This window comes from Bacillus halotolerans (genome assembly GCF_004006435.1).
In the GTDB taxonomy this organism is placed as follows: domain Bacteria; phylum Bacillota; class Bacilli; order Bacillales; family Bacillaceae; genus Bacillus; species Bacillus halotolerans.
Genome location: NZ_CP029364.1, coordinates 2,458,281 through 2,573,623, shown reverse-complemented (window position 1 = coordinate 2,573,623; position 115,343 = coordinate 2,458,281). Strand labels below are relative to the sequence as shown.

The window sequence follows — 115,343 nt, the reverse complement described above, 5'->3', positions numbered from 1 at the left end:
TATTCATTTAAAATGTCAATTACTCTATTCCCTTTAAGAAAACGGTAATTTAACTTGTGTTCGCCTTCTCTGGAGCCAAAATAGTATATTGGTAATACGGCAATATTTACATTACGTCCTGTTGTCTCAAAAAAATCCTTTATATGGTGGAGCGCCCCACTTGATAACTTATCATCAGAGTCAAGGAATCCGATATAATTAGATGTTTCATTCACTAATCTTAGTCCAATATTTCTCGCAGCGGATGGACCAGCGTTATTTATTCTTTTATAATCAATATTATTAGGAAACTTTTTTTGTAACTCTTCACAAATTTTTTTACTATTATCCGTGCTACCATCATCAACTAAAATCAATTGAATATACTTTTCGAAATCAATTGTTTGATTGATGACACTATCTATAGTTTCAAGTAAATACTTTTCTGCATTATATACTGGAATAATTAATGAGAATATACCACTTACCTCCTTCCCGCTCTATAAAATACTTTCAATAACTCTCTTGGCCGCAAAACCATCTTCCATAGAGCAAAATTCCTCGTGAAAATGATTATATTCTTTTGGTAAAGAGGTATTATTTATAACGTATTTCAACTTTAAAAATAGATCTTCTTTATTTTCTACTATTTCACCTGGAGCATTTTTCTCCAGGTCGAAATAAAAACCTCTCAGTTTATCTCTATAGTTCTCCAAATCATACGTATAGAATAACATCGGCTTTTTTAGATTACTGAAATCAAAAAATACAGACGAATAGTCGGTAATTAAAATGTCACTGATCAAGTATAAATCTCTAATATCTTGATATAGTGAAACATCTTTAACAAAATGACTGTATTTTTGTAAATCAAAATTTTCTCGGACCAAATAATGCATTCTCAATAAAAAAACAGCAGAGTTCTGAAATTCATTCTTTAATGCTTCTAAATCCAGTTGTAAATTAAATTTATATTTACCTACGCCATAAAACTCGTTATCTCTCCACGTAGGTGCATATAAAATGATTTTTTTATTATCGTCAATATTTAATTTTCTTTTAATTTTTTTGATAATCACATCTTTATTTTTTGCATATAATACGTCGTTTCTAGGATAACCAGACTCAATAATTTCTTTTTTAAACTGAAAAGCACTTCTAAAAATCTCTGTAGAGTAAGCATTAGGGGAAATCAGATAATCCCATTTACTAGCCTCTTTTAGAAAGTTTTTTTTATATTGCTCAGTCGTCGTGCCTGGCATATGTACTTCGTCCATGTCATTTGCGAGTTTTTTTAGGGGGGTTCCGTGCCAAGTCTGCACATATGTGGTGTTTCTCGGTTTTGGGATCCATAATGGCAAGCGGCTGTTTGTTATCCAATATTTCGCTGTAGCCATATACCATAGCCATTTTAGAGAGAATCTTCTTAAATAATTTACATCCAAATTCTCAAATAAATCCTTGTTTCTTTTATCTATACTCCAGAATAATTGGTAATCATATTTATCTTTATTTTCCTCAAGGTATTCAAATATTGCTCTTGGGTTACAGCTAAATTGTTTTCCCGAATAACTTTCGAAAATTATTAGCCTTTCGTTTCTGGGCAATAGCCCAATTATTCTAAAAACAATTGAGTATACAACGACCAATAGACTTCTATATTTTTTAAAAATCATTGATTTCATTTTAGACTCCTTAAATATCAAACAATTAAATGTTTCTCTCCGTAAACAAGAAAAAAAGAAGCAACTGAACATTACTTCAAGCCTCTTTTAATTAGTACTTCTATAGACTAGCCATGTCTTTTTTGATTTGAGTAGTTGAAATGCCCTCTGTTCTTGGAAGGTATATGACCTCGCAATATTCCTTTAAGAAATCAAACTTCCCTTTCCAGTCATCACCGATGACAAACGTATCAATTCCGTACTTTTTGATATCTGAGATTTTTTGTTCCCAGTTTTTTTCTGGAATGACTTCATTCACAAAATCGATTGTTTCTAAAATGAGTTTTCTATGTTCATAAGAATGATGCGATTTTTTTTGTTTTTGCAAATTAAACTCATCTGTAGACAAGCCTACGATTAAGTAATCTCCGAGGTCTTTTGCTCGTTCAAGCAGCTTCATATGTCCATAGTGAAATAAATCAAATGTTCCGTACGTTATCACTTTCTTCATTAGATAACATCACCTTCCAACCGTTTTCAACTGAGAGTGCCAGATAAAAACCAAAAAACTTAACAAACTGTTCATAATTTCGACATAAATTTTACGTACCATTAATAATGAACAATAATAGCATAAGTTCCTATAAAAGTTAAGGCTCTTTAAAAATGTCAATTGCTAATAATATTTGGGATAAATCTATGTTGATGTATAAAATTTACAGGTCTAATGCCTTATCTCATTTCATTATACCAAGCTTTCGTTTATGGAAACATCGATTCTTTTGTCATCAATTTGAGTGAAACGATTTGCTTTGTGTTACGTCATTTATTTTGTACACCCTCCTCATATTAATTCATCGTCAAAACGTGAAGGAATTGTAATGTGAATGTTAAAAGTTCCTAAAGATTTTTGTGGTATGATAGGGTAAGATGTTTTCAGGTAAAGTGATGAATTATGGTCTTTACACAAACTATACGAATGACACATGTTTTTTATAGACATATAGATGAAAAGGAGGGTTGACATAATGCAAACGAAACCCATTAATCAATTAGATTTTGTAGACGGTGAATTGTCTTCATTTGTATCCCATTTGGAAACTTCATATTTGGATCAGGCCAAAGGAGCGTTTATTGTTACGGCAAATCCAGAGATCGGGTTTGAAGCGATGCAAAATCCGCGATATGAAACAGTTCTTTCATCTGCTGATTTTATTTTGCCGGATGGTATTGGTGTTGTTATGGTCTCCAAGTTAATCGGAAGACCTCTTCAATCCAGAATAGCCGGCTATGATTTGTTTACGTCCCTGTTGGATAAGGCTCACCAAAAGAAAAAGCGTGTTTTCTTTTACGGTGCAGCAAAACATGTTATTGAGCAAACAATCGAACGAGTCCGCCGTGATTATCCTGGAGTTGAAATTGCCGGATACTCTGACGGCTATGTCAAGGATCAAAGTGAAGTGGCAGACAAGATTGCTGCTGCAAAGCCGGATATGGTGTTTGTCGCGTTAGGTTACCCTGTTCAGGAGTTCTTTATCCATAAATACAGGCATTTATTCCCTCAAGCTGTAGCTGTAGGGCTCGGCGGCAGTTTTGATGTGTTTAGCGGCAATGTAAAAAGAGCGCCGTCGTTTTTTATCCGTTTTCACCTTGAATGGATGTACAGGCTGATCACCAACCCTTCGCGCTGGAGAAGAATGCTGAGCATTCCTAAATATGTTACAGCCGTGCTGAAGCATGAACGAGCTTCAGCCAAGCCGCAATATACAGGGCAGGTTAAAGATCAATCACGCCATTTGTAAACGGTCTTTAAAGGAGCTATGGTTTAAATGAAATATATAAATCATTCGCTGTATCAGCGGATAATCTTTGACAGCCCACTAGAGCTGATGACAGGGTGAATCCTCAATCTATGTTTGCGTTTTTTTATTCTTTGTTCATAAAAGTCATTGGCGCTTTACTCTTTTGGGTAAAACCGGGGAATCAACTGACCCTGCTTGTATCTTTTCCTGATAATGCCCGTGCTCTGTTAAAGGAATATCAGGAGGGACAATATTCCTTTAACATTAATGTGCTGCTTACCCAGCACGCCAAATCACTGGCAGATGAATTTCCGGCACTCTCCGTCTCAGTTATTAATGAAAAACACCCGCTTCATATATGTAAAGCGGTCTTTTCTATGCTGAGCAGTAAAGCCGTGGTTGTTGATAACTATTTTGTTTTAACAACTGTTTTGTCCAGCCGGCCGGATATTGAGTGCATACAAGTCTGGCATGCGAACGGAGCGTTTAAGCGCTTTGGGTTAAAGGATATCAATACTCAGAATCGTTCCCGGTCTGACGTGAGACGCTTTCGTAAGGTATATGCTTCATTTGACCGGATTGTCGTCGGTTCTGAACACATGGCCGACATATTCAAGGAATTTTTCGATATCACAGAGGATAAATTTCTTCGATTTGGCGTGCCATTAACTGATGCTTACTATGAGGCCGGCAAAAACGGTCATGAACTAAAATGCAAACACCATCTGCCGGCAGGGAAAAAAATCATTCTGTACGCCCCGACTTTCAGGGATCATCAGTTTGAAAGCTTTTCGCTGCCATTTTCAGAAAAACAGCTGGCATATGATTTAAAAGGAGAATTTTTGCTTGCGGTAAAATTGCATCCTGTTATGAAACAATCTGCAGATTTACCTGTCAATAATGAGTGGATAAAAGATGTATCAGATCTCCCTCTTGCAGACCTTTTAAAAATGAGCGATCTGTTAATATCGGATTACTCTTCAGTTCCTTTTGAATTTGCTCTGTTGGACAAACCCATTCTGTTTTATGCGTATGATATGGTTGCTTACGACAAAACACGCGGTTTGATTAGAAATTATACAGAGATGATACCTGGGGTGCCTTGCATTGATTCAGAAATGCTCCTAGAACAGATGCAAGATATAAACAAGCTTCAATCTGAAGTGGAGCGTTTTTCCCATGAATGGAATCTGTACTCTAAAGGAAATGCCAGCAAGCAGCTTTTACGCTATATAAACGAGAAATCATACTGATCTTTATATATAATAAAGATCGGTATTGCAAATAATATGAAAACCCTTTATAAAACATTATGAGTTGTGGTAAGGAAGGAGTCATTTTATGATTTATGCTGAGATTCTAGCCGGTGGAAAAGGTTCCCGCATGGGAAATGTCAATATGCCAAAACAGTTTTTGCCGTTAAATAAACGTCCTATTATTATTCATACGGTTGAAAAATTTTTATTAAATGACCGTTTCGATAAGATTTTAATCGTTTCACCTAAAGAGTGGATTAACCATACAAAAGATATTTTAAAGAAATTCATTGGAAACGATGATCGCCTGGTCGTGGTGGAAGGCGGAAGCGACCGCAATGAATCAATTATGAGCGGTATCCGTTACATCGAAAAAGAATTTGGCATTCAGGATGATGACGTGATTATTACCCATGATTCTGTGCGCCCATTTTTGACTCATCGTATTATCGAGGAAAACATTGATGCTGTTCTTCAATATGGCGCTGTCGACACAGTCATATCAGCCATTGACACAATTATCGCTTCAGAAGACCAAGAGTTTATCTCTGATATTCCTGTACGCGATAATATGTATCAGGGACAAACACCGCAAAGCTTCCGCATCAGCAAATTGGTCGAACTTTATAATCAGCTCTCAGATGATCAAAAAGCCGTACTGACTGACGCTTGTAAAATCTGTTCACTAGCTGGTGAAAAAGTGAAGCTGGTTCGCGGTGAAGTCTTTAATATTAAAGTAACGACACCATATGACTTAAAAGTGGCAAATGCCATTTTACAGGAGCGAATTTCACAATGATTAATCAAACGTATCGTTTAGTTTCTGCCCGACAATTTGAAGTGACGTATAAAGATAAAGTTGTCCATTCAGATAAGGTCGTCGTCCGGCCTACCCATTTATCCATCTGTGCTGCCGACCAGCGTTATTACACTGGTTCCCGCGGCAAAGAAGCCATGGATAAAAAACTGCCGATGGCCCTGATCCATGAAGGAATCGGAAAAGTGATGTTTGATCCGACCGGCACTTTTAAAGTCGGAACACGGGTTGTCATGGTGCCGAATACACCGGTTGAAGAGCATGAAGTGATTGCGGAAAATTATCTGCGGTCCAGCAGATTCCGTTCCAGCGGTTATGACGGTTTCATGCAGGATTACATGTTTATGGCCGCGGATCGGCTCGTTGAACTTCCGGACAGCATTAATCCGCATGTAGCAGCTTTTACCGAGCTAATCACCATTGCAGTCCATGCGCTTTCCCGATTTGAACGGATGGCGCATAAGAAGCGTGACACATTTGGTGTCTGGGGAGACGGAAACCTCGGATTTATCATGACGCTTCTTTTGAAGAAGAAATATCCGGACAGCAAAGTGTTTATTTTCGGAAAAACGCCTTATAAACTTGATCATTTCTCTTTTGTTGATGCAGCTTATCAAATCAACGACATTCCTGAAGATGTGAGAATCGATCATGCCTTTGAATGTGTAGGCGGACGCGGCAGTGAAAGCGCGATTGAACAGATCATCGCCCATGTTCATCCTGAAGCATGTGTAGCGCTCTTAGGCGTATCGGAATACCCAGTGGAAATTGAAACAAGAATGGTGCTTGAAAAAGGGATTACGCTGATCGGCAGCAGCCGCAGCGGACGCGAGGATTTTGCCCGTACTGTAGACTTTTTAGCTCAATACCCAGAAGTCGTTGATTATTTAGAAACATTAGTCGGCGGACGCTTTCCGGTACGCAGTATTGAGGAAATTACACACGCGTTTGAAGCAGATTTGACTTCATCTTGGGGAAAAACTGTTATTGAATGGGACATTTAAACAGTGAAAACATTCCTTACACGAATTATAAAAGGAGTATTCGGCACTGCTTATAAACTATTGAGCGCTTTATTACCAGTACAGCATAACAAAGTTGTCATAGCTTCCTATCGTGAGGATCATTTAAGTGATAATTTCAAAGCAGTCTATGAAAAGCTGGAGCAAGATCCGTCTCTTCGTATTACCCTGCTATTTCGCAAGATGGATAAGGGGTTGATCGGACGAGCTTCGTATTTGCTTCATCTTTTCAGCTCTTTATATCATCTTGCCACATGCCGTGTGCTGTTGTTGGATGATTATTATTTTCCTTTGTACGTTGTTCCCAAACGAAAGGAAACAGTAGCCATCCAGCTTTGGCATGCTTGCGGTGCGTTTAAAAAATTTGGCTACAGCATTGTGAACAAGCCGTTTGGACCTTCTTCCGATTACCTGAAGATCGTTCCTGTGCATTCTAACTATGACTATGCGATTGTCAGCGCACCCGCTGCCGTTCCGCATTTTGCTGAAGCTTTTCAAATGGAGCAAGAGCAGATTTTGCCGCTTGGTATACCGAGAACGGATTATTTTTATGATCAGGAACATATTCGCACTGTTCAAGATCAGTTTGATCGGGCTTATCCTGAACTTAAGCATAAGAAAAAGCTTTTGTATGCTCCTACCTTTCGAGGCAGCGGACATCATCAAGAGGGTTACGCTACCCCGCTTGATCTGCTACAATTAAAATCAGCGCTAAACCATAAGGATTATGTCGTCATGCTCCATCTTCATCCGTATATGCGCCAGCACGCGCGTACGGAAGAGGATGATTTTGTGCTGGATTTATCCGATTCGTACTCTTTGTATGATTTGATGGCAATCTCTGATGGACTGATAACCGATTATTCTTCAGTCATTTTCGAATACAGCCTGCTGAAGCGTCCGATGTATTTTTACTGCCCGGATTTAGAAGACTATTTAGAAGAACGTGATTTCTACTATCCATTTGAATCATTTGTGCCTGGGCCGATTTCTAGGGACACTACATCGCTTGTTCGAGACATCGAGAATGTGCATGAAGCTGATACGAAGCGGATTGAAGCTTTTTCACAGAAGTTTATTACCCATCAAGACGGCAAATCTTCAGAGCGGGTAGCCGATTTTATTTCATCATTTTTAACATCTGGTGCCGATTAGGAGAAAGTGAGGTACAAAGTGAAGCTTGCCAGAAAGATTAAGAACAGACTTTTCAGATCAAGAAAGAAAGTGAAAAAAGAAAATACAGCTCTGGTCGTTCATCCAACAGATAACAGAGTCTTTTCTCTTTTTGATAAAACGAAGCGTGTCGAAGAAAATCAGCAAGTGCCTGTCAGAAAAATTTCTGAGTTTTCTTGGAATGGGTCGATCCTTAAGATTGCGGGTTATATGTATATTAAGGGTCTGCCTCTGCAAAAAGAGGATCAGGTCCGCAAACGTTTATTATTGGTGAACAACGGTGTTTTATTTACAGCTGTTTCGTTGCGCGATTGTCCTGTAGAGCAGTTATCGATCAATACTTCAAATGTGCCTGAAGCCTATAAATGGGCAGGATTTTCACAACAGATTAACTTTTCTAAATTGATGAATGACAAGCCTCTGCCACAAGGCGAGTATAAGCTCTTTCTCGAAATCGAGGCAGTCGATGACCAAAATATCAAACACCAGGAAGTGCATACGGTCGGAAATGTTAGCAGTTTCCTCTCTAATGATGTATATGCGACAAAGATGGAATTTCATTCAGCTAAAAAGCTCATGAAGTTTAATTTGATCGTGAACTATGATGAGAGCGAAAAGACGATTAATTTGTCTTGCAACAAACTGCAGGAAATTGATCCGAGCCTTTTGGAGCTTGATACCGGAAAAGAAGCAAACCGCTTTTTGCGCAAGCTGAATACGAGCTTGTTCCATTTTGCTTATGATGTGTTCCGCCTGCTTCCAATTAAGTCGAACAAGATCGTCTTTGCTTCCGACAGCCGTCTTGATTTGACAGGCAACTTTGAATTTGTTTACGAGGAACTGCTGAAGCGGGAAGAAAACTTTGATTTTAAATTTTTCTTAAAGAGCAGCATACGTGACAGAAAAAGCCTGTCTGAACTAATGTCAATGGCTTATCATTTTGCGACTAGCAAGATCATTTTTATAGATGATTTTTATCCGATTATTTACCCGTTAAAAATCCGTAAAAATGCTGACCTTGTCCAGCTGTGGCATGCTGTTGGCGCCTTTAAGACATTCGGCTACAGCCGAATCGGACTGCCGGGAGGACCGTCACCGCATTCGAAAAACCACAGAAACTACACGAAGGTTATTGTCAGCTCTGAAAATATACGGAAGCACTATGCAGAGGGCTTTGGCGTGGACATTGAGAATGTGATTGCTACCGGTGTTCCGCGAACAGACTTCTTCTTTGATGAAGCGAAAAAAGCATTTGTGAAGGAACGTCTTTATACGGAATATCCATTCCTTAAAGATAAGAAGGTTATCCTCTTTGCGCCTACTTTCCGCGGAAATGGACAGCAATCAGCCCATTATCCTTTTGAGGTACTTGATTTTGACCGTCTGTATCATGAATTAAAGGATGAATATATCTTCTTATTTAAAATACATCCGTTCGTTCGGAACGACGCCAATATCCCTTATCAGTACAGCGATTTCTTTTATGATTTCTCTTCTTTCAGAGAAATCAATGAGCTATTGCTTGTGACGGATGTTCTGATTACGGATTATTCTTCAGTATGCTTTGAGTATGCTTTATTAAATAAACCGATGATCTTCTTCAGCTATGATGTTGATGATTATATTCGGAAACGTGATTTCTATTACGATTACTTTGACTTTATCCCAGGCCCGCTTGCGAAAACGTCTGATCAAATGATTTCTATTATTAAAGAAGAGAAATATAACTTCGATCAAATTGATTCATTTGTACATTATTTCTTTGATGATCTGGATGGGAAAGCAAGTGAACGTGTCATTGATCAAATTGTTTTCCCTCAGGAAGAGGAACCGTTAGAGGATAAAGTTCTTAAAAGATAATAAAAAAACACCTTTTGCTGCGGCAAAAGGTGTTTTTTTATTTATTGATACTCCGGAACATCATAATACAGTGTGTATCCATCCAGTAATGAATACAGGCTGTACATGCGGTTTACTTGTTTGTACGCCCAGCCGATATCTGTTGCATATTGGTGTGCAGCTGTGGCTGACCATCTCATCTTGTATAGCGTGTCTTGATTGTAGGCTGTGTTATGAATGTAGGATGAGCCTATGAACTTGGCGCCCCCGATAATGGCGGCTTCTGGTGTGAACCAGCCTTGCTCGTATGCGTATTTGGCGCCGTAGTAGTTCGGGTTGCTATCGTATGCGCCGATTCCGTACATGTTATAAACGGTTCTTCCGTTATAGGTTAAACCATTGGCCAAATCGGATGTTCCGTTTCCTGTTTCAAGGAGAGCGTGTGAGATTAAATATAGCTCGTTGATGCTGTACTTAGTTGCAGCATCGATAAATGCCTTTGCTTTTCCTGTCAGAATGCCTTTGCCCGCAAGCACTTTCTGATTGACCTCGGCAACGCTGAGGCCGGCTGTCTGTGACAGCTTAAGAAATTGGAAGTAGTATTTGCTGTCCTTGGAAAAGTTGTTCGGGTCAACGTATTGTCCTACTTCATCGCTGCTAGCGTTTCTCCACCCCATATTGATTTTAGCCCAGCCGTTTGTCTGGCCGATGATTTTCACTTTATCGCCTTTTTTTAATTGGCCGATGACGTTCGTCGGACTGACTGCCGGCGTTGACCGGATGTTGAGTACATCAGCTGTAACCGTAGAGGTTGCTGTATTGATATACGCGAGGGATACGTAAGCTGCACCGTCGGTTTGCGGGCTGACTTTCATTTGTTTTTGAACCATATCACGAAGCGAGAGATTATAATTCGTTTTCATGATTTGCGGACCGTTTTTTATTTTTACAATGGATGATGTCCATCCATATAATTTTTTCAGCTTCGCTGATGCCGCTGAAGCTGCGCTATTGCCTGTGAATTGCTCGTTAAGGCTAATTTTATAAAGCGTGTTGCTTTTGGTCGTGTAGTTCGCGCTTAACTGCTGAGCTTTAAAATAGTTCAGTCCATTGTTCAATGCTGTTTTGCTGCTGAGCTGAGATGTCAGGATTTTGTATTGTGTATATGCTGTCGCGCCTGTTTTCGCGGCTGTGCCAGAGGCGTTATTTTTTTTGAAGAAAGCAAGTACACGATCGATGTCCTCTTGGCTGATGATCGCCTCAGTGATGATTTGATATTTACTTCCTGCTGTCTGACCCGTTTTTTTGCTTGCGGCTGAAATCTGATTTGATTTAAAGAACGTGATGGCTTCATTGACTTTTGCCGCATCCAGCAGAGATTCAGTTGTAATTTTAAACGTGTTGGCAGTTTGTTTTTTTACTGTTTTTGCTGCAGCACTTAGCTTATACTTCTTTAAAACGTTCAAACCTTTTGTAACTTTTGCTTGGTCTGTTGTTTCTTCAGAAATGAGCTGATATTGGTTTTCGGCTTTTTTTCCAGTCGCTTTTTTCGTTGCCTTTACTTTCTTCTGTGTGAAGAAATTTGCAGCTTTGTTGGCCTGCTGCTCACCTAAAATCTGTGCAGTCGTAATTTGATAGGCAGATGATGTTGCCGTTTTTTTCACGGCAGATGACGTGTAATGCCATTTTTTCTTTTTGAAAAATGCGTCGACCTTTTGAAGCTGCTGTTTTGTCAAATTCTTCATGTTTACCGTATATGATGTGCTTTTGCCGACCTTTTGATAATATCCGGACACCCCAGTGTTTTTCTTGATTTGGCTGATGGCATCCTTCACTGTATTCAGCCCTTTGAAATAAGCCGATTGGACATTGTATACGTCTGCTGTAGTTTTTTGATTGATTGACTTGTAGCTTCCCGTAATTCCGGTGCTTTGTTTCAGCTGCTGTAACAAAGTCTTGGCGTTTGCTTCACCTGATATAGAGGCTGTTGTAAACGTGTAATAGGCTTGGCCTTTCGCTGTTTCTTTTAATGATGCCTTCAGTCCTGATTCTTTTTGGAATGTGTTTTTGACTTGGGCAGCCTTGCTGTCTCCGATAATAGCACCTGATTGAATGCTTGTTACAGACACTTCATGAGTAACGGGCTGGTACGTGCTTTTTATCCCCGTTTTCTTTGTCAGGCCTTGGATAAGCTCCTTTACCTTCATCTCATCTGCTATTTCCGAGGTAACCACGTTCATGTAAAACTGGGCTGTGCCGGACATCTTCACAGCGCCGGATACCCCTGTTTCCTGCTTAAGCTTGGCCAGCAGGGTGTTGGCCTGTTTTTCACTTGGTATTGCGCCGGACGTGATGGTCATATACGGCTGTTTGCTGCCGACTGGACTGGATGTGCCTGTAATGGCTGTCTGTTTTGTCAGTCCGCTCAGCACGGTTTTAGCTTGTGCTTCGCTATGTATGCCTGTAGCGGTAATTTGGTAGGTTGCTGTTGTTCCTGAAGCCTGATAGGAGGCATCCCAGCCTGTGTCTTTTTCCAATTTGGCGGCGGCCTGAGAGGCTTGGCTTTCTGTACTGAATGTTTTTGCCGGCTCCACCTTATAAATCGAGTAGTCCGTATACGCTGCAGCCTGTGCAGAGCCGGTTATGGTAAAAAAGGCAAGGGACGCGGCGGACAGAAGCATCGGTGCGATTAATCTCTTTTTCATTCCTTCTCCTCTTTCTTATTCAATGAGTATATAAAACTAGTTTATTTATCGGCACGCGTATGCTCTATTTATAGGTCAATCCATTCCATTTTTGAAAAAATAAAAAACTTAATCTCTAAGTGAGATTAAGTTTACATGTGTGACACAATCAGTGTGCATGTGCCTTTAATTGTGAAGTCGGACATATTGTAAGGCAAAATAAAGTGATCGCCCTTTTTAAGCGGGCATGTTTCGTTTCCATACGTAAGCGAACCGCTTCCTTCTATTACACTGCATATCAAGAAGCTCTCATCCTGCGAAAGCTCAGCCTCTCCATTAATGTCCCATTTATAGACGGAAAAGTATTCCCCTTGGACAAACGTTTTAATTGTTATTCCTTTTCTTGATTCGGTTGATTCATCTATATATCCGTCCACATGGGGAACGGTCGCCGCGTTAATGGCTTTTGCAAAATGAAGCTCCCTTGGCTTGCCGCTTGTTTCGAGACGGTCATAGTCGTAGACCCGATATGTGGCATCTGAATTTTGCTGGGTCTCTAACACAAGCGTCCCTTTGCATAAAGCATGTATCGTACCGCTCGGCACATAATAGAAATCACCCGGCTTAATCTTGATTCTTCGCAGCAAGCCTTCCCAGTCACCGCTGTTAATCATTGTGACAAGCTCAGTTTTTGAACGCGCCGTATGTCCGTAAATGATTTCTGCGTTTTCTTTGCAGTCAATAATATACCAGCACTCCGTCTTGCCGAGTTCTCCCTGTTCGTTCTCTCCAGCGTAATAATCATCGGGATGGACTTTAATCGACATATCTTCTTTTACGTCCAGCAGCTTCGTCAGTAACGGGAACCGGTCTCCCTCCACGCCTCCGAACAATTCCCGGTGCTCATCCCAAAGCTCGGTCAATGTCTTTCCTTTATACGGGCCATTCGCAACAGTGCTCGGTCCTTTTGGATGAGCGGAAATGGCCCAGCATTCCCCTGTTGTTTCTGATGGAATGTCATACCCGAAGACATCGCGTAAAGCGGTGCCGCCCCAGATTCTTTCTTTAAACACTGGCTTGAAAAAAATCGGTGATTGCGTCATGATCCGTACCCCTCCCCTTTAAATGGCTGATCATTATTTTCCCGATGCGTGCCCCTTACAAACGCCCCTATGTCTGTCTGCTTTTCAATGACAACATATGTACAAAGCATTATGTATCAATGACCCCTTTTGAGAAAACGCTTCCTTTTTATTATATCACTTTCACAAGAAGGTTTGTTTCAGCCTTTTCCTTATGAAGAATAATTCTCCTTTTTTGATACAAATTAATAAAAACCGTCAATATGTTTTTATAAAGGAGAGAAACTATGCAAATCGACTCTGATCTCCAGCACAATGTAGAAACATTGAAAAAAAAATTGGGGCAAAACGACGATATCATGTTTTATACGTTTTCTTTCGGAGACAGCAGACAGAAGGCTTGCCTGCTGTATATTGACGGTTTGACAGAAAATAAGCTTCTGGCGCAATACGTCATTTCTCCTTTACAAAAAGAATCGTTAGCTCAAAAAGAAGGCTTGATTGAAGATTTATCCGCTTTCTTTTTCGGCTATCATCACAGCGTTGTTTCTACAATAAAAGAAATACAGCAGCTCATTTTTTCCGGACATACCATTTTGCTGGCCGATGGTTACAGCGCGGGGCTGGCATTTGATACGAAAACGTTAATGACGCGCAACCTTGAAGAGCCTTCCTCAGAAATCGTGGAACGCGGGCCGAAGATTGGCTTTATTGAAAAACTGCGGACAAACACGGCACTTTTGCGAGAGCGGACGAGTGACCCTAATCTCGTAATAAAAGAAATGACAATAGGCAAAAGGACGAAAAAAAAGATAGCTGTCGCTTATATTCAGGATATTGCACCTGATTATGTCATAAAAGAAGTGTTTAAACGGCTGAAATCCATCACGACAGATGATTTGCCGGAATCAGGCACACTTGAACAGCTCATTGAAGATGAACCCTTTTCAATCTTTCCCACGATTTTAAGCACTGAACGGCCTGATCGTGTAGAAAGCTCATTGTTAGAAGGACGGGTCTCCATATTAGTAGATGGTACACCATTTGCATTGATTGTACCGGCAACGGTGGATGAATTTATTCATTCACCGGATGATTACAGCCAGCGCTGGATTACAATGTCTCTTATTCGTTTGCTTCGTTATTCAAGCATCCTGATTACCATTTATTTGCCCGGCTTATATATTTCTCTCGTTTCCTTCCACACCGGTCTTTTGCCGACGAGAATGGCTATTTCGATTGCGGGCAGCAGGCTGAATGTTCCCTTTCCGCCTTTTGTCGAAGCTTTTATTATGATATTTACGATAGAACTGATAAGGGAAGCCGGTTTAAGATTGCCAAAACCGATCGGGCAGACGATTGGGCTTATTGGAGGCGTTGTCATTGGACAGGCAGCCGTACAAGCGCAAATCGTCAGCGCACTGATGGTCATAGTTGTATCAATTACCGCATTGGCATCCTTTACTGTTCCTTCATACGCCTATAACTTTCCGCTGCGGATTATTCGCATTGCGGGTATGATAAGTGCCGCGATGCTCGGCATGTATGGCGTCATCATGGTCTTTCTGTTTGTGATCGGCCACTTGATGCGACTGAAAAGCTTTGGCCAAGATTACATTATTCCCATAATGGCACAGCCCGGACAAGATTTAAAGGACACTGTGATTCGCATCCCTACCCTATTTTTAAAAAGGAGACCTACCCGTAAAGACACAAAAGATAAAAACAGACAAAGGTGATGGCTATGATGCAATCAGAGGACAAGCTTACATTTATGCAGACGCTTATTATGGTAAGCAGTACAATGATCGGTGCCGGTGTCTTAACCCTTCCCCGCTCAGCCGCTGAAACCGAAAGTCCGAGCGGATGGATTATGATCCTGCTTCAGGGCGTTATTTTTATTATTTATGCTCTGCTATTTTTGCCTTTTCTTCAACGAAACAGCGGGAAAACAATTTTTGAGCTCAACAGTATTGCAGCCGGAAAATTTATCGGTTTCATTTTGAATTTATTTATTACCCTTTATTTTATCGGTATCGTATGCTTTCAAGCCCGGGTCTTGGGAGAGGTTGTCGCATTCTTTCTATTAAAAAACACGCCGATGGCGGTTGTCGTCATTATTTTTCTGGCGGTTGCCATCTATCATGTGGCCGGAGGTGTTTACCCCATTGCGAAGGTATATGCGTATATCTTTCCTATCACTATTATTATTTTTCTGATGCTTCTGATGTTTAGCTTTCGTTTGTTTCAGTTAGATTTTATCCGACCCGTTTTTGAAGGCGGTTACCAAAGTTTTTTCTCTTTATTTCCTAAAACCCTTTTGTATTTTTCAGGATTTGAAGTCATTTTTTATCTCATTCCCTTTATGAAAGATCCGAAGAAGGTTAAAAAAGCTGTCGCTTTGGGCATTGCAACCTCAACTGTTTTCTACAGCATTACTTTGTTTATTGTCATTGGCTGTATGAGTGTGGCTGAAGCTAAAACAGTGACGTGGCCGACCATTTCACTCATCCACGCATTAGAAATCCCAGGGATTTTTATTGAACGATTTGACCTGTTTTTACAGTTGACTTGGACAGCTCAGCAATTTGCATGTATGCTCGGCTCTTTTAAAGGCGCGCATATCGGATTAACAGATGTCTTTCACCTAAAAAATAAAAACAATCCGTGGCTGCTTGCTGCACTGCTGGCTGTTACATTTTTCTTCACAATGCTTCCTGACGATCTTAATGCCGTGTTTTATTACGGTTCACTTCTCGGATATGCATTTTTAGGTGTCATTATCATACCATTTCTCATCTGGTTTTTGAGCTGGGTACAGAAGAAGCTGGGGAGGGGGCAGCTGCAATGAAAACAATAATAAAGCTTGCAGCAATGGTTCTGATGCTGCAGCTGCTCTGCGGATGCTGGGATGTCAAAAATATTGAAAAACTGTCTTTCGCCAGGGGACTTGCTATCGATGAAACTGATGACCATCAGTATAAATTAACCTATCAAAACCTTCTTCCCCAAAGTGAAGACAGCCAAGCATCAGGAAAACCGGAATTTGTCAATGTGACCTCCCGCGGGAAAACCATTCTCGAAGCGGTCAGTGATGTATCCATCAAGGACCCTCCTATCTATAGCGACCATTTAAAAGTGATTCTTTTGGGAGAAAAGCTAATGAAAAATCAAAATATGGATCAAGTGTTCAACCATTTTATCCGGGATGATGAGCTGAGGCGAAGCAGCTATTTGATGGCAGCCAGAGGGGAAGCTGGAGAAATTTTCACGGAAGGAAGTCCAAAGCAGCAGCTGCCGATGCCTTCCGAAAAGCTGATTGATCTGACAAATAACAGCGGATATAACGGAAAAATTATGATGCCGCTTCGGATCGGAAGAGCTTCTATCTATTGCCAAAACGGCTACAGTTTTCTCATCCAAGCCGTGAAAAACCAAAAGGGAAAAGCAAAGTATGACGGGGCTGGCATTATTAAAAGCGGCAGCAATAAACTCGTCGGATTTCTTTCAGCGGATGAAACACAAGCGCTGACATGGGTAATGGGGACAATCCAAGGCGGCGTCATGCCGGCGGAAGAAAAAGGACATCCGATTACATTTGAGATTAAGAAGTCCAAATCAAAAATCAAACCTGCCATTCAGAATGGAAAGCCTGTCTTTCATATTTCAGTCAAAACAACAGGCATTCTGACAGAAGATCAGAGTCCAAGAGAAAACTCTTTTAGCGAGAGCTATTTGCGCAAGCTGGAAAACATTTTTGAGAAAAAGCTGAAACACGATATCAAGCAGATTATGGATCAGCTGCAGCATACGTATAAAGCAGACCCTACCTTTTTATCTGACTACGTTCGGATTCAATACCCGGATTACTGGGATAAAGTAAAAGGGCATTGGGATGAAACGTTCACTGAGGCAGAGTTCACATATGATATTTCGTTCAAAATCATTAATTTTGGAACAGTTGGAAGGTAAGCAGCAAAAAGGGTGTGCCTATTGGCAGCACCCTTTTGAATATGATTTACGTTCCCGCTGTCTGCTGTTTACCTGCCGATCCACTCTGGCCGTTTTTATCGCGCAAATCCTGCTCGATTTCTTCAAGGCTTTTTCCTTTCGTCTCTGTTACTTTAAACCGGACAAATAGAAACGCCATAATGCCGATCGCAGCATAAATCAGGAATAAATAGCTGATGCCGATCGCTTCCATTAAAATTGGATAGGTTAGTGAAACAATCAAAGTTCCAGCGTGCAGCATCAAGGTAGAGACTCCAGTACCGATGCCTCTCACATGAAGCGGAAATAGTTCAGGAAGCATCACCCAGACAACCGGGCCCCAGCTGACGGCAAACACAACGATAAACACGCCTAAGCAAATGACTGTCGTCCATGATGCGGCCGGGGTGTTATCGAAAAAGAGATTCACCATAGCCAGGACAATCAAGCTGATCACCATGCCGGCATTCCCGAATAACAGCAGCGGCTTTCTGCCGATTTTATCAATGATTTTAATGGCGAGAAGAGTCATAAGAACATTCACTGTTCCGATTCCGACCGTTCCTAAAATAGAGGCGGAGTTTCCGAACCCGACGTTTGTAAAGGTCTTCGGCGCATAATAAATGATTGTGTTCGTACCGATAAATTGCTGCAGAAACGCCAGTCCCAATCCGGCAATCAGCGCCGGGCGCACCCACGGATCGAACAGCTCCTTCAGACCGCCTTCGTCCTCTTTTTCCGCTTCTTTAATATCATGGATTTCCTGATCAATATCCTTTGTTCCCCGCAATCTTTGAAGAACTTTCTTCGCTTTGCCCTCTTCACCATTTGTAAACAGCCAGCGCGGGCTCTCAGGCATAAACAAAATACCAATGAGCAGGAGCAATGATGGTACGGCAGCCAATCCAAGCATCCAGCGCCACGCTTCCGCATCGGCAAATATGTAATTGACGATATAGGAAAGCAGGATACCGACCGTAATCATCAGCTGGTTGAGGGACGAAAGCGCACCCCGTTTCTCTTTTGGCGCCAGCTCAGACAAATACAGCGGCACGATCGTTGTCGATGTTCCGACTGCCAGTCCCAGAATGATTCTAAAGAGCACCATCACTCCTGTATTTGGCGCAAGCGCAACTCCCAATCCTCCTATACAAAACAGCAGCGCGGCAGCCATAATCGCTTTTCTCCTGCCAAAACGGTCCGTCAGCTTGCCAGCCGCTCCGGAACCGAGTATTGCTCCGATTAATAAAGAGCTGACAACAAGTCCCTCTGTAAAGGCGTTGAGGCCTAAATCCTTTTTCATAAATAAAATGGCTCCCGAAATGACGCCGGTATCATAGCCGTATAAAGCGCCACCAAGAGCGCCGAAAAAATAAAGCCATATATTTGACTGCTTCTTCATAGAAATGACTCCCTTTCTCCAATCAGTGATCCAATGGTACTGTCCACGGAGTTTTTTAGAAATCTTTTAGCCTATTTTTCCGGCAAGTAAACCTATGCAGACGTACAGACATCCAATATCCATTAATTTACTGGCGTTTTTTTCAACTGCACCGAAACATTTTTTTCCCCAGTGGCGTCCAATAGAAGGTGATTCAGCACATCATCATAAATCTCTAAAAACAAAAACATATAAATATAGGAATTTTTATCGAATATTGTCTTATCAGCAGTTGCCCTACGGCAAAATGAATGGTACGCTTCAAATATTAATGAAACGTGAGGTATTGATATGGAAGAACGATCACAACGTAAGAAGAAAAAGAGACGCCTACGAAAATGGGTGAAATTATTAGCCGGTGTAATGGCTTTTCTCATCATTGCCGCAGGTTCTGTCGGCACATACGCTTATGTCAAACTGAACAACGCTTCTAAAGAAGCTCACGTCAGTCTTGCCCGCGGAGAACAATCTGTAAAACGGATTAAAGAGTTTGATCCTGGAAAGGATTCTTTCTCTGTATTGCTCTTAGGGATTGATGCCAGGGAGAAAAACGGTGAGACGGTAGACCAGGCCAGAAGTGATGCGAATGTACTGATTACCTTTAACCGCAAAGAAAAAACAGCCAAAATGCTGAGCATTCCGCGAGACGCCTATGTGAATATTCCAGGCCATGGCTATGATAAGTTTACGCATGCCCACGCCTATGGCGGCGTAGATCTAAGTGTGAAAACAGTTGAAGAAATGCTTGATATTCCCGTTGATTATGTAGTCGAAAGCAACTTCACCGCGTTTGAAGACGTGGTAAATGAGCTGAATGGCGTCACAGTCAACGTAAAAAGCGATAAAGTCATCCAGCAAATCAAAAAGGATACAAAAGGAAAAGTTGTCCTTCAACAAGGCACACACACGCTCGATGGAGAGGAAGCGCTGGCTTACGTAAGAACACGTAAAGCTGACAGTGACCTTTTACGCGGACAAAGACAAATGGAAGTGCTGAAAGCCATTATCGATAAATCAAAATCACTTAGCTCCATTCCGGCTTATGATGATATTGTGGATACAATGGGAGAAAACTTAAAAATGAATCTATCTCTTAAAGATGCCATTGGCTTGTTCCCGTTTATCACTTCACTGAAGTCGGTTGAATCCATCCAGCTGACAGGCTATGACTATGAGCCTGGCGGCGTCTACTATTTCAGATTGAATCAGGAAAAACTGCAGGAAGTGAAAGAAGAGCTGCAAAACGATTTAGGTGTATAATGAACGGGATGGCGTGCAGCCATCCCGTTTTACATATTTCATTGTTGAAAAATAGGATCGTAAGGTTTAGCCTTGTCCTATATGGTTTATGTTTCGTATGAAAGCTGAACATACTACACGAAGCAGCTTCATTATTAAGGAGGTTTCCCCTACATATGAAATTAATAGCGATTGATTTAGACGGTACATTGCTGAATAAGGAAAGCATCATTTCTAATGAAAACAGAGCGGCTATCAAGCGGGCGCTTGATGCGGGTATCCTCGTTACCATTTGCACAGGAAGAGCAACGTTTGATGTTAAAGCGCTGCTGGAAGGCTTGGATATCCCTATCATCGCGGCAAATGGCGGAACGGTTCATGACAAAGGCTACCGCCTGATCAGCCGGACATTAATGGATCAAGAGGCCGGCAAAGCGATCGCTGATTACCTGCTCTCAAAAAATATTTACTTCGAGGTCTATACAGATGACCATCTGCTTTCTCCTTTTGACGGCGAATCTAAGCTTCAAGCAGAGCTTGACATTTTAAGGAGCGCCAATCCAGATGAAAACATGGATGAATTGTGGAAAGGGGCCATGACCCAGTTCAAGCAGTTCGGCATCAAACCGATCCCGCATATCGAATCGATTTTCGACGGCGGCGAAAACATTTACAAGCTCCTTTGCTTCTCCTTTGATATGGAAAAACTGAGACATGCGAAGGAAGAACTGAAGCATCATAAAAAACTGGCGCAAACCTCTTCCGGAAAGCACATTATCGAAATTCTCCCGGCCTCTTCCGGCAAAGGGCGCGCGCTGACTGAGCTTGCCGGCAAATACGGAATTGAGACGCAAGATATCTATGCGATTGGTGACAGTCCGAATGATTTATCCATGTTCGAAGTGGCAGGACACCGAATCGCCATGGAAAATGCGATTGATGAACTGAAAGAAAAAAGCACTTACGTGACGAAAAGCAATGATGAAAATGGTGTGGCCCACTTTATAGATCAGCTTCTATCCGGCCAATATGCATAAAGAAAAGACTCCAGAGATTCTGGAGTCTTTGTTTTTTATTGCACCCGAATACTTCCCGCGTATTTATCTTTCCAATACGTGCTCGTATTCATATTGGTAATGGTTACACCATTTGTTAATGTGACATGAACGACTTGGCCATTTCCGATATAGATGGCCGGGTTTAAGCTTGTTGATTGGAAAAAGACAATGTCTCCCGGCTTCAGGTCAGCCTTATCAACCTTTGTTCCCGCTTTATACTGGCTCATCGCGTATCGGGGCAGTGAAATGCCTGCCGCTTTCTGGTAAACATATTGGATAAAGCCAGAAGTATCAAATCCTGTTTCTGGAGAAACCCCGCCCTTTTTGTAAGGAACTTCCCCGATATAGAGCGTCGCCTCCGACACAATCGGATTTTCTTTCGGAATTGTCAGGTTGTTAAACCGGCGGATGCCTGTCATCTTAGATTTCCAATAATCCTCTGATAAGTAGGAAATGGTTACTTTTTCAGACCGGCTCGCCTGAATGAACCTTCCGCCTCCTGCATAAATGCCGGCATGCGAAATTCCTGTTTTATACGTATTGCTGAAATAGATGACATCACCGGGTTTAATGTTCTGAAGCGCCACCTTCTCGCCTACTGCCCACTGCTGCTCTGCTGATCTCGGCAGATAGATGTCAAGCGCCTGTTTAAAGACATATTGCACAAGCCCTGAGCAATCGAAGCCCTCTGACGGTGTGCTTCCGCCAAAAACGTACGGAATGCCGAGGTATTTTTCGGCCTCCTGCACAACAGCCACATCAGCAGTCTCCGGATCGGCAGCGACTCGTTTCGCCCCAATGTAAGAGCCGCTCCAATAGCTGCTTTTTTTGTAATTTGTGACGATAACCCCTTTTGATAGGGTGCTGTGAATCATTTGCCCGTCTCCAATGTAAAGAGCGGCGTGTGTCGGTGCAGTCCCGCTGCTTCCCGCTTTTTTGAAAAATAAAATATCACCTGGTTTTAGATCTGCCGGCTTTACTGCCGTTCCGACTTTTGACTGGTCGTTCACAGATCTCGGCAGATGAATATCAGCCTGACCGAAAACATATTGAATCAATCCAGATGAATCGAAGCCTTCTTTCGGAGTTTCACCGCCGTATCTATACTTATACCCAAGCAGTTTCTTTGCTTCACTGATGATCAGGTCAGATTTTGCATCAGCCTCCGCAATATCCGCTTTTGTCATAATAGGAACCAAAAAACAAATCATAACGGCCACAAGCAAAAACTTCTTCCAGTTTGCCAGTGTGTTCACTTTTATTATCTCCTCCTCTATTTGCAGTTTTAACATCGGTATTTTTCTAGATATGTTAAGAGACTTTTTCATATTTTTACAGAATGAATATGCTGGCTTTCAAAATGGCAAATAAAAAAAGAGAATGTCTCGTAAGACATTCTCTTTTTTTTGTGTGTTATTTAGCGGCGTTTGCCGTTTCTTCCTGCTGTTGAATTTTATGAATTTCTGTATCGATTTTCTGCTTTTCCTGATCAGTCAGCTGATCATTGAATTTGAAAGCTGACATAAACATAAACACGACTGCAACGGCAACAAACGGCCAGATGGCTTTGACAAATTTCATCTTATATCACTCCATTATTTAGATTTTAGTTTGTCACTGTGATCGACATCAAAAGTCAGTTTTCCGTCTTCTACTTTCCATGCGAAATTAGAGTCTTTCGTCAGTTCGCGAATAATTGTTTTCTGTTTCAGACTGCCTTTTTTAACTGGGGCAGGTGTCGCTTCATGGATATCAATCGGCGTTACCTCAAAGTGTCCCGTTCCGTTTTTCTTCAAATGATACTGCACCAGCGCACTGTCTCTGGTTCTTGTCCAGCCTTGGTCAAACACAAAGTTCCCCAGACTGTAGAAAATGACGGTCCCGTTATAGACTTCGATCGGTTCAAGGACGTGCGGGTGATGGCCGACGATGATATCGGCACCTGCATCAGACATAGCTCTTGCCAATTGGCGCTGACGGTCATTCGGATCATTATCATACTCTTGTCCCCAGTGTGACTGTACAACTACGACATCAGCATGTTTTTTCGCTTCTGAAATCATAGGGATAAAGACTTCCGGATCTGCGGGAAGCACGCCCGGTGTATTCTTTTTAGCCGCGAAACCTTTGCCGGATACATCCGTGAATCCAAGGGTTGCGATTGTTACCCCATTTACTTCTTGATATGAGATATTCTTTTTCGCATCGCTCAAGCTGTATCCAGCCCCAACGATATCGAGGTTATGGTTCGAAAATTCTTCAAGTGTATCTTTCATGCCCTGTGCGCCGTAATCCATGGCATGGTTATTCGCGCCGTTAAGGACCGTGAAATTCATATCCTTCAGGACTTTTACGGATTCCTTGTTTGTCTGCAGATGAATTTCTTTTTCTGCTTCTTTATAGTTCTTTTTATAAGTTACCGGGTTTTCAAAGTTTCCGGCTACGTAGTCTGATGCTTTAAAGATAGGCTCAACGTATTGAAAAATACTGCTTACCCCTTTTTGTTCCGTCACTCTCTCAACATAGCGCCCCATCATAATATCGCCTACAAATGAGGCTGAAAGAACGTCATCTGAATAGGTTTTAACCTTTGGCGTCTCTGCTTTGCCTGCCCACATAAAAGCAAACATGAGGACAAAAACGATCGGAATCGCGATAAATACGTGCTTATTGGTTTTCTTTTTTTGCTGTTTTGTCAGCTTCAGCAGCTTTTCATGAAAGCTCAGTTCTTTTTTCATCGTTTGACACACCTTACATTAAATTAAGTAGTAAACAAACATGATAGCAAAGGTCGCTCCGCTTAATAGCAGCGTGCTTCCGAACGTAATTGTTAATCCTTGTTTCTGAATGGTATTGGCAATTAAACCTGGCACGATAATGCCGATTCCTCGAAATTCTGCGATTTCAAATGGTACAATCGGGTATAGAAAATCAAAGGCAATTTTCAGGACGATCCCTGTGATCAGCATGGCAGCGAATTTTCTGCGTCCATACAAAATCATAAACTTGGATAAACCGAATTTCACAATGACATAGGTGAGCAAACTGACTAATAATACGAGTAAAATAAAGACCGGCTGATTAAACACAAGTCCTAAATAACCCGGTACAACAAGCCCTGCCGGCACAATCCCTGTTTTTTCCGCAAAAATTAAACTGAGTAGTACACCTAAAATTAGTGCAATGTATAAATCTGATCCGAACATGTCTGCATTTCCTCCTAGCTTACGAGCTGCTTAACCTTATATTCGTGGATTTTTTCAATTAACGGCTCTGCGGCACCATGAATGTTGCCGACGCCATATATGACACGGTTGTGCATTCTTTTCTTTAACAATTCCATAATTTCTTCCGTTGATTTGTACTCTAGATCATGCAGTTTGTCTGCAGGAATTTTACCTTCTTCATAAGCTTTGACGATTGGTTCTGTTGTTTCACCGATTAAGATCAGTTCACTTGCTTCAATATAAGGCAATACGTCATTTGCGAATTGCTGTGTCCGATCCACACGGTCTGCGCGGCAGTTCATAATGATGATCGGATCATCGGTCGGATAACCGATTTCTTTTACACGTTTCCATATATTCAAAGTAGAAGAAGCGTCGTTTGCGGCAAACCCATTAACAAAGTGCCCAGGCTCGCTCGGACTGATCAGCGGAAGAATTCTCATTGCTCCCGGATCTGGCGGCGCATTCAGCATTCCTTTAAACGCTGTTTCTTCATCAATGCCGAGTGCTTGAGCCACACCCAATGCGAGAGAAGCGTTATCAGGGAATACCATATATTCAAATTTACGAAGATATTCATCAGTAATTTTCGAGTTATCAGCAATGATGACTTTTGTGTTTCGCTCTTTGGCTTTTTGTTTAAAGAACTCGGTATATTCACTATCTGTAATGACAAGATGGCCATTATAAGGAATAGTAGCGGTAAACGCTTCTGCAATTTCATCAAGCGTCGGCCCCATGACATCCATATGATCTTCCAGCACGTTTACGATGACACCGATATTAGCTTGAAGAAGTTCTTCCTGAAAGATAATTTGATAGTCCGGATTAACGGCCATACATTCACTGACGAGGGCGTTGGCTCCTCTTTCTACCGTTTCTCTCATGACTTCTTTTTGTTCGCCGATATTCGGTCCCTGAGGTTTCCGTTTAATCGGCTTTTCCTCCGGTGTATCCCAATAGATCATTCTTGCATCCGTTCCTGTCGTTTTTCCGACAGTTTTGTAACCGGCTTCTATTAATATTCCGGTTGTCAGCCTTGTCACAGTGGACTTTCCTCGGATGCCGTTAATATTCACTCGAACAGGGAGGGCATCAATGTTTTTCTGATGTCGCCGTTTTTCTAATATTCCGATGACCAGTATGACAGCACAGGCTATAATGAGTAACCACATTGCTTATCGACATCTCCTTCTATATTGTTGTAAATTCATTCATCAGTATATAGAATCACTATGAATTCTCAATCGGCATTATGTAACATAATCTCCCCTAATCTACTGAGCCAAACTTCTCTTTTGAAAGAGATTTTGTACCTACAAAGTGTTCTCTATTTTTGGAAATCGACAGGACTTACATCTTATCGATTTTTTTAATACTAAAAACGAATGCGCTTTCATTTACCAAATGATTTCCTTCTGGACGTTTAGTCACACCTTGAATGTTCAGTTTAATATGCATTTCAAATCAATCTTTTTTCAGGCCCGGTATATCAGGCTTTTGCTGATACAATGCGTGTTTCCGGTTCTTATGAACATAAAATTATTTCTGCCTGTTTCTTAAGGATAAGGTCATAATGTCATCCTTTCTGCACGGAATAGACAATATTAGGCCCATTCCAAATTGACTAATGGCCCCTGCAATAAAAACGGCAAACAAACAGGTCCAGGTTCCCTAACATAATTAAACATTTTCTGGGCGGATAGTCTAATCTGTTTCACCCTATTTACAGGTCTAATCGCATGACTTTGAAACAATTTTAATAAAACTTAATATTCGTTCATGAAATGTTCATCCAGATTTGTGAAGACTTTGTCAAAAAAAGCGTGAATATCTTTAAATTCTCATATTTATACACCATTTACAGTTCGGTTTGCTATATCGCCATGTTTTATTTTTTTCTTATTGCCAATAAAGGAATGTTCATGATAATCTATCTATGTAAACGGTTACACAAATGAGGAGGAGCTGTGTTGGCTACAATTAAAGATGTCGCGGGAGCCGCGGGCGTCTCAGTTGCAACGGTCTCCCGCGTCCTGAATGACAACGGCTATGTCCATGAAGAAACGAGAACACGTGTGATGGCCGCCATGGAGAAGCTGAACTATTATCCGAACGAAGTCGCCAGGTCTCTTTATAAAAGAGAATCCAGGCTGATCGGGCTTTTGCTTCCGGACATTACAAACCCTTTCTTCCCCCAGCTTGCCCGCGGCGCGGAGGATGAATTGAACCGGGAAGGCTATCGGCTTATTTTCGGCAACAGTGACGAGGAATTAAATAAAGAACTTGAATACCTTCAAACCTTTAAACAAAATCATGTCGCAGGTATTATTGCTGCAACAAATTACCCGCATCTTGAGGAATACAGCGGCATTGATCAGCCAGTCGTTTTCCTGGACAGAACGCCTGAAGGCGCTCCTTCTGTATCCAGTGACGGACATACCGGAGGAAAATTAGCAGCGGAAGCAATTGTTCATGGAAAAAGCAAACACATTACGCTCCTGAAGGGCCCTGCTCACCTGCCGACTGCCCAAGACCGCTTTCACGGCGCTTTAGAGGTATTACAGCAGGCGGGTGTTGATTTTCAGATCATCGAGACGGCGTCCTTTTCTTTTAAGGATGCACAGGCACTGGCAAAGGAGCTGTTTGTCTTATATCCTGAGACAGACGGGGTAATTGCCAGTAATGACATTCAAGCAGCGGCTGTTTTGCATGAAGCTTTGCGGCGCGGAAAAAAAGTGCCCGGGGATATTCAAATTATCGGCTACGATGATATTCCCCAAAGCGAGCTGCTGTTTCCGCCGCTGTCAACGATTAAACAGCCGGCATATGACATGGGTAAAGAAGCGGCTAAACTTCTTTTGAGCATCATAAAAAAACAGCCTCTCGCAGAAACGGCGATTCAAATGCCCGTCATGTATATAAGAAGAAACACGACAAGAAAGGAAGAAAACGATGCGTAATATTTGTGTAATTGGAAGCTGTTCTATGGATTTGGTGGTCACCTCAGACAAACGCCCAAACGCGGGCGAAACCGTACTGGGTACTTCATTTCAAACTGTGCCGGGCGGTAAAGGTGCGAATCAGGCTGTTGCCGCCGCCAGACTCGGCGCCAATGTTTTTATGATTGGCAAGGTTGGTGACGATCATTATGGAACAGCCATCATGAATAATTTAAAAGCAAACGGTGTTCGCACCGACTATATGGAACCGGTTACACATAAAGAAAGCGGCACCGCCCACATCGTGCTTGCCGAAGGTGATAACAGTATTGTCGTCGTTAAAGGCGCGAATGATGAGATCACCCCATCTTATGCGATAGACGCTCTTGAAAAGCTTGAGAATATCGATATGGTTCTGATTCAGCAGGAAATCCCGGAAGAAACGGTTGATGAAGTGTGCAGATACTGCCATTCTCACGACATCCCGATCATGCTTAACCCGGCACCGGCCCGCCCGCTGAAGCAGGAAACCATTGACCATGCCACCTATCTTACGCCGAATGAACATGAGGCGGCGATCTTATTTCCGGAGCTGACGGTTTCTGAAGCATTGGCGCTTTATCCGGCGAAGCTCTTTATCACTGAAGGCAAACAAGGCGTGCGCTATTCATCCGGCAGCAAAGAGCGGATCGTCCCTTCCTTTCCTGTTGAGCCTGTCGATACAACCGGGGCGGGTGATACGTTTAACGCGGCTCTTGCAGTGGCCATGGCGGAGGGAAAAGATATTGAAGCTGCATTACGGTTCGCAAACCGCGCCGCCTCCCTATCTGTATGTTCTTTCGGCGCTCAAGGCGGAATGCCGTCCAGAAAAGAAGTAGAGGAGCTGCTGTCATGAAAAAACACGGTATACTGAACAGTCATCTTGCCAAGCTATTGGCTGACCTTGGCCATACTGACAAAATTGTTATCGCTGATGCAGGGCTGCCCGTTCCTGACGGCGTGCTGAAAATTGATCTCTCACTGAAGCCGGGTTTCCCGGCTTTCCGGGATGTAACCGCAGTGCTGGCAGATGAAATGGCGGTTGAAAAAGTAATTGTCGCATCCGAAATAAAGGTATCCAATCCAGAAAATGCGAGTTTTATAGAAACCCTTTTTTCTGAAGAGGCAGTTGACTGCCTTCCCCACGAGGAATTTAAGGAGCTGACTAAAGAAGCTAAAGCTATCATACGAACAGGAGAATTCACACCATACGCCAACTGCATCCTGCAGGCGGGTGTGCTTTTCTAGAAAGGAGGACCGATATGCAAATCGAAATGAATGACATTCATAAAGCATTCGGAAAAAACCAGGTGCTTTCAGGTGTGTCCTTTCAGCTCAAGCCCGGCGAAGTTCACGCACTGATGGGAGAAAACGGCGCCGGCAAGTCCACCCTGATGAACATCCTGACTGGTCTGCACAAACTGGACAAAGGACGGATCACCATAAATGGTAACGAGACGTATTTCTCCAACCCAAAGGAAGCCGAGCAGCACGGAATCGCCTTCATCCATCAGGAACTGAATATCTGGCCGGACATGTCCGTACTTGAGAATCTATTTATCGGAAAAGAAATGTCAACGAAATTTGGTATTTTACAAACCGGAAAAATGAAAGCGCTAGCAAAGGAACAATTTGATAAACTATCCGTCTCTCTTTCACTTGATCAAGAAGCGGGTGAATGCTCCGTCGGACAGCAGCAGATGATTGAAATCGCAAAAGCGCTCATGACAAATGCCGAGGTGATCATTATGGATGAACCTACCGCGGCTTTGACTGAACGGGAAATCAGCAAGCTGTTTGACGTCATTACGGCTTTAAAAAAGAACGGTGTTTCCATTGTATACATTTCACATCGAATGGAAGAAATTTTTACGATTTGCGACAGAATCACCATCATGCGTGACGGAAAAACCGTTGATACAACAAACATTTCAGAAACAAATTTTGACGAGGTCGTGAAAAAAATGGTCGGACGTGAGTTGACGGAACGGTATCCTAAACGCGTCCCTTCACTCGGAGACAAAATATTTGAGGTGAAAAACGCCTCCTCAAAAGGAAGCTTTGAAGATATCAGCTTTTATGTCCGTTCCGGTGAAATTGTCGGCGTTTCCGGTTTAATGGGAGCCGGACGAACCGAAATGATGAGAGGACTGTTCGGCATTGACCGGCTCGATTCGGGTGAGATTTGGATTGCAGGAAAAAAGACTGCTATTAAAAATCCGTATGATGCTATGAAAAAAGGGCTCGGTTTTATTACGGAAAACCGCAAGGATGAAGGACTGCTGCTCGACACATCGATTCGGGAAAATATTGCGCTGCCCAATTTGGCCAGTTTTTCTCCAAAGGGCATCATTGATCACAAGCGGGAAGCAGAGTTTGTAGACCTTCTCATAAAACGCCTGACCATCAAAACGGCTTCACCAGAAACGCACGCGCGCCATTTGTCTGGCGGCAACCAGCAAAAGGTCGTGATTGCCAAGTGGATTGGCATCGGCCCAAAAGTGCTCATATTGGATGAGCCGACAAGAGGCGTGGATGTGGGCGCGAAACGGGAAATCTATACGCTGATGAATGAGCTCACTGAACGCGGTGTCGGCATCATTATGGTGTCATCAGAGCTGCCGGAAATACTCGGGATGAGTGACAGAATCATCGTCGTCCATGAAGGCAGAATCAGCGGAGACATCGAAGCGCGTGAAGCGACACAAGAACGAATTATGACACTTGCCACGGGAGGGCGGTAACATGAAAACGGAACAACTGAAGCAAACAAAACAAAAACAGATTCACTTCGATGGCGTCATGCAGAAGCTCGGCCCGTTTCTCGGTTTATTTATTCTCGTTATGATCGTATCGATTTTAAACCCGAGCTTCCTGGAGCCTTTGAATATTTTAAACCTGCTTCGGCAGGTGGCAATTAACGGATTGATCGCATTCGGCATGACCTTCGTTATTTTAACTGGCGGCATTGATCTTTCTGTCGGGGCTATTCTCGCCCTGTCCAGCGCCTTAGTCGCGGGTATGATTGTATCTGGTGTCGACCCGATTCTCGCCGTCATCATAGGCTGTCTGATCGGCGCTCTTCTAGGGATGATCAACGGACTGTTAATCACAAAAGGGAAAATGGCCCCTTTTATCGCGACGCTTGCGACCATGACTGTCTTCCGCGGACTTACTCTTGTGTATACAGACGGAAACCCGATCACAGGGCTTGGCACTAACTATGCCTTTCAGCTGTTCGGCCGCGGTTATTTCTTAGGAATTCCAGTACCTGCAATTACAATGGTTCTCGCCTTTGTTATCCTTTGGGTGCTGCTTCACAAAACGCCGTTCGGGCGCCGGACATACGCAATTGGCGGCAATGAAAAAGCGGCACTCATCTCAGGCATAAAAGTCACACGTGTAAAAGTCATGATTTATGCTTTAGCCGGTCTATTATCCGCCCTTGCCGGCGCGATTTTGACTTCCCGTCTCCACTCAGCACAGCCGACAGCTGGAGAATCATATGAACTGGATGCCATCGCGGCGGTTGTCTTAGGCGGAACGAGTCTTTCCGGGGGCCGCGGGCGCATTGTCGGAACGTTAATCGGGGTGCTGATTATCGGCACACTCAATAACGGACTCAACCTGCTTGGCGTCTCATCATTTTATCAGCTGGTTGTTAAAGGGATTGTCATTTTAATCGCGGTATTATTAGACCGCAAAAAGTCAGCATAGGAGGGTTTTACATGAAAAAGGCTGTATCCGTCATTTTGGCGCTGTCACTGTTTGTATTGAGCGCCTGTTCGCTTGAGCCTCCCCAATGGGCGAAGCCGTCAAACTCAGATAATAAAAAGGAATTTACCATCGGCTTGTCGATCTCAACGCTTAACAATCCCTTTTTTGTTTCTTTAAAAAAGGGAATTGAAAAAGAAGCGGAAAAGCGTGGAATGAAGGTCATCATCGTCGATGCACAAAATGATTCCTCCAAGCAGACAAGTGATGTGGAGGACTTAATTCAGCAAGGCGTTGATGCCCTGTTAATCAATCCAACTGATTCTTCGGCTATTTCAACGGCAGTAGAGTCTGCAAATTCGATTGGTGTGCCTGTCGTCTCCATCGACCGGTCAGCTGAACAAGGCAAAGTAGAAACCCTCGTGGCTTCAGACAATGTAAAAGGCGGAGAAATGGCCGCAGAGTTCATCGCAGACAAGCTTGGAAAAGGTGCTAAGGTGGCGGAGCTTGAAGGCGTTCCGGGTGCCTCCGCTACACGGGAACGCGGTTCAGGCTTTCACAAAATCGCAGATCAAAAGCTGGACGTTGTCACAAAACAATCAGCTGACTTTGACCGCACTAAAGGCCTGACTGTCATGGAAAACCTGCTCCAAGGACACCCGGATATCCAAGCGGTTTTCGCTCATAATGATGAAATGGCGCTTGGAGCTCTCGAAGCGATTAACAGCTCCGGCAAAGATATTTTAGTCGTCGGTTTTGACGGAAATAAGGATGCGATTTCTTCGATTAAAAACGGTAAGCTCTCAGCCACTGTCGCTCAGCAGCCTGAATTGATCGGTAAACTGGCAACGGAAGCAGCGAATCAGATTTTACATGGAAAGAAAGTAAAGAAAACAATATCAGCGCCTCTGAAACTGGAAACGAAAAAATAATGCAAAGGATCAGATCTTTATCTGATCCTTTTTTATGTTTAGCAACCGGCCAAAACGTGAAAGGAATAATAGAAATGATTATTTCTCTTATGTGAGGAGAGGAACGCAATGAACAAACCCACGAAAGTACTGTCTACACTTGCACTTGCAGCCGGAATAACTGCGGCTTCTGCAGGCGGCGCAAACACAATTCATGCACAACAGCCAGAAACAAACGTAAGCATTGATGATTTATACAGCTATCCGATTGATTCCTACTTGGTTTCAGCAGAGGCTCTGAATGTCAGAACAAAGGCCTCCGCTTCAAGCGCTAAAGCCGACACCCTTCATCTGGGCGACAGCTTAAAGCTCATTTCGTTTTCAAACGCTGATTGGGCAAAGGTTCATTACAAAAACGGAAAGACAGGCTTTGTCTCTACTCATTACATTGTAAAGGCAGCGACAACGGTAAAAACCAAAACAAAGACGAAAGCATATACATCCGCTGAAGGAAAAAGCATCAAGACACTCCCGGCTAACACAAGCGTATCTTTTTTAGGCTGGAGTAAAACAAAAAAAGGCGGCTTTGACTTTGATTGGGTCTATGTAGATTACGGAGGTAAGACAGGTTATATCAAAACAAAGGACCTGCAAATGACAAAATAACCGAAAGGGATTCCGTTTACAGAACGGAATCCCTTTTTTCTTCGCTAATTATGGATTGAATTGTCGCATTCAAAATATTTCTCAGGAAATATTGTCGTATGCCGTGTCGAAACCTATACATGATCAACAGCATTTTTGTTTACGTTAAAGGATGGAGGTGGAAAAATGGATCAATTTGAAGCTGCATATGAATCGTATAAATCCAAACAAACAAATATCGATCAGCCAGTTGATACGTCCGGAAAAGAAGAAATTATCGCGGTCAGAAGAAATGAGGAAGACAATATTATCGCGGTGAAAACGAACACAGGAAGAGAACTGGACTATCCCACTGCGCTATCAGAAGCAAAAGCGGGAAAGATCGCTCACGTTGATGTATTTCATAAATACGGACGTGACATTTTAAGAAGTGAACCAGACGGCATAAAGGATAATAACCTATCTGAATTACCCGATTTTTAATAGAGAAAGCCCTGTCCCATTCCGGACAGGGCGTTTCTTTTTTAAGAAAAAGGCTGCTGGATATAATCAGCTAACCGTTTTGCACTGATCGCAATATCCTCAGCATTTGCGTATTTCACGCCATAAAACACATATGGCGGGAGATATGTCATGCCAATCAGATTGCTTGTCGCCTGAAACGGCTTCAGGAGCTCACTGATTGAATAATGATTCCCTCCGCCCGCCTGATACTTTTCCGCTTCGCTTCCTGTGGAAACAGCCAGCATCAGCTCTTTGCCATGCAGAGCTCTCCCTTCTGACCCGAAGGCCCAGCCGTATGTCAGCACAAGATCCTGCCATTTTTTAAGAAGCGGCGGTGAGCTGTACCAATAAAGCGGGAATTGGAAAACAATCCGATCGTATTGCTCGCATAGCTGCTGCTCTTTGGCAACATCAATGGCTTCATCCGGATATTCCTTATAAAGCTCCCGTACAGTGATATTGTCATGTTTACTTAATTCCTCTGCCCACGCCTTATTGACGACTGAGGTTTCCATTTGAGGATGAACAGCCAAAACCAGTATTTTCAATGAGACCCACACCTTTATCATTTTAATGTTATTTTAACTAAAATCAGGTAAAGTGCCAAATAAAAAGCAAGCCCTGCACATGTGCGGGCTTGCTTTTTTTATTCTGGGCTTCCTTCAGTCGTTTCGATATCTTTGGCGAAATCCGGGTTATCCAGATTGGCATTAAAGAAATCTGGTGTATTTGGAAGTCTGAGATTCATGTTCATTTTTTGAGAAATCGTAACCGTGCAATCCTCAAGCACATAATCAAAGACGTGTCCGCCTGAATTTCGTCCTTCGTCAATGAAGTGCAGGTGATAGCCAGAAACGGCGATTCCGTTCGCATAAGCAGGAGTCAAGAAACCAACGATTGTGCCTCTGATGTTGTCGAAGTTGAAAATCGGCTGTGTTTTAACCGCTTCAATCATTGGCACATATGGTTTTTCTTGCAGTTCTACCGTTCTTGTCTGCACTTTTTTAAACAATCCGTCAATACGGATGGCATAAAATAAGTTTTTACTTGGCAGAATGCTGTTGATTTCTTTTTCAAATTCTTCACGTGTCATTTTCGCATCAATTTTGTGCGTCATATCCGGTGTAAAGAACGTAAATGAGCAAAACGGAGAGCGGTCTCCGCTTTGCACAGGCGTCGCAGTGCCGTCGGAACGAAGACGGTAAAATTCGCCGTCAAACCCAATCAGCTCTCCATCAAGCTTGTTAAAGGTTCCGATACCGAAGTCTCCGTATTTCGGAATATCTGACAGTTCAAAATCGCCGTCATATACTCCGTCTAAAAGAGAAGTCATTGTTGATACTTGATAAATTTGGCTAACGGGCTGTTCTTTTTTGCCGCGGCTCAGCATTTGAATGTTGCTTTCTTGTTTCATATTCCCTTCACTCCTTTAGTAATGTGCTGTTCTTCGAAAACAGTGTCTTGGTGCGCAGAGTGCTAGAGAGCTTTTGTTTTCATCAGTTCTCCAAATTCTTTTGGGAACTTGTCACTCGCTAAATTAACGTTATCACTGTAGTCAACTGGGACATCAATGATAACAGGGCCTTCAGCATTCATGGCTTGACGCAGAACATCTTCCAGCTGGTCTGGTGATTCGACACGCAAACCGGTTGCCCCGAAGCTTTCCGCATATTTCACGATATCGATGTTTCCGAACTCGACTGCAGATGTACGATTGTATTTTTTCAATTGCTGGAATGCAACCATGTCATATGTGCTGTCGTTCCATACAAGGTGTACAATTGGAGCTTTTAAGCGCACCGCTGTCTCTAACTCCATTGCCGAGAATAAGAAACCGCCGTCACCAGAGACAGAAACGACTTTTTCTCCCGGTTTCACCAATGAAGCACCGATTGCCCACGGAAGCGCAACACCAAGTGTTTGCATACCGTTACTGATCATTAATGTTAACGGCTCATAGCTGCGGAAATAACGGGACATCCAAATCGCGTGTGAACCGATATCGCATGTCACTGTGACGTTATCATCGACTGCATTTCGTAATGCTTTAACGATTTCAAGAGGATGCAGTCTGTCTGATTTCCAATCTGCAGGCACCTGCTCTCCCTCATGCATATATTCTTTTAGATCAGAAAGGATTTTTTGCTCACGTTCCGCAAAATCCACTTTTACAGCATCATGTTCGATATGATCCAAAGTAGATGGGATATCCCCGATCAATTCAAGCTCGGGCTGATAAGCATGATCAATGTCAGCCAGAATCTCATCCAGATGGATAATCGTCCGGTCTCCATTGACATTCCAGAATTTCGGATCGTATTCAATTGGGTCATAGCCGATTGTCAGAACAACATCAGCCTGCTCAAGCAGCAGATCGCCTGGCTGGTTGCGGAATAAACCGATACGGCCGAAATATTGATCCTCTAACTCTCTTGTAAGAGTCCCGGCAGCCTGATATGTTTCTACGAATGGAAGCTGAACCTTTTTCAAAAGCTTGCGAACCGCTTTAATCGCTTCAGGTCTTCCGCCTTTCATTCCGACTAAAACAACAGGAAGTTTTGCTGTTTGGATTTTTGCGATAGCCGCACTGATTGCATCATCTGGTGCAGGGCCAAGTTTTGGCGCTGCCACTGCACGCACGTTTTTGGTGTTTGTGACTTCATTCACAACATCTTGCGGAAAGCTCACAAAAGCGGCCCCAGCCTGACCTGCTGACGCTGCTCTAAATGCATTTGTAACAGCTTCCGGTATGTTTTTTACGTCTTGAACCTCTACACTGTATTTTGTAATCGACTGAAATAACGCCGCATTATCCAATGATTGATGAGTCCGTTTTAAACGATCGGCACGGATAACGTTCCCAGCAAGCGCAACGACAGGGTCACCTTCAGTGTTTGCAGTCAGCAGTCCCGTTGCCAGGTTAGAAGCACCCGGTCCTGATGTGACTAAAACGACTCCCGGTTTTCCAGTTAAACGGCCTACAGCCTGCGCCATAAATGCCGCATTTTGTTCATGCCGTGCAACAATGATCTCAGGCCCTTTATCTTGTAAAGCGTCAAATACCGCATCAATTTTTGCACCTGGAATGCCAAATACATGTGTGACACCTTGCTCCACTAAGCAATCAACAACAAGCTCCGCCCCTCTGTTTTTCACAAGGGATTTTTGTTCTTTTGTTGCTTTTGTCAACACCCTCACTCCTTATTATGCATTTTAAACATAAAAATTTAAATAAATCTTGTGATACGTTTCACTATACACTCTTTGGAAATTGACCTCCAATATCAATTCGACTTATGATTAATATGTATTACGAATTATTAACCTAAGAAAGGAATGCATGATTGATGGAGCTTCGCCACCTTCAATACTTTATCGCAGTTGCCGAAGAGCTTCATTTCGGGAAAGCTGCGCTTCGGCTGAACATGACACAGCCTCCTCTCAGCCAGCAGATCAAACAGCTGGAAAAAGAAGTCGGGGTGACGCTTCTGAAGAGGACAAAACGATTTGTGGAACTAACCGCAGCCGGAGAAATATTTTTAAATCACTGCCGCACGGCTTTGATGCAAATTGATCAAGCGATTGAATTGGCACAGCGGACGGCTCGCGGCGAGCACGGCCATCTCGTTATCGGTTTTGTCGGATCAGCTACATATGAATTTCTGCCGCCGATTGTCCGGGAATATCGCAAAAAATTCCCATCAGTAAAAATAGAATTACGTGAAATATCCTCGTTTAGGCAGCAAGAGGAGCTGCTAAAGGGCAACATTGATATTGGTATACTTCATCCTCCTTTACAGCACACAGCATTGCATACTGAAATCGCCCAAAGCAGCCCTTGTGTTTTAGCTTTGCCTAAACAACATCCGTTAACATCTAAGGAAGCCATTACAATTGAAGATTTGAGAGATGAACCGATTATTACTGTAGCCAAGGAAGCATGGCCTACTTTATACGTTGATTTCATCCAATTTTGTGAGCAGGCTGGCTTTAAGCCAAACATTGTACAAGAAGCGACTGAATATCAAATGGTAATTGGATTAGTCAGCGCTGGCATCGGGATTACATTTGTACCTTCCTCAGCTAAAAAATTATTTAACTTGGATGTGACTTATCGAACAATAGATAAAATACAGCTGAATGCCGAATGGGTTATCGCCTATCGCAAAGACAATCAAAATCCGCTTTTGAAGCAATTTATTAATATTTCAAATTGTCAGCAGTTAAGAACTAAAGAGAGTGATGCAAGTACCTGAAATGATACTTGCAAACTCTTTTTTCTTTTGGGATTCTCATGGAATTTTAATTAATATAATATAATCGCTTAGTACAACTTCATATCAGTATACGTATACATACAGTACAAATAGTTGGCAAGGATACTAGTAAGCGTATGACAATCGTTTGATTTTAGAATGATAGATAGAGAGGTGAAATATATTACACAGTTCACGAGTATATTAACATTGCTCGCTTTTTTCATAACAATGATTTTTATTTTCTGGAGACCGAAAGGATTAAATGAAGCTATCCCCGCGACAATAGGCGCTTTAATGGTGTTATTATGCGGAAGTGTGTCATTGACCGACTTAGTAGAAATAGGATCAAAAGTCACGGGCGCATCGGTCACAATTCTTGCCACTATGATCATGGCCATTGCATTAGAAAGTTTTGGGTTCTTTTATTGGGTGGCTGCAAAGCTGCTCCAACAATCCAGGGGATCAGGCATCAAGCTTTTTTGGTTAACCAATTCACTTTGCTTTTTAATGACCATTTTCCTAAATAATGATGGGAGCGTTTTGATCACAACCCCCATCCTTTTGCTGGTTTTAAAATATTTAGGTTTGAAAAAACATCAAAAAACCCCTTATCTCATAAGCGGCGTTTTAATAGCTACAGCCTCCAGCGCACCGATCGGCGTAAGTAATATTGTAAATTTAATTTCTCTCAAAATGATTGGAATGGATTTATATTTGCACACTGCCATGATGTTTGTCCCTAGTATGATGGGACTCATTTTTATGGCTTGTCTACTGTTTATTTTCTTTTATAAACGTCTTCCTAAAAGCCTGCCGGATATACCGAACCATTTTCAGTCTCTGCGACACAGAAGGTACCATCCCCTTCATTCGCCATCAGCTCCGATACCGGAACGAAATCAAACAAAGATAATGTTATTTGTACTCGCATTTGTTTTTCTCGTCAGAATCAGCTTATTTGCCGCGTCATATACCGGTATCTCCGTTCCTCTTGTCGCTGTCATCGGATCAATTATCCTTTTGGCCTGGAGATGGGTTTATTTCAAAACCTCTCCCAGAGACTTGCTCTTCAAGGCACCTTGGCACATTTTTATTTTTGCTTTTACTATGTATGTCCTCATTTATGGACTGCACAATATAGGATTTACTGAATTAATTGTAAATCATTTCAAACCGATAGTTTCTGGAAGCCTCTCCTACGCTACTTTTGTATCAGGTATCTCTACCTCTGTTTTTTCGAATCTATTCAACAACCATCCGGCTTTAATGATCAGTACTTTTACTTTAACAGAAATGAGCCTGAATCCTTCAACAGCAAAAATCATCTACTTGGCAAATATTATTGGCAGTGATATTGGTTCCTTATTATTACCTATAGGAACATTAGCAACACTTATTTGGATGCATATTTTAAAACAGCATGATGAAAGTATTTCTTGGGGTGAATATTTAAAAACAACCATTTTAATCATTCCGCTGACTGTTCTTTTTACGTTAACATGTTTATATTTTTGGATCAGTTGGTTATTTCTTTAGCAGTGTATGAAATAAAAAACTGCCTTCTGCTATTCGAGGGCAGTTTATTTTCAGTAGAGGCTACGCTAGGGGAGATGCATTGTCTTTAGATGATTTAACTTCCAAATGATTGACTTTCCACTTGCGTTAATAAGCTCAATGATATTATTAGATACATCTTTTAATAGACCGACTTTTTCTGGCACTTCCCCCATATCAAATATAACCAATTGGCCAACATATTTTTTGATCTGCTCCTCAAAATTACGTACAAGTGAAACACTGGAAGGTACGACAGGCAATTGAGAGTTGTCAAGAGTGTACGGCGTTTGCTCTGTTGAATAAGGGGTAAACCATTTTAAGTGATGCATAGATATGAAAAGTGTTTTAAATACAGGTGAAAAAAATACAATATAATCATTTAAAACACTGGTAACATATCCATGTATCGACCGATCCCCAGTTACATAAACTTCAATAAATTTGCCTTTCACATTGTTTAATGTGTTTCTGTAAGAAAAACTATTATTTTCCGCCTGCATTATTGTATCTTCCGGATCTCTTAAAATTGGTTTCCCAGTATTCGTATTTATTATTGCTTTGTTCATTTGATGGAGATGCAGCAAAGGAATATAAAGATAATTGCAGCCATTAAATATAACAAAAATATCCTGTCCAATATCTATAAGTGTGCCAACAAATCTTGTATCTCCTGAAATGACAACATCAACATCTGTGTCAAGAAATTGATTCAAACCTTTCACCATTCTCCCCCTTTAATTGAATGAAAAAGGGCATCACTTTATTGATGCACCTTCATTATCTATTAAAATTTGCGCTTCCAATGATAGTCTATCGTTTTGACAATCGTTTCATAGCTATAATCTTCCTTTTGGCTTCCGGTGCTATGATAATCTGAAGATCTTGGTGACCGATATGATTTGGATGAACTTTTGGTGTCTGATGAACGATCATATTTTGACGATTGATAATCTGAAGATCTTGATGACCGATATGATTTGGACGAACTTTTGGTGTCTGATGAACGATCATATTTTGATGATTGATAATCTGAAGATCTTGATGACCAATATGATTTGGACGAACTTTTGGTGTCTGATGAATGATCATATTTTGACGATTGATAATCTGAAGATCTTGGTGACCGATATGATTTGGACGAACTGCTGGTATCTGACGAACGATCATATGTTGACGATTGATAATCTGAAGATCTTGATGATCGTTTATTTGATTTGGACGAACTGCTGGTGTCTGATGAACGATCATATGTTGATGATTGATAATCTGAAGATCTTGATGATCGTTTATTTGATTTGGACGAACTTGATGAGCTATGTGATTTTGAAGATGTTAACGAATTACTGTCCCCCTCTTCTTCTTGTTTTTGTTTCTGGTCTATATCATTTTTGCTTTCTTCTTTATCATCATGTTCTTTCTTTTGATTGTTAGAGCCTTTTGGGCCTAAGCTGATGCTCTTGATATGAAAAGGATATATGCGAAGCACTTCTTGATTTTTCACTAAAGTATAATGACCATCCGCATTATCTACGAGGATACCTTCAATTGCTTCTGGTCCTCCTCGATTAATCGAAACCCATTTATGAGTTAAACTCTTAAAAACTTCGTTTAGGTTATCAGCTTCCAAGACACTTGGCGTATGTCCTTCTTTATTTAAAGCGGACTCATGTTTACTTATGCTTTTGATGTGATGAATATTAAAATAAACTACTCCATCCTCACTTGTGTTTAACGCAGCGTAATCATCTCCTAGCCACACCAAACTTCCTTTTTTAGATTCCGGACCACCTTGATTTAATTGAACGGATTGGTTCATTAATTGTCCGATTAAGCTGTGAAAATCATCAGCATCAGCCATTTCTGCCGTCTCAATTGTTGTTGTGCTATTATTGGTATCCTCTGTAATACTTTTTACATGATCCAATTGATAATAAATGGTTTTTTTTTCAGTTTGTAAAGCGATATAATCTGATTTTACAGCTACCAATTTTCCTTTTTTAGATTCGGGACCTCCTCGATATACAGTGACAATTTTATCTTGCATTGAATGCAAAAAATGATAGTAAGATATATCATGATTTGAATAATTTTTAGTTCTCCTCTTGCTCATTCATTACCCTCCTAGTCATTTATACATAGATGATAAATATATTGCATATATACGTGTCACAGTTATTTCTTGAACTAATTCAATAGCCTAATTGTCTGATTTTCAGCGAATACCTATAATCATGGATTCACAAAATACTTAAATTGCTTTTGACGTATTGTGAACGATTTTTAATATACTCAAAAATCACTTCCGGCTCACGGTCAAAACGTTCAATATCACTCTTTTTATATGGGTCCATCAGGACAAACGGCCTGATTTGATCATAAAGCGCCGATATTTTTGGTTTCATATATTCAATGGTAAAGAGAGATCGGAGCGTTTTTTCTAGGAGATGCTTATAGGATTTGCGAAATTCGGGTTCATCCAAAATGCGGGCGGTCAATGTATTAAATCCTTGAATTCTTACGTAATCTGCAGCCATCCGCTCTCCATGGATATCCCTGCCCCAGGTGGCATCATAGTCCCAAGGAATCACTTCAAATAATCCGGTTTCCCCGCTTCTGTACAAAGCGTAATTGTGGACAAACCCGTCATAGTTTGAGGTGAACACAATGCCGGCCAGCCAGCGCAAATACTTATCGATATTCACGTGCTTTGTCACTTCTGATTTAAATTGGGCTTTCGGGACAGTATTAATTTTAAAGATCATATCCTGTAAATAAAAATCATCTTCCTCAGTCCCTGTCTTCTTTTCATACCCATGCTCAAGTGACTTCTTCGTTTCCCTCTCCAAATCACTCACGAGAGAAAAATTAGCATCATCATCAACCGCGTAAAAAATCGCTCCGTCCGCCAGCTTCCTTTTCCTTAAATAATATTCATCCACGGATTCAAGCTCAAGATACACTCCTTCATTCTTTCCATTTACCTTTAAAAACACAAATTCTGCCCTTGGAGACAGCGTCCCCAGCTCTGAGAAAAAATCGAGAGACAATTTGTTTCTTATCATGGAAGGATCTTTATATTCCGCATTCAAGTGAACCTCGCGGGCGCCGCGAAATGTTTTCGGCTGATAGTAGGAAATATGGTACGACTTCTTTTTGAAATCCCTAATATGAGATCCGCGATAAGCAATGTCGATATCAAATCTTTTCTGATTCACTTTCAACACAGCCGGAACCGGTTCATCGTCCCATATATCCTTTTTTAATTCCCGTAAGTCTTTTGGATGAATAAACAGCTGATAAAGAGGCAAATTTGATTGATTCTTCATCCGTAGTCCCCCTTCAAAATTAGGCTTTTATTTTTGTGAGATCTCAGCGGAACACTTATACACTTTTTACAATCGTGCGTACTATGTGTGTAGTAAGGATCTTCATCCTTAAACAAATTAAAAAAAGGAGGATTTCAATTGGGCCACTATTCCCATTCTGATATCAAAGAAGCGGTGAAATCCGCAAAAAAAGAAGGTTTAAAAACTTATTTATACCAAGAGCCTCGTGGAAAAAAACGCAGTCATAAAAAGTCGCACCGCTCACACAAGAAATCTCGCAGCCATAAAAAATCTTACTGCTCACACAAAAAATCTCGCAGCCATAAAAAATCTTACTGTTCACACAAGAAATCTCGCAGCCATAAAAAATCTTACTGCTCACACAAGAAATCTCGCAGCCATAAAAAATCTTACTGCTCACACAAGAAATCTCGCAGCCATAAAAAATCTTACTGCTCACACAAGAAATCTCGCAGCTACAAAAAATCCTACTGCTCACACAAGAAATCTCGCAGCTACAAAAAATCATTCTGTTCGCACAGAAAATCTCGCAGCTACAAAAAATCATTCTGTTCGCACAGAAAATCTCGCAGCTACAAAAAATCATTCTGTTCACACAGAAAATCTCGCAGCTACAAAAAGTCGTACCGCTCTCGCAAAAAACACTGGAAAAATGATCATCATCGCAAAAAAGATGATTACGACAGCAAAAAAGAGTTCTGGAAAGACGGCAATTGCTGGGTAGTCAAAAAGAAATATAAATAATGAAACTGTCATCATAGGCTCCGGCATACGTACGGTAGCCTATTTTCTAATTCCCCTATATCAGTTATATGTCATGACATAGCATATGCAACCCGCATCATTTGGTTTCCTTGAATGGATTTCGTTATAATCATGGTACTCTTACAATAAAGGCGGTGTTGTTGTGTACATATTTCAAGCAGAAGAGCTTAGTGCCAAAGAGACGTATAAGCTGCTGTCAGGAGCCGTTATTCCGCGCCCGATCGCATTTGTTACAACACTTTCTTCAGGCGGGGCAATCAATGCGGCACCTTTCAGTTTCTATAACGTGGTCAGCTCAGATCCTCCGCTACTCAGTATTTCTGTTAACCGATCAGAAGGCCGGCAAAAAGACACAGCCAGAAACGCGATAGAAAACGGTGAATTTGTCGTCCATGTCAGTGATGAAGCCATCATTGAAGACATCAATGAAACGGCGGCAAGTTTAGGGCCGGACGAAAGTGAAATGACACGCACCTCTCTCCATTCTGTAGAGAGCACGGCTGTTTCGGTGCCCGGCATTCAAGAAGCCCGCATTCGTTTTGAATGCAAGCTCGAACGGCATATCACCTTCGACAATGATCATGGTGTGACCACGGCTGATCTGCTTATTGGCAGAGTTGTCTGTTTTCACCTCGATGAGAAGGTGTATGACGCAGAAAAAGGGTATATTTTGACGGACGAATTAAAGCCGGCTTCCAGATTAGCCGGAAACCATTATGCAAAGCTCGGTGAAGAATTTACATTGATTCGTCCGAGTTCATAAAAGGACTATTTATATAGAAGAAACTAGTCAAAAAGACACCGTTATTCAAAAAAGCCGGCGCAGCATGTGTCTGGCTTTTTTTGTTTGTAGGAATCACATTTGCACAAACCGTTTGCACTGATTTGGTCTTATAAATTCAGATGCTCCCCATTACAATTGAAATAAGCCCGCACGAAGAGAAGGACGGCAGACTGATATCACCTGCACATAAGGAGCTGATGGGCATGCCTTTAGACCAAAGAAGATCAGCCATTCTTCATCAGGTTCTCAACACAACCAGCTATGTTACTTGCGGCGAATTAACGGAGCAATTAAAAATTTCAAGGAGAACACTGTATTATGACATTGAAAAAATTAACAGCTGGCTGAAAGAGACCGGACTGACACCGATCAAAAGAAGGCGTTCAGCAGGATTTTATTTAGAAGACCAAACGAAAAAAATGCTGACATCAGAAATGAAAACGCTGACAAATTCAAGCTATGAATATTCTCCCTCAGAAAGGCAGGCAAGAGTGATCCTGCGCATTTTAACGAGAAACAGACGGTTACTTTTGCAGAACTTCATTGACGAAAATCATGTCAGCCGCAACACCGCTATTCAGGATATGAAGCATATTCGCGAAAAGCTGAAGACATTCGGCATCGTTCTTTCCTTTACCAAAGAAAAGGGGTATTTCTTCTCAGGAATAGAGCAGCAAAAACGAAAACTGCTGGCAGAATACGCAAATCAGCTCATGCAAAAAAGCAGCAGCACTGAGGCCGTTACCGATCTATGTCCCGATCCGGCTGCTTGTGAACAGCAGATCCAAACCATGCGGTCTATGCTGCTGACTTTCGAAAAGCTTCTTCACATGAAATTTGCTGATCATGTTCTCGCGGGCTTAAGTGTGCACTTTACGTTATTTCTGATCAGATTAAAGGCGGGAAAAGAAATCACTCTAGAACAAGAAGAGCAATACGCCATCAGGCAAACGAAGGAATATGAAGCGGCCGTTCGGGCGGCGGCGGCCGCGGAACTGCCGGAAAAAGCCTTTATTTCTGATCAAGAGATGTGCTACTTCACGATCCATCTGTTAGGGGCTAAAATCAGTCAGTTCCCCGCTTCAAGTCTCATTGCAGGTGAGCTGGATGCGATACATGATATCGCGGACAAAATGATTGTCGATTTCCAGCGTTACGCCTGCGTGCTTTTTCAGGACCCGGAAAATCTAAAAAAACATCTGGTGCTTCATTTGAAATCAGCTTATTACAGGATTAAATATAATATCACCCCTCATGAGAGTGATGTAGCTGCCTCCATCAAAACGAAATACAGTGATATTTTCTGCTTAACGAAAAAAGTCGTTCATCACCTTCAAAAAGAATTAAGAAAACCTGTCAGCAGTGAAGAAACAGCTTTTATCGCCATGCATTTCGGAGGCTGGATGAAACGTGAAGGGGTCGCGCCCTCACTTAGAAAAACAGCGGTTATTGTCTGCCCGGGCGGCATCGGCACTTCAAAAATTTTACAGAGCCAAATAGAAGATCTTCTGCCGAATGTCGATATTCTGAAAACCGTATCAAGCCGTGTCTATGAAACAATGACGCTTGAAACTGATGTCCTGATCTCAACTGTTCCGCTCCCAGACAGAGGGGTGCCTGTGCTCATCGTTAATCCCATACTGAACAGCAAGGAAAAGATCAGCCTGCTGAAAAAAGTAGATGCGCTCTCAAACAGCGCTCCCCATTTCCATCCAAGTGTTCATGACATCATGGGCATCATCGAAAAACATGCAGAAGGCATTCATAAAACAGAGCTGATGCAAGAACTGACAGAGTATTTAGGACAGCCGCACAAACATGAAAAGGAGGCGAACCGCAAACCAATGCTTGCTGAATTAATGACACCTAACCATATAACGATGGCCGACTCTGCCCCCTGTTGGGCGGATGCCGTCCGCATGGCGGCAAAGCCGCTTTTGGATGACGGGTCTGTTACCCCGCAATACGTCGATGCCATGATTGCCACGATTCAGACACTGGGCCCATATATCGTCATTACGCCGAATGTAGCCATCCCGCACGCGAGGCCTGAAGACGGTGTGAATCGAATCGGCATGAGCTTTCTGAGACTGAACCAAGCCGTTTCCTTTTCAGACCGGCCCGAGCATTCAGTCCAGCTGATTATCGTGCTAGCGGCAATCGACAATGACACCCATTTGAAAGCCCTCTCCCAGCTCACGAATATGCTGGGTGATCCCGAAAACATTCAATTGCTGATTAACGCTCAATCGGCAGAAGATGTGCTGCCAATGATTCAAAAATACTCAAACTAGGAGTGATTCGAATGAAAAAAATCTTAATTGTTTGCGGAAACGGACTTGGATCAAGCTTTATTGTTGAAATGAATGTGAAAAAAATCATTGATGAACAGAACATCAGCGCTGATGTTACACATACAGACCTCACTTCAAGCAAAACGGAGCAAGCGGATCTGTATCTAGGATCAGCCGATATTGTGTCAGGTCTTGACGATGGAACGCGTAACGTTGTCGGACTCAAAAACCTGCTGGACCAGAAAGAAATCAAAGAAGCCATCCTTACCAACTTGTAACACACAAAAACATAGACGACGGGGGTGCATCTGATGCTTGATTTTTTGATTAACGATTTCCTGGGAACTCCTGCTATTTTAATTGGACTTTTTGCCTTAGCCGGTCTGCTTCTGCAAAAGAAAAACGCTGCGGATACCGTATCGGGCACACTGAAAACGGCAATGGGATTCGTCATTCTCAGCGCCGGGGCGGCGATTGTCTCAGATTCACTAGCCGTGTTCGGCAGCATGTTCGAAAAAGCATTCCACATTAAAGGCGTCGTACCAAATACAGATGCAATATCCGCCATTGCTCAAAAAACGTTTGGGACGGAAACGGCACTCATTATGATTTTCGGAATGATTGTTAACATATTGCTGGCGCGTCTCACGCCATTTAAATATATTTTCTTAACCGGCCATCATATTCTCTACATGGCTTCATTGATCTCCGCCGTGCTGATTACCGGCGGCATCAGCGGTGTTCCTCTCATTGCTGCGGGCGCCATTATTCTTGGGGGGCTGATGGTGCTGTCACCCGCCATCCTTCAGCCGTACACAAAAAAAATTACAGGAAGCGATGATCTCGCTCTCGGCCATTTCGGTTCTGCAGGCTATTTTATTGCTGGATTCATCGGCAAACATGCGGGCAATCCATCTCATTCGACTGAGGATATCAAAGTTCCGAAATCATTAGGATTTCTGCGGGATACGTCAGTCTCCATTTCTTTAACGATGGCACTCCTTTTCTTTATTGTCGCTCCTTTCGCCGGAAAGGATTATATTGAATCATCGTTGAGCGGCGGAAGCCATTTCCTCGTTTATTCCTTTATGCAGGCCATTACGTTCGCTGCTGGGGTATATGTCATCTTGGCGGGGGTTCGGATGGTAATCGCGGAAATTGTCCCTGCTTTTAAAGGCATCGCTGAGAAGCTAGTGAAAGGCGCCAAACCCGCTCTTGACTGTCCGACGGTTTTTCCTTTTGCGCCAAACGCTGTGATTATCGGATTTTTATCCAGCTTCCTGGCAGGTATTGTGTCTATTTTTCTTCTTCCGGTCTTCGGTCTCAGTGTTATTGTCCCGGGACTTGTACCGCATTTCTTTACAGGAGCCGCTGCGGGAGTTTATGGAAATGCAACCGGCGGAGTGCGGGGGGCTGTACTCGGTGCGTTTGCCAATGGCATTCTCATTTCTTTTCTGCCTGCGCTTCTTCTGCCGGTTCTTGGCTCGCTCGGATTTGAAGGCACGACTTACGGCGATTCAGACTTCGGCATTATCGGGATTCTTCTTGGCTGGATCATACAATTCTTCAATTAAAGTGAGGTATGCGTCATGAAACATTTATTTTCACCTTCTCTGATGTGTATGGATTTAACAAAATTCAACGAGCAGATCACCATTCTAAACAGCCGTGCCGATATGTATCATGTTGATATCATGGACGGCCATTTTGTCAAAAACATTACGCTGTCTCCATTTTTCATCAGCCAGCTCAGAACGATGACAGCTCTCCCGATTGATGCCCACCTGATGGTTGAAAGGCCGGAGGATTTTATCGATATGACAGCAGAGGCCGGCGCTGATTACATTAGCGTTCATGCCGAAACCATTAACCGTTCGGCATTTCGGCTGATACACAAAATCAAAGATCATGGCGCAAAGGTCGGGATTGTATTGAACCCGGCCACTCCGCTAGAGTGGATCAGCCCTTATGTGCATTTGATTGATAAACTGACGATTATGACCGTTGATCCGGGTTTCGCCGGGCAGCCATTTATCGCAGAAATGACTGGAAAAATCCGTGCGGCTAAAGAGTGGAGAGAAACAAATCATTATACGTATGCCATTGAAGTTGACGGCTCCTGTAATGAAAAAACCTTCCGCATGCTTGCGGAAGCTGGGAATGACATTTTTATCATCGGCAATTCAGGCCTCTTTGATCTCGATGAAAACACAGAAATCGCATGGGATAAAATGAAAACCATTTTTCAGCAGCAGACACATCCTGTAAAAATGCAACACCCGGAGTAATCCCCGGGTGTTTTTCTATGAAACATTTTCTCTCCCACGAACGTATAAAGAAATGAGTTTAGGAGGGATTGGTATGAGTACTCATTTTTGGCTGTTATTTCTGGTCATGGTATCGTTCAGCACAGCACTGCAATTTCTTATCAAAAAAAAGTTCGGTATCCATAAATCAGGCTGGCTGTACAAGCCAGTCAGCAGCACACAGAGATTAATAGAAATCTTTTTACTGATTTTGTTTGTTTTTTCTATGATCTTTTTCCCTGTGGGATATATGCTTCTTTTATTTTTTATTTCGATTGATTCTCTACGCTTTTTTATAGAATGGAGGTATAGACCTGAAGATAAACAATATATGTACCACCTGATTGATGCGGGCCTGTTTCTTGCTCTCTTAATATACATATGTATATTTTTCTAGCTTGTCAAATCCCAACAGCCGCCCCATCCCCCCTTGGATCGGCTCCTCCCTGGAGAAAGCCCTCCTCATCCACTGCGATTGCTGCGGCATGGCCCATCAGCGGGTCATAATCACTGACTGTCTCCACGAGATGGCCGCTTTCTTTTAGCATGTCGACCGTCTTCTCTGCGATTCTGTTCTCAACTCTGAGACCTTCATAATCCTCGCCCCACGTTCTGCCCCATACCCAGCGCGGCTCGCTAATTGCCTGCTGTGGATGCATTCCATAGTCCAGCATCCGGGTGATGATTGCCGTCTGAGTCTGCGGCTGGCCTTCGCCCCCTTGCGTACCGTACAGAATCTTCGGTTTCCCGTTCTTACAGACCATAGCCGGCATCAGCGTATGGAAACTGCGCTTTCTCGGCTCAAGTGTGTTGATATGATTTTCATCCAATGAGAAAAATGAGCCGCGATTCTGTATGAGAATGCCTGTATCCCCAGCAGTAACAGCCGAGCCAAATTCAAAGTAAAGGCTTTGAATGAACGACACCGCGTTGCCATCTGAATCCATCACCGCGGCATAGGCGGTATCACTGCCAATCGGTCTGCTTTCCGCCGGTTCAGCTATATAACCGATTTCTTCCGCCAGCTGCTTGGCGTAGCTTTTGTCCAAAAGCCTTTCCAGCGGAATATCAGCAAACACCGGATCAGTCAGAACGGCATTCCGATCCAGAAAACTCTTTTTCAGTGCCTCCACGAGCACATGATAATAGGTAAATGAACCATGTTCAATTTGGCTGAAATCATAGTTTTCCAGAATATTCAGCGTCAGTAAACCCGTAAAACCTTGAGAATTTGGGGGCGCCTGATAGACGGTGCACCCCCGGTAATTACAGGATATAGGCTCCATCCACTCACCCCTGTGTGCTGTAAAGTCATCAAGCGTCATATAGCTGCCATTATGCTGTAAATACGAGACAATCCGCTGAGCGATATCCCCTTCATAAAATGCGCTTCTTCCTCTTTCAGCAATCATGTTCAGACTGTTCCCAAGCTCTTTTTGCACAAACCGTTCACCGGGGACCGGTGCTTTGCCGTTTTTCGTGAAGATATCAGCGGTGTAAGGCGTTGACGCCAGCAATTCAAGATTCGCCGCTGTATGCCGGCACTGATCTGCAGATACAGGAAAACCATTTTCAGCATAATGGAGTGCAGGCTCCAATACATCAGAAAGCGACATCCGTCCGTATGTCTTCAGCACGGCATCCCAGCTATCGACCATTCCCGGTACGGTAATTGCGCTGTCGATCCCCCGCAGCGGGATCTCATTTTTCCCCTTATACACGTCTCTCGTCACATTTTTTCCTGAACGGCCGCTGCCATTGTACACTCTTACCGCCTTTGTTTTTTGATGAAAGGTCAGCCAAAAGGAATCTCCTCCAAGCCCCGTCATATGCGGATAGACAACCGCCAGACAAGCGCTCACGGCGACAGCGGCGTCAAATGCGTTTCCTCCCTTCTCCAGAATGCGGTTTCCCGCTTGTGATGCGAGGTAATGCGGACTGACGACCATTTGCTTAGTGCCGATAATAGATCTGTTCATCACAAGTCTCCTTTGCAAGAGATTTTCTTCAGTATAGAGAGCCTGAGTTTTCGCATCTACTGACCCGGAAGAAAAGCTGACGAACTTTCTCCTTTTCGTAAACATAAAAATACTTTATTGTTCATTGTGAAAATAAATTTAAATTAACTCTTACGAAATGAAACTTATATGATAAAATATTGACTAAAAGTCAAACGAAAGCAGGTGGAACAAATGGGCAATGAATATCAAATCCCCAACCTTGTTCTTGATGAGATAGACAAACAGATCCTTACCATTTTGCATGAGGAAGGAAGGATTTCTTATACGGATCTTGGCAAAAGAGTCGATTTATCACGTGTTGCAGTTCAATCACGTATTAATCAGCTGATTGAAGCAGGCGTTATTGAAAAATTCACAGCGGTGATCAATCCAGCTAAAATCGGCATTCATGTATCCGTGTTTTTTAATGTCGAGGTAGAGCCGCAATTCCTGGAAGAAGTCGCTCTAAAGCTTGAAGAAGAACCCGCAGTCACCAGCCTTTATCACATGACTGGCCCGAGCAAGCTTCACATGCACGGAATTTTCGCGAATGATCAGGAAATGGAAGAGTTTTTAACAAAACGGCTGTATCCGCTTCAGGGTGTCGTCAGCGTTGATTGCCAAATGCTGATCAAACGGTACAAAAGCCGTATGGGAATGAAGCTGTAAAGGAGAGAAACGAATGAAAAACCACCCTTATCGGGATATGACGGCCGCAATGGTGCGCACCGGAATCTTAGGCTTCGGGGGCGGGCCATCGGTGATTCCGCTGATCCGCCATGAAGCGGTGAATAAATATAAATGGATAGATGATGATGAATTTGGAGAAATATTAGCCATCGCCAATGCACTCCCCGGACCGATCGCCACCAAGATGGCGGCATATCTGGGATTCAAACTAAAAGGCACGCTAGGCGCAATTGTCGCTACTCTTGCCCACATTTTGCCTACATGCCTTGCGATGGTTGCCTTATTTGCGGCAGTAAACGTCTTAAGCCACTCTGCGGTTGTCGCCGGCATGATTGGCGCCGTGACGCCGGTTATCGCCGTTATGCTCGGTATTATGGCATATGAGTTTGGACAAAAAGCGCTCAAAGGATTTGGCTGGGTCACCGGAATCCTGTTTTTTATCATCGCTTTTATCGGACTGCAATTGTTACAGATCAACCCCGGCATTGTCATTATCATATTCTTAGCATACGGAGCATTTCATTTTAAACTGAAAGACAAAATCTCAAATAAACATTCAAAAGATAAAGGAATGTCCGCCTCATGATCGTTATGTTTTTATTCACAGCATTTTTTATCGCAAACGTTCTGGGATATGGCGGCGGCCCAGCCTCTATCCCGCTGATGTTTGAAGAAGTCGTAAACAGATACGGCTGGCTGTCAAACGACCAATTCTCTAACATGCTCGCACTTGCGAATGCATTGCCGGGCCCGATCGCAACCAAAATCGCCGCTTATGTCGGCTACAGTGCAGGCGGCTGGCCCGGCTTTCTGATTGCGCTGATTGCAACTGTTGTGCCGTCCGCGTTCGCGCTGATCGTCCTGCTGCGCATCATTCAGCGCTTTCGCCAATCACCCGTGATCAAAGGCATGACGCTGTCTGTTCAGCCTGTTATCGCTGTCATGATGCTTATTCTCACTTGGCAAATCGGCGCAGACGGCATCAAAGCCATCGGCTGGATTCAATCCTTAGTGATTGCGGGCATTTCCCTCCTTTGCATGACAAAATTCAAACTGCATCCGGCTTTCCTGATTATCGCGGCATTTTTATATGGAGGGCTTGTAGTTCCTCATTTATAGAAAAAGCACCCTCAAAGGGTGCTTTTTATTTTGGGCCAGAAAAGCCATTTGTCATATAAATTGTTTCTTTGCCTGCATCATTTTTGATCACGTTTTTGATTTGCAGCGTGTTTCCTGACATTCTGGCAAATTGCTTATCTTGAGGCGAGTTTGTTTTGACGTGTATCCATTCCTCAGACCCCGGCATTTTCCAAGATAAAAAGAATCCTAGAATAAGCATTCCAACAATGACGGACAACAGCAGCTTCACACGGCATCACTTCTTTTCAATAGCCTGCCCGCAGCTTCTATTGCCTGCTGATCAAATATAATATCGCCGGGACGATTGCCCTCTCCCAGCACATAGCCCTCAAATGACATTCCCATAAAATCAAAAATGTGACCAAACTGTTCTATCAGCGGCAGCCCCTTTATCTTAGGATTGTCTCCTCCGTCTGCTATCACATATGCCTGTTTTGCTGACATTTGCTCTTTAAAATCAGGAAATCGTGGATCTCTCATCGTCTGTGACCAGCGATCAATGAATAGCTTTAACGTTCCTGACATGCCGAACCAATAAATGGGGGTGGCAAAAATGAGAATGTCACAAGGCAAAATCCGTTCAACGATAGAATCATAGTCATCCATCACCGGCCGAAAGCCATTTGAATCATGACGAAAATCCTCTATTGGCTGAATGCGATATTCTCGTAAATGAATGGATTCCGCCGCTAATCCTTGAACAGCTTTCTCCGTAAGAATGTCTGTATTTCCCCCGGTCCGTGTCCCTCCGTTAATAACCGCTATTTTCATCAGTCATCGGCTCCTTTTGTTTACGAATGATTTTCTTTATCATATAATGAACAAATCAATCAATACAGATGATTATTCTGATTGAATCAATCGATAAAACCAATTTAGAAAGGACGACGGCCGATGGAACTGAAGCAGCTGATTACCTTTATCACGGCGGCAGAACACGTCAATTTCACCCTCACCGCCAAGATGCTCAATTATGCGCAATCAAGTGTTACATCTCAAATCAAATCACTTGAAGAAGAAATCGGAACCCCCTTATTTGAACGGCTCGGCAAGCGGCTTGTACTGACCGAAGCCGGCAAAACATTTAAGTCCTACGCAGAGAAAATTATCTCCTTAACTGAGGAAGCGAAAATGGCGTCAAACCAATTGATTGAAACAACGGGAACCTTAAGAATCGGAGCGACAGAAAGCCAGTGCACATATCGCCTTCCCCCTATCATAAAAGAATTTAAACAGGCTTTTCCTCAAGTAAAGCTCATATTCAGACCGTATATTTCCAACGAACAAGCGAAAGAACAGCTCTTACAGGGCCAGCTTGATATTACCTTCATTTTGGATGTGAACCGGACGGAAGACGCACTGCACGTTGAATCTCTGATTCAGGATGAGATCAAAATGGTGGCTGCCAATGACCATCCTTTTCCAGCAGACTCACCAGTGACATTGAAGGATCTTCAAAACGAAACCCTTCTTCTGACAGAGGACGGCTGCTCATACCGCACGCTCTTTGAGGACGCTTTACATGACGCCGGTGTCTACCCTAACAAATTAGAATTCGTCAGCATAGAAGCCATCAAACAATGCGTGATGGCCGGACTTGGAATTGGACTATTGCCTGAAATGACAGTAAAAGACGATATTGCTGAAGGTCGGTTGAAAGAACTCAACTGGCAAAACGACTGTCCCGTATTTACTCAACTAGCATGGCATAAGGACAAGTGGATGTCTGCACCATTAAAGGCTTTTATTGATTTGACGCGGAATACATTCAAATAAACCTCTCTGCAAGGACTACAAGGTTTTTGATAAAGCAGGAAAGCACACAGCATACAAAAAACACTTGATGGCTTAGAGCCCCAAGTGTTACCTGTGATTTTTCTGATAAATCGTTCGTAAGACATGTGTTTCAAGGTCAGCCAGGCGGACAGGGATCGGCAGTCTGCTTTCATGACTGATCATGCTCATCGTAATTTGATAGCTGCTTTCTAAATCAATGTTATTTCCGCAAGACAAGAAAATAGGCTTCACGTCCCGCCGCGTCCGCAGCGCCCGGCCATATACCTCGCCGTCAATGATAATATCTGTGTATGAACCGACTTTATTTTCAGGCATTACGAAATCACAGCCTTTGATTTTGAGATAGGTTTTCGCAATCCCAATTGTCGGTTTATTGAGAAAAAAAGCCGCATGGGTGGCAACGCCCATATGGTTGTAATGCAGATACCCGTTGCCATCAAACAAAAACACATCCGGTTCCGTCTCCAGCTTTTTGGCCGCCTCGATGATCAGCGGCAGCTCACGAAAAGCAAGAAAACCAGACACATACGGCACGCTGATTTTCCCCATGCTGTGCACTTTTTCAATGACTTCTTTTGTATCAGCGTCAATGACGATGATACTGCACACTCCGTATGGTTCTCCGTCCTGTTCCCAATAGGCAAGGTCGACGCCTGCGCAGGTTTTGATGGAGTCTGGGGTGATGGAGGGTGATAGGTTGATTTTATGTATAAGGGATTGTTGTGTTTGAACAAAATCCGATTCATCTTTTAGATGAAAATCGTGAATTTGATGTACTTTCATTTCACTAGCTTTCCTCTCTTTACTTTCTAAAATGTTTCTTATGACTTTGAATCTATTTTCAAGGCGATATAACTTCCATTAGGATAATCTCCATACCATCCATGGAAAATAGCCCGCTTTATAAATTTCAAAAAGCTTTTCAAAAAAATTGTGTGTGTTCCCATTTACCGCTTTATTGATTGCACAATTATTCAGGTCTGCTACAACATCTCCAAAAAAAATATTAAATTCAGCCGAAACCCTTCTGACATTTACAGAAAAAACTTCTAGTAATACGTCTAAGTCTTGTGGTTTTTGATCATCGTTTAATTCGTAAATTTCGCCCCATACTTCACTCATTTCATTTTCTTTTATATCTTTCCACGTATATTCATCTTCACCAAATACTTCTTCATATGCATGGTATTTAGCTTTTTCTTTGTCATTAATTATTTTAGTGAAATCACAGATATCATTTGATGTTCTAGGTTTAAACATTTTTGAAAAATCAATAACTCCTTCTACTAAATGATAATTCCGAAGTTTCATTACTTATTATACGACCTTCCATGAAAGATCAACTGTAACTCATACTTCCTATTTCTACTGTACTTCACTTGTTAAATGTGCTTTCATCATTCTAAAAAACCTATCTATGACAACAAGGTAAGGTTAAACTATAGCAATTCTAATACTTCAGTAAACAAGGCATCTCCTCATGTTATCTTCTGTTGAAAGGCAAGTATTACTACCTGCAGATTGGTATTCATTTTTCATTTCTCTCATAAAAAAATATGATCCAATTGTGCAATTAATTCTTTAAGCTCCGTACACATAATATCTTCTAATGGATTTTCCCAATCTTCGTTTTTTATAAGTTCAATGCCATAATTACCGGTTGGATCCCCTTCTGGGTACCACCCTACATCAAGCAACAAGTTTTTAGTCTTATGAGAAATTTGCAGGAGATCCTGATTAAAGTCAAATAACCAAGCATCATCACTTGCCTCTAATGTTTTAGGGTCAGTATCTTTTAATGTAATATAATCGACAGTCCAACCAGCCGGTATCTTTAGCCTTAAGAAATCGGGAACCTGTTGAGTTAGCGGCTGCAAATCTTCTAAAACCCCGCTTCCCACACTCCAGATTTGATATTCTAACTCTTCTAATACATGTTCTATTTTATCAAAAGATTCTACGTCATAAATCTTATCTATTTTTAAGCCAACCACTTTGATATGGTATTGATCATCTTGATATATTACCTTAATAATGGCGTTACGTTTTTCATTTTGCAGTATTAGTAATTCACATTTTTCTTCCATTATTTTTTCTGAATTTAAATTGTTCAGTACTACAGACCAGCCATCACAGATTTTTAATGGCTGTAATTGAGAAATATGATCTCTGTCCATCCCGCTTCTCCTTGTACTTCGTTGGCCTATCTTTAAAAAGCTTCATTATTGTAAAAAAACTTGCCGATGACAACACGGCAAGTTTATGACTATAGCAATTCTAATACATCAGTAAACAAGGCATCTCCTAATGTTAATCTCCTGTTGAAAGGCTGTATATGTGGCAATTCACTCCACTCATACACAGTATCGTAGTAATCATACAAATAACTGAGTTCGATAAACCCTTTCTTTTGCATTATTTTATTGATATAGTTCGTTCCCTGAATGAATTCTAAAGATTCAGCGGTCCCTACAATATCATAAGCGCCATCAATTAAATCGTGTCTTAGGGAATAACTATAATCTAGTACATAAACAGGAACCAATTTAGATACTTTCATATTGATTTGCTGTTCTAGATGAAATCCATTTTCCCCAGAAAGGTCTTGCATGTGGATATTGATTTCTCCAGAAGGATTGTATACATCTCTAACTTCAATTTTTTTCAAACCTTTTATTTGACTAAATTCATCAGGCGCTTTTATTTTCTCTGCACATTTGTTCTTATACCATTCGTCTAATTCCCTATTCATAAATAGACGTTGAAGCAACTCACCAATTTCAGGATATTCATTAATAAATCTGATTCCATGTTCCATAATAGTAACCATTCCATCCATTAATCCATTTGTTATTTAACTACTTCCACCAAGTAGTTGTTACTTGTTTTAAATGATATTCAATATATAAAATCACTTTTTTATAGTCGTCTGATGAAAATTCTTTAATAGGCTCCTCCCAATCATTATTTTTGACTATTAAAACCAGATAGTTACCTTCAGGAGAAATGTCAGGAACCCAGCCTAAATCAAGCGTTATTGAGGATTGTTCATGATAAAGCTGCAACAAACTGTCTGTGAACAAAAACCAGGAATCATCATCCGGTTCTAAAGTTCTTGGATCTATTTCAACAAAATGATTATAATTCACTTTCCAACCTTGTGTTATTCTTAGGGGATGTATATTAGCTTTTGGAACATCTAATTTAATATGTTTTCTCATTAACAAAACCTCTTTAGTTTTGTTTTCAGTCACTTGATATAAACTATTTTCATGGTTTACCTTAGTAAATTCTAGCCTATTTATTTTTTCTCCCTTTAAATTGGGTGTTTATTGTTGAACCTATTCCATGAATACCAGCTTGATGCTCATTTGGGAATTTTGTAGAGTGGACAGCAGCTTTTTTTCTCATCGGTTAACCAGCGTTTCCGTAGCTATCCAAGTGAAGTATAAAAGAGATCTGAAGGCGTTTCTATTTTGCATTAAAACCCTCAAGATTTTTTAACTATACTATTAATTCCTTCAAAAATAATATCTCTCATAACTTCATTATTACTTTTATAATTTCTTTCATTTTTTATTTTATTAAAAACTTGCTTGATAACCCCATCGATCATTATTGTTAACCCTTCAACGTCTTCTTCACCGCCTTCTTTTTTAAACATTTCATTTAATATAATTAACTTCTGTTCTTGCGACATTACATTCTCTCCTTTACATTTTCGAATCATTTTATTTTACTATTGACAAAACTTAAACTTTAATTTTTTTCTCTATAAATCAACAGTTTTGAATTAGTTTTACCATTAATCCTGTAAAAGCTTGATCATTTGTAATGTTTCTTGCTTTCACAAAGTAAAAACTAAAAAGCAGGTACAGTATAACTACCTGCTTTTTAGTTAAATTTAATTACCAGAGTTAATTTCTTTTACAAGGATAGCTTCGTTACCGTACTCTTCAATGTCGGCCTTTAGCCAACTGCTTTCCTCTTCTCTATATTTATAAAATCTAAGTGTCGCAAAACTTTCATCAATACTTAGAATCACAACAAATTTATGTTCAGGGAATTTTTCTTTTAAATGGTGTTCCCAACCATCCACTATCTGAAGCGCATAAAGTAAAATCTCTTCACCGGACAAATCACTGTAGTCTAAATAATCGTTTATGCGAAGTTCATTACACGATGCTTCATACCCCGTTTTATCCCCATACATTTTTAAAATTCTATTCCAATTTATAGTTGGATTATCAGTTAACTCATCCTCTAGATCTAGAATAAAGCAATCGTCTACTTTAACTATATTAGGTGAAATAATATCCTTTAAATTAGATAGGTCAACTTTATTTGTATTGCTCAAATCTTCAAGTCGTTCTTTTAGTCTTTTCATATTTTTATTTGTATATTCCATTATAATCTACACTCCTATACTAAAATACAGGATCCTCACCTAAAAATTTCAATCCCTTATTTATAGCTTTCTGAACGCTTTTGTCTTTAAGTACTTTTTGAATTTTGCTAGGTGCATCTTCGCCTGTTTTTTGGTCATAAAACTTTCTTGTTTCAACATCAAAGTACCATTTTTTATTATTTGGCTCATGATAGTGAATTTGACCTTCTCTTTGCCCTGGATTTGGGTTTTCAATGTCTATTCTTTCTGTCTTCCCATTTTGCCATGTTGTCTTACTTGCAATCTGAGTTCCATTTTGACCGAAAAGTTTCTTACTATTCCCGCCACCACTACTCGCCATCTTCACAATCCCAAGATCTTTAACAGATTTCGTTTCCACATCGACACGGACTGTCGGGATTCCGAACGTGAAGCCATCCGGAGTTACTGGGCGTTCTGCGTACACGCGGACATTTGTCGGGACTTTGAATTGTTTTACTTTTTCGAGTGTCTTGTTTGCTTTTTGGACTTTTGAATGGGTTGCAAGCGGGATGCCTTTATCAATATTTTTCGCCAATGCGCCTGCTCCAACTAAGCTTAGTGCAGCTTCCAGCGCCCCTTGCTTCCGCTTCTCCTCAGACACTTCGTTACCAAACATATCTCTTCCTGTGACAGCTTCAGAGAATCCGTTTGACGCAACAAGGCCGTATGCGCCCATTTCTGACATTTTTAGAATGTCTAAAGACTTGCCTGTTTTGTAGGCATCTAAAGCGTGTTCCGCCGCGATAGCTGCTTTTCCGGTTTTGTAGATCGCTTTTCCGCCTTTGAAGGCGCGGCCTGCCCAGCCAACGACTGGGATGAATCCGGCTGCGGCCATTGCTCCTGCTGTCACACGTTCTGCGGCGGAGAGTTTTTCTCCGGTAACCGGGTCAACGCCTTCCGTTGCTCTTTTATAATCATAATAGCCGGAGACTTCACCGGTAAAGGTGCAAATCCCGTCCCATGTTTTTTCGTACCACGGTTTGTTCGCTTCTTCCTCCGCTTTTTCCTGAAGCCGTCTTGCTTCGGCTTGCTGGGCTTTTGCGTCAATATAGGTTGTTCCCTGTTTTTCAACATCAATCACGCTTTTGTAGACTTCATTGCTGTGGAAGGCTTTTTTGTCATAGTACATAGGGGATGCGCTTTTCCCATTGCTGGTGGCCTGCATAAGAACAGAATATTTGCTGAGCACTGCGTTGTCCAGAGATTCTAAATTTTGATATTCAGTGGTCAGGGATTCATCAAGCTTATCGACTGCCGTGATCGTGTCACGCCTGATTTTCTGGGCATCGCCCATCTTATCTGCATAGTCGTCAAGCGTGTACATGTCGAGATCAATAATATCGCTGATGCCTGACAAAATAGAATCGATTTCTGCTTTATGAGCGGAGACAATTTCTGAGGCTTTTAAGTCTCCATTGGGGAGCTCATGTTCTAAAAATGACGTCTCCACATATGAATCACTGAGTTCTTGATCTTTAATATCACCGGAAATGCCGTTTAAAAACGCAATTTGAGCAGAAACAAGCGTCAGCCAGCTGTCGGCGATTTCCGCCTGTCCCTGAAAGAAGTCCTTAATATTGTCCGCGCCTTTTCCTTTAAAATCGTCACCTAAATCAGCAACTTCCTGAAACGCCTTTTTTAGCGTGTTCAGCTGCTCTTCCAGCGTCTCATATTGCTTTTTTCTATTTTTCGCTTCATCGATTAAAGATTGTGATTCAAATACTTTACTCATCGCACTGCCCTTTCTCTTCTATTTTACTGCGATCGCCTCATCCTGCTCTTTCAGTGAATCAACATTATCCTTCGTATCCTCGATATTTTTCTGTACCGCTTTTTTGTAATCTCCGAGCATGGTTTTGATGTTCTCCTCACGCTCATGATATTTTTTCGTGTAATCGAGGCTGTTTTTTCCGTTGGATCCTGCGGCGCCGATTGATACGTCAGCAAGCGCATCTTTGACAGACTCTAATGTTTTGATTACGGTATCGTATTTCAATTTAATTTCTGACATAAAAAAGATCACCACAATTTAATAGATTTAATTTGATTAACAGCATCCTCCAAGAATTCTTCACCCTTAGCAAGAGTATCGCCAGCAAAATTCGCTAGCTTTAATTCTTTGTCATAGAGAAATTTCATAGATTCCAACTGAATAATCTCCATCTGAATTAAAGACATATAATGGTTATATTTATCATTCACAATCTTGGATGCTTCCGATTTCGCCTCTTCTCTTCCCTTGTCGAAATCATCAGCTTTTGTTCCCGTCCAATGCTTGCCTAATTCCGGTTTCACAATTTCTTTGATTTCAGTGATTGCCTCTTCTTGCAGTGTGTCTATATCCTTTTTTGCTTTTTTCAGCTTTTCAATCTTGTCTTCAACGTCTGAAATTTTTCCGTTAAGTGAACTTTTGATATTTGCTAATACACTTTCATAACCCATCTGTATCACCTCTTAATACTCAAAAAGTCGTATGGAGGGGCTGATGAAGAGAGACTTTTCCATACTTTATTTCCATATATTATATTTTAAGATAGCCGGAAGGCGGCTTAAATAGGGTAAAATGCTTAATTTAAGCTTGTAACGCTCTGAATACAGAGGTCTAAAGTCTCTTTTTTGTTCGTTATCAGATCAATGCGAGCGTTTTTTATGTTGAGAAATTCTAAAGTCGTAGATAGAAAGACACTTGAAAGAGGCAGATTTGATGATCTGCTCATTTTCTTATGTGGTAAAATCTCGTAAAGATTAAGAGGTGAAACGGAGGGATGACAATGAGTTTTTTCAGTCCGATGATGTTATTTTTCGTGGTTTTTCCTTTTCTGTCCTTCTTTGTATTTGGAATGGCAGGCACTTTATTGTTTAGAAAACACGGCCTTTGGTCAATGCCTCTTACAGTGCTCTGCTTATTGGTCATATTTATGTTCTGTATTGACTCAGCCGCGCCTAATTTTATTGTTTGGCTTATTTCATTTCCGCTTCTGACCCTATTGGCATCAGGAGTGACCCTTTGGATCAAAAGCTTGTATTAGCTGCAGTCCCAATTGTACAGAACGTTTGAAAAGTCTTTTCCCTTTAAATCATCAGGTGTGCTGAAAAAATTTGCGATGCCGACGTCTCCCTACAACAAATCAATATCATCGTCTGAATCAATTTGTAAAAGCATGATGGGATGTTCTTTATACGCGTATTCCAACCGAATTAATCAAAGAATTCAACTGTCCCTATGCCCGCGTATTGCTCAAACTGAAAATCTGTAGGCAGCACCCTCTAGTTTCAAACAATAGGTAAACCTTAGCGAATATATCCATCGTATACAATAAAAGATGGATACAAAAAAAAGACCGGCATCCCGCCAGTCTTTCCTTTACATCTATGACATTGCCCCTGCCGGAACAACCGCTTTCCGGCCTACAGAGTAGTATTCCACTCCGGCGGCGGCAGCCTCTTCTAATGAATAGCAATTTCGGCCGTCAAAAATCAGCGGCTGCTCCATCAAATCTTGATAATCTGCTAATGAAAATTGTTTAATCTCATCCCAGTCCGTTAAAATCATGACGGCGTCTGCCCCCTTAACGGCTTCCGCAATCGTTTTTTTGTATTCAACAGCCTGCGGCAAAATATGCTTCGCGTGGCTGACGGCAATGGGATCGAAGGCTTTGATATGGGCGTCTAGTGCGGCGAGGCGGTTAGCGATGACAATCGACGGCGCGTCTCTCATATCGTCCGTGTTCGGTTTAAATGACAGCCCCAAAAGGGTGATCGTTTTTCCCGTCACTCCGCCAAGCCTGTTCAGCGCTTTATCAACCAGCATCGCCTGCTGATTGTTGTTGACCCTGATGACCGATTTCAGCAGCTCAAAATCATGCTCGACATTGCCCGCAATTTGCACTAGGGCGTTCGTATCCTTTGGGAAACAAGAACCGCCGTAGCCAATGCCCGCTTTTAAAAACTGGCTCCCGATCCGCTTATCCTGTCCCATGCCGTATGCGACAGATTCAATATCAGCGCCGACCTTTTCACATATATTTGAAATTTCATTTATAAAACTGATCTTAGTGGCCAGAAAGGCATTTGAGGCATATTTGATCATCTCGGCGCTTCTGATATCCGTTTGGTAAACCGGGATATCGAGCGGAAGAAAGAGCTCTTCCAGTTTTCTGGCGGTGTCCTGATCGGCTGTTCCGATCACAATCCTGTCTCCATGAAACGTGTCATGGATGGCTGACCCTTCACGTAAAAATTCCGGGTTGGATGCGATCGATATGCTGACAGGCTCCGCAAGATGTTTGGTAATCAGCTCGTAAATCCAATCATTTGTTCCGACAGGCACTGTGCTTTTCGTTACGACGATCGCATCTCGCGTCACGTGCCGGGCAATACGCTTGGCCACATCAGTAATATGCTCCAGATTCGCATGTCCGTCGTTTTTTTGCGGTGTGCCGACCGCTATAAAAATAATCTCTGCCTGGTCTAAGCCTTTCTCGTAGCTCGTTTCAAAGCTCAGCCGCCCATCAGCTATATTTTTTCTCATCAGGTCTTCAAGACCCGGTTCAAATATAGGGGAAATCCCTTTTCTCATTTCTTCAATCTTGTGAGCGTTAATATCAATGCAAGTTACATGATGGCCAATCTCAGAAAGAGAAACACCTGTCACAAGACCGACATAGCCTGTTCCAATGACTGTTATATTCATTGTTTCCCTCCAACAGTTAAATTGCTGCTTTACAGCTTCCGTATTATCGTATGAGAATATCCTGACATGAATGCGGATGATCTCCCGGAAACAACCTGTACAGATTTCTGAAATATGATTCAATCATACAATATACTATTATATCGTTCTCACAAAGAAAGTGGGGAAATGAGAATTGCAGATCAAAAGAGCCCGAATCGTTTTCTTCTTTTGACCGGCTTCGGTGCCTGCCTGTAAATCGCATGATTTTGCAGAAGAAGCTCAGCATTTTCCGTCAGCATATAAGAATATTCCGTACCGAATTCTTTCTCAAGAACACGGAGAGCCTCCTGATAGCGAAAGTCTCTTGTTTTCAGATTATGAGCATCTGAGGCTAAGAAGTGTATCAGATTGGCTTCAGCCAGCCGCAGCGAAAATGCTTTCATCTGTTTCCCGAAAACTCCTGCGAGACTTCCGGTTGTCAACTGAGATGCCGCTCCTTTTTCTATAAGATGATACAGCAAGGACGGATTTTCGCGAATTTCGCTATTGCGTTCAGGATGCGCGATAACCGGAATGTATCCTTTCAGCTGCAAATCATAAAAAAGCTGCTCGGCATATCGCGGAACATGATCAAACGGAAACTCAATCAGGATATATTTCGTGTCATTCAGTGACAGCAGCCGCCCTTCAGCCAAATCCCGTTTCAAGTCCCCGTAGATTCTGATTTCCTGTCCCGGCAGTACGGTGAGCGGGATTTCCTCTTTCATTAAACGTTTGTTTAACAGGTCTGCCGCTTCTCTGACAGCGATTTGCTCGTTTTCATATGAACCATTCTTATGATGCGGGGTTGCAATGATGGTTCTGATTCCCTCACGAACAGCCGCCCTGGCCATTTCGATGCTGTCGTCCAGGTTACTTGCCCCATCATCCATTGACGGGAGGATGTGGCAGTGAATATCAATCATTTCTAAGCCTCCTTTTTTCACAAAAATAAATAACGGGCAGTATGCACGTTATTTATTTTTGTATGAAATTGTCTTCATGTCCGTAGTATCCGTAGTCAGAGTGCTTCGAGCGTTTCTTGCCGTTCATAATGGCTCCGAGGAGCTTGCTGTTGCACGAATCGAGCGCCTCTTTTGCTTTTGCGGCTTTTTCTTTTTCCGTCTTTCCGCTTGAAATAACCAAAACGGAACCGTCTGCGACGTTCCCTAAAATTTGCGCGTCTGCTACAGGGAGAATAGGCGGCGTATCGAAAATCACCATGTCATAGGCCGCACACGCTTCATCCGCAAGCTCCTCCATCCACTTGGAGGAAAGCAGCTCGGCCGGATTCGGCGGGATCGGGCCGCTCGTCAGCACATCAAGGTTTTGTTCCTGAGACATTTGCACGGCCTGTTTCAGTGAGGATTTTTTCAGTAAAACGGATGTTAAGCCTGTCATATTTTCTAGTTGAAAAGTGGTATGTACTGTAGGTTTTCGCAAATCTGCATCGATGAGCAAAACCTTTTTTCCCTGCTGTGCAAATACGACAGCAAGGTTAGCAGCTGTGGTAGACTTCCCTTCTCCAGGGCACGCAGAAGTAATCATCACAGATTTCATTTGGCGGTCCACTGAAGAAAATTCTATATTTGTTCGAATCGTTCGATATTGTTCTGAATTCAAGGATTTCGGCTCTGTCAGCGCAATGACATTTTTGCGACTCCATGAGCCCTTGCTTTTTCTAAGCGCCAAAATGTCCACTCCCCGCTTTATCAGATTGAATGCCTTTTAAGCTCTTCGCTGTTTTCTGTTCATTCGCAATGGTGGAAACCGTCCCTAATACCGGTATGTCCAGCAGCGTTTCGAGCTGCTCTTCCGATTTGATCGTATTATCCAAATGCTCAAGCAGGAAGGCCAGTCCGATGCTTCCTGCCAATCCTGCCGCAAACGCGATGGCGATGTTCAGCAGCGGTTTTGGCGATACAGGCGACGGATGTCCAGAAACCTCAGCTTTTGACAGAATGCTTACGTTATCAACATTCATAATCGAAGTGATTTTGTCTTTAAAGACAGATGCGACAGTGTTGGCAATGTGAGCCGCTGTTTCCGCGCTCCCGTCTCTGACAGAAATATTGACCACTTGGGAATCCTGCTCGCTGGAAACAGTAATTTTTTCATTCAGCTCTTGGGATGTCATCGACAAGCCCATCTCTTTAATCACTTCGTCTAAGATAGCAGGGCTCTTAATGATGACATTGTACGTATTGATTAATTGAAGATTGGTTTGGACATCGTTAAATTGGACTTCTTTTTGGTCGTTTTTCGATTGATTGACCAAGATCTGAGTTGAATTTTCATAGATGGGTGTAAGTGCGAAGAAACTGATGAATCCGCCGGCAGCAGTCGCAGCTGCGGTTACAATCATAATCAAAAGTATGCGTTTTCTTAACGTTGATAGTATGTCTTTTAAACTAGTAGATTCTCCCATGATACCTCCAAATCAGCTTATAACATCCTTTTCCATACGATTATACAACGTTAAAACAGCATTTCTCCATCTTTTCACATGACAATATTCGACAAAAATTTACAATAACAGTTTTTCACCTTCCATCTTGTAAGCGCTCTATTTATTGTCTTGCCAGAGCTGAATCTTTTTCTACTTCCGGTCATTATTCAGAAAAAAATCCCGCTAAAAACCTGCGGGATTTTTATGTTGCGTATCCATTTTTAATATGAGAAATCAAATTTTCAAGCATTTCCTTTGTGGTCATCTCAGATGACTGCTCACCAATATCATGTGCATGCATCAAAATTTTCAGAAATTCTTCTTGATTCAATTTCTTTTCACTCATCATTTTATTCCTTTCAGCTTCCATTAAGTTGAAAACACGATTATTATATGATGCCGGCTCTCGTTTTGCAATCTCTAATACATCATTCGACACATCCCATTTTTTATGTCCTATTTTAGGAAAAACTTTTTCATGCCGCTGTGTTGCGATATAATAGAGAAATTGGATCTTTTTATTACGTGACTCGGTTAGGAGCGATAATCATGCTTCAGAATATGATTTCTAAAGACGATGTGCTGGCATCGGCTGAACAATTAAAAGAGCTTCTTCCTTACAGCGAGGAAAATGTTCAGCTGATCAAAAAAGCCCTTATTTTATATCGGCAGGATTCAGTCTATCGTTTACAAGCAGTGAGTCCGACGGAAGTTACGGCTTACGTGCAGGATGTTGTGCCTGTGCGGGTCACATTGAACTTATTTGTCATAGCCAAAAGCGGCTGTTCATGTCCGTCTGGGAGAATCTGCCGCCATAAGCTGGCTGTTTTTTTATATGTATATGCAATGTTTGAACGAGTGGGAACTTTTACAGAGCACTGGCTGGAGAGGGAAAAGCTTGAAGAAAGCAAAGAGCTCGTCCGGCGTCAATTCCAGGAGAAGGTGCTGCCTAATGAAGAGTCGCTTTCAAGCTGGCTTGCTTTTTTCGATTCAGAGTTTTCTCTTTGGCAGGCACGCACGCCTGAAGGCAGCCAAAACATGCAGGGCCTCTATTACGGCTATCTGTCCGCTTTGAAAAAGCATGCCCCGAACAAACCGGAGCTGAAAAGCCTGTATCAGATTCATTCAGCGATCGCGGTGTGGCTTCGCATGTTTACATTGATTGAAGAAGGAAAACTGGACCCCGAGCGCGATTTTTATTCCCTCAATCCTTATGTTGAACAGCTGATGGATACGATCTACAGCTCAATTGATAAATTAAAGACGTACGCACTGTCTTTTGCACTCGATCCTTTTCTGGAGAAAACGCCGGATGTCATTCGGGATCTCTTATTGAAGGAAGATATTTTTCAATATGAACGCCTCCGCATTTTCGGTGAAATTTGGAGTGCGCTGCTGCCGCGGCCGAAATGGGTGGCGCGTGAGCAAGAGATCCTGCAAAAAGAAGCCGGGCGGCGATTTTCTCCTGAATTGCAATTCGGGCGTCTGCATTTAGAATTTTTGCAGAAACATGATGACGCGATTTTTGCGGAAACCGACCAATTTCCGCCGGAAGCGCTGCCGTATACGTTCCAATGGCTGAGTGAAATCACCGCAAAAAAGGATTGGAAACGACTCAAAGCATGGTACCTCCGGATTGAATCGATTGCGATTGGTTATACAAAGCTGGATAAACCGTTTAAAGAAATTCGCGACGTAATTGGCGAGCTGTTTCTTCTGCTGAACGCGTATGTGAAGCAAACCAATGACCAGGCGCTGTTTGAACGCTATGCGGCAGGCTGTCTGCCGTATACTTTCACAGAATACAGCCATCATTTGTATGAGAAAAAGCGTTACGCCGAGTGGATCGAAATCCACAGCCTTGTTGGCTTTTCAATTTATGAAATGGATAAAACGATGCTCAAAGAAATCGCGGCGAGCGATCCCGAAGCCCTTATACCCGCATACCACAGAGAAGTGGCCTTTTTTATCGACCAGAAAAACCGCAGCTCTTACAAGGAAGCAGCCCGGTATTTGAAAAAACTGCGGACGCTCTACAAAAAAGCGAAAAAACTGAAGGTATGGGAACGCTATATTCAGCAGCTGAGCTCACATTACAAGCGCCTGCGCGCCCTTCAAGAAGAACTGCAGAAAGGAAAGTTGATTGATGGCGAGTCTTAAAGAAATACTTATTCACGTCGAACAAATGGAAGATGGGTCATTCACGCTCTCAGCCTTTGATGAGAATGAGCAGCCCCTTCCCTACAGCCACATGAAAAAGCATTTGTTTCAATGGCACGAATCCTCATTTTACGGAACCTTCCTTGAGGATGTCAGCTTCATCGGGACAACCGCGGTTTTGCTTTCTCCATGGATGACTGTAGAGCTTCTCGGCAAAAACTCGTTCAACTCATTCAGCTCCGTGCAGCTCACAGAAGAAACGGAACCGCTGATTGAGGCAGCGTCCACCATTTACGAATTTATCGCGGACGGCGATTTCCTGCCTGACTACCAAGCATGGACAAACGGTGTTTTCCGCTGGAAGGATCGGGACAGCATACTGGATGGCTTTACTGCGGAATGGTTTTCAGCCGCGGTGCAGGATTATATTCAATATGACGACGAACTGCGTGAAAAATGGGAAAATATCAAAGAAAAATCACCTGCGGTCACAACATTTCGCGGACATTTTCTGGATGAAGAGGATTTTCTCGAAGGCATCGGCTGGGTTGACGATCAAACCCCGTTTACGGTCGGCCTCCGCTTGAATGAACCAGACTTTGACGGCGATGACTGGAAAATCGAAATGTTTTTACGCGATAAAAAGAGCGGTGCGGTTGTATTTTTTGACGGGCTGAAGAGCCTCAAAAAATCGTGGCAGGCCTACAGCGATAAAATCGCACGCGAGCAGGACCGCTTTCATCGAACGGTTCCGTGGCTGTCATTTGATTCCGGCACCACGCTGATTTCAGAGGAAGAAGCCTGGATTTTCCTGTCAGAGGCAAGTGAGACGCTTGTCGATATGGGCGTTGAAATCCTCCTGCCATCCTGGTGGCAGATTGTCAGAGACAGCAGCATGATGCTTAAAGCAAAGGTGTCTTCCGCCCCGCGCGGCGAGTCATTTGTCGGCATGAATGCGCTGCTTGATTTTAACTGGCGGTTTGCGACAAACGGCATTGAGCTGACAGAGGATGAATTTAACGAGCTTGTCGCGAGCAACAGGCGCCTCGTCAATATTCGCGGGCAATGGGTGAAAATAGATCCGCAGTTTATCAAACAGATGAAACGGCTGATGGAGAAAGCGGAATCAGAAGGGCTCCATATGTCTGATATTCTGGCACGTGAGCTGATGGATCAGCAGGAAGGCGGGCTTGAGGACTCAGACATCATGGATACATCCGCTTTTGCCGGTATTCAATTCGACTTGTCAAAACAGCTCAGATCACTGATTCGAAAGCTGACAACAGCGGAAAATCTGCCGGAGCATGAGGTCAGCCCCTCCTTTCAAGGCACGCTCCGCCCGTATCAGAAATACGGCATGAACTGGCTGCTGTTTCTGCGGCAAAGCGGTTTTGGCGCCTGTCTGGCTGATGACATGGGGCTTGGAAAAACCATTCAGATGATCGCATATTTTCTTCATGTGAAGGAAAGCGGACGGCAAAACACGCCCAATCTGATCATCGCGCCGACATCCGTCCTCGGCAACTGGCAGCGGGAGCTTCAAACCTTTGCGCCCAATCTGTCGGTCGCTCTCCATTACGGCCCGCGCCGTCCGAAAGGAGAAGACTTCACCGGCTATTATGATAACGCGGATGTTGTCTTAACCTCCTACGGGCTGTCGCATGCCGATTCTGAAGAGCTTTCTTCGGTGACATGGAACACAATTTGTCTTGACGAAGCACAAAATATTAAAAACGCGCACACGAAGCAATCACGTGCAATCAGAAAGCTGAAGGGCATTCACCATATCGCGCTGAGCGGAACTCCGATGGAAAACCGTTTGACTGAGCTATGGTCGATTTTCGACTTCATGAATAAAGGCTATCTCGGCAGTCTGACTGGTTTCCATAAACGCTATGTATTGCCGATCGAAAAGGACCGGGACGAAAAAAGAATCGGACAGCTTCAGCAATTAATCCGGCCGTTTTTGCTGCGGCGGACAAAACGGGATGAGGACGTCGCATTAAACCTTCCCGACAAGCTGGAGCAAAAAGAGTTTATTCCGCTGTCAGCCGAACAGGCGTCTCTCTATGAGCAGCTGGTGAAAGACACTTTTGAACATATGACGTCACTGACAGGCATGCAGCGAAAAGCACTGATCCTCAGCATGCTCGGACGGCTTAAACAAATATGCGATCATCCCGCGCTTTATTTGAAGGAAGACCAAACCGAGCTGCTGGCCGGACGTTCGGTCAAGCTTGAAAAATTGCTTGAGCTGATGACAGCGATCCGCGCCCAAAACGAAAGCTGTCTCATTTTTACGCAATATATTCAAATGGGGAACATGATGAAGCGATTGCTTGAAAAAACCTTCGGCGAACCTGTGCAGTTTTTGAACGGGAGTCTTTCTAAGCAAGAGCGCGATACACTCGTTGAGAAATTTCAAAAGAAAGAATACCCGACACTGATTCTATCGCTGAAAGCGGGCGGAACCGGACTCAATCTGACAGCCGCCAATCACGTCATTCATTATGACAGATGGTGGAATCCGGCTGTTGAAAACCAAGCCACTGACCGGGCATACCGCATCGGGCAGGAGCGGTTTGTCCACGTCCATAAAATGATTACAACGGGAACAATTGAAGAAAAAATTGATATGATGCTTGAAACGAAGCAAACGCTGAACGACCAAATTATCCAAAGCGAAAACTGGATTACCGAGCTGTCCACAGATGAGCTCGAAGAATTATTTACATTAAGCGCCTCAGCTCAGGCACAATAACCACAAAAAAAGCTGGCTCTTTAAAAGAGCCAGCTTTTTTCCGTTCATCGCCGTCACGCCGAATTTCACAGAATCCGTTACGCCGGTTATGTACAGGATGCACTTTTTCTCAAAAGATAAACCTTACAGCAAGTGCCGAATCATATGGGCAACGCCATGTTCATCATTGGTCAGGGTTACAGCGTCGGCTATCGCTTTGATGTCCTCCCGCGCATTGCCCATCGCTACGCCTTTTCCGGCAGCCTCCAGCATAGACCTGTCATTTAAGCTGTCGCCCACGGCTGCTGTTTCCTTCATTGGGATGTTAAGCCGCTTTGCCAGCCTTTCCAGCGCCTGCCCCTTGGATGCCTTTTTGGAGGAAAGCTCAAAGTTATGATCAGCAGAGCTGACAAGTGTCAGATCTTTATCCTCCTGGTATCTCTGCCAGCCGGCCTCCAGCTTTTCTTTGAAGAAAGAAAAGCCAAGAATGTTGTAAAAATCAATCTGCTTATCCTCCTCAAAAAGCTCTTGAAACGTGTCGATATAAGCGAAGCCCGATTGACTGTATTGCACCTCGGCTGCCTGCATCAGAACAGAAAGGTCAGCCTTTGGATTCGCACTTTTGACCCGGTCAAGCTCAACATCAAGGAGCTGCCTGCCGTTTTGCGGCGTATAAATAGCTGAGTCTGTAAAAACCTCATAATAATAGTTTTCTGACTCAAGCCACGAGAGAATGTCATACGCCCGTTTTTTATCGATTGTTTCCGAATGATAAAGCCTGCCGTCAGGGTCGTGAATGACAGCGCCGTTCGCACTGATGACCCACGTTTTGATCCCGAGCGGTTCAAAAATGGACACGACATCAAAATAAGCGCGTCCCGTTGATACAACAACCTCAATCCCGTCCCGCTGCGCCTGCCGCAGAGCATTTTCATTTTCTGAGCTTACTTGATGCTTGCTGTTCAGCAAGGTTCCGTCTAAATCGGTCGCAATCAATTTCACGTTTATCAGCCCTTTCTTTCATCCTGCTCTGTCACGAGAAGTTCGACGCCATTAAGGTCAAGCAAGTCGCAAAACGCCTGATCCGGCAGCCGGTCTGTGATCAAGAGATCAATTTCACTCAGCTCAGCGTACTGATAAAAACCGGTGCTTCCCAGCTTCGAATAATCCGCAAGGGCGATCACCTGCTTCGCCTGCTGAATCATTTTTCGCTTCACCAGCCCATCTTCTTCATGCGCGATCGTAATGCCGTGTTCAGAAATGCCGACAACACCGATCAGCGCTTTATCGACGTGATAGCTTGAAAGCTTTTCAATCACAGAGGCGCCGTACAAGAAACGATGCTCCTTTTCAAGCTTGCCTCCGAGAAGATAGATCTCAATACCATCTTTGTCTGAGAGCACTTCCGCGAGATTAATGGAGTTGGTGATAACCGTACAGTCGTCTGCATTTAAGTGCTTGGCGCACGCCTGAACGGTTGTAGACGCATCTAAAATAACCCGGTCGCCATTTTGGATCAGTGATGCGGCGAGTTTGCCAATCTTGTTTTTTTCCTCGGACACTGTTTTCAGCCGGCCGGAATACCCTTGGATTTTCTGGTGCACAGACGGCAGAATGGCGCCGCCTCTTGTGCGAATAATGGCATTCTGTTCCTCCAGCTTCACAAGATCCCGCCGTGCTGTATCTCTGGACACCTGAAGGAGCGTACAGATCTGCTCGGTTGTAATGCGGTTATGCTCCTTTAGATAATCCACAATCACTACTAATCTTTCTTCTTGGTACACGCCCTCATTCCTTTTCATATGACGTTATCTTTAAGTAATTATAAGTTTTTATATATTAACAATCAATATTATTAAGTGAAATTAAGTAAAAATGCATCACAAGAACCAATTTTTCCTATCTCAAACAGAAAGAAAAAACCAGTCTGGTCGACTGGTCAATACAGAGGGGATGATGCGAAGAAAAGTAATCGTGAATGGGATTTAAAGCGGGAGGAGCAGGTGGATGTCAATCGGCAGCTTTTTCCCGAGGTTTAGGGTCCATAAAACGAACAGTATCAGCCATCACTTCAGTTACGTACACTTTGACACCTTCCGCATTTTCATAGCTCCTTGTCTGAATCCGTCCGCTTAGGCCGACGAGAGAGCCTTTTTTGCAATATAACGCCGTGTTTTCGGCCGTTTTTCTCCAAAGCGTGCAATTGACGTAATCCGCTTCAATTTCTCCTGAAGCATTTTTGAAGCTGCGGTTAACTGCAATCGTAATGTGTGTGACTGCCGCGCCTGCAGAAGTGTACCGAAGCTCAGGGTCTTTTGTTAAACGTCCGACAAGCATGACCTGATTGAACATTGCGATTCCTCCTCTCCTTGCGGTTACACGTATTGTAGACGATGCAACGAGAAAAGAAAAACGCTCAAAATCTCATTTCAGCCTCTGTTTTTATCTTTCGTTTTCATTTTTCCCTCAGCTAAAAACAGCTTTTGTTTTTTCCCTCTAAAGAAATATGTATTTTTTAAAAACCGGAAAAACAATTTAGATGTCAGCCAATGCTGCGTATTCATACAGACATAAGAAGAGCCGTCCCATGCAAACCACTGAAAGCTGAGCTTCTTTTCCGGGAGCGACAGCTGGATTTTGTACTGTTCCATCCCATCATAAGTTTCGTATAAAAAAATCATCCTCTCTTTCCTATATAGATGAACCTCAAAAATATCTTTACGGCTTAACATATAAGCTTCGTTCGTTTGAATCAAACGCTGATCCGCCGGAGTGCCGTCAATATAAATTTCCTTTAAATGAAATCGATTCATACACACCTCTCCGTAATCCATAGTCAGTTACAGTATAATGAAAAAATAGAAATTATTAAATGTTGTACCAGGACAAAATATATTGTTCCCGGCATTACAGCGTTTTCACGGAAAAATGAATATGTGTTATAATTCATTTTAAGAATTCTTTGTAAGTAAATGGGGTGAGATAAAAATGAAAACCTTTAAACTGGTTGATCTGAACGTGGAACGAGTGGACAAGGAAGAAAAGTCAATTGAACAGTTTCCCCTTATTGACGGACTGATTATCAATAAAGAAGACGGTGAAAATCACTGGCTGATTGAAGCGCTTGTTCCGAAGGAGCACTTGTCTTTTTTTGACCAGCTTCAAAAAAAACAAGCTGAAGTCAAAGTGTTTGTGACGATTACGAAAAAAAGCAACCGCCCCGCCCAGCTGACTGCAGCTGTGAAGAATATTGCTGAACTGGAAGAAAGCATCTCGGTTTTAATTTACGGACAAATGGTGACAAGAAAACAGCAAGGCACTGAAACCATTCTGGAATCTCTTGTAAAAGAGGGCTATACAGGAGCGAAGCTGATCGAGGCGTTTAAGCAGAAGATATAAAAGAGAGTGGAAATCCCCCTCTCTTATTTTACATTTGCTGAGGTGACACGTATGAATAAGCGAAAAATTCAAGCGGTTGTTTTATCACTTATCGGCGCAGCTGTCCTTTTGACATCAAGTTTGCAAACACCTAGAGAAGCTGTTGCTGCCGGGAAGAGTCCTAATCTAAAGAAAATGAATGTCAATGAGTTTTTCACTGATCACGACGGAACTTTTATCTTACGTGATCTGAAAAATGAAAAAACATTCGTCTACGGCGATCAACGCGCGACACAAAGATTTGCGCCGCAATCGACTTTTAAAGTCCCAAACGCGCTCATTGGATTACAAACAGGCGCCGTTAAAGATGAATATGACATCAAATACTGGGACGGTGTAAAACGTGAGCTCGATGTATGGAATCAGGATCACACGCTAGGATCTGCCATGAGATACTCCGTTGTTTGGTATTATCAAGCGATGGCCCGAGACATCGGAGAAGAGCGAATGAAAGAATGGATTGATAAAATAGCGTACGGCAATCAAGATATCAGCGGCGGCATTGACCAATTTTGGCTGAGCAGCACGCTTAAGATTTCTCCTCTGGAACAAACGGACTTTATGGAAGCCTTATACAAAGAAAAACTGCCATTTGATAAAAGCGTAATGAAGACAGTGAAGCGGATGATGATTCAGGAAGATGAGGATCATTATACGCTTTATGGAAAAACCGGTTCAGGCTCAGGCATCGGCTGGTATGCAGGCTTTGTCAAAACCGAAAACGGAGTGTACAGTTTCGTGACGAACATTGACGGTACCGGCACAGAAGCGAAAAGCATGACAATGGACATTTTGAAGAAATATGTTCTGCCATAAAAAAGACCGCCGTCTCAGACGGCAGTCTTTTTTATTCCGGTGACCTTGTTTGCTGCTTCAGCAGATCTCTGATTTCTTTCAGCAGCTCTTCTTGCGCATCCGCCGCTTCCGCCTCAGCCTCTTCTTCCGCTTCTTTCTTACGCTTCAATTGATTCAAAGTCCGAATCACAATAAAAATAGAGAACGATATGATTAAGAAATTTACAATGGTTTGAATGAAGCTGCCGTATTTGACGACCGCATCACCGAATGTAAAGGACAGCCCCGAAAAATCAAGCCCTCCCAGAAGCAAGCCAACTAAAGGCATAATGATATCATTAACGAGCGATGTGACGATCTTACCGAACGCGCCCCCTATTACAACACCAATCGCAAGGTCAACAATGTTCCCGCGCATGGCAAAGGTCTTAAACTCTTTCCACATACAATCACCTGCTTTTTTTGTTTTGAAAGAAAAAAAGACAAATGTGCCGCTGCCCATCTGTCTCTTTTCACTTAATCGCCGAGGGCAAAAGTCAGTTCAACTTCGCAAACCACTTCGCCGTCAACTTTGGCAACGCCTTTTCCGCGCCCGATTGTGCCTCTCGCACGAGTGATTTCCACCTCAAGGTGAAGCTGGTCACCAGGTTTCACTTGTTTTTTAAACCGGCAATTGTCAATGCCTGCAAAAAACGCCAATCTGCCGCGGTTTTCTTCTTTAATCAGCATCGCAACAGCCCCGACTTGAGCAAGCGCTTCTACAATTAATACGCCGGGCATTACCGGATACTGTGGAAAATGTCCGTTAAAGAACTCTTCATTAGCAGTTACATTTTTATAGCCTTTTGCCCGTTTGCCCTCTTCAACTTCCGTAATCCGGTCTACGAGCAAAAACGGATAGCGGTGAGGAATAATTTCTTTAATTTGCTGAGTATCAAGCATTCTCTTGACATCTCCTTCATCTGCGTTAGTATGTATAGCAATCATTTATGATCTAATCTGTACATTTGAAAAGTATATTATGAATTAACCTCTTTTTCAACCGGCGCCCAAAGTGTAACCAACTGTCAATGAGAGCCGTCAAAAGTTGTGATATGATAATTATAGATTTTACCATTAGCAAAGAGGTAGGAAAATGATTTCGAAGTTGATTGAAAAAAGAATTCAAAAAATGTTAGACGAGTGGTATACCGCTATTGGCAAACGTAAAATGGATGACGCAGCAGCACTTAAAGAGAAAATCGACCAGCACCTTCCGAAACTTAAAAAGAACACAAAACTTTGGATGCGTTATCAACTGTTCTTCGCACGCCACCAGCTCCTTTTTGAAAACCAGGACGGGATGGATTCATTATTCCATGAGTTATATGAACAGGAAGACAAAATGGATGATGAATTGAAATATTATCTGCATTTTTTCTCAGGATTATATGAAATGGTCAAAACCGCTCCGAAGCATGCGGTGAATGGTTTTAAAAAAGCTGAGCAGTACCTGCACGCGATTCAAAACGCATTTGAAGCCGCTGACTTTTATTATCAAACCGCCGGCGCCTATTACTTGATGAAATCACCGCCGCTTTCCATCCAATATGTTGAAAAAGCATTAAATATCTACTTGCATCAATTCGGCTATGTCAAAAAGGTGATCAGCTGCAAACTGCTCCTCGCTGTAAACTATATTGATCAAGAGCGCTATGATGAGGCTGAACAGCTTTTCAAAGAAATCATCAGGAAAACCCAGCAGGTAAATGACGATAATCTGCTGTGCCACGCTTATTATAATTTGGGCTTTTTAAAAGCAACCGAAAAGAAGGACCATGAAGCTCTTCTCTACTTTAAAAAGGTATTGAAGAATCATGAATTTGAAACCAATTCTCCAGTATCCTATCTGCACTGTGTGTATGAATCCGTCAGAGCTCTTTTTAAAACAGAAAAGATCTCAGAAGGAAAAGCGGTTTTGCAAAAAGGGAAAGAATTATCTGAAAAGGTAAACATTCAAACAATTCAATTGAAACTAAAAACACTTGAAGCGCTCTATACGTCTGCTGAAGATCCTTATGATACCTTGCTTGAATATGTGCTTGAATTAGAAAAAATCGAAGCTTGGGTGGATTTAGAGGTGCTTTTGGAGGACATCACGGAATACTACAAAAAAAAGGACGATTTCGAAAAAGCCGCCTTTTTTATTATGCGCGGCTGATTGAAAACGCCCATCTTTCGATTATCTTACAGAATTAATCAAACCGAGCATCTGATCACCCATTGTGATCGTTCTGCTGTTCAGCTGATAAGAACGCTGAGACGCAATCAAATCTGTCATTTGCTTAGAAATATCCACATTTGACATCTCAAGTGCACCCTGCTGCATGCCGATGTTTTGTCTGTTTGCGCCATTCAGCTCTTCAAAGGCTGCTGCATTATCAATGGAGAAAAGATTATTTCCTTCGGATTTCAGCTCTTGAGGATTGTTCACTTGGACAACCCCGAGATTAAACCGCTGCACCGTATTCCCGTTAGATGCGGTTAAGGTCCCGTTTTCATTGATCGTGATTTTTTTCATTGAGCTGTCTATGTTTACTGCATTGCCGTTTTCATCAAGCACGGGATGACCGTTGCCTGTCACGAGCTGAAGCTGGTTGGCATTATCAGCGGAAGGCGATAAATAAAGCGCTCCGTCCCTCGTATATTGGCGATTGCCATTCACGTTAACCTGGAGGTATTGGTAAGGAGACGTAAAAGCGATATCCAGATCGCGCTCCGTCTTCTTAATGCTTCCTTGATCGGATACAAGCCGTGAATTCATCATCGCTCCGACACCAAGGCGCAAGCCGGGCGGCGTTTTTCGGGATTGTGCCACTTCTTCATTTTTTTCATCAACCTGATCGAATTGCTGTCTGACGAGCTCAGAGAAATTCGTATCCTTAGCCTTATAGCCGGTTGTGTTGCTGTTGGAAAGGTTGCTGCTGATTGTGTCAATCTGCTGCTGCAGCTGGTTTAAGGTTGTTGATGCCGTTAGCATTGACCTGAGCATAGTTGATGTCCCCCGTTTTTTCTTCCGTTATCTTATATTTTTCCGATTTCATTGGCTGCTTTGTCCATACTTTTGTCATACGCCTGAATGACCTTCTGGTTTGCTTCAAACGATCTGTACGCTTCAGTCATTTCTGTATAGGCGCTCGTCACATCAACATTCGAAAGCTCGGAAACGCCTTGTTTTAATGAATAGGATACTTGGTTATTGCCAGCCGCACTCGGCAGGTCATTTCCGTCAGCCGTGCTGTACAAATCATTGCCATCTTTTTTTAGATTTCTGACGTCCTCTGCCATTCTGACATCAATCTGTCCGGCTGTTCGTCCGTTCGCAGTAACAGTACCGTTTTCAGACACAGTGAAATTTTCATTATCGACCGTAATCGGCTGTCCTGTCGTGGATAAAATGGTATTTCCGTTGATTGTCAGCTGATTGTTCTCATTTAAAGAAAACGTGCTGCTTTTGGAATAACGGACACCATTCGCCGTTTGAACCGGATAAAAAAGGGCCGCATTTTCATTTGTTTCTGCATTTACCGGAACTTGATGTTCAATCAATGTGATGTCTGTAGGCTGATCCGTCGACTTAAGGCTTCCCTGTGTGAAAAGAGGCTTAAGCTCCTGCATATATACACCGGTATTAACGGAACCGATTTCTGTTTTCGATGTGCCGGCCGGAGATTTTGCTTCAATTCTGCTGAGAAGCATCTCAGGGAACGCACGCATCGAGCCTTGTTCTGCTTTATATCCGGATGTATTTGCGTTTGCGATATTATTTGAAAGCATTTCCGTTCTGCGCTGCTGGGCAATCATTGCGGATGTTGCGGTATATAATCCTTTTAACAAGTTTTCCACCTCTAAAATGGCATTTTTTCCAGTTGTCATGTAGGAACATTCGTTCTATAATACAAATAAGTATTTTATCCTATTATCGGCATTTCTCATCAATTCGTGAAGAGTTTTCATAAAAAAACCCCATTCTTTTTCAGAATGAGGTTTGAGTGATCAGCTTAGTTTGCGTTTAGGAAGCTTGTCCATATTATCAAGCATAACACCTGTGCCGACCGCCACACAATCCATTGGATTTTCAGCGACAAGCACCGGAACCTTCAGCTCTTCAGCGAGCAGCTGGTCGAGGCCGTTTAAGAGCGCGCCTCCACCGGTAATGATAACGCCGCGGTCAATGATATCAGCGGACAGTTCAGGCGGTGTTCTTTCAAGCACTTGTTTCGCTGCCTGCACAATAACAGCTACAGATTCACGAAGGGCTTCTTCTACTTCTTTGCTGTTTACTGTAATTGTTCTTGGAAGACCTGAAACCATGTCCCGTCCGCGAATGGAAATTTCTTCTTGACGTGCGTCTGGGAAAACTGTTGCGACTTTAATCTTAATATCTTCCGCAGTACGTTCGCCGATCAGCAGCTTGTACTCGCGTTTGATGTAATTTAAGATTTCCATGTCAAACTTGTCCCCAGCCATTTTAATAGAAGAGGAGGTGACAATATCGCCCATTGAGATGACTGCGATATCCGTCGTCCCGCCTCCGATGTCTACAACCATGTTACCGCTCGGCTGGAATATTTCCATACCCGCGCCAATAGCGGCAACTTTCGGTTCTTCTTCAAGGTACACATGTTTACCGCCGCTTTTTTCAGCAGCTTCTTTGATTGCTTTTTGCTCAACTGATGTAATATTCGTCGGGCAGCAAATAAGCATGCGCGGTTTTGAGAACAGGCCTTTTACGTTCAGCTTGTTAATAAAATGTTTCAGCATTGCTTCTGTTACTTCAAAATCAGCAATAACTCCGTCTTTCAGCGGGCGAATCGCAACAATATTCCCAGGTGTACGTCCAACCATTCGTCTTGCCTCTTCGCCAACCGCCAGCACTTTGCCGCTGTTTTTATCAAGTGCAACTACGGAAGGTTCATTCAGAACAATTCCTTTACCTTTAACATGGATCAGTACATTTGCAGTACCGAGGTCAATACCAATATCCCTTGCAAACATCTATTTATATCCTCCTTGAAAATCTGTTTCACAGTAAATATCCACATTGTGCCCTAATTATATATATTATCATAAAATATAGAAAAAAAGTTGGAAGCACATTAAGTTCTTTACAAATTTTTGCGGATGATTTACAAACGATTTCCGGAAGACAATGCAGTTGATTTTTCCTAAGTGATTATGGCTGGCGAACGGGTTCTCCTTCAAGAATTTCATCCTTTTTATACTTGAGTTTTGTTGCTTCTCCTCCTCTTAAATGCCTGATGGATTTATGATAATCGAGTATTTCTTTCACTTCGTTTGCCAAGTCAGGATTGATTTCAGGCAGACGCTCTGTTAAATCCTTGTGTACTGTACTTTTGGAAACACCAAATTCCTTCGCAATGACACGAACGGTTTTCTTTGTCTCCACGATGTACTTTCCTATCTTGATTGTTCGCTCTTTGATGTAATCGTGCACACCACTCGACCTCCCTAAAATGGATGTGAGAAGTGTGAAATGAGATCCGTATTCTGTAAAGAGTCATTCATTATGCAGCTTCTTTGTTGTATGGTTTTAAAAGTAAGTTTGTGAAATATGCCCACGATCCCTCACCTCAAACACTCTCTTTGTTAGGTTTGTAACAGTGTATTAGCATTCTTGTGGGAATATGCTAAAAACTCAATAAGGACAAGGGGTGAAATGAACTTTTCGACTTCGGCTAATTATTTCGCGTCACTAAATTTATATCTTTACATCCTTTCATCGCTCCTGTAAAATGAAAAAAGCAATTAGTTACTTAGGTAAGTTTTTTTAGAAGGAGACCGAAATGACCTACGTCAACAGACACCTCATTCATCAAATCAACCAAAGCGCCCGCCTGATTGCCAAAAAAGCCAATGAACAGCTGGAGCCATTCGGCCTTTACTCATCTCAATGGTCAATTTTATATTGTTTGCGTACGATCGGACCAATGACTCAAAAGGAGATTTGGTCCTATTTAAATGTGGAAGCGCCAACGGTGACCCGGACGATCAAACGCCTTGAAGAAAACGGCTGGGTACAGAGACGGCAAGGTGAAGACAAACGGGAAAAACTCGTTGTCCTCACAAAAGAAGCAGAGAAAAAATACGAAGAAATCAATGTGAAAATGCTTAAATTTGAGGAAGAACTGCTTGCAGATTTCCGTGATGAAGATAAAGAAGCGTTTTCTCATTTATTTCGTTTGTTTTTACAACAATGAATTAAGGAAGTGACATACATTTGAAAAAGTCTGAACCGATTTGGACCAAAGATTTTATTATGGTCGTTCTCGTGAACTTGTTTGTTTTTGTGTTCTTTTATACATTTTTAACTGTTCTGCCTATCTATATGATGCAGGAGCTGGGAGGTACTGAATCTCAGGGAGGGCTGTTGATCAGTCTGTTCCTGTTATCCGCCATTTTCACACGCCCTTTTTCAGGAGCTATTATAGAACGGTTTGGGAAAAAGAGAATGGCGATTGTATCGATGGCAATTTTTGCCCTTTCGTCTTTTCTTTACCTGCCAATTCATAACTTCTATCTGCTGCTTGGATTGCGGTTCTTCCAAGGAATCTGGTTCAGTATTTTAACCACTGTAACCGGCGCGATCGCAGCTGATATCATTCCAGTTAAACGCCGCGGCGAAGGGCTTGGATACTTTGCCATGTCTATGAACCTCGCAATGGCTATCGGTCCGTTTCTCGGATTGAGCCTGGTGAAAATTGTGCCTTTCTCTGTCTTCTTTACAATTTTTGCGTTGTTTATGATTGTCGGGCTGTTTGTTACATTACTCATTAAAGTGCCAAACAGCCTCAGCAGCGGAACGACTGTATTCCGCTTCTCTCTGTCGGATATGTTTGAAAAAGGCGCGCTTAAGATTGCGATTGTAGGGTTGTTTATATCATTCTGTTATTCAACAGTTACGGCATTTTTGTCCGTTTTTGCTAAGTCTATTGATCTATTAAATGTCAGCGGCTACTTCTTTGTATGCTTTGCCGTTACGATGATGGTCGCGCGTCCGTTTACAGGCAAACTGTTCGACAAAGTCGGACCGGGGATTGTGATTTACCCTTCAATCCTGATTTTCTCTGTCGGACTTTGCATGCTTGCCTTTACGCATAGCAGCTGGATGCTGCTATTATCCGGAGCGGTGATCGGACTCGGATACGGCTCAATCGTGCCGTGCATGCAAACGCTGGCGATACAAAATTCACCGGCACACCGTTCAGGATTTGCGACAGCGACGTTCTTTACGTTCTTTGACAGCGGAATTGCCGCTGGATCGTATGTGTTCGGATTATTCGTTGCTTCCGCTGGCTTCTCATCTATTTACTTAACAGCGGGTCTATTTGTTCTGATTTCTCTTCTCCTCTATGCATGGAGCCAGAAAAAAACGGCTGTCGCCGAACCTGAAGGAAAAGTGTCGATTGCAGAATAGCTTGTCAGACTGCCGGAGTTTGCCGGCAGTCTTTTTTTGCATAAAAAAACGGCATTCTGCTCCGTTGAACGGAATAGAATGCCGCTTCTTTCATGATTCAATAATCGGACGCGCAGGTGAATCCGGATCTAATGTAAAATCAAAAGACTCTTCGTCACGATACATCGGATCTGCATAAATAGAACCGACATCATTTTTCGTTGCTTTTTGATAAGATGAAAACGAGTCGTATTCAGTCTGTTTCCACATCCATAAGCCGTCCTTACCTGCTTCCTTATGGTAAACGTTATGATTGACTGTATTTCCTTCATTGGTTTTAAATTCGTTGGCAATAAACAGCCTTGAATCACTTGCCGTCATGATGTTCTTTTCTATTACGTTGTTTTTTGTATCGTGCTGCAGCAATAGCTGTCCGCCATACAGCTCTTTTGTATCGTTGCGGAAAATAATGTTGTGAGCAATCACAGAACCGGTGGTGCCGCCACGCTCTTTGTCATATCCGCCGATTGAAATACCCGTGTACGCATTCTGGTACACTTTGTTGTCGGTAATCTTTATATCCTCAGCATATTTTCCTTTGTGCTCAGAGGTTGCTTCAATACCGATATCGTTTCTGTAAACCGTGTTTTTCCTTATGTCAATATTGCGTCCTCCGTCGACATATATTCCGCCCGCTGAGTACTCATCTCCATAAGCGGGATTTCCGAAAGTTGAATGATGATAGACAGTATTGTTTTCTACGACGCCGTTTCGAACATAATCGTTTTGATCTGCCGTTCCTTCATATCCGATAAGATCGATGCCAATATTGTTATTATCACGGACCAGATTGCCTGCAATCGTAAAGCCGTCAATGTTTCCGTTCAGCACAACCGCTTCACTCGCTCCGAGTGTCAGCTTTTCAACGGTATTATCCGTAATCTTAATGTCTTTCATGCTTCCCGTCCCATAAACCGCAATTCCGTGGGCATTGCCCTCGTCCGCCGTTGTTTTTATATTCCGAACATGATTATCCTTAATCGTGATATGGCTGCTGGATCCAGTCACATAAATTCCCATGGCGGTTGCTTCTTCAGATGAAACAGAGAGATTCTCAATCGTTAAACCGCTGATTGTGATGTAATGTTTATTGTCTATGCGGATTAACGGCGTTTCATATTCTGCGCTCGTCATCGATTTCCCGGTAATGACTGCTTTCTCGTCCTGATAGCTTCGAAACGTGATAGGCTTTCCATCCGCGCCGCTATGCTTCACATCAAGCGGTTCATCATACGTGCCTTCCCGGATGATTACGGTTGTTCCGGCAACAGCTTCCTTAGCGGCATGCGCCAGTGTACGAAATGGCTTTGTTTTCGTCCCTTCATTTTGATCATTGCCGTCAGGAGAAACATATAAGCAGTTCACTGAGTCTTGTTCATTTGCTGCCGTCTTATCATAGGTTAAAGCGATAATAACAGCAGTTAAAACGGCTGCCGCAGAAATAAAAAATGATATTTTCATATTGGATTCTCATTTCTATTTAGAATGGATTTTCTTATATCATTATAAGTTATCCATTTATGGAAAACCATCTCAAATTTCACCTGCATAAGTTCTTATTCAGCTCGACGCACCTGCCCAGAATCATACTTTCCAATAGCCGATGATATCGGCGGGTGAATCCGCATCAGAGCAATATAGACAAGAAATGATGTCAGCACACCTACAAACCATGAGATGTCATATAAGCCTTTTAATGCGGGGACATACATTCCGATTAATGAGATCAGTGCGCCTAAAAGCGTGGCTGCGAATGCCCGGTAGTTATACCCTTTAAAATACACATACCGTCCGGTTTCGGAATAAAGGTCATCAACCGAAAGCTCCCGCTTGCGAATAATAAAGTAATCAGCCATCATGACGCCCGCCACCGGACCGAGCATGCCGCCGATTAAACCGAGAAACGCATAAACGCTGGTTGCGCTCTCCATGAGCTTCCACGGAACCGTAAATAAAGCGAGCAGGGCTGTAATAAAGCTGCCTCGTTTAAAATTAATATATTTCGGCAAAGCATTCGCAATATCATAAGCCGGAGACACGATGTTTGCTGCGACATTAACTGATATGGTGGCAATACAGAGTGTAATCACAGATAATACGATGACATAAGGATTATCAAACCTCGCTAAAATATCAACCACGTCCCAAATCGGCTCGCCGAAAGCAACCTGCGAACCGGAGGTCACCGTAATACTGGCAAACGCAAATAATGCGAAGGTTCCAGGCAAGCCGTAAAACTGGCCTTTAATCTGCTCTTTTTGCGTTTCAGCAAACCGTGTAAAATCAGGTATGTTTAAAATTAACGTCGCCCAAATGCCGATAATGCCGGTGACTCCGGCAGCAAACGGCCAAAATGTTTCTGAAAACGTATGAAATTTTCCAGGCTGCGAATAGATCGGCCCGAGTCCTCCGGCTATATCGACCGCCCACCATACCATGCCGCCAAACACCACATATACTAAAGGACCTGCCCATACCTCGAAACGCTTAATTGATTCCATGCCGTGATGCAATACGAGTAAATGCACAGCCCAAAAGAATACGAAAGAGAGGAAACCAGACAAGTGAATGCCCAGAATATTCCACTCCCCGCCAATCTCTCCCCAGCCGGGCCACATATTTAACAGCAAAATGTTCAGCGCCGTGCTTCCGGCAAAGGTTTGAATGCCAAGCCACATAATGGCTGTAAAAGCCCTCAGAAGCGCCGGAATGTTTGCGCCGTAAATTCCATATGAAGCCCGGATAATCACAGGAAACGGCAGCCCGTATTTTGTCCCTGCATGCCCGTTTAAGGCGAGTGCGCCAAACAAAATAAGCGAGGCCGTAATAATGATCGCCATCACCTGCCACGGTGAAAGCCCGATTGCAATTAATCCGCCCACTGTCGCGTAGGTCGGAATATTATGTATGCACCCCATCCAAATCGAGGCAAAGTTCATTGCTTTCCAAGTGCGTTTTTCCTGCCCTAAAGGCAGCAGATCCTCATTGCTCAGCCTGTTTGATTGCTGCTGACTCTCTTTTAACTCCATAGCCGGCTCCCCTTTCAGCATTGTCTATCTTCCGTTATATGTATTGTTTTCTAACATGGCATGTTACGTAATATAACTGAAAAGTCGGATAAATACATTGGCTATGATACACAATCCTTTTATTCATTTTTGAGCATCCTAAACAAGAAAAAGAGACAGACTCGCATATCTGTCTCTTTTCTCATATTCTTGTTTTCATTAAGGCGGTGAATCTCAAAGCCATGAAGAGACTCAATGCGCCTACAGCAATAAGGATCATTCCCATGATATCAAAATGAGCCGCTGTAATCTCTTTACCGAACAGAAGGCCCAGAATCACGGAGGATAAAATTGAGCCGAGGTAACGGCACGTTTGGAACAGCCCCGAGGTCGTTCCCACCATGTCTGAAGGGCTCGTTTTCAGCATCGCCGCCTGAAGCGCCACGTTTCCAAGTCCGTAACCGATGCCGAGCAGCGACAGGATCAAGCCTTTCCCGATGACCGGAACGCTGATAAAAAAGACCGTTAAGAGCACAGCGCCAGCCGTCATCAGAAGCGCCCCCGCCAAAATCGGCTCGATGACTCCCGATCGGTCAATCCACCTACCTGTAATAGGCGATACAGCGATGCTCATTCCTGACATGAACAGCATAAACAGACCGCTCGTTTGGACAGAAAGATGCATTTCATCCTGAAAATAACTCGGCAGGCCGAAAAATAAACAGTAGAAGAATACATTGAGTAAAATAAACTGAACGTATACCGCTGACAGGCTTCGCTGCGTTTTAAACAAACGGACATCAATAAACGGCTTCTCCGTTTTCAGCTCACGCCAGACAAATGACACAAGCAGAATGACACCAATCACACCTTCTGACGCATGCGGGGATGTGCTGAATGAAAGCAAAAAGGACAGGAGCAAAATGATCCCGCCGGCAAACAAAAGGATTCCCGGAACATCTAGCTGCCGGATAACCGCTCTGATCCCCACCCCTTTTTTCTGATCCTTCGGGAACATATACATCCCTAATAGGAAGCTTAGGATAATAAACGGCAGATTGACGATAAAAATCGCCGGCCAGCCGCCCCAGACAATCAAAAAGCCGCCGACTGTCGGCCCCAGCGCCGTCATTGCAGATGCAAATATGGACAGCACCGCCATGGCTGAAGCCTGGCGCTCATGTATGTGATTTCGTATCAGCCCGACTCCCGACGGATAAATCGCACTGCTCCCCACCGATTGAAACAGCCGCATGACCAATAATGTCATAAAGGTTGGCGCAAGCGGCGCCCCGATGGCGGAAACCGCCACAAGAATAAGCCCATATAAAAACAACCTTTTCCGCCCAATCAAATCGCCAAGCTTTCCCGTCACAGGCTGGGCCACAGCACTCGCCAAATAGAAAGAGGAGATCAGCCAGGAAACCGTCGTAAACGACAGGCGAAACTCATGCTGGATGCTGTGGAGCGCCAGAGAAATCATAGACGAGTTCAGCGGATTCAGCATCGTTCCTGAAGCTACCGCCGTTAAAAAGACAGCACGGCTCTTTTTTGATATTTTCATTTCACTTGAGATAAAAATTCTTCTGTTGTCCGCGATTTACCGATTCTCGGAAAAATAAAGCGCAGTGTGGCTTCATGCTCATCCTCACTGAACGTGGACATCGCGTCGGTAATAAAAATCTGCTGATAGCCAAGCTGAAAGGCCTCGCGAGCCGTACTTTCCACTCCGATATTTGTGGCAATGCCGCACAGTACAATCGTATCAATGCCGCGGCGTCTCAGCTGCAAATCTAAGTCCGTGCCGAAAAATGCGCCCCACTGGCGTTTGGTCACTATGTAATCTCCGTCCTGCACACCGATTTCCGGAACAAATTCCGCCCAATCCACCGGCATTTCACCTGAACCTTCCTGCGCCTGTTCATCCGTTTCCGGCTTTAGCGCATCCGCTCCGTCATGGAAGGCTACATTCACAAAGCTGATAAAGCCGTTATGCTTTCGGAATTCATCAACAAGCTTTTTCGCATTCGGAACAACCTGTCCGCTTTTGTCTATTGGCACAATTCCTTTTTGCAGATCAATGATAACCAATGCTGTGTTTTGAAAATCAATGGTAAGTGTGTTCATTTTGCGTTTCCTCCTGATGCTGTTAGTGTTTCTCGCATTCCATATTTTACTCTTCACTTCAGATGAATTCTTGCATGACGCTTGTGAAATTCTCAGGAGAAGCGCTTATCTCACGATTTTTCTTTTATATAAAAATAAAAGGTGGTGCATGCAAACATACCAGCAAGCACTGTGATCATAAAAGTTGTCATAGCTTCGTCACCTGCCTGCCGTTAATCGGCTGCTGATTAAACATGCCCATAAATTTGCGGCGGTCAATCCAAAGCAGAATCAAACACATGATCATTAATATCGTACTGAGATCCTGCACGCCAATATCAAAACAATAGTTAATCATGACGATGTTCACAATAATCGGCATAAATACAACGGCGCCTAACGCAGATGTTCTTGGAATCAACAGCAAAACTGCAGCAATGATTTCCCCAAAGCCTATAAATACTTCATAGACATGAGAATAACCGAAAAATGTCCATGCAATTGCAAATCCCTTTCCTACTCCAGCTGCAATTTCAGGTGTTACTTCCCCAAACTGCCCCATGACCACTTTCGCCAGGCCGTACACAACAAAATTAAAGGCCAAAAACAACCGGAATGTCGCCGGAATGGACTTTCTTAACGCTCTCAGCAGCCTGCTGCCTTTATTCATATCGCATCCCCCTTAGTGTATTATATTAACTAGTACACTTAATACACTATATATAATTCTATTTATTGTCAATTCCCTTTTTTCTCATAAAAACAGAATTATTTTATAGGCATAAAGTCTTGTGTGGCAAATACCATTTTTCTTTCTTCGCCCGCATCGATAACACACACTAAAAAAACATGTTAGGAAATCTCACATGAAAATGTTTTATCATTCTTTTTTCTCTATAATGAAGAAATATAATAATTGCTTTTATTCTGAAAGATACGGAGGAATGAGACATGCAAATGGGCGATACAGTATTTATGTTCTTTTGCGCTTTACTCGTGTGGCTGATGACCCCGGGGTTAGCGTTATTTTATGGAGGAATGGTAAAAAGCAAAAATGTGCTGAGTACAGCAATGCACAGTTTCTCTTCCATCGCCATCGTTTCCATCGTTTGGGTGCTGTTCGGATATACACTTGCCTTCGCACCAGGCAATTCAATCATTGGCGGACTGGAGTGGGCAGGTCTGAAGGGGGTCGGATTTGATCCGGGTGATTACAGCGACACGATTCCCCATTCATTATTTATGATGTTCCAAATGACGTTCGCGGTTCTGACAACTGCTATCATTTCCGGGGCTTTCGCAGAGCGGATGCGATTCGGCGCTTTTCTTTTATTCTCGGTTTTATGGGTTTCATTGGTTTACACGCCGGTTGCTCACTGGGTATGGGGCGGAGGCTGGATCGGCCAGCTTGGCGCGCTTGATTTCGCAGGCGGAAACGTTGTTCATATTTCTTCCGGGGTGGCCGGCCTTGTTCTGGCCATCGTGCTCGGCAAACGGAAAGACGGCACAGCGTCTTCTCCGCATAACCTCATTTACACCTTCTTGGGAGGCGCCCTGATTTGGTTCGGCTGGTTCGGTTTTAACGTCGGCAGCGCCCTGACATTAAACGATGTGGCCATGTACGCCTTTATTAATACAAACACGGCAGCTGCAGCGGGGATTGCCGGCTGGATATTGGTTGAATGGATCATCAACAAAAAACCGACGATGCTCGGCGCGGTATCAGGAGCGATCGCAGGACTTGTGGCCATTACGCCGGCGGCCGGGTTTGTCACACCGTTTTCTTCTATTATCATTGGCATCATTGGCGGAGCGGTTTGTTTCTGGGGTGTCTTCTCGCTGAAACAGAAATTCGGATATGATGACGCACTTGACGCCTTTGGCCTGCACGGCATCGGCGGCACATGGGGCGGCATCGCGACAGGATTGTTCGCAACAACTTCAGTCAACTCCGCTGGTGCAGATGGTTTATTCTACGGGGATGCAAGTTTAATCTGGAAACAAATTGTAGCGATCGCCGCAACTTATGTTTTTGTATTTATTGTCACATTCGTTATTATTAAAATTGTAGGCCTCTTCCTTCCCCTACGCGCAACCGAAGAAGAAGAATCACTCGGGCTTGATTTAACAATGCACGGGGAAAAAGCATATCAAGATTCTATGTGAGGAGTGACGCTATGAGCGGTCAAATGTTCAAGGTAGAAATTGTAACGCGTCCGGCAAATTTTGAAAAGCTGAAGCAGGAACTCGGAAAAATCGGAGTCACCTCTCTGACCTTCTCCAATGTTCACGGCTGCGGGCTTCAAAAAGCACATACGGAGCTTTATCGAGGGGTAAAAATAGAAAGCAATGTATATGAACGGTTAAAAATCGAAATCGTGGTCAGCAAGGTTCCTGTTGATCAAGTAACTGAGACCGCTAAGCGGGTTCTGAAAACGGGATCACCGGGTGACGGTAAAATCTTTGTCTATGAAATCGGCAATACGATTAATATCCGCACCGGCGAAGAAGGACCTGAAGCGCTGTAATATCGTTAAGAGATTCGGACACTCCGGATCTCTTTTTTTGCGAACAGAAAAAACCCCCAGAAACCGCGGTACCCATTCGAATCCTCTTCAAGCACCATGATTTCAGACAATCTCTATTTTTATTTGAAACTTTTTCTGAGTAAGATGAGTCTACTTAATATAAAAATGTAAAAGGTGATTATTTGAATTACGAAATATTTAAAGCTATCCATGGATTATCTCATCACAATTCTGTTCTCGATTCCATTATGGTTTTCATAACGGAATACGCGATCGTTGCCTATGCGCTTATCTTATTGGTGATGTGGCTGTTCGGGAACACACAAAGCAGAAAGAACGTGCTTTACGCAGGAATTACAGGAATTGCGGGTCTTGTGATTAATTTCTTGATTACACAAGTTTATGTTGAACCACGCCCTTTCGTCGCTCACACAGTGCATACGCTGATTCCGCACGATGCAGATGCTTCTTTTCCGAGTGACCACACAACGGGAGCGCTAGCTATTTCGATTGCAATGCTTTTCAGAAACCGTAAAATCGGCTGGCCGCTCGTCATCTTCGGGCTTTTGACCGGTTTTTCACGAATTTGGGTGGGACATCACTATCCTGTAGATGTGTTGGGCAGTCTTGTTGTCGCGATCATTATCGGGTTCCTGTTCTTTAGATTTTCAGATCTTCTTCGCCCGTTCGTTGATTTCATCGTTCGAATCTATGAAGCGATTATCAACAAGATTACGAAAAAACCAACCGATCAAAATTTCTAAGCAAAAAAGCCGGCCTCTGAATGCAGAGCGCCGGCTTTAATATTTTTCATACACCTCATGTTTTTTCCGCTTTGCGATAACAAATAATCCAAGAAACAGAGCAATCCCAACACTGTCAATGAGCACATCCCGGATACAGCCGTTTCTGCTGAAGAAAAGCTGAATGATTTCCGTAAAAACGGCAAACACGAATGCTCCGGCCGAGGCCCATTTTATACGGCTCCATTGCTTCCAGAGCAAATATGTCAGCACGAAGAAAGAAAACGCGTGCCCGATTTTTTGAATCACAGCTTCAGGCGTGGTCAGCTGAGTAAAATCCATGTCTAAAAATCGGTATAGATCAGGATGCGGATGAAAGTGAAATGCCACTGTCTGCGACACCACCATATCACTGAAGCTTTCTGTACAGACAGAGAGTAAAATGAAGAAGATCCAGCCTGCGAGTAATAGACGATGCATAAAAACAGCCTCCTTTCCAGCGGCATCTTGTGCATGTAAATACATAGACGGCACAGTGAAACAAAAAGTAACAAAAAAAACGCCTATCACACCGATAGACGTTTTCTTCATTAGGACTGTTCAGTGCCTTCTGTTGTGCTGCTTTCTTTGGAACCTGATTTGTCAGTTGAATCATCCGTTTTGTCCTCGGATTTTTCGTCAGTTCCTTTTTCAGTCGAACCATCCTTTTTTTCTGATGATTGCTGAATGGATTCTTCTGTTTCCTCAGTTGCAGCTTTTTCTTCTGCAGCTGCCGCTTTTTCAATAGAAGAAACCGGCTTGTCCATAAAGTTCAGCGGGTTCATAGCAACTCCGTCTTTACGGATTTCAAAGTGTACGTGGTTGCCGCTTTCTTCGCTGTAAAGGTTCTTGCCAGACTTTCCGATGACCTGGTTTTGCTTCACCTTGTCGCCTTGCTCAACACCTACTTCAGAAAGTGATTGATACACAGTAGATAACCCATCAGCATGTTCGATTTCCACAACATATCCCAGCACTGGATCTTTTTCAGCTTTGACAACCGTACCGCTTAGAGAAGCAGAAACATCGAAATCTTTTCCGTCTTTCTCAGCTAAGTCAATTCCTTTGCTTAGGCTGTACGTGTTATTATAGGTAACGAGTGCTGCTTCTTTTTCTTCTTTTGCGGCATCAGTTTCATAGAACTTTTTCACAACAGAAACGTTTTCAGAATCAACAACCGGCATTGCGACATTTTCCATAGACTTTCCTACTTCAACTGCATCGTCGTTGTTGTCATACGCGGAGCTTCCGCCGTTATCAGCTAACTGATCCTTTACCTCATCATTTGATACAGATTGATACCAAAGGACAGCTGTTAAAATGACGGCCGCACTGACTAAGTAAATTGCAGGGAACACCCAGCGTTTACGAAAAAACTGCTGAAGTTTTTTGACTTGAGAAGTTTTCTTTTCTTCCTCTCTCATTGTTTCATCACCTCAGCAACATTCTGAACACTTTTCTGAAAATATATACATCGATATAAAAAACTTTTTTAGATATAGTTTGTGCAGGCTGATAAGAAAATATGTAATTTTTTTGAGAGGAGAACAAGATACGTATGAACTTAACATTACGTCTTGCTGAAAAAAAGGATATAGAAGCGGTTGTAGCGATTTATAACTCTACGATTGCCTCGCGAATGGTAACAGCCGATACTGAACCGGTAACTCCGGAAGACCGGATGGCATGGTTTTTGGGACATACAGACGAACGGCCGCTGTATGTTGCTGAGGATGAAAGCGGGGACGTGGCTGCCTGGATCAGCTTCGAAAGATTTTACGGCAGGCCTGCTTATAATAAAACAGCCGAGATCAGCATATACATTCATGAATCATGCCGCGGCAAAGGCGCCGGAACGCATTTGCTTCAGGAAGCGCTCCGCATCGCGCCGGAGCTTGGCATCCGCTCGCTTATGGCCTTCATTTTCGGACATAACAAGCCTAGCCTGAAGCTGTTTGAAAAGCACGGTTTCAAGGAATGGGGGTTATTCCCCGGCATTGCCGAAATGGACGGCAAGCGATATGACTTAAAAATATTAGGGAGAGAGCTATCATGATTAGTCTTGATAAAGATGAAAACCATATTGAAACTCATCACGAAGAAAACAGCGTGATTGAGCAGGAGAACGGCAGCACAGCGGGCGAAAAACGTGAGCTGAGCGCTGCTGCTGTCAAATCGCTTTCAGACATTGCAAAGTGGGGCAAAATAACAGGAATTCTTTTGATTGTCATGGGCGCGCTGGCTGCCCTGTCGGCTTTAATGACAGTCATAGGCGCTATTCCAGGCGTTCTGCTCATTATTTCAGGCGTATTTCTGATGCGGTCAGCAAAATCAGCAAAAGAGACGAGCGGAAATCTGACCGGCAGTGCGGGTGAAAGCATGCTGGAGAACTACGGAAAATTTATTAAAATGCAATTATTCTACGCTGCATCAAGTATCGCCGCAGGCCTTATCGGAATCATTTTGCTCATTTTCTTCCTCGTATTTGTCGGCATCGCCGCTTTTGAGGATATGGATACGTATGAAGACCCGGATTCCTATTATTATGAAGATGAGCCCGTATTTGAATAAAAAGAGCTGACCCATGTCAGCTCTTTTTTAATACAGCATTTTCTTGCGTCTGTCTTCTTCAGTCAAAAACTCAACAAAGCTCCGCATCGCAAACGGTTCTTCCTTGATCTGGCGCGTATACGTGTTTTTGCGCTCTTCTGAAAGAATTTCGCTCTTTTTGATTCTGTTCAGCATATAGATATGAACGGTCTTTTGAATTTGTTTATGCTGATAGCCCGCTTCTTTAAAAAATGCTAATCCAAGTGCAGCAAGAAGCGCAAAAAGTCCGGCGCTGATCAGAGACTCTCTGTCTGCTGAAGCATGAAAAAGGAAAGCAGCCAAATTAAAGAGAGAGAATGCAGCAAGCGGAACAGCAAGAAAACGGTAGATGACAGTTTTCTTCATTAAAGGCTGTACAGCCTTTTGAATTTTTTGCATTTCTGTTTTAATGAACCCCGGCATTTGTTCAATTCTGTAAAAGTTCATGTAATTCTCCCCCTTTATTTGATTTTGCAAGGCTTCACGAACGTTATCATATGAGTTTATTTTAACGCAGGTGCAAGCTGGTTTTAAAGAAATCTGCCCGTGTTTTTCGCGAAGAATCTGGATCAACACACTTTATTCTTTTAAAAAGTCAGTGTTATAATTTGTAATGGGAATCAGATTGCTGTTATTCATGGAATACTAATGGCAATCTTCTTGATAAATATGAATTAGCGGGGTTACAAAGTGAGTATTTCTTCCATCCTTTTGTCACTTTTTTTCATTTTGAATATTCTTTTGGCCATCATTGTCATATTCAAAGAACGGCGCGATGCCAGTGCATCATGGGCTTGGCTGCTTGTTCTTTTCTTTATTCCCGTTTTAGGCTTTATTTTATACCTATTATTCGGTCATAATCTCAGACGCAAGCATTTGTTTCAATGGGAGGATCGCAAGAAAATCGGCATCGAAAAGCTGCTGCAGCATCAGCTTGAAGAATTAGAAAACAGGCAATTTCAGTTCAACAACCGGGCAACCTTTGATAATAAGGATTTAATATATATGCTCATCATGAATAATCACGCTGTCTTTACAGAGGATAATTCAGTTGATGTCATAACAGACGGACGTGATAAGTTTCAGCGGCTTTTACATGACATATCAAAGGCAAAGGATCATATCCATCTACAATATTATATTTACAAAGGTGATGAATTAGGAAAAAAATTGCGGGACGCCCTCATTCAAAAAGCGAAAGAAGGTGTTCAGGTCAGGGTTTTGTATGATGAGCTCGGGTCCAGAACGCTGCGCAAAAAGTTTTTTAAAGAACTGCGTGAGGCCGGCGGGCATGTGGAGGTCTTTTTCCCTTCAAAGCTCAGGCCGATTAACCTTCGGCTGAATTACCGCAACCACCGAAAGCTTGTTATCATAGACGGCATAACCGGTTATGTCGGAGGGTTTAATGTCGGGGATGAATATCTCGGGCTCAATCCGAAGTTCGGCTATTGGCGCGATACCCATATTCGATTGCAGGGAACGGCCGTTCACGCCATTCAGACACGATTCATCCTTGACTGGAACCAAGCTTCACATCATCATACGCTCACCTATATCCCGAACCACTTTCCCGATTGCAGCCCAAAGGGAAACGTCGGGATGCAGATTGTTACGAGCGGGCCCGATTCCGAATGGGAACAAATTAAAAACGGCTACATCAAAATGATTTCAAACGCCAAGCGGAACATTTTGATACAAACACCTTATTTTATTCCGGACGCAAGCCTGCTGGATGCATTGAGGATCGCGTGCCTGTCAGGCATTGATGTCAACATTATGATACCGAACAAGCCTGATCATGCTTTTGTATACTGGGCCACGCTTTCGTATATCGGGGATCTTTTAAAGGCCGGAGCCACCGTCTATATTTACGATAATGGCTTTATCCATGCGAAAACAATCGTTGTGGATGACGAAATTGCATCAGTCGGGACAGCGAATATCGACGTCCGAAGCTTCAGGCTGAATTTTGAGGTTAATGCATTTATTTATGATATCAACATTGCCAAAAAACTGGTTTCTACATTTAAAGAAGATTTGCTCGTTTCCAGAAAATACACCTACGAGGAATATCAGCAGCGGTCATTATGGATCCGCATCAAGGAATCCGTGTCACGGCTATTGTCGCCGATTTTATAAGATGTGCCAATCCCCCCGGCCTTTACGGCCGGGGTTTTTCAGCATGGCATCATCACGCATCCCGTATAAACGCGCGTGGCCTTTCCATATAGCGTGCAATCATAATAAAAAAATCACTAATATGATCACGTAATTGATCAACAGCGTCAGGCCAAACTCCATTCACGCCGCAGCAAAATCAATTCATTATTTCTATTTCTTTATACAAAACTTCTCACAAATAGTGTATAAAAGAAAAGTGAGTATTTTTTTGTAAAGGGGACCCGTGTCAATGAATCCGGAAACGGTCAACAAAACCCTCATCAGTATTTCAAAATGGGGAAAAGCAACAGGCATCTTATTTATTATTATGGGCGCTTTTACTGCGCTTTCAGGCGCGTTCTTTTTTCTTATCGGCGCAGTGCCGGGCGTACTGCAAATCATTGCAGGCATCTTTTTGATGCGGTCAGCAAAAGAAGCAGGCTTAATGGCTGAAAAGCATAGCGGGCAATCTGAGGATTTAATGCTGGAGAACTATGCGAAATTTGTAAAGATGCAAGGGATTTATTTAATCGTGAGCATCGCTGTATCGATTCTGGCGATCATCGCATTCTTCATCTTTCTAATGCTTGGAATTGCCGACGGCATATTCAGCGATTATGATACGTACAGCACCTATTAATTAGAAAGACCCGGAGCATCCTCCGGGTTTTTTCTTGTTATTCCGCTTCGCTTACTACTGTGAAGCGTTCATTTTTGTGTGACGGATGTTCAAGCTCATCCAAAACAGCAATCGCATAATCGGCATAGCTGATATAACTGTCGCCTTTTGCGTTTACGATCACATTGTCTTTTCCTTTTTGGTAAGATCCCGTCCGCTTTCCTGCCGGATCAAAAAACGCCGCCGGGCTGAGGAACGTCCAGGAAATAGAGTCTGCCTTTTGCAGGTCTTTCAGGTTCTCTCCTTGATTTGATGCAGTCGGAAGATATTCTTTCGGGAATTCCGGTGTATCCATTAAACGTGTTGTTTTGTCTTCATCAACAAACAGGCTTCCCGCTCCGCCGACGACAAACAATCTTGTATGTTTTGCATCCTTTAGCAGGCTGATTAATGTTCTGCCTGCTTCAACATGAAGATGTTCCTGGCCAGGCGCAGCTCCAAAAGCGTTAACGAGTGCATCGAAAGGCTTGAGATCTTCTGCCGTCAGTTCAAAAACATCTTTCTCCAAAATCGCTGTATCCTGATCCTGCACTTTAGATGCATTTCGGACAATGGCAGTTACCTCGTGACCTCTTTCCTTCGCTTCTTTCAAAACCAGACTTCCCGCTTTTCCGCTTGCACCGATAATTCCTATTTTCATTTTTGATTTCCTCCTTATTTGTAACAATTTTAGTTACATGTTAGTGGTGAGAAGTCATCCCTTTTGATCAAAAGAGATGATTCATTACATCTTTTAATGACTTGCTTGCCAGCTCATTTTCCATCGCTTTTTGCACACTTTCAAATGTCTCATCCAGCGCGCACTGAATTTTTTTGCCTACCGGACACTTCGGGTTCGGGTTTTCATGAACCGCAAATAGTTCCTCTTGGTTTTGAACAGCACGATATACTTCTAAAAGAGAAATATCAGCCGGATCTTTTTTGAGGCTCGCGCCCGGCACCCCGGCGCGTGATGTGAGAATATCGCCCTTTTTCAGCAGGCTGATCATCCTTCTTACAACAACCGGGTTGGTGTTGACACTGTCAGCGATGATTTCCGAAGACGCTTTTTCATCCATCGAAATGAGAGATAAAATATGAATGGCGACAGCAAGACGGCTGTTAATCATGTTTTTTCACCACCGTTGTAACTATAATAGTTACATTTAATTCGTTTGTCAACATATAATATACACTAAATTTGCGCTTCTTGCGCATCCGTTTAGTCAATAAAACGGCCGGATGCACTCCGGCCGTGTCTTGTCAGAATAAGAAATATCGCTGTCCCAGCGGAACATAATCGACAGGCTGGCAGGATAATTCTTCTCCGTCAGCAAAGACCTGATACGTTTTCGGATCGACTTCAATCTTCGGCAAAGCAGCGTTTAATTTCATATCCAGCTTGCTCAGCTTGCGGATGTTTTTCACAGGAGAAATTCTTTTTTCCAGCCCTAACCTTTCCGCCACACCCCTTTCAATGCCCGCCTGGGACATAAACGTAATGGAGGTTGAGCGGTTGGCTTTACCATACGAAGCATACATTTGGCGCATGAACACAGGCTCCGGAGTCGGGATAGACGCGTTTGGATCCCCCATTTGCGCGCGTGCTATCATGCCGCCCTTTAAGACCAATTCCGGTTTCACGCCGAAAAATACAGGATCCCACAGGACAAGGTCAGCGAGCTTTCCTTTTTCTACAGAACCGACTTCATGGCTGAGGCCGTGAGTAATTGCCGGATTAATCGTATATTTGGCAATGTAGCGTTTCGCACGTACGTTATCATTTCCGTTTTCTCCAGTGAGAGCGCCGCGCTGTTTTTTCATTTTGTCAGCCACCTGCCAAGTGCGGATAATGACTTCGCCAACACGTCCCATCGCTTGGGAATCCGATGATGTCATGCTGATCGCGCCGATATCATGGAGAATGTCCTCTGCCGCAATCGTCGCAGCCCTGATTCTGGAATGGCTGAACGCCACGTCCTCGGGCACCTTCGCATCTAAATGGTGACAGACCATCATCATGTCAAGGTGCTCATCCATCGTATTGACGGTGTAAGGAATTGTCGGCGTTGTGGATGACGGCAGAATGTTCGCGTAAGAGGCGAGCTTCATAATATCCGGAGCATGGCCCCCGCCTGCTCCTTCAATGTGATATGTATGAATCACCCGGTCTCCGATTGCGTCAAGCGTGTTTTCCAGGAAGCCCGCTTCATTGATCGTATCCGTATGGATTGCGACTTGAATATCGGCTTCATCCACAACTTCCATACACGTTTTGATAGCGCTTGGCGTCGTGCCCCAGTCTTCATGAAGCTTCAGGCCGATGGCGCCGGCTTCCACCTGTTCGATCAGCGGCGCTTTATCGGATGCGTTCCCTTTTCCTAAGAAGCCGACATTGATCGGGAATTCCTCGGCCGCTTCCAGCATCCTTGCCATATACCATGCACCTGACGTACATGTTGTCGCTTTGCTTCCTGTAGCCGGTCCCGTTCCGCCTCCAAGAAGAGTCGTGACTCCTGAAGAAAGCGCAACTTCCATCTGCTGAGGACAAATAAAGTGAATGTGCGTATCCACTCCTCCAGCCGTTAAAATTTTGCCTTCACCGGAGATCACCTCTGTACCCGCACCAATGACCATATGCGGATCGACCCCGTCCATGATATCGGGGTTGCCGCTTTTTCCGACACCCACGATCCGGCCGTCCTTTACACCGACATCTGCTTTGACAATGCCTGTGTAATCCAATAACACGACGTTGGTGATCACCAAATCCAAAGCGCCGTCTTTTCCTGTGATGCTGCCGTTTTGGCCCATGCCGTCACGGATCGTTTTTCCGCCTCCAAAGATCATTTCTTCACCATAAACAGTGAAGTCCTTTTCGACTTCGATCCATAAGTCCGTATCGCCCAATCTGATTTTATCGCCCGTTGTCGGACCAAACAGCTCCGCGTATTGCTCCCGTGACATTTTCATCGAATCACACCCTCCATCCAGCCGGCTTTCTTTAAGTTGGCTAACGTTTTTTCTTTCCCGCGTTCATCGATATACGTATCGGCCATTCCGTTCAGTCCTCTTACTGTTTTTCGTCCGCTGAATTCAACAAGCGTGACCGTTTTCTCCTCACCTGGCTCAAAACGGACCGATGTGCCTGACGGAATGTCGATACGCATGCCGATGGCTTGTTCGCGGTCAAACGATAGCGCACCATTGGCTTCCGCAAAATGAAAATGTGAACCGACCTGAATGGAACGTGATCCGGTGTTTTTCACCGCTATCTCCCGTGTCTGGCGGCCTTCGTTAATCGTAATGGTCCCTTCAGCAATCTGAAATGCTCCCGGCTTCATGACTTCACCTCCGCAGAAATCGGCTGGTGTACTGTGACAAGCTTCACTCCGTCAGGGAATGTAGCTTCCACCTGAATGCTGTCCAGCATCTCAGGCACGCCCTCCATGACATCTTTTTCAGTCAATACATGGCGGCCGGCTTCCATCAGCTCCGCCACTCCCTTTCCATCACGCGCGCCTTCCATGATAAAACAGGTGAGATAAGCGGCAGCCTCGGGATAGTTCAGCAGAACGCCGCGCGCCTTTCGCTGTTTGGCTAATTCTCCCGCTGCAAAAATGAGCAATTTCTCTTGTTCAACCGGTGTCAGTTTCATCTTAGGTCCTCCTTATTATCGTCATTCATAAAGCGGATTGCGTTACATGAATCTCCGGAACGATGCAGGCGGGCCATCACCTCCCTTTCTCAGGATGCTGATTATACGGTGAGATGCCTTTCAAAACGGCGAGCCGTTTCATCGTCAGCCTTTCCGTGAGCGACGACCGTTCCCCTGTCCATGACGTAAAGATAATCAGCGCACGTTAAGGCATTCTCTAAGCTGTGTTCCACCAAAACAATTGCAGTCTCTTCTTTTCTGGAAATTTCTAAGATGACTTTTTGAATCAATTCCACGATAGAGGGCTGAATTCCTTCCATTGGTTCATCAAGTAAAATAATTTTTGGATTTCCCATCAGCGCTCTGGCAATCGCAAGCTGCTGCTGCTGTCCTCCGCTTAAATCGCCGCCTTTCCGGTCGAGCATGTCCTTCAAAACAGGAAACCACTGAAAAATCTCTTCCTTGATCCGCCCTCTCCGCTCCTTCTTAGGAAGCGGTTCTTCTCCGAGCAAAAGATTGTCGCGAACGGTTAAAGCGGGGAAGATGTCTCTCCCTTGGGGCACGTACGCAATTCCAGCTCTTGCCCGTTTTTCCGTCTTTTCGTTTTGAACAAACGTTTGATGAAAACGGATCTGTCCCTGTTTGGCCGGGATCAGGCCGATGATCGTTTTCAGCAAAGTGGATTTGCCGACTCCGTTTCGGCCTAATACAGCGACGATCTGCCCGGGGCGGACCTCCATGCTGAGGTTATGCAAAACCATGGATTGATCATAACCGGATGTCACATTACTGACTGCTATCATGACGCTCCGCTCCTTCCTAAATACACCGCTGCCACCTCTTCATTGCTTGTAATCTCATCCATCGATCCTTCACAAAGCACTCTCCCTTCATGCATCACCGTGACTTTTTTGGAAAACGAGCGGACAAATTCCATATCGTGCTCCACAATTAAAACGGAACACGTTTTGGCAATCTCCTCAAGGAGAGCCCCGGTTTTATCACGCTCTTTTCCCGTCATACCGGCGATCGGTTCATCCAGCAGCAAAAGCTTCGGCTCCATGGCGAGCTGCATGCCGATTTCGAGCCATTGTTTCTGCCCGTGTGACAGGTTGCCGGCTTCTGCATCCCGCTTCTCTTCTAACCCGATCAGCTTCAGGATGTCTATCACCCTGCCACGCTGCTCTCTTGTCATACGCGCCATCAGCAGAGAGAGAATCGTTTTTTTCTGCTTCATGGCAAGTTCTATATTTTCAAACACGGTCAGCTGCGAAAAGACACTCGGAGCCTGAAACTTTCTGGCGACGCCCATTTTCGCGATCTGATATTCCGGAACCTTTGTCAGTTCAGTCGTTTCCTGAAACACAATCTCGCCCGAATGCGGCTTTGTTTTCCCGCAAATGATATCCAGCATGGTTGTTTTCCCGGCGCCATTCGGCCCAATCAAAAAGTGAATATCATGTTCCTGCACACTGATATCTGCCCCCTGCAGCGCCCAAAACCCGTCAAACTGAACCTTCACGTCACGGCAGATAAGTATCGGTTTCATATGCAGCCGCTCCTTTCTTTTTAGAGAAGGAAAGCTGGGTTCCAAGCTTTTCAAACAGTCCGACAATCCCTCTTGGCAAGTAAAGCACGACGATCATAAACAGCGCACCGAGGAAATACAGCCAAATGTCAGGATAATATTCGCTTAAATAGCTTTTCATGCCGTTCGTTAACAGCGCGCCAAGCACCGCCCCGAAAATGGAGTGCCTGCCGCCGATCGCCACCCACAGCACCATTTCCACTGAAGGGATGATGCCCATCATTTCCGGCGAGATCATCCCGTCCTGAAGCACAAACAGCATCCCGGCAATTCCCGCCATCGCAGCGGACACACAGTAAATAAACACTTTAAAAACGGTGGAATGATAACCGAAAAAACGCACCCTGTTCTCTCCGTCGCGAACTGCCTGCAAAAGCCGGCCAAAGCGGCTTCTCGTAAGAAACAAAGCGAACACAACAGTAAGGCCGAGAAAAAAGACTGTGGCAAAATACAGGATCTGCTTCAAGGCAGAATCAGCCAGAGAATATTGAAAAATCGTATAGAAGCTGGTAAGTCCATTGGTGCCGCCGGTGATTTCCTGGCTGCCGATAAACAGTGTGACCACCACAACGACGACAGCCTGTGATATCAAAGAGAAATAAACTCCCTTTATATTGTTGCGGAACGTAAAATAACCGAGCAGAAACGCCAGTAGCACAGGCACAGCGACAGCCGCCGCAATTGCAGCGAAAGGGTGCCTGAACAAAGCCCAGATCCACGGCAGTTCGCTGACACCCGCCCACTCCATAAAATCAGGAATGCCGGACGGTGAGGCTTCTATTTTTAAATACATCGCCATGCAGTAGGCGCCCAATCCGAAAAAAACGCCGTGCCCCAAGCTCAAAACGCCTGTATATCCCCAAATCAGGCAAATGCCGACCGCCACAATCGCAAAGCATAAAAACTTCGCCAACAGCCCCAATCGAAACTCCTGAAGAAAGAACGGAGCGGCGATAAAAAGGGCAAACATCACAAAATACGGACTGAATTGCGAAAACTGCTTCATCCGGCACCCCCCTAATCAAGTAATCTCGTTCTGACGCTTGCAAGACCCGAAGGCCGCCATTGCAGAAAGAGAATAATAAACGCAAACACCACAACCTTGGCTATGGTGGCGCTTGTCGAATACTCTACAAATGTGCTGAGTAATCCCACCATCACAGCCCCGATAATTGTTCCTTTTAATTTGCCGATCCCGCCTAAAATGACGATCATAAAAGCATCGACCAGATAAGACGAACCGAGAGTAGGCCCGATCGAACCAAGCAAGGTGAGTGAGCTCCCCGCAATACCGGCCAGCCCGCTTCCGAGCGCAAAAGCCAATGTATCTGTTTTTCTCACAGATACGCCGAGACACGATGCCATGCTCCGGTTCAGCGTAACAGCCTGCATCCGCCGCCCCGCAGAGGTTTTAAACAAATACAATCCGAGCAGCGCCAGTGTAAAAAGAACGAGCGCCAAAATAAACAGCCTTTTATATGGAAAGGTGACCGAAAACAGTGTCACTCCTCCCGTCAGCCACTCGGGAGACTGAACAGCGACATTCGGCGCGCCAAAAATCGATCTGGCTGCCTGCTGAAGGATCAAGCTTACCCCCCATGTTGCCAAAAGGCTGTCGAGCGGACGGTCATATAATCGCCTGACAATCACTTTTTCAATGACAATGCCAAGCAGTGCCGCAACTGTAAACGACATGATGACCGCAATAAAAAAGTAATAAGAAAAGAGAGAAGCCGGCAAATAGCTTAAAAACAGCTGCTGAATGACATATGTCGTGTAGGCTCCCGCCATCATCAGCTCACCGTGCGCCATATTCATAATGTTCATCAAACCGAATGTAACGGCCAATCCAATCGCAATGAGAATCAAAATAGAACCGAGACTGATCCCGTTAAATAATTGAGTCACGACGACAGACATGTTCCGCCTCCTCTCCCGCAAACGGCTTTGATTTATTTAGATAACCCCTTTGCCCAGTCGTACGTTTTTAAATACGGATCAGGTTTTACCGGATCACCTGAGTTCCATACTTCTTTAAATTGTCCATCCCCCGTGATTTGCCCGATTCTAACTGTTTTGTAAAGATGCTGTGTATCCCCATCGATTTTCACTGTGCCGCCCGGGGCCTTGAATTCAATCCCGTCAGCCGCTTTCTTCACTTTATCGATCTCAAAGGACTTGGCTTTTTCAACGGCTGCCGCCCAGAGATACACCGCATTATACCCGGCTTCAATCGGATCACTGGTCACCCTGTTATCTCCGTTCTGCTTTTTATAATTCTTCACGAATGTCTGATTTTCTGCTGTATTTGTTGTTTGGAAGTAATTCCACACCGCATAATGCCCTTTTAACACATCTGTCCCGATCCCCCGAATTTCTTCCTCTGCGACACTCGCCGACATGACAGGAATATCATCAGCTGTCACGCCCGCATCTTTCAGCTGTTTGAAAAATGCCACGTTGCTGTCGCCGTTTAATGTGTTAAAAATCACATCCGGCTGCTTTTCTTTGATTTTGCTGACCAGTGTACTGTAATTCGTGTGGCCGAGCGGCGTATACTCTTCACCGGCAACTTCTCCCCCAGCAGCTTTTACTTGCGCTTTAATGATTTTATTGGCTGTTCTCGGGAACACATAATCCGAGCCGATCAGAAAGAATGTCTTGCCTTTATTCTTCAGCAGCCAATCGACAGCCGGCACGATTTGCTGATTTGTCGTTGCTCCGGTATAAAAAATATGAGGCGATGACTCCATGCCTTCGTATTGCACCGGATAGAACAGCAGCCCGTTATTTTGCTCCACAACCGGGAGCATCGCCTTGCGGCTCGCTGATGTCCACCCTCCGAATACAGCCGCCGCTTTGTCCTGCTGAAGCAGCTTTCTCATTTTTTCGGCATAGGTAGGCCAGTCAGAAGCCCCGTCCTCCACGACGGGTTCAAGCTTTTTGCCGAGAACGCCGCCTTTTTGGTTGATTTCATGAATAGCCAGCAGCTCTGCATCATGGACGGATACCTCGCTGATTGCCATTGTCCCGCTTAATGAGTGAAGAATCCCAACCTTCACTGAATCCCCGCTTGTGTCAATTTCAACTGTTTTTTTCGCATCTCCGCTGGCTTCCGACACTTTCTTCGGCGCCGTACATCCCGTGATAAGAATCGTGATAAGAAACATCAGAAAGACACCCTGTATTCTAACCCCTTTGCTTTTCATCCAGAACCTCCTTTGTCTGATTGAGTCAACTGATGTCATAAAAGTTAACAACTTATGTCATTTATTATATAGAACAGGCGCATTACTTTAAAGAATATTTAAAAAATTTAGATACTTTAACCAAATCGATTGTCTTTTTTGTTATATTTATTCACATAAAAAAAGGCAAGAAACAATGTTTCTTGCCTTGCCGATCTGATTAATCTTTATCTGTGAATTTATCCTTCGCTTCACCGATACCCTTTTGGACCTCGCCTTTTGCCTTATCTTTTTTGCCTTCAGCCTGCATGTCCGTTTTGTCGGTCATATCTCCGACTTTATCCTTCACTTCTCCCTTGGCTTTATTTAAGCCGCCTTTCATTTTATCTTTTACACTATCGTTACCCATGTGTCATTCTCTCCCTTCATTTAAGTGTGTACTTGTTACCTTCCCGATCTGAGCAGCGGTAAACATTTGAATATTATTTATCGATTTCATAACGCTCTCCGTAACGGAGCACCTTGTAGAGCGCCAGCCCGTCAGATGATTTATTTTCTGAGTAACGGACCGGCAGCAGGGCAAAAAACACATAATACGTAGAAAAGTAGACAAACTGATAGAAAAACACATTTGGCTCCAATACACTGTGTATAATGAGCAAATTCACTGCGAAAATGGTTATTAAGTTAAACAGGCAGCCTCCGGCATAAACAAGTGCGTGTGAGAATCGGTTGTCGATCTTCAGCTCACCGTACCGGCAAAACGAATCCATAAAATAAATGGTTCTGACCTGTATCGGCCCAATCTTGAACAGTTTTTTGCCCATCCCGATATCCAATGAACCCTTCCCGCCAAAAACAAAAGCCATAAAGCTGTGCCCGGCAACATGTATAATAGATACAAGCGGCAGAACGATGAGGAAAGACCATAGAAACTTCACCATATCATCAAATCCAAACATTGAATTCCCCCTCACGCTTGTCATAAACAACAACACATATGCACTCCGCCATTTCTTGTTTCACAAAATCGCGGCTTCCATTCGTTTGTGTTCAAAAACAGTATGTAGCGATTTTTCCTGTTCTCCACGGAAATAAACGTCCCGATGCTCCCCTTTTTTTGTATAAAAAAAACCATCCGGCATCAGATGGTTTCGTCTTACACTTGATATAAACAGTCTTCCTTCAGAATCAGCGCTCTCATGCTGACCGCTTTTTCATAGAAAAACACCGCATCTTTATAGTTTTCATGAAGGCTGGAATATACAGCCGCATCCAGAGCAAATTCCTCAATATACACATACAGGGACTTGGCTTCCATATAATCAAATACCTCTTGAATCAAATCCATATTAACGGATTCCACATATAGAGCCTGCAGAAATTTATATTTTTCCAGACTGAAGCTGTCGTTTCGTTTTCGGGCGATGGCAATCCCTTTTTCATAATAATGCATAGCCGCCTGTTCAGCCTGTTTTTTGAAGAGTACACGCGTTAAGCTGAACAGCGCTTTCGGGAGCTGCTCCAGCTGGTGTTCCTCAAAGACAGGAAGCGCTTTTTCAAAGTATGAAGCCGCCTGGTCCAGTTCTCCTTTTTCATCATAACAGTTCCCCATGTTGTAGAGGGCTGATCCGATCAAGCGGGGCTGTCCTTCCAGTAAAGCCAAACGATAAGCGTCATCGAGATGCCCGAGCGCTTTTTCATAATTTCTGTAGTCTATATAGTTTCCTGATATGACAAAATGGCATTGAATTCTTCTGACCCTGTAAAAATCATGAGCCTTGTAGGTCTCAAGCGCCTGTATCGCATGATTCATGGAAAAGTGGGTCTGCTTCATAATATAAAATACTTCCGCTACTTTAAAATGAAATTCCGCTCTTTCAATATCATCCTCTACAAACGCAAGCATTTTCTCAGCTTTCCGATAGAAAGATATGGCTGAGATGTAATTGTTCTGTTCAAATTCATACATCCCTCTGAACAAATGAAAATAATACTCAGATAATCCCGAGATGCTGTCCTTGCTGCTTTCCAGCCTCTCGATCAATTCACGATATTGGAGCTGAGATTCCTCGTGCAGGTCGGGCTTTACATAATCAAGCATAATTTGATGACGGTAGCTGATCAGCTGATAGTACAACAGAAGCAGCTGATCCTCTTCCATATGTTCTATATCATGATCAATCTCTTCCTTCAGCTGAACGGCATCAGCCACTTGAAATGCTAAAATGTGCTTATACCACTGATTGATTTTCACTCCTACTTGAGATGACGGGATCTCGTAAGCGGCCATGCCTCTCCAACCCTTTCTATGAACTAGTGGTTATATTTTATCATATTGTATGGCTTTAGAATTAAAATTTCTTCCAGTGATTCCTTCTTTTTGCCTATCCTTATATTTTTCGGTTTCTGATTGGATTTTTTGCACTTTTTGGCGCATTACAGTTTTTGACACAAAAAAAGCTTACCGGACTTAGCCGATAAGCTTTTATCATATTAACCGCCAATATAAGACATTTCCACTTTCTTTTTGCCCGCTGTTTTTGAAAGAGTCCGGTCAACTGAATATTGGTCTATCCGATTCTTCCACACTGTGCCGATCATCGCTGTCAGCTCGCCATCACTTAATCCCTGCCGAACCGGCGCTCTGAGGTCATATCCGCTTGAAGCGAACAGGCAAGTAAACAACTCACCGCGCGCAGACAGGCGTGCCCTGTTACACGAGCCGCAGAACGCATCAGATACAGAAGAAATCACGCCGATTTCGCCAGATCCGTCCAAGTAGCGAAACCTTGAAGCAACTTCCCCTTTATAGTTAGGCGCGATCGGTTCAACCGGCATGTGTTCATTGATTACATCAATGATTTCCGCCTTTGTCATGACGTCTTTCTTTTCCCATTGGTTGGTGTTGCCGACGTCCATAAATTCGATGAATCTCAAGATATGCCCTTTTTCTTTAAAATAGCGCGCCATAGGCAGGATATCTTTTTCATTGACGCCCCTTTGGACGACCATGTTGATTTTAACGCCGAGCCCTGCTTGTTTCGCCGCTTCAATGCCTTCAAGCACCTTGCTGACAGAAACCCCTCGCCCGTTGATCATTTTAAAGCGTTCGTCCTCTAATGAATCAAGGCTGATGGTCACCCGTTTTAAACCGGCTTCTTTGAGCTTGTCGGCATAAACAGGCAGCAGCGACCCGTTTGTCGTCATCGCAATATCACGTAAACCTGGAATACGGGCCAGTTTTTTAATTAATTCGGGCATGTCCTTTCTCATGAGCGGCTCTCCGCCGGTCAAGCGGATTTTTTCCACTCCGAACCTGGTGACAAACAGCGCCGCAAGCCGTTCCAATTCCTCAAAAGAAAGCAGCTCCTCTTTCTTTAAAAAAGGATAATCCGGGCCGAATAATTCGGCTGGCATACAGTACGTGCATCGGAAGTTGCAGCGGTCTGTAACAGAAATGCGAAGGTCTCTGAGCGGTCTGTTCCTTTTATCTAACATCTGGCGAGATTCTGTATTCATTGCTGCAGCCCCTCCTGTCCCCCAATTCTCTCGGGATGTGTATATACATTAAAAGATCCGTTTCTCACAAAACCGATCGCTGTAATATTTAATTCTTCTGCCATTTGAATCGCAAGCTCTGTCGGGGCCGATTTTGAAATCACAATCGACACGCCGATTTTTGCCGCTTTTAACAGCACTTCTGATGAGATTCTGCCGCTGAAGACAATCAGTTTATCGCGAACAGACATCCCATTCAGCAGACAATGTCCGTATAATTTATCAAGCGCGTTGTGACGGCCGATATCTGTGCGCATCAAAAGCACTTTCTCCGTATCGCAAAGCGCCGCATTATGTACGCCTCCCGTCTCCTGAAACGTCCCGCTTTCTTTTTGCATATCCTTCATAAGCGCCAGACAAGTTTCAGGCGAAATCTTCATTTGACTGACAGCCGTCTTAGCGGTTTTGACATCCTGCTGAAAATAAAAATGGCGGCCCTTTCCGCAGCACGAGCCGATCACCCGTTTCGTATATTCCTGTTGATTCAATGTCTCAGGATAAATGAGATCGACATACACAAAACCGAGACTTTCATCTATTGTAAACCTTTTAATCTCTTTTTGAAATCGAATAACACCCTCAGATGCGAGAAATCCGATGACAAGCTCTTTGATATGCTCCGGCGTGCAAACGAGCGTGACAAACTCACTGCCGTTCACCATCACCGTCAACGGATATTCTGTCACCATCCGGTCGGTTTGCCTGCTCATTTCCCCTTGTTCATAACGCCATATCTCCCTGACCGCAGTTACTTTATCGTTCAATGTCTCTTCCCCTCCGCAATGTTCCTGCCTTTATATTTTTTCACACTCCTCAGATTTTGTCGAATCCTGTTATAAAAAAAGAGCCCATTCTAAAGGACTCTACGTTTGGTTATGCTGATTCTTTTTCAGGATCATAAACAGCACAAGAGCTGCGATCAAAGTGAGCATGCTGACAAAAAAGAAAGCTGCCAGTTTCAGAAAAACACCGAGCAATATGAAAACCACGGCGGCTATAAGAAATATCAGTCCTAACAATCTCATGTTTTCCACCCCTTTTACGGGTATCATTCCCGCCGGCCCTGTTTTTAAACCAATAGAAAAAGGCGCCTGGGGGAGCGCCTTTTCATTCGGTTACTCAGTAAATTTTTGTGCTTCTTTTTCCCAGGCCTGCTCGAATTCTTCCGCGCTGTCAGCTGAAATATATTCTCCGCCGCCAGCAACAGCCGCCTGTTTCATTTCCGCGTTTCCTTTCACATCAAAGTTGAAGCCGATAATATTTACAATCGTATCTACATTCGCTTCACGAAGCTTTTCAATTTCATCAGCAGGATTTCCGCCGCATGTTTCTTCACCGTCAGTGATTAAATACACCACGTTTTTCCCGTCTGCATCAAACGCTTCAAATTCTTTTCTTGTATCAGAAAGCGCTTTGGCAATTGGTGTCCAGCCGGTCGGTTTGATGCCGCTTAATGAATGGTCAAAGAGCGTTCCTTCATATGGATGAAGGCCGTAAATCGTTTCTGTTGTGCTGCATGAAAGAGCCTTTCCGGAAAGTTTATTGTTTCCCGCATGTCCAAAGACGCGAAGCATCAGATTTGTATCCTCAGGAAGCAGCTCGGCAAAAGACTTTACAGATTTTTTGGCAATGTCTATCTTTCGTTCTCCTCCTGTTTTTTGAACCATACTTCCGCTTCCATCAAACAGGACAGCTACATTCGTGTCGGCTTTTTTCTCAGCGGCAAAAGACGGTGACGCAATGGAGACAGTCAACAGTCCAATAATACCGGCAGTCAGTAATTTTTTCATGTTCAACTTCCTTTCTTTCTCATATTTTCCAACCATTTGTTGGATTCTTCTTTATGCTAGAATATGAAACCACAAAATGATATAGGGCAAGCTGCCTTTTATCTCCCTTTCACTTTCTATTCAAAATCACCGGAAACCTCAATATTTTTTAGCCATTTTCACCCAAAAAATATAGAAAGAATGTGACACCATTCATTCTTTCTTCTCCGTGATCAGGAGAGAAAAGCTGAAATCTGCTACTATGCTACAGGCGGTCAGCTGCTTACTTTTGAACGTTTTGTTAAAAACAAAAAAGAGGCTGACCTTTCAGCCTCTTTTTTTCTTATTTAGATAACATCAGTGATTGCTGAGTGAAAATTTTCTCAACATCTTTTTGCGTATAAGCAGGGAAATATTCTCCGCCGCCGACTTTAGCAATTGCGTTCAGCTGGCCTTTATACCCTTCTTTATAGTCAAATCCAATGACATTTACTGTGATGTTGTCTTTATGAAGTTCTTTTGCTGTTTTGATCGGATTGCCGCCGCATGTTTCCTCACCGTCTGTTAGCAGGTAAACGACTTTTTCTCCTTTTGCATCAAGCTGATCGAAAGAAGATTTTGCCTCGTTCAGCGCTTTTGCGATCGGTGTCCAGCCAGTCGGCCCGATTGTGTTAAGAGAATTGAGGAAGCTCTGTTCGTTAAAGCTTTGGAAGCCGTATACGTTGCGAATGGCTTCGCATGATTGAACTTTTCCGGAATTCTTATTGTTTCCTTCTGAACCAAACACACTCATTTTCACTTGAGTGTCCGCAGGCAGTGAGCTTGCAAACTTTGAAATTTCTTTTTTGGCTGAATTAAATTTAGATACACCGTCTATTCTTTTCGCCATGCTTCCGCTGGCATCAAGCAAAACCGCCACGTTTGCCGGAGCTTCAGCCTTCGGTTCTGTTTTTTCAGCAGCAAAAGCAGGTGACGTCAGTCCAAATAGCAATCCTGTCATCATGATCAGTGAAAATCTTTTCTTCATGTTCGTGCCCCTTTTCAAGTTTGTTTCTGCGTGCAGATGTTCAACGCTGAACATAACTAATCGTAATCGACAAAAACAGAGAAATAAATAGGGCGGGCTTCCCCATTGCCGCTGTTTACTTTTGCATAGAAACCTTTGTTTTTATTAGTGATTTCCGCCTAACAGCAAAATGAAAAATCATGATTGTCAGCCTTTCGCCTTTCGTTATATGAGTCTGTCGAAGTCTGTCGATCAATGTGGATTACTTTACCACAATCTCAGTGTCAGCAAATATGAAAAAGGAACTGATTCCCTCATCATCATATAGGCTATAAAATACGCAGGAGGCCTTTAGAAGGTCTTTAACCGCTCTTACATAAAAATAGACTAAGGAACAGAATATACGCTTAAAAACGGCAAAAAAGACGCTTTATGAAGCGTCTTTTTATTTCTTCGCCATATATTTATTTAAAAACGAATCGGCGGTTGAAACCTGTGTTCCTTGATAATAGTACTTCACAATCTCATCAACTGTTTTGCCCTCTTTCGCCATAAAATTGGCTCCATACTGGCTCATTCCCACACCGTGTCCAAAGCCTTTTGTGGTAATGGTAATGGTGTCTCCGTTTCGTTTCCATTCAAAATCAGCTGAATTGAGGCCTAGCTTTTCGCGTATGTCCCTTCCTTTCAGCGTCTTGCCGTTAATGACGGCTGTTGCCACCTGATGGCCCGGTGTCTCTCCGGTAATTTTTCCGACTGTATTTGACCCATTCAGCTGGACGCCAAGCTTTTGTTCAAATTGCGCCACTGTAAAGGTTTTGGTGGCCTTATACTTCGGAGACTTTTTATCCCAAGAGCTTTTGACGCTTTTTAAATAAGGAATGGCACTTGTCCAATATGCTTCCGCATTTTCTGTATAACCGTTGCTTGTGGAGAAAAAGGAGGCTTCAATCGGCTGGTTGTTGTACGTTAAGATTTTGCCTTGCGTACTGGCAACCGCATCTGTGATTTTTTTCAGCTTTGCTTCATAATCTGCGCCCCACTGATTCTTCAGCTCCGCTTTGCTTTTGTACACCTGGAACATCTGAGTATCATCCACCAGCGAGCCTTTAGGGGCCTCTACTGCAGAATTTGAAACCATCAGTCTGACAATAAACGTTCTTGCGGCGAGAGCCTGAGCCTTCAGCGCTTCAGGTTCAAAGGTAGCCGGCATTTCGGAGGCGACGACTCCGATGACATACTCTTCAAGCGGAATATCTTCTACGGATTGATTGGCGGTTCGATAGACTGGAATAGAAACAGGCGATGCTTTCAATGTTTCCGCTCCTTTTGATTCTTGTATCGTGTTGACTGCTGTCTTTCCTGATTCTCCTCTGGCCCCGGCTTCTTTATTATGCTGAAACGGGATCACTAAGAGTGTGGGGACCAAGAGAATCAATGCACATAGTACGGATAGTGTGATTGCGAATTGTTTCATATTCAGCTGCCTCCTGCTCGGGATTCGACTCTAGTCTAGTCTATGGGCAGGGACAAGCTAATATGACTCTCCTTTTGGACAGAAACTTTATTTGTCATTTACGTATTCTTTTTTACTATTTTGCGCATAATGATGATAATACACTAAAAATAAAAAACCAGTATGCCAGAATGACATACTGATTTTCAATCCTTTATGCGTTTAAGTCTGAGACAACTTCTTTGCTTTCTTGCTCAGAAGCAGACTCATCGTTTACACGTTCGATGTCTGCGCCAAGACCGGCAAGCTTCTGATGGAAATCAACATAACCGCGGTCTAAGTGTTTCAGTTCAGTAACACGTGTATGACCTTCAGCCACTAACCCCGCAAGAATCAACGCTGCGCCTGCACGCAAGTCAGTAGCTGCAACTTCAGCTCCTTGAAGCTGTACAGGGCCGTTAATAATCACAGAACGACCTTCAATCTTGATATCACCATTCATACGGCGGAATTCTTCCGCATGCATAAAACGGTTTTCAAAAACAGTTTCCGTAATCATGCTTGTGCCGCTTGCACGAAGCAGAAGCGCCATCATTTGTGACTGCATATCAGTCGGGAATCCAGGGTGAGGCATTGTTTTAATGTCGATCGGTTTCAGTTCTTTCGGTCCGATCACACGAAGGCCTTCTCCTTCATCCTTAATCGTAACACCCATCTCTTCCATTTTTGCGATTAAAGAAGTGAGGTGTTCAGGAACCGCTCCTTTAACTAAAACATTTCCTTCAGTGATTGCAGCGGCAACCATGAATGTGCCCGCTTCAATACGGTCAGGTATAATATGGTGTCTTACGCCGTGAAGCTTGTCGACTCCTTCAATTTTAATGGTGCCGGTGCCCGCTCCGCGGATTTTTCCGCCCATGCCGTTGATATAGTTTGCTAAATCAACGATTTCAGGCTCTTTCGCCACGTTCTCAAGCGTTGTTGTTCCTTCAGCTAAAGCAGCTGCCATAATCAGGTTTTCTGTTGCTCCCACACTTGGGAAATCCAGATAGATTTTTGCGCCTTGCAGACGGCCTTTTACTTCAGCTTCAATGAAGCCATTACCGACTTTAATTTCTGCGCCCATTGCTTCAAAACCTTTTAAATGCTGGTCTATTGGTCTAGATCCAATTGCGCATCCGCCCGGAAGCGCTACTCTTGCATGACCTGTACGCGCAAGAAGCGGTCCCATGACAAGCACAGACGCACGCATTTTACGCACATATTCAAAAGGTGCTTCAGTTTGCAAAGCGTATGAAGCATTTACAGTGACTTCATTATTCTCAAAATGCACATCTGCTCCTAAATGACGCAACACTTCATTAATTGTATATACATCGGAGAGCGTAGGTACATCACAAATTACGCTTTTTTCTTCACTTGCTAATAAAGATGCAGCGATAACTGGTAAAACGGCATTTTTAGCGCCTTCAACTTTGACTGTGCCGTTTAACTTTTGACCGCCGCGGACGATGATTTTTTCCAAGGTATTCCCCTCCGCGTCCCTAAATTCTCTATATTAATATTCAGTCGTAACGATTGGTGTGCCAACCGTAACGATATGTTTTCCGCCCATTCCTGCACTTCTAAGTGCAATTTGCAAATTCATTTTATGTTCTGAGGTCATGATAGACTCTTTCCACTCATCTGTATACGCAGAAATAGAAACGAAACTTGGCTCAACTACATGTTCAACAGATCTTGCTTGAAATTCATTTAATAACTGATTTGCTTTTTTTTGCAAAACAATATTCATATTATCATCTAAATGACCATTTAGACAAGTAAAAATAACTACTTTTTCTTGGAATATCCCGAGTGCCTGCCGTTCAAACTGTTCATATGTATCATTCCAGCTAATCGGTGTCTCAAGACTCATTTGCTCATATAATAAATACGAAGTTGGGTTGTGTTTTTTGAGGGTTGTGACAAGCTGCAGTTTAAAAGAAGTATGATTTTTTTTGTCAGTATACGTGCCAATGGCCTTTACTATTTGGTCTTCCTGTGCAAGTGCCCAATTATATTGACGATACTCTGATTTTAAACGTTGCACTTTTTGATAAAATTCTTTTTCGGTCAGAGACATATTTTGTTTTGCATGCAAAGTCCACTTATCAATTGACACATTCTGGCGTTCCATTCCCTCTGCAATTTGTGCTAATGGCGTTAACTCACTCGCATGAATCGTATGGAAAACAGCAATGACGAAACTTAATACAACAGATACAATAATAGCATAGCTTACTTGTTTTTTCTTCATTATGATCTCTCCCCCTAATCTCCAGTTTTACCGGAGGCAAGGGGTGCCATACGTGGAATTCTTCGTCAAAACTCGCGTGATTACAGGAAGCGATTTAACCCGCTTCCCCAGCCATTCCCATGTTTTCGGCAATCAAAACCTATCAAAATAAATAGGGAAGCTGCTGTGAATAATTAAGGTAATCCAAAAAGAAGTTTCCGACAGTCGTTCCGATTGCAATGGTCAGCAAAATCATTAGAAGTCTTGCCTGCAGGACTTTGCCTTTTCTGATTAACGGATCAATATTGACGGCTTGAAGCGCCCACCAAGTGACCGCGATAAAAATCAAGTGAACGATAATGCCAATTGCAGCCTGCTGTCCCAATACGCTCATCTATACGCACTCCTTTCATCCATTCTCCGCTTTATACCCTTTCTTATTATATAAGAAGAAGAGATAAAGATGATACATTTTAAACAGAGCGGAATATTCATCCAAAACTAGGGCTAATCCCCGCTTAAACAGCGGCTCTTTTGCATGGTATACTTTTTTGGAAAGGAGCTGGCAATTATGAATCATTCATTTTTTCAGCCTGAAAAGCAATATGGTGAGGACTTGCCTGTATTTGAGCAGGAATGGGAAGCAATTGCATTCTATTATGATTATAGACAGTCACAGATTGAAGAACTGAATGAATTGTGTCAGTTTTATAACATTTCTCTCACCCAAACGAGAGAAAGCCTCGAAGAGCTTGAACATCTTTATTTTCAAAGCATACAAGAGCTTTTGCTTGCTGATT

At 43.1% G+C, this 115,343-nt stretch carries 121 protein-coding genes and 3 pseudogenes (2 of these 124 cut by a window edge); 47 read left to right on the top strand and 77 right to left on the bottom strand.

Annotated features, from left to right (window positions below):
* The 3 genes from DIC78_RS13185 to tagD all read right to left on the bottom strand — a co-directional run.
* Window positions 1-443 carry the beginning of a glycosyltransferase family 2 protein gene (locus DIC78_RS13185; protein ID WP_223255264.1) on the bottom strand. It extends 907 nt beyond the left edge of the window, so 443 of the gene's 1,350 nt are visible here — the first part of the coding sequence; its start codon is at window positions 441-443; its stop codon lies beyond the left edge, outside the window.
* A 36-nt stretch (window positions 444-479) separates the two neighbouring features.
* Window positions 480-1,664, bottom strand: coding sequence for a CDP-glycerol glycerophosphotransferase family protein (locus tag DIC78_RS13180; RefSeq protein WP_127696423.1), 1,185 nt, complete (start codon window positions 1,662-1,664; stop codon window positions 480-482).
* Window positions 1,665-1,764: 100 nt separating this feature from the next.
* On the bottom strand, window positions 1,765-2,154 hold the full coding sequence (tagD, locus tag DIC78_RS13175; protein ID WP_059353647.1) for a glycerol-3-phosphate cytidylyltransferase: 390 nt from the start codon (window positions 2,152-2,154) through the stop codon (window positions 1,765-1,767).
* A 517-nt stretch (window positions 2,155-2,671) separates the two neighbouring features.
* On the opposite strand from tagD, the gene DIC78_RS13170 reads away from it, so the two are divergent.
* From DIC78_RS13170 to DIC78_RS13145, 6 genes are all read left to right on the top strand, one after another.
* A complete protein-coding gene (locus tag DIC78_RS13170; protein WP_127696422.1) occupies window positions 2,672-3,445 on the top strand; it encodes a WecB/TagA/CpsF family glycosyltransferase in 774 nt (257 codons plus the stop codon).
* 110 nt (window positions 3,446-3,555) lie between these two features.
* On the top strand, window positions 3,556-4,698 hold the full coding sequence (locus DIC78_RS13165; RefSeq protein WP_127696421.1) for a CDP-glycerol glycerophosphotransferase family protein: 1,143 nt from the start codon (window positions 3,556-3,558) through the stop codon (window positions 4,696-4,698).
* A gap of 88 nt (window positions 4,699-4,786) precedes the next feature.
* Complete coding sequence (locus tag DIC78_RS13160; protein WP_059353650.1) at window positions 4,787-5,500, top strand: IspD/TarI family cytidylyltransferase; 714 nt, start codon at window positions 4,787-4,789, stop codon at window positions 5,498-5,500.
* Window positions 5,497-6,522 carry a ribitol-5-phosphate dehydrogenase gene (locus DIC78_RS13155; RefSeq protein ID WP_059353651.1) on the top strand — a complete coding sequence of 342 codons (1,026 nt, stop codon included), beginning with the start codon at window positions 5,497-5,499 and terminating at the stop codon, window positions 6,520-6,522. The genes DIC78_RS13160 and DIC78_RS13155 overlap by 4 nt, the downstream gene beginning before the upstream one ends.
* A gap of 3 nt (window positions 6,523-6,525) precedes the next feature.
* Window positions 6,526-7,695, top strand: coding sequence for a CDP-glycerol glycerophosphotransferase family protein (locus tag DIC78_RS13150; protein WP_106019656.1), 1,170 nt, complete (start codon window positions 6,526-6,528; stop codon window positions 7,693-7,695).
* An 18-nt stretch (window positions 7,696-7,713) separates the two neighbouring features.
* Window positions 7,714-9,573: a CDP-glycerol glycerophosphotransferase family protein gene (locus DIC78_RS13145; RefSeq protein ID WP_106019657.1), complete on the top strand. Its 1,860-nt coding sequence runs from the start codon at window positions 7,714-7,716 to the stop codon at window positions 9,571-9,573.
* Window positions 9,574-9,614: 41 nt separating this feature from the next.
* On the opposite strand, the gene DIC78_RS13140 is transcribed toward DIC78_RS13145, so the two are convergent.
* On the bottom strand, window positions 9,615-12,257 hold the full coding sequence (locus tag DIC78_RS13140) for a glucosaminidase domain-containing protein (protein ID WP_127696420.1): 2,643 nt from the start codon (window positions 12,255-12,257) through the stop codon (window positions 9,615-9,617).
* 131 nt (window positions 12,258-12,388) lie between these two features.
* Entirely contained in the window at window positions 12,389-13,339 is a 951-nt protein-coding gene (gene manA, locus DIC78_RS13135; protein ID WP_127696419.1) for a mannose-6-phosphate isomerase, class I, read from the bottom strand.
* Between the two features lie 266 nt (window positions 13,340-13,605).
* On the opposite strand from manA, the gene DIC78_RS13130 reads away from it, so the two are divergent.
* Genes DIC78_RS13130 through DIC78_RS13120 form a run of 3 tightly spaced genes read left to right on the top strand, consistent with a single transcriptional unit; the run spans window position 13,606 to window position 17,290 of the window.
* Window positions 13,606-15,057 carry a spore germination protein GerBA gene (locus DIC78_RS13130; protein ID WP_127696418.1) on the top strand — a complete coding sequence of 484 codons (1,452 nt, stop codon included), beginning with the start codon at window positions 13,606-13,608 and terminating at the stop codon, window positions 15,055-15,057.
* A gap of 5 nt (window positions 15,058-15,062) precedes the next feature.
* Window positions 15,063-16,169 (top strand): spore germination protein GerBB, encoded by a 1,107-nt coding sequence (locus DIC78_RS13125; RefSeq protein ID WP_106019660.1) that lies wholly within the window; start codon window positions 15,063-15,065, stop codon window positions 16,167-16,169.
* Window positions 16,166-17,290 carry a spore germination protein GerBC gene (locus DIC78_RS13120; RefSeq protein ID WP_127696417.1) on the top strand — a complete coding sequence of 375 codons (1,125 nt, stop codon included), beginning with the start codon at window positions 16,166-16,168 and terminating at the stop codon, window positions 17,288-17,290. The genes DIC78_RS13125 and DIC78_RS13120 overlap by 4 nt, the downstream gene beginning before the upstream one ends.
* A gap of 46 nt (window positions 17,291-17,336) precedes the next feature.
* On the opposite strand, the gene DIC78_RS13115 is transcribed toward DIC78_RS13120, so the two are convergent.
* A complete protein-coding gene (locus tag DIC78_RS13115; RefSeq protein WP_095712878.1) occupies window positions 17,337-18,710 on the bottom strand; it encodes a sugar porter family MFS transporter in 1,374 nt (457 codons plus the stop codon).
* 330 nt (window positions 18,711-19,040) lie between these two features.
* Here DIC78_RS13115 and DIC78_RS13110 point away from each other — a divergent pair, with 330 nt between their 5' ends.
* Together DIC78_RS13110 and DIC78_RS13105 are read left to right on the top strand one after the other, a co-directional pair.
* Window positions 19,041-20,009 carry an LCP family protein gene (locus DIC78_RS13110; protein ID WP_069486829.1) on the top strand — a complete coding sequence of 323 codons (969 nt, stop codon included), beginning with the start codon at window positions 19,041-19,043 and terminating at the stop codon, window positions 20,007-20,009.
* 155 nt (window positions 20,010-20,164) lie between these two features.
* The gene (locus DIC78_RS13105; protein ID WP_103671240.1) at window positions 20,165-21,025 is read left to right on the top strand and encodes a Cof-type HAD-IIB family hydrolase; all 861 of its coding nucleotides are present in this window, start codon (window positions 20,165-20,167) and stop codon (window positions 21,023-21,025) included.
* A gap of 35 nt (window positions 21,026-21,060) precedes the next feature.
* Here the strand turns inward: DIC78_RS13105 and DIC78_RS13100 are convergent, their stop codons facing one another.
* From DIC78_RS13100 to pgsB, 5 genes are all read right to left on the bottom strand, one after another.
* On the bottom strand, window positions 21,061-22,302 hold the full coding sequence (locus tag DIC78_RS13100) for a C40 family peptidase (protein WP_127696416.1): 1,242 nt from the start codon (window positions 22,300-22,302) through the stop codon (window positions 21,061-21,063).
* Window positions 22,303-22,459: 157 nt separating this feature from the next.
* Entirely contained in the window at window positions 22,460-22,627 is a 168-nt protein-coding gene (edmS, locus tag DIC78_RS13095) for an extrachromosomal elements maintenance protein EdmS (protein ID WP_010332114.1), read from the bottom strand.
* A 14-nt stretch (window positions 22,628-22,641) separates the two neighbouring features.
* Window positions 22,642-23,784 carry a capsular polyglutamate synthetase PgsA gene (gene pgsA, locus DIC78_RS13090; protein ID WP_101861396.1) on the bottom strand — a complete coding sequence of 381 codons (1,143 nt, stop codon included), beginning with the start codon at window positions 23,782-23,784 and terminating at the stop codon, window positions 22,642-22,644.
* Between the two features lie 18 nt (window positions 23,785-23,802).
* The gene (gene pgsC, locus DIC78_RS13085; RefSeq protein WP_010332116.1) at window positions 23,803-24,252 is read right to left on the bottom strand and encodes a poly-gamma-glutamate biosynthesis protein PgsC; all 450 of its coding nucleotides are present in this window, start codon (window positions 24,250-24,252) and stop codon (window positions 23,803-23,805) included.
* 14 nt (window positions 24,253-24,266) lie between these two features.
* Window positions 24,267-25,448: a poly-gamma-glutamate synthase PgsB gene (gene pgsB / locus DIC78_RS13080; protein WP_019715925.1), complete on the bottom strand. Its 1,182-nt coding sequence runs from the start codon at window positions 25,446-25,448 to the stop codon at window positions 24,267-24,269.
* A 798-nt stretch (window positions 25,449-26,246) separates the two neighbouring features.
* Between pgsB and DIC78_RS13075 the strand changes: the two genes are divergently transcribed.
* From DIC78_RS13075 to DIC78_RS13040, 8 genes are all read left to right on the top strand, one after another.
* Window positions 26,247-27,236 carry a LacI family DNA-binding transcriptional regulator gene (locus DIC78_RS13075; RefSeq protein WP_106019663.1) on the top strand — a complete coding sequence of 330 codons (990 nt, stop codon included), beginning with the start codon at window positions 26,247-26,249 and terminating at the stop codon, window positions 27,234-27,236.
* Window positions 27,229-28,110 carry a ribokinase gene (gene rbsK, locus DIC78_RS13070; RefSeq protein WP_127696415.1) on the top strand — a complete coding sequence of 294 codons (882 nt, stop codon included), beginning with the start codon at window positions 27,229-27,231 and terminating at the stop codon, window positions 28,108-28,110. The genes DIC78_RS13075 and rbsK overlap by 8 nt, the downstream gene beginning before the upstream one ends.
* Entirely contained in the window at window positions 28,107-28,502 is a 396-nt protein-coding gene (gene rbsD, locus DIC78_RS13065; protein WP_106019665.1) for a D-ribose pyranase, read from the top strand. The genes rbsK and rbsD overlap by 4 nt, the downstream gene beginning before the upstream one ends.
* Before the next feature lie 14 nt (window positions 28,503-28,516).
* Entirely contained in the window at window positions 28,517-29,998 is a 1,482-nt protein-coding gene (locus DIC78_RS13060; RefSeq protein ID WP_106019666.1) for a sugar ABC transporter ATP-binding protein, read from the top strand.
* A gap of 1 nt (window position 29,999) precedes the next feature.
* Window positions 30,000-30,971: a ribose ABC transporter permease RbsC gene (gene rbsC / locus DIC78_RS13055; protein WP_024123073.1), complete on the top strand. Its 972-nt coding sequence runs from the start codon at window positions 30,000-30,002 to the stop codon at window positions 30,969-30,971.
* An 11-nt stretch (window positions 30,972-30,982) separates the two neighbouring features.
* Window positions 30,983-31,900: a ribose ABC transporter substrate-binding protein RbsB gene (gene rbsB / locus DIC78_RS13050; protein ID WP_106019667.1), complete on the top strand. Its 918-nt coding sequence runs from the start codon at window positions 30,983-30,985 to the stop codon at window positions 31,898-31,900.
* A gap of 108 nt (window positions 31,901-32,008) precedes the next feature.
* Window positions 32,009-32,545, top strand: coding sequence for an SH3 domain-containing protein (locus DIC78_RS13045; protein ID WP_095712870.1), 537 nt, complete (start codon window positions 32,009-32,011; stop codon window positions 32,543-32,545).
* Between the two features lie 165 nt (window positions 32,546-32,710).
* On the top strand, window positions 32,711-33,007 hold the full coding sequence (locus DIC78_RS13040) for a DUF3892 domain-containing protein (RefSeq protein WP_024123076.1): 297 nt from the start codon (window positions 32,711-32,713) through the stop codon (window positions 33,005-33,007).
* A 41-nt stretch (window positions 33,008-33,048) separates the two neighbouring features.
* Here the strand turns inward: DIC78_RS13040 and DIC78_RS13035 are convergent, their stop codons facing one another.
* The 3 genes from DIC78_RS13035 to alsS form a co-directional block, all read right to left on the bottom strand.
* The gene (locus DIC78_RS13035) at window positions 33,049-33,576 is read right to left on the bottom strand and encodes an NAD(P)H-dependent oxidoreductase (RefSeq protein WP_127696414.1); all 528 of its coding nucleotides are present in this window, start codon (window positions 33,574-33,576) and stop codon (window positions 33,049-33,051) included.
* 98 nt (window positions 33,577-33,674) lie between these two features.
* Window positions 33,675-34,442, bottom strand: coding sequence for an acetolactate decarboxylase (gene budA / locus DIC78_RS13030; protein ID WP_024123078.1), 768 nt, complete (start codon window positions 34,440-34,442; stop codon window positions 33,675-33,677).
* A gap of 62 nt (window positions 34,443-34,504) precedes the next feature.
* A complete protein-coding gene (gene alsS, locus DIC78_RS13025; protein ID WP_127696413.1) occupies window positions 34,505-36,217 on the bottom strand; it encodes an acetolactate synthase AlsS in 1,713 nt (570 codons plus the stop codon).
* A gap of 158 nt (window positions 36,218-36,375) precedes the next feature.
* Between alsS and alsR the strand changes: the two genes are divergently transcribed.
* Together alsR and DIC78_RS13015 are read left to right on the top strand one after the other, a co-directional pair.
* Window positions 36,376-37,284 (top strand): acetoin biosynthesis transcriptional regulator AlsR, encoded by a 909-nt coding sequence (gene alsR / locus DIC78_RS13020; RefSeq protein WP_059292399.1) that lies wholly within the window; start codon window positions 36,376-36,378, stop codon window positions 37,282-37,284.
* Window positions 37,285-37,494: 210 nt separating this feature from the next.
* Window positions 37,495-38,823 carry an arsenic transporter gene (locus tag DIC78_RS13015; protein WP_127696412.1) on the top strand — a complete coding sequence of 443 codons (1,329 nt, stop codon included), beginning with the start codon at window positions 37,495-37,497 and terminating at the stop codon, window positions 38,821-38,823.
* Window positions 38,824-38,888: 65 nt separating this feature from the next.
* Here the strand turns inward: DIC78_RS13015 and DIC78_RS13010 are convergent, their stop codons facing one another.
* The 3 genes from DIC78_RS13010 to cotH form a co-directional block, all read right to left on the bottom strand.
* Window positions 38,889-39,566 (bottom strand): hypothetical protein, encoded by a 678-nt coding sequence (locus DIC78_RS13010; protein WP_024123082.1) that lies wholly within the window; start codon window positions 39,564-39,566, stop codon window positions 38,889-38,891.
* A 62-nt stretch (window positions 39,567-39,628) separates the two neighbouring features.
* Window positions 39,629-40,954, bottom strand: a complete 1,326-nt coding sequence (locus DIC78_RS13005) for a spore coat protein CotH (protein ID WP_127696411.1) — start codon at window positions 40,952-40,954, stop codon at window positions 39,629-39,631.
* A 127-nt stretch (window positions 40,955-41,081) separates the two neighbouring features.
* Complete coding sequence (cotH, locus tag DIC78_RS13000) at window positions 41,082-42,170, bottom strand: spore coat protein CotH (protein WP_127696410.1); 1,089 nt, start codon at window positions 42,168-42,170, stop codon at window positions 41,082-41,084.
* Window positions 42,171-42,308: 138 nt separating this feature from the next.
* Here cotH and DIC78_RS12995 point away from each other — a divergent pair, with 138 nt between their 5' ends.
* The 7 genes from DIC78_RS12995 to DIC78_RS12965 all read left to right on the top strand — a co-directional run bounded on the left by DIC78_RS12995 (window position 42,309) and on the right by DIC78_RS12965 (window position 48,737).
* Window positions 42,309-42,935 (top strand): CotG/ExsB N-terminal domain-containing protein, encoded by a 627-nt coding sequence (locus tag DIC78_RS12995; protein ID WP_127696409.1) that lies wholly within the window; start codon window positions 42,309-42,311, stop codon window positions 42,933-42,935.
* Between the two features lie 163 nt (window positions 42,936-43,098).
* Complete coding sequence (locus DIC78_RS12990; protein ID WP_024123085.1) at window positions 43,099-43,719, top strand: flavin reductase family protein; 621 nt, start codon at window positions 43,099-43,101, stop codon at window positions 43,717-43,719.
* 224 nt (window positions 43,720-43,943) lie between these two features.
* Window positions 43,944-46,034 carry a BglG family transcription antiterminator gene (locus DIC78_RS12985; protein WP_106021938.1) on the top strand — a complete coding sequence of 697 codons (2,091 nt, stop codon included), beginning with the start codon at window positions 43,944-43,946 and terminating at the stop codon, window positions 46,032-46,034.
* Window positions 46,035-46,045: 11 nt separating this feature from the next.
* Complete coding sequence (locus tag DIC78_RS12980; protein WP_127696408.1) at window positions 46,046-46,312, top strand: PTS sugar transporter subunit IIB; 267 nt, start codon at window positions 46,046-46,048, stop codon at window positions 46,310-46,312.
* 33 nt (window positions 46,313-46,345) lie between these two features.
* Window positions 46,346-47,608, top strand: a complete 1,263-nt coding sequence (locus DIC78_RS12975) for a PTS ascorbate transporter subunit IIC (RefSeq protein ID WP_024123088.1) — start codon at window positions 46,346-46,348, stop codon at window positions 47,606-47,608.
* 15 nt (window positions 47,609-47,623) lie between these two features.
* Window positions 47,624-48,322, top strand: coding sequence for a D-allulose 6-phosphate 3-epimerase (gene alsE / locus DIC78_RS12970; protein ID WP_101864844.1), 699 nt, complete (start codon window positions 47,624-47,626; stop codon window positions 48,320-48,322).
* Between the two features lie 73 nt (window positions 48,323-48,395).
* Entirely contained in the window at window positions 48,396-48,737 is a 342-nt protein-coding gene (locus DIC78_RS12965; protein WP_095712858.1) for a DUF4181 domain-containing protein, read from the top strand.
* Window positions 48,738-48,741: 4 nt separating this feature from the next.
* On the opposite strand, the gene ggt is transcribed toward DIC78_RS12965, so the two are convergent.
* Entirely contained in the window at window positions 48,742-50,319 is a 1,578-nt protein-coding gene (gene ggt / locus DIC78_RS12960) for a gamma-glutamyltransferase (protein WP_127696407.1), read from the bottom strand.
* A gap of 213 nt (window positions 50,320-50,532) precedes the next feature.
* Here ggt and chrS point away from each other — a divergent pair, with 213 nt between their 5' ends.
* The 3 genes from chrS to DIC78_RS12945 are packed head-to-tail and all read left to right on the top strand — an operon-like array spanning window position 50,533 to window position 52,149.
* Complete coding sequence (gene chrS / locus DIC78_RS12955) at window positions 50,533-51,009, top strand: chromate efflux transcriptional regulator ChrS (RefSeq protein WP_024123092.1); 477 nt, start codon at window positions 50,533-50,535, stop codon at window positions 51,007-51,009.
* A gap of 13 nt (window positions 51,010-51,022) precedes the next feature.
* Complete coding sequence (gene chrB / locus DIC78_RS12950) at window positions 51,023-51,616, top strand: chromate efflux transporter subunit ChrB (protein ID WP_095712856.1); 594 nt, start codon at window positions 51,023-51,025, stop codon at window positions 51,614-51,616.
* On the top strand, window positions 51,613-52,149 hold the full coding sequence (locus DIC78_RS12945; RefSeq protein WP_095712855.1) for a chromate efflux transporter ChrA: 537 nt from the start codon (window positions 51,613-51,615) through the stop codon (window positions 52,147-52,149). The genes chrB and DIC78_RS12945 overlap by 4 nt, the downstream gene beginning before the upstream one ends.
* 25 nt (window positions 52,150-52,174) lie before the next feature.
* On the opposite strand, the gene DIC78_RS12940 is transcribed toward DIC78_RS12945, so the two are convergent.
* Window positions 52,175-52,399 (bottom strand): hypothetical protein, encoded by a 225-nt coding sequence (locus tag DIC78_RS12940; protein WP_127696406.1) that lies wholly within the window; start codon window positions 52,397-52,399, stop codon window positions 52,175-52,177.
* On the bottom strand, window positions 52,396-52,941 hold the full coding sequence (locus tag DIC78_RS12935; RefSeq protein WP_127696405.1) for a flavodoxin family protein: 546 nt from the start codon (window positions 52,939-52,941) through the stop codon (window positions 52,396-52,398). The genes DIC78_RS12940 and DIC78_RS12935 overlap by 4 nt, the downstream gene beginning before the upstream one ends.
* A 123-nt stretch (window positions 52,942-53,064) precedes the next feature.
* On the opposite strand from DIC78_RS12935, the gene DIC78_RS12930 reads away from it, so the two are divergent.
* Complete coding sequence (locus tag DIC78_RS12930; RefSeq protein WP_127696404.1) at window positions 53,065-53,946, top strand: LysR family transcriptional regulator; 882 nt, start codon at window positions 53,065-53,067, stop codon at window positions 53,944-53,946.
* 87 nt (window positions 53,947-54,033) lie between these two features.
* Here DIC78_RS12930 and DIC78_RS12925 read toward each other — a convergent pair whose 3' ends face one another.
* From DIC78_RS12925 to DIC78_RS12845, 16 genes and pseudogenes are all read right to left on the bottom strand, one after another.
* Window positions 54,034-54,750: an endonuclease V gene (locus DIC78_RS12925; protein WP_127696403.1), complete on the bottom strand. Its 717-nt coding sequence runs from the start codon at window positions 54,748-54,750 to the stop codon at window positions 54,034-54,036.
* A 38-nt stretch (window positions 54,751-54,788) separates the two neighbouring features.
* Window positions 54,789-55,278: pseudogene (locus tag DIC78_RS12920) on the bottom strand (hypothetical protein).
* Window positions 55,279-55,491: 213 nt separating this feature from the next.
* A pseudogene (locus DIC78_RS12915) lies at window positions 55,492-56,144 on the bottom strand (hypothetical protein); the annotation flags it as partial.
* An 89-nt stretch (window positions 56,145-56,233) separates the two neighbouring features.
* Complete coding sequence (locus tag DIC78_RS12910; protein WP_059335368.1) at window positions 56,234-56,785, bottom strand: hypothetical protein; 552 nt, start codon at window positions 56,783-56,785, stop codon at window positions 56,234-56,236.
* A gap of 40 nt (window positions 56,786-56,825) precedes the next feature.
* A complete protein-coding gene (locus tag DIC78_RS12905) occupies window positions 56,826-57,188 on the bottom strand; it encodes a hypothetical protein (protein ID WP_059335107.1) in 363 nt (120 codons plus the stop codon).
* 269 nt (window positions 57,189-57,457) lie between these two features.
* Window positions 57,458-57,667 carry a hypothetical protein gene (locus DIC78_RS12900; RefSeq protein ID WP_059335108.1) on the bottom strand — a complete coding sequence of 70 codons (210 nt, stop codon included), beginning with the start codon at window positions 57,665-57,667 and terminating at the stop codon, window positions 57,458-57,460.
* 204 nt (window positions 57,668-57,871) lie between these two features.
* Window positions 57,872-58,375, bottom strand: coding sequence for a hypothetical protein (locus DIC78_RS12895; RefSeq protein ID WP_106021931.1), 504 nt, complete (start codon window positions 58,373-58,375; stop codon window positions 57,872-57,874).
* A gap of 19 nt (window positions 58,376-58,394) precedes the next feature.
* Window positions 58,395-60,128 (bottom strand): ribonuclease YeeF family protein, encoded by a 1,734-nt coding sequence (locus DIC78_RS12890; RefSeq protein WP_127696401.1) that lies wholly within the window; start codon window positions 60,126-60,128, stop codon window positions 58,395-58,397.
* Window positions 60,129-60,146: 18 nt separating this feature from the next.
* Complete coding sequence (locus DIC78_RS12885) at window positions 60,147-60,407, bottom strand: YwqI/YxiC family protein (RefSeq protein ID WP_010332154.1); 261 nt, start codon at window positions 60,405-60,407, stop codon at window positions 60,147-60,149.
* A gap of 8 nt (window positions 60,408-60,415) precedes the next feature.
* On the bottom strand, window positions 60,416-60,838 hold the full coding sequence (locus tag DIC78_RS12880) for a YwqH-like family protein (protein WP_024123101.1): 423 nt from the start codon (window positions 60,836-60,838) through the stop codon (window positions 60,416-60,418).
* 583 nt (window positions 60,839-61,421) lie between these two features.
* Window positions 61,422-61,589, bottom strand: a pseudogene (locus DIC78_RS12870) (DUF1963 domain-containing protein); the annotation flags it as partial.
* A gap of 177 nt (window positions 61,590-61,766) precedes the next feature.
* On the bottom strand, window positions 61,767-63,089 hold the full coding sequence (locus tag DIC78_RS12865; RefSeq protein WP_127696400.1) for a UDP-glucose dehydrogenase family protein: 1,323 nt from the start codon (window positions 63,087-63,089) through the stop codon (window positions 61,767-61,769).
* A 182-nt stretch (window positions 63,090-63,271) separates the two neighbouring features.
* Window positions 63,272-64,036: a tyrosine-protein phosphatase gene (locus tag DIC78_RS12860; protein ID WP_106021927.1), complete on the bottom strand. Its 765-nt coding sequence runs from the start codon at window positions 64,034-64,036 to the stop codon at window positions 63,272-63,274.
* A gap of 52 nt (window positions 64,037-64,088) precedes the next feature.
* Window positions 64,089-64,802, bottom strand: a complete 714-nt coding sequence (locus DIC78_RS12855) for a CpsD/CapB family tyrosine-protein kinase (protein WP_103671894.1) — start codon at window positions 64,800-64,802, stop codon at window positions 64,089-64,091.
* Window positions 64,792-65,538: a protein-tyrosine kinase activator TkmA gene (gene tkmA / locus DIC78_RS12850; protein ID WP_024123106.1), complete on the bottom strand. Its 747-nt coding sequence runs from the start codon at window positions 65,536-65,538 to the stop codon at window positions 64,792-64,794. The genes DIC78_RS12855 and tkmA overlap by 11 nt, the downstream gene beginning before the upstream one ends.
* Window positions 65,539-65,761: 223 nt before the next feature.
* On the bottom strand, window positions 65,762-65,905 hold the full coding sequence (locus DIC78_RS12845) for a YwzD family small protein (RefSeq protein ID WP_010332161.1): 144 nt from the start codon (window positions 65,903-65,905) through the stop codon (window positions 65,762-65,764).
* 203 nt (window positions 65,906-66,108) lie between these two features.
* Here DIC78_RS12845 and DIC78_RS12840 point away from each other — a divergent pair, with 203 nt between their 5' ends.
* Both DIC78_RS12840 and DIC78_RS12835 read left to right on the top strand, forming a co-directional pair.
* Window positions 66,109-67,719, top strand: a complete 1,611-nt coding sequence (locus tag DIC78_RS12840; RefSeq protein ID WP_127696399.1) for an SWIM zinc finger family protein — start codon at window positions 66,109-66,111, stop codon at window positions 67,717-67,719.
* A complete protein-coding gene (locus DIC78_RS12835; RefSeq protein ID WP_127696398.1) occupies window positions 67,706-70,480 on the top strand; it encodes a DEAD/DEAH box helicase in 2,775 nt (924 codons plus the stop codon). Before DIC78_RS12840 ends, DIC78_RS12835 begins: the two co-directional genes overlap by 14 nt.
* A 123-nt stretch (window positions 70,481-70,603) precedes the next feature.
* Here DIC78_RS12835 and DIC78_RS12830 read toward each other — a convergent pair whose 3' ends face one another.
* From DIC78_RS12830 to DIC78_RS12815, 4 genes are all read right to left on the bottom strand, one after another.
* Window positions 70,604-71,461 (bottom strand): Cof-type HAD-IIB family hydrolase, encoded by an 858-nt coding sequence (locus DIC78_RS12830; RefSeq protein WP_127696397.1) that lies wholly within the window; start codon window positions 71,459-71,461, stop codon window positions 70,604-70,606.
* A 5-nt stretch (window positions 71,462-71,466) separates the two neighbouring features.
* Window positions 71,467-72,243: a transcriptional regulator GlcR gene (locus DIC78_RS12825; RefSeq protein WP_106019942.1), complete on the bottom strand. Its 777-nt coding sequence runs from the start codon at window positions 72,241-72,243 to the stop codon at window positions 71,467-71,469.
* A gap of 226 nt (window positions 72,244-72,469) precedes the next feature.
* Window positions 72,470-72,811, bottom strand: coding sequence for a single-stranded DNA-binding protein SsbB (ssbB, locus tag DIC78_RS12820; RefSeq protein ID WP_106019692.1), 342 nt, complete (start codon window positions 72,809-72,811; stop codon window positions 72,470-72,472).
* A 77-nt stretch (window positions 72,812-72,888) separates the two neighbouring features.
* Window positions 72,889-73,272, bottom strand: a complete 384-nt coding sequence (locus DIC78_RS12815) for a hypothetical protein (protein WP_024123112.1) — start codon at window positions 73,270-73,272, stop codon at window positions 72,889-72,891.
* 175 nt (window positions 73,273-73,447) lie between these two features.
* Here DIC78_RS12815 and DIC78_RS12810 point away from each other — a divergent pair, with 175 nt between their 5' ends.
* Entirely contained in the window at window positions 73,448-73,858 is a 411-nt protein-coding gene (locus DIC78_RS12810) for a YwpF-like family protein (protein WP_059292379.1), read from the top strand.
* Between the two features lie 51 nt (window positions 73,859-73,909).
* Entirely contained in the window at window positions 73,910-74,713 is an 804-nt protein-coding gene (blaOXA, locus tag DIC78_RS12805; protein ID WP_101859828.1) for a class D beta-lactamase, read from the top strand.
* 31 nt (window positions 74,714-74,744) lie between these two features.
* Here the strand turns inward: blaOXA and mscL are convergent, their stop codons facing one another.
* Both mscL and fabZ read right to left on the bottom strand, forming a co-directional pair.
* Complete coding sequence (gene mscL / locus DIC78_RS12800; RefSeq protein ID WP_024123115.1) at window positions 74,745-75,137, bottom strand: large conductance mechanosensitive channel protein MscL; 393 nt, start codon at window positions 75,135-75,137, stop codon at window positions 74,745-74,747.
* Window positions 75,138-75,208: 71 nt separating this feature from the next.
* Complete coding sequence (gene fabZ, locus DIC78_RS12795) at window positions 75,209-75,634, bottom strand: 3-hydroxyacyl-ACP dehydratase FabZ (protein ID WP_106019694.1); 426 nt, start codon at window positions 75,632-75,634, stop codon at window positions 75,209-75,211.
* A gap of 193 nt (window positions 75,635-75,827) precedes the next feature.
* Between fabZ and DIC78_RS12790 the strand changes: the two genes are divergently transcribed.
* Window positions 75,828-76,892 carry an aspartate phosphatase RapD gene (locus DIC78_RS12790; protein ID WP_024123117.1) on the top strand — a complete coding sequence of 355 codons (1,065 nt, stop codon included), beginning with the start codon at window positions 75,828-75,830 and terminating at the stop codon, window positions 76,890-76,892.
* A 21-nt stretch (window positions 76,893-76,913) separates the two neighbouring features.
* Here the strand turns inward: DIC78_RS12790 and DIC78_RS12785 are convergent, their stop codons facing one another.
* From DIC78_RS12785 to DIC78_RS12765, 5 genes are all read right to left on the bottom strand, one after another.
* Window positions 76,914-77,723, bottom strand: a complete 810-nt coding sequence (locus DIC78_RS12785; protein WP_024123118.1) for a flagellar hook-basal body complex protein FlhP — start codon at window positions 77,721-77,723, stop codon at window positions 76,914-76,916.
* A 32-nt stretch (window positions 77,724-77,755) separates the two neighbouring features.
* Complete coding sequence (locus DIC78_RS12780) at window positions 77,756-78,568, bottom strand: flagellar hook-basal body complex protein FlhO (protein ID WP_105990828.1); 813 nt, start codon at window positions 78,566-78,568, stop codon at window positions 77,756-77,758.
* Between the two features lie 159 nt (window positions 78,569-78,727).
* Complete coding sequence (gene mbl / locus DIC78_RS12775; RefSeq protein WP_014115458.1) at window positions 78,728-79,729, bottom strand: cell shape-determining protein Mbl; 1,002 nt, start codon at window positions 79,727-79,729, stop codon at window positions 78,728-78,730.
* Window positions 79,730-79,907: 178 nt separating this feature from the next.
* On the bottom strand, window positions 79,908-80,189 hold the full coding sequence (gene spoIIID / locus DIC78_RS12770; RefSeq protein WP_010332180.1) for a sporulation transcriptional regulator SpoIIID: 282 nt from the start codon (window positions 80,187-80,189) through the stop codon (window positions 79,908-79,910).
* Window positions 80,190-80,203: 14 nt separating this feature from the next.
* Entirely contained in the window at window positions 80,204-80,314 is a 111-nt protein-coding gene (locus tag DIC78_RS12765; RefSeq protein WP_082687840.1) for a protein usd, read from the bottom strand.
* A 224-nt stretch (window positions 80,315-80,538) separates the two neighbouring features.
* On the opposite strand from DIC78_RS12765, the gene DIC78_RS12760 reads away from it, so the two are divergent.
* Window positions 80,539-80,952, top strand: coding sequence for a MarR family winged helix-turn-helix transcriptional regulator (locus DIC78_RS12760; RefSeq protein WP_044159667.1), 414 nt, complete (start codon window positions 80,539-80,541; stop codon window positions 80,950-80,952).
* A 20-nt stretch (window positions 80,953-80,972) separates the two neighbouring features.
* Entirely contained in the window at window positions 80,973-82,169 is a 1,197-nt protein-coding gene (locus tag DIC78_RS12755; RefSeq protein WP_106019697.1) for an MFS transporter, read from the top strand.
* A 90-nt stretch (window positions 82,170-82,259) separates the two neighbouring features.
* On the opposite strand, the gene DIC78_RS12750 is transcribed toward DIC78_RS12755, so the two are convergent.
* The 5 genes from DIC78_RS12750 to DIC78_RS12730 form a co-directional block, all read right to left on the bottom strand.
* The gene (locus tag DIC78_RS12750; protein ID WP_106019698.1) at window positions 82,260-83,669 is read right to left on the bottom strand and encodes a right-handed parallel beta-helix repeat-containing protein; all 1,410 of its coding nucleotides are present in this window, start codon (window positions 83,667-83,669) and stop codon (window positions 82,260-82,262) included.
* A 95-nt stretch (window positions 83,670-83,764) separates the two neighbouring features.
* Window positions 83,765-85,237 (bottom strand): allantoin permease, encoded by a 1,473-nt coding sequence (gene pucI / locus DIC78_RS12745; protein WP_095712834.1) that lies wholly within the window; start codon window positions 85,235-85,237, stop codon window positions 83,765-83,767.
* Between the two features lie 181 nt (window positions 85,238-85,418).
* Window positions 85,419-86,780, bottom strand: a complete 1,362-nt coding sequence (locus DIC78_RS12740; protein WP_106019699.1) for an MFS transporter — start codon at window positions 86,778-86,780, stop codon at window positions 85,419-85,421.
* A complete protein-coding gene (locus DIC78_RS12735; RefSeq protein WP_127696396.1) occupies window positions 86,777-87,343 on the bottom strand; it encodes an isochorismatase family protein in 567 nt (188 codons plus the stop codon). The genes DIC78_RS12740 and DIC78_RS12735 overlap by 4 nt, the downstream gene beginning before the upstream one ends.
* 187 nt (window positions 87,344-87,530) lie before the next feature.
* Window positions 87,531-87,992: a hypothetical protein gene (locus tag DIC78_RS12730; RefSeq protein WP_106019701.1), complete on the bottom strand. Its 462-nt coding sequence runs from the start codon at window positions 87,990-87,992 to the stop codon at window positions 87,531-87,533.
* 281 nt (window positions 87,993-88,273) lie between these two features.
* Here DIC78_RS12730 and amtB point away from each other — a divergent pair, with 281 nt between their 5' ends.
* The 3 genes from amtB to bcrC all read left to right on the top strand — a co-directional run bounded on the left by amtB (window position 88,274) and on the right by bcrC (window position 90,614).
* The gene (gene amtB / locus DIC78_RS12725) at window positions 88,274-89,488 is read left to right on the top strand and encodes an ammonium transporter AmtB (protein ID WP_024123127.1); all 1,215 of its coding nucleotides are present in this window, start codon (window positions 88,274-88,276) and stop codon (window positions 89,486-89,488) included.
* 11 nt (window positions 89,489-89,499) lie between these two features.
* A complete protein-coding gene (locus DIC78_RS12720) occupies window positions 89,500-89,850 on the top strand; it encodes a P-II family nitrogen regulator (RefSeq protein WP_010332189.1) in 351 nt (116 codons plus the stop codon).
* 182 nt (window positions 89,851-90,032) lie between these two features.
* Complete coding sequence (gene bcrC / locus DIC78_RS12715; protein WP_024123128.1) at window positions 90,033-90,614, top strand: undecaprenyl-diphosphate phosphatase BcrC; 582 nt, start codon at window positions 90,033-90,035, stop codon at window positions 90,612-90,614.
* Window positions 90,615-90,650: 36 nt separating this feature from the next.
* Here the strand turns inward: bcrC and DIC78_RS12710 are convergent, their stop codons facing one another.
* Window positions 90,651-91,073 (bottom strand): VanZ family protein, encoded by a 423-nt coding sequence (locus DIC78_RS12710; protein WP_106022025.1) that lies wholly within the window; start codon window positions 91,071-91,073, stop codon window positions 90,651-90,653.
* A 110-nt stretch (window positions 91,074-91,183) separates the two neighbouring features.
* Complete coding sequence (gene spoIIQ / locus DIC78_RS12705) at window positions 91,184-92,056, bottom strand: stage II sporulation protein SpoIIQ (RefSeq protein WP_024123130.1); 873 nt, start codon at window positions 92,054-92,056, stop codon at window positions 91,184-91,186.
* 134 nt (window positions 92,057-92,190) lie between these two features.
* Between spoIIQ and DIC78_RS12700 the strand changes: the two genes are divergently transcribed.
* Together DIC78_RS12700 and DIC78_RS12695 are read left to right on the top strand one after the other, a co-directional pair.
* Entirely contained in the window at window positions 92,191-92,688 is a 498-nt protein-coding gene (locus tag DIC78_RS12700; protein WP_044159687.1) for a GNAT family N-acetyltransferase, read from the top strand.
* Window positions 92,685-93,203 (top strand): DUF5362 family protein, encoded by a 519-nt coding sequence (locus tag DIC78_RS12695; protein ID WP_106019703.1) that lies wholly within the window; start codon window positions 92,685-92,687, stop codon window positions 93,201-93,203. Before DIC78_RS12700 ends, DIC78_RS12695 begins: the two co-directional genes overlap by 4 nt.
* 27 nt (window positions 93,204-93,230) lie before the next feature.
* Here DIC78_RS12695 and DIC78_RS12690 read toward each other — a convergent pair whose 3' ends face one another.
* On the bottom strand, window positions 93,231-93,668 hold the full coding sequence (locus DIC78_RS12690) for a DUF5392 family protein (RefSeq protein WP_024123133.1): 438 nt from the start codon (window positions 93,666-93,668) through the stop codon (window positions 93,231-93,233).
* A gap of 243 nt (window positions 93,669-93,911) precedes the next feature.
* Here DIC78_RS12690 and cls point away from each other — a divergent pair, with 243 nt between their 5' ends.
* Both cls and DIC78_RS12680 read left to right on the top strand, forming a co-directional pair.
* Window positions 93,912-95,360: a cardiolipin synthase gene (gene cls / locus DIC78_RS12685; protein WP_024123134.1), complete on the top strand. Its 1,449-nt coding sequence runs from the start codon at window positions 93,912-93,914 to the stop codon at window positions 95,358-95,360.
* Between the two features lie 271 nt (window positions 95,361-95,631).
* Window positions 95,632-96,021, top strand: coding sequence for a DUF5362 family protein (locus DIC78_RS12680; RefSeq protein WP_105990821.1), 390 nt, complete (start codon window positions 95,632-95,634; stop codon window positions 96,019-96,021).
* Window positions 96,022-96,058: 37 nt separating this feature from the next.
* Here DIC78_RS12680 and DIC78_RS12675 read toward each other — a convergent pair whose 3' ends face one another.
* The 22 genes from DIC78_RS12675 to DIC78_RS12570 all read right to left on the bottom strand — a co-directional run bounded on the left by DIC78_RS12675 (window position 96,059) and on the right by DIC78_RS12570 (window position 114,937).
* Entirely contained in the window at window positions 96,059-96,700 is a 642-nt protein-coding gene (locus DIC78_RS12675) for an NAD(P)-dependent oxidoreductase (protein WP_127696395.1), read from the bottom strand.
* Window positions 96,701-96,767: 67 nt separating this feature from the next.
* Window positions 96,768-97,169 (bottom strand): Rrf2 family transcriptional regulator, encoded by a 402-nt coding sequence (locus DIC78_RS12670; RefSeq protein ID WP_024123137.1) that lies wholly within the window; start codon window positions 97,167-97,169, stop codon window positions 96,768-96,770.
* 133 nt (window positions 97,170-97,302) lie between these two features.
* Window positions 97,303-99,012: an urease subunit alpha gene (gene ureC, locus DIC78_RS12665; RefSeq protein WP_106019706.1), complete on the bottom strand. Its 1,710-nt coding sequence runs from the start codon at window positions 99,010-99,012 to the stop codon at window positions 97,303-97,305.
* Window positions 99,009-99,383 (bottom strand): urease subunit beta, encoded by a 375-nt coding sequence (ureB, locus tag DIC78_RS12660; protein WP_024123139.1) that lies wholly within the window; start codon window positions 99,381-99,383, stop codon window positions 99,009-99,011. The genes ureC and ureB overlap by 4 nt, the downstream gene beginning before the upstream one ends.
* On the bottom strand, window positions 99,380-99,697 hold the full coding sequence (gene ureA / locus DIC78_RS12655; RefSeq protein ID WP_024123140.1) for an urease subunit gamma: 318 nt from the start codon (window positions 99,695-99,697) through the stop codon (window positions 99,380-99,382). Before ureA ends, ureB begins: the two co-directional genes overlap by 4 nt.
* Window positions 99,698-99,798: 101 nt before the next feature.
* The gene (urtE, locus tag DIC78_RS12650; RefSeq protein ID WP_024123141.1) at window positions 99,799-100,500 is read right to left on the bottom strand and encodes an urea ABC transporter ATP-binding subunit UrtE; all 702 of its coding nucleotides are present in this window, start codon (window positions 100,498-100,500) and stop codon (window positions 99,799-99,801) included.
* On the bottom strand, window positions 100,497-101,246 hold the full coding sequence (gene urtD, locus DIC78_RS12645; protein ID WP_127696394.1) for an urea ABC transporter ATP-binding protein UrtD: 750 nt from the start codon (window positions 101,244-101,246) through the stop codon (window positions 100,497-100,499). The genes urtE and urtD overlap by 4 nt, the downstream gene beginning before the upstream one ends.
* Window positions 101,221-102,291: an urea ABC transporter permease subunit UrtC gene (gene urtC / locus DIC78_RS12640; RefSeq protein WP_127696393.1), complete on the bottom strand. Its 1,071-nt coding sequence runs from the start codon at window positions 102,289-102,291 to the stop codon at window positions 101,221-101,223. Before urtC ends, urtD begins: the two co-directional genes overlap by 26 nt.
* Before the next feature lie 11 nt (window positions 102,292-102,302).
* Window positions 102,303-103,205 carry an urea ABC transporter permease subunit UrtB gene (gene urtB / locus DIC78_RS12635; RefSeq protein ID WP_106019710.1) on the bottom strand — a complete coding sequence of 301 codons (903 nt, stop codon included), beginning with the start codon at window positions 103,203-103,205 and terminating at the stop codon, window positions 102,303-102,305.
* 32 nt (window positions 103,206-103,237) lie between these two features.
* Entirely contained in the window at window positions 103,238-104,494 is a 1,257-nt protein-coding gene (gene urtA / locus DIC78_RS12630) for an urea ABC transporter substrate-binding protein (protein WP_127696392.1), read from the bottom strand.
* Between the two features lie 199 nt (window positions 104,495-104,693).
* Window positions 104,694-104,882 carry a stress response protein CsbD gene (locus DIC78_RS12625; RefSeq protein WP_024123146.1) on the bottom strand — a complete coding sequence of 63 codons (189 nt, stop codon included), beginning with the start codon at window positions 104,880-104,882 and terminating at the stop codon, window positions 104,694-104,696.
* Window positions 104,883-104,955: 73 nt separating this feature from the next.
* Window positions 104,956-105,435, bottom strand: a complete 480-nt coding sequence (locus tag DIC78_RS12620; protein WP_024123147.1) for a hypothetical protein — start codon at window positions 105,433-105,435, stop codon at window positions 104,956-104,958.
* Between the two features lie 197 nt (window positions 105,436-105,632).
* On the bottom strand, window positions 105,633-106,766 hold the full coding sequence (locus tag DIC78_RS12615; RefSeq protein ID WP_106019712.1) for a response regulator aspartate phosphatase: 1,134 nt from the start codon (window positions 106,764-106,766) through the stop codon (window positions 105,633-105,635).
* Between the two features lie 203 nt (window positions 106,767-106,969).
* The gene (gene moaA, locus DIC78_RS12610; protein WP_095712818.1) at window positions 106,970-107,995 is read right to left on the bottom strand and encodes a GTP 3',8-cyclase MoaA; all 1,026 of its coding nucleotides are present in this window, start codon (window positions 107,993-107,995) and stop codon (window positions 106,970-106,972) included.
* Entirely contained in the window at window positions 107,992-108,798 is an 807-nt protein-coding gene (gene fdhD, locus DIC78_RS12605) for a formate dehydrogenase accessory sulfurtransferase FdhD (protein ID WP_106019713.1), read from the bottom strand. The genes moaA and fdhD overlap by 4 nt, the downstream gene beginning before the upstream one ends.
* 99 nt (window positions 108,799-108,897) lie before the next feature.
* Entirely contained in the window at window positions 108,898-109,059 is a 162-nt protein-coding gene (locus tag DIC78_RS12600; RefSeq protein WP_010332220.1) for a hypothetical protein, read from the bottom strand.
* 90 nt (window positions 109,060-109,149) lie between these two features.
* The gene (locus tag DIC78_RS12595; protein ID WP_105954140.1) at window positions 109,150-109,824 is read right to left on the bottom strand and encodes a vWA domain-containing protein; all 675 of its coding nucleotides are present in this window, start codon (window positions 109,822-109,824) and stop codon (window positions 109,150-109,152) included.
* Between the two features lie 322 nt (window positions 109,825-110,146).
* Window positions 110,147-110,830 carry a vWA domain-containing protein gene (locus tag DIC78_RS12590; RefSeq protein ID WP_024123154.1) on the bottom strand — a complete coding sequence of 228 codons (684 nt, stop codon included), beginning with the start codon at window positions 110,828-110,830 and terminating at the stop codon, window positions 110,147-110,149.
* A gap of 424 nt (window positions 110,831-111,254) precedes the next feature.
* On the bottom strand, window positions 111,255-112,286 hold the full coding sequence (spoIID, locus tag DIC78_RS12585) for a stage II sporulation protein D (protein ID WP_024123155.1): 1,032 nt from the start codon (window positions 112,284-112,286) through the stop codon (window positions 111,255-111,257).
* A gap of 193 nt (window positions 112,287-112,479) precedes the next feature.
* A complete protein-coding gene (gene murA, locus DIC78_RS12580) occupies window positions 112,480-113,790 on the bottom strand; it encodes a UDP-N-acetylglucosamine 1-carboxyvinyltransferase (protein WP_024123156.1) in 1,311 nt (436 codons plus the stop codon).
* Window positions 113,791-113,823: 33 nt separating this feature from the next.
* On the bottom strand, window positions 113,824-114,564 hold the full coding sequence (locus DIC78_RS12575; RefSeq protein ID WP_106019715.1) for a YwmB family TATA-box binding protein: 741 nt from the start codon (window positions 114,562-114,564) through the stop codon (window positions 113,824-113,826).
* 142 nt (window positions 114,565-114,706) lie between these two features.
* Window positions 114,707-114,937, bottom strand: a complete 231-nt coding sequence (locus DIC78_RS12570) for a DUF1146 family protein (protein ID WP_024123158.1) — start codon at window positions 114,935-114,937, stop codon at window positions 114,707-114,709.
* A 177-nt stretch (window positions 114,938-115,114) separates the two neighbouring features.
* On the opposite strand from DIC78_RS12570, the gene DIC78_RS12565 reads away from it, so the two are divergent.
* A protein-coding gene (locus tag DIC78_RS12565; RefSeq protein ID WP_127696391.1) for a hypothetical protein crosses the window boundary here: on the top strand, window positions 115,115-115,343 show its 5' end (the start). It continues 245 nt past the right edge of the window; only the first 229 of its 474 coding nucleotides appear in the window; its start codon is at window positions 115,115-115,117; the stop codon falls past the right edge of the window.

Bases quoted from the DNA above. Each gene is read 5' to 3' on its own strand.
- DIC78_RS13180 (WP_127696423.1), bottom strand. From the start codon at position 1,664: ATGAAATCAATGATTTTTAAAAAATATAGAAGTCTATTGGTCGTTGTA.
- tagD (WP_059353647.1), bottom strand. From the start codon at position 2,154: ATGAAGAAAGTGATAACGTACGGAACATTTGATTTATTTCACTATGGA.
- DIC78_RS13170 (WP_127696422.1), top strand. From the start codon at position 2,672: ATGCAAACGAAACCCATTAATCAATTAGATTTTGTAGACGGTGAATTG.
- DIC78_RS13165 (WP_127696421.1), top strand. From the start codon at position 3,556: ATGTTTGCGTTTTTTTATTCTTTGTTCATAAAAGTCATTGGCGCTTTA.
- DIC78_RS13160 (WP_059353650.1), top strand. From the start codon at position 4,787: ATGATTTATGCTGAGATTCTAGCCGGTGGAAAAGGTTCCCGCATGGGA.
- DIC78_RS13155 (WP_059353651.1), top strand. From the start codon at position 5,497: ATGATTAATCAAACGTATCGTTTAGTTTCTGCCCGACAATTTGAAGTG.
- DIC78_RS13140 (WP_127696420.1), bottom strand. From the start codon at position 12,257: ATGAAAAAGAGATTAATCGCACCGATGCTTCTGTCCGCCGCGTCCCTT.
- manA (WP_127696419.1), bottom strand. From the start codon at position 13,339: ATGACGCAATCACCGATTTTTTTCAAGCCAGTGTTTAAAGAAAGAATC.
- DIC78_RS13130 (WP_127696418.1), top strand. From the start codon at position 13,606: ATGCAAATCGACTCTGATCTCCAGCACAATGTAGAAACATTGAAAAAA.
- DIC78_RS13125 (WP_106019660.1), top strand. From the start codon at position 15,063: ATGATGCAATCAGAGGACAAGCTTACATTTATGCAGACGCTTATTATG.
- DIC78_RS13120 (WP_127696417.1), top strand. From the start codon at position 16,166: ATGAAAACAATAATAAAGCTTGCAGCAATGGTTCTGATGCTGCAGCTG.
- DIC78_RS13115 (WP_095712878.1), bottom strand. From the start codon at position 18,710: ATGAAGAAGCAGTCAAATATATGGCTTTATTTTTTCGGCGCTCTTGGT.
- DIC78_RS13110 (WP_069486829.1), top strand. From the start codon at position 19,041: ATGGAAGAACGATCACAACGTAAGAAGAAAAAGAGACGCCTACGAAAA.
- DIC78_RS13105 (WP_103671240.1), top strand. From the start codon at position 20,165: ATGAAATTAATAGCGATTGATTTAGACGGTACATTGCTGAATAAGGAA.
- edmS (WP_010332114.1), bottom strand. From the start codon at position 22,627: ATGAAATTTGTCAAAGCCATCTGGCCGTTTGTTGCCGTTGCAGTCGTG.
- pgsA (WP_101861396.1), bottom strand. From the start codon at position 23,784: ATGAAAAAAGAACTGAGCTTTCATGAAAAGCTGCTGAAGCTGACAAAA.
- pgsC (WP_010332116.1), bottom strand. From the start codon at position 24,252: ATGTTCGGATCAGATTTATACATTGCACTAATTTTAGGTGTACTACTC.
- pgsB (WP_019715925.1), bottom strand. From the start codon at position 25,448: ATGTGGTTACTCATTATAGCCTGTGCTGTCATACTGGTCATCGGAATA.
- rbsK (WP_127696415.1), top strand. From the start codon at position 27,229: ATGCGTAATATTTGTGTAATTGGAAGCTGTTCTATGGATTTGGTGGTC.
- rbsD (WP_106019665.1), top strand. From the start codon at position 28,107: ATGAAAAAACACGGTATACTGAACAGTCATCTTGCCAAGCTATTGGCT.
- DIC78_RS13060 (WP_106019666.1), top strand. From the start codon at position 28,517: ATGCAAATCGAAATGAATGACATTCATAAAGCATTCGGAAAAAACCAG.
- rbsC (WP_024123073.1), top strand. From the start codon at position 30,000: ATGAAAACGGAACAACTGAAGCAAACAAAACAAAAACAGATTCACTTC.
- rbsB (WP_106019667.1), top strand. From the start codon at position 30,983: ATGAAAAAGGCTGTATCCGTCATTTTGGCGCTGTCACTGTTTGTATTG.
- DIC78_RS13045 (WP_095712870.1), top strand. From the start codon at position 32,009: ATGAACAAACCCACGAAAGTACTGTCTACACTTGCACTTGCAGCCGGA.
- DIC78_RS13040 (WP_024123076.1), top strand. From the start codon at position 32,711: ATGGATCAATTTGAAGCTGCATATGAATCGTATAAATCCAAACAAACA.
- budA (WP_024123078.1), bottom strand. From the start codon at position 34,442: ATGAAACAAGAAAGCAACATTCAAATGCTGAGCCGCGGCAAAAAAGAA.
- alsR (WP_059292399.1), top strand. From the start codon at position 36,376: ATGGAGCTTCGCCACCTTCAATACTTTATCGCAGTTGCCGAAGAGCTT.
- DIC78_RS13005 (WP_127696411.1), bottom strand. From the start codon at position 40,954: ATGAGCAAGAGGAGAACTAAAAATTATTCAAATCATGATATATCTTAC.
- cotH (WP_127696410.1), bottom strand. From the start codon at position 42,170: ATGAAGAATCAATCAAATTTGCCTCTTTATCAGCTGTTTATTCATCCA.
- DIC78_RS12985 (WP_106021938.1), top strand. From the start codon at position 43,944: ATGCCTTTAGACCAAAGAAGATCAGCCATTCTTCATCAGGTTCTCAAC.
- DIC78_RS12980 (WP_127696408.1), top strand. From the start codon at position 46,046: ATGAAAAAAATCTTAATTGTTTGCGGAAACGGACTTGGATCAAGCTTT.
- DIC78_RS12975 (WP_024123088.1), top strand. From the start codon at position 46,346: ATGCTTGATTTTTTGATTAACGATTTCCTGGGAACTCCTGCTATTTTA.
- alsE (WP_101864844.1), top strand. From the start codon at position 47,624: ATGAAACATTTATTTTCACCTTCTCTGATGTGTATGGATTTAACAAAA.
- DIC78_RS12965 (WP_095712858.1), top strand. From the start codon at position 48,396: ATGAGTACTCATTTTTGGCTGTTATTTCTGGTCATGGTATCGTTCAGC.
- ggt (WP_127696407.1), bottom strand. From the start codon at position 50,319: ATGAACAGATCTATTATCGGCACTAAGCAAATGGTCGTCAGTCCGCAT.
- chrS (WP_024123092.1), top strand. From the start codon at position 50,533: ATGGGCAATGAATATCAAATCCCCAACCTTGTTCTTGATGAGATAGAC.
- chrB (WP_095712856.1), top strand. From the start codon at position 51,023: ATGAAAAACCACCCTTATCGGGATATGACGGCCGCAATGGTGCGCACC.
- DIC78_RS12945 (WP_095712855.1), top strand. From the start codon at position 51,613: ATGATCGTTATGTTTTTATTCACAGCATTTTTTATCGCAAACGTTCTG.
- DIC78_RS12935 (WP_127696405.1), bottom strand. From the start codon at position 52,941: ATGAAAATAGCGGTTATTAACGGAGGGACACGGACCGGGGGAAATACA.
- DIC78_RS12930 (WP_127696404.1), top strand. From the start codon at position 53,065: ATGGAACTGAAGCAGCTGATTACCTTTATCACGGCGGCAGAACACGTC.
- DIC78_RS12925 (WP_127696403.1), bottom strand. From the start codon at position 54,750: ATGAAAGTACATCAAATTCACGATTTTCATCTAAAAGATGAATCGGAT.
- DIC78_RS12910 (WP_059335368.1), bottom strand. From the start codon at position 56,785: ATGGAACATGGAATCAGATTTATTAATGAATATCCTGAAATTGGTGAG.
- DIC78_RS12905 (WP_059335107.1), bottom strand. From the start codon at position 57,188: ATGAGAAAACATATTAAATTAGATGTTCCAAAAGCTAATATACATCCC.
- DIC78_RS12900 (WP_059335108.1), bottom strand. From the start codon at position 57,667: ATGTCGCAAGAACAGAAGTTAATTATATTAAATGAAATGTTTAAAAAA.
- DIC78_RS12895 (WP_106021931.1), bottom strand. From the start codon at position 58,375: ATGGAATATACAAATAAAAATATGAAAAGACTAAAAGAACGACTTGAA.
- DIC78_RS12890 (WP_127696401.1), bottom strand. From the start codon at position 60,128: ATGAGTAAAGTATTTGAATCACAATCTTTAATCGATGAAGCGAAAAAT.
- DIC78_RS12885 (WP_010332154.1), bottom strand. From the start codon at position 60,407: ATGTCAGAAATTAAATTGAAATACGATACCGTAATCAAAACATTAGAG.
- DIC78_RS12880 (WP_024123101.1), bottom strand. From the start codon at position 60,838: ATGGGTTATGAAAGTGTATTAGCAAATATCAAAAGTTCACTTAACGGA.
- DIC78_RS12865 (WP_127696400.1), bottom strand. From the start codon at position 63,089: ATGAATATAACAGTCATTGGAACAGGCTATGTCGGTCTTGTGACAGGT.
- DIC78_RS12860 (WP_106021927.1), bottom strand. From the start codon at position 64,036: ATGATTGATATTCACTGCCACATCCTCCCGTCAATGGATGATGGGGCA.
- tkmA (WP_024123106.1), bottom strand. From the start codon at position 65,538: ATGGGAGAATCTACTAGTTTAAAAGACATACTATCAACGTTAAGAAAA.
- DIC78_RS12845 (WP_010332161.1), bottom strand. From the start codon at position 65,905: ATGAGTGAAAAGAAATTGAATCAAGAAGAATTTCTGAAAATTTTGATG.
- DIC78_RS12840 (WP_127696399.1), top strand. From the start codon at position 66,109: ATGCTTCAGAATATGATTTCTAAAGACGATGTGCTGGCATCGGCTGAA.
- DIC78_RS12835 (WP_127696398.1), top strand. From the start codon at position 67,706: ATGGCGAGTCTTAAAGAAATACTTATTCACGTCGAACAAATGGAAGAT.
- ssbB (WP_106019692.1), bottom strand. From the start codon at position 72,811: ATGTTCAATCAGGTCATGCTTGTCGGACGTTTAACAAAAGACCCTGAG.
- DIC78_RS12815 (WP_024123112.1), bottom strand. From the start codon at position 73,272: ATGAATCGATTTCATTTAAAGGAAATTTATATTGACGGCACTCCGGCG.
- DIC78_RS12810 (WP_059292379.1), top strand. From the start codon at position 73,448: ATGAAAACCTTTAAACTGGTTGATCTGAACGTGGAACGAGTGGACAAG.
- blaOXA (WP_101859828.1), top strand. From the start codon at position 73,910: ATGAATAAGCGAAAAATTCAAGCGGTTGTTTTATCACTTATCGGCGCA.
- mscL (WP_024123115.1), bottom strand. From the start codon at position 75,137: ATGTGGAAAGAGTTTAAGACCTTTGCCATGCGCGGGAACATTGTTGAC.
- fabZ (WP_106019694.1), bottom strand. From the start codon at position 75,634: ATGCTTGATACTCAGCAAATTAAAGAAATTATTCCTCACCGCTATCCG.
- DIC78_RS12790 (WP_024123117.1), top strand. From the start codon at position 75,828: ATGATTTCGAAGTTGATTGAAAAAAGAATTCAAAAAATGTTAGACGAG.
- DIC78_RS12785 (WP_024123118.1), bottom strand. From the start codon at position 77,723: ATGCTCAGGTCAATGCTAACGGCATCAACAACCTTAAACCAGCTGCAG.
- mbl (WP_014115458.1), bottom strand. From the start codon at position 79,729: ATGTTTGCAAGGGATATTGGTATTGACCTCGGTACTGCAAATGTACTG.
- DIC78_RS12760 (WP_044159667.1), top strand. From the start codon at position 80,539: ATGACCTACGTCAACAGACACCTCATTCATCAAATCAACCAAAGCGCC.
- DIC78_RS12750 (WP_106019698.1), bottom strand. From the start codon at position 83,669: ATGAAAATATCATTTTTTATTTCTGCGGCAGCCGTTTTAACTGCTGTT.
- pucI (WP_095712834.1), bottom strand. From the start codon at position 85,237: ATGGAGTTAAAAGAGAGTCAGCAGCAATCAAACAGGCTGAGCAATGAG.
- DIC78_RS12740 (WP_106019699.1), bottom strand. From the start codon at position 86,780: ATGAAAATATCAAAAAAGAGCCGTGCTGTCTTTTTAACGGCGGTAGCT.
- DIC78_RS12735 (WP_127696396.1), bottom strand. From the start codon at position 87,343: ATGAACACACTTACCATTGATTTTCAAAACACAGCATTGGTTATCATT.
- DIC78_RS12730 (WP_106019701.1), bottom strand. From the start codon at position 87,992: ATGAATAAAGGCAGCAGGCTGCTGAGAGCGTTAAGAAAGTCCATTCCG.
- amtB (WP_024123127.1), top strand. From the start codon at position 88,274: ATGCAAATGGGCGATACAGTATTTATGTTCTTTTGCGCTTTACTCGTG.
- DIC78_RS12720 (WP_010332189.1), top strand. From the start codon at position 89,500: ATGAGCGGTCAAATGTTCAAGGTAGAAATTGTAACGCGTCCGGCAAAT.
- DIC78_RS12710 (WP_106022025.1), bottom strand. From the start codon at position 91,073: ATGCATCGTCTATTACTCGCAGGCTGGATCTTCTTCATTTTACTCTCT.
- spoIIQ (WP_024123130.1), bottom strand. From the start codon at position 92,056: ATGAGAGAGGAAGAAAAGAAAACTTCTCAAGTCAAAAAACTTCAGCAG.
- DIC78_RS12700 (WP_044159687.1), top strand. From the start codon at position 92,191: ATGAACTTAACATTACGTCTTGCTGAAAAAAAGGATATAGAAGCGGTT.
- DIC78_RS12695 (WP_106019703.1), top strand. From the start codon at position 92,685: ATGATTAGTCTTGATAAAGATGAAAACCATATTGAAACTCATCACGAA.
- DIC78_RS12690 (WP_024123133.1), bottom strand. From the start codon at position 93,668: ATGAACTTTTACAGAATTGAACAAATGCCGGGGTTCATTAAAACAGAA.
- DIC78_RS12680 (WP_105990821.1), top strand. From the start codon at position 95,632: ATGAATCCGGAAACGGTCAACAAAACCCTCATCAGTATTTCAAAATGG.
- DIC78_RS12675 (WP_127696395.1), bottom strand. From the start codon at position 96,700: ATGAAAATAGGAATTATCGGTGCAAGCGGAAAAGCGGGAAGTCTGGTT.
- DIC78_RS12670 (WP_024123137.1), bottom strand. From the start codon at position 97,169: ATGATTAACAGCCGTCTTGCTGTCGCCATTCATATTTTATCTCTCATT.
- ureC (WP_106019706.1), bottom strand. From the start codon at position 99,012: ATGAAAATGTCACGGGAGCAATACGCGGAGCTGTTTGGTCCGACAACG.
- ureB (WP_024123139.1), bottom strand. From the start codon at position 99,383: ATGAAGCCGGGAGCATTTCAGATTGCTGAAGGGACCATTACGATTAAC.
- ureA (WP_024123140.1), bottom strand. From the start codon at position 99,697: ATGAAACTGACACCGGTTGAACAAGAGAAATTGCTCATTTTTGCAGCG.
- urtE (WP_024123141.1), bottom strand. From the start codon at position 100,500: ATGATAGCAGTCAGTAATGTGACATCCGGTTATGATCAATCCATGGTT.
- urtD (WP_127696394.1), bottom strand. From the start codon at position 101,246: ATGAAACCGATACTTATCTGCCGTGACGTGAAGGTTCAGTTTGACGGG.
- urtC (WP_127696393.1), bottom strand. From the start codon at position 102,291: ATGAAGCAGTTTTCGCAATTCAGTCCGTATTTTGTGATGTTTGCCCTT.
- urtB (WP_106019710.1), bottom strand. From the start codon at position 103,205: ATGTCTGTCGTCGTGACTCAATTATTTAACGGGATCAGTCTCGGTTCT.
- urtA (WP_127696392.1), bottom strand. From the start codon at position 104,494: ATGAAAAGCAAAGGGGTTAGAATACAGGGTGTCTTTCTGATGTTTCTT.
- DIC78_RS12625 (WP_024123146.1), bottom strand. From the start codon at position 104,882: ATGGGTAACGATAGTGTAAAAGATAAAATGAAAGGCGGCTTAAATAAA.
- DIC78_RS12620 (WP_024123147.1), bottom strand. From the start codon at position 105,435: ATGTTTGGATTTGATGATATGGTGAAGTTTCTATGGTCTTTCCTCATC.
- DIC78_RS12615 (WP_106019712.1), bottom strand. From the start codon at position 106,766: ATGGCCGCTTACGAGATCCCGTCATCTCAAGTAGGAGTGAAAATCAAT.
- moaA (WP_095712818.1), bottom strand. From the start codon at position 107,995: ATGAATACAGAATCTCGCCAGATGTTAGATAAAAGGAACAGACCGCTC.
- DIC78_RS12600 (WP_010332220.1), bottom strand. From the start codon at position 109,059: ATGAGATTGTTAGGACTGATATTTCTTATAGCCGCCGTGGTTTTCATA.
- DIC78_RS12595 (WP_105954140.1), bottom strand. From the start codon at position 109,824: ATGAAAAAATTACTGACTGCCGGTATTATTGGACTGTTGACTGTCTCC.
- DIC78_RS12590 (WP_024123154.1), bottom strand. From the start codon at position 110,830: ATGAAGAAAAGATTTTCACTGATCATGATGACAGGATTGCTATTTGGA.
- spoIID (WP_024123155.1), bottom strand. From the start codon at position 112,286: ATGAAACAATTCGCAATCACACTATCCGTACTATGTGCATTGATTCTC.
- DIC78_RS12575 (WP_106019715.1), bottom strand. From the start codon at position 114,564: ATGAAGAAAAAACAAGTAAGCTATGCTATTATTGTATCTGTTGTATTA.
- DIC78_RS12570 (WP_024123158.1), bottom strand. From the start codon at position 114,937: ATGAGCGTATTGGGACAGCAGGCTGCAATTGGCATTATCGTTCACTTG.